This window comes from Pseudomonas sp. YY-1, assembly GCF_002843095.1.
Taxonomy (GTDB): Bacteria; Pseudomonadota; Gammaproteobacteria; order Pseudomonadales; family Pseudomonadaceae; genus Aquipseudomonas; species Aquipseudomonas sediminis_A.
This window is the reverse complement of the sequence record NZ_PJLX01000003.1, coordinates 167,494-277,081: the sequence shown is the minus strand read 5'-3', so window position 1 is coordinate 277,081 and position 109,588 is coordinate 167,494. Positions and strand designations below refer to the sequence as shown.

Here is a 109,588-nt window from a genome sequence, read left to right as displayed (position 1 = left end):
GCGCTGTTCGATCAGTGGGGTGAGCAGGGCGAAGCACTCACCGGGCGCCAGGCGAATCTGCGCGGGCTCGATCAGATCACTCTGCAGGCGCTCGATCAGTGCGAGCAGATGCGAGTCCTGCTCCTGATCGAGCATGCGCTTGCAGAGAAAGCGTAGTTGCATCTGCAGGCCGGGCGGGCAGCGTTCGTAATTGGCCGCGCGTACCGCCAGGCCGCGCAGCCTGGCAAGGTCCTCCAGCGCGCGGCAGGCCTCACCGAGCCCGCGAATTCTGGGGTGATGCTGACGGTAGAGGCGGTCTTCGAGTTGTTCGATCACCGTCAGCAGTGCCTCGATCAGTCGGCAGTGGGCAGCGAAGTCGGCGGGTTTGCGGCGCAACTGCGGCCACTGTTGCTGCAGAGGTGGTAGTTGCATATCGGCGCCGGGCCAGTCGAGCCAAAGCTGGTCCAACTGCTGCGCCTGCGCATTGCGCTGCGCAAGGCTCGCGGCATCCAGCTGTGCGCCCAATCCGCGATGTTGCTGCAAGGCCTGAAGCAGGTCGAGGCAGCGCTGCACGATCCTGGTGTCCGCCTGCTTGCTGGCTCTCAACTGGCGATTTTCCGCGCGGTGGGTGAGCCAGTAGCTAAGTGTGAGCAACGCGACCAGCAGGGTCAGAAAAATGAGGGCGGCATTGCTCATTGAGGTTCGCTTGTCATGATCGTTAGAGAGGAGCGAAGCAACTCTCCTGCCATTTTCCCGAGGCTACATAATGCGGTTCAGTGGGGTTGATAGGGTGCACGGTAATGGAGCCAGCGGGTATTCGGAGATGCGATTTGGTGCATGGGTTGCTATAGGTGCAACCATTTCGCTGATGGGTGGTTGCGGCGTTTTCTGTTGGAAAGGAGTAAAGTGCAACCCTTGTTTCGTGCCGCCAGTCTTTTGCGATGTTGCAAGCCCGTGTGATCCGCCTGGATGAACAGGCCCATGAACATGCCCATGATCATCATCAACTGGTGATGTCTCTGGTCGGCCGCGCCGAATTCGAAGTCGGCGGTCGTGGTGGAGAAGTCTGCCGCATGCGTGCCTGCCTGGTACCGGGCGATGCCGCTCACCAGTTCGCTGGCATGGGGGACAACCGCATGCTGATCCTCGATCTGGACGAGCAGGACACCCCCAGCGAAGACCTGGAACTGCTCCACCGTCTGTTCGAAACGCCTCGCTATCCCGCCCTCGATGTCGATTTCCAGCACCTGCTGACCTATGCCGGCGCGGAGCTGGAGCGCTATGGCAGCGACTCGATTCTGGCACGCTCGCTTGGCGGCGTGTTGCTCCGCGCTCTGCATCTGCGCCTGTTCGGCGAGCAGCGCAGGCAGCCGCAAGGGGCAATGGACCTGCAGCGCCTGGATGATTACATCGGTGAGCATCTGGCGCGGCGCATCAGTGTCGCCGAGCTGGCACACGAAATGTGCCTGAGCCCCAGCCACTTCCATGCCCAGTTCAAGGACAGCGTCGGCCTCACGCCGCACCAGTATCTGCTCCAGACCCGCCTGGACCGCGCCGCGCGCATGCTGCGCGAAAGCAATCTGCCATTGGTGCGTATCGCCGAGGAATGCGGTTTCTCCAGCCAGAGTGCGCTGACCACGGCCATGCGCCGCTATATGGGCCTGACCCCGAAACGCCTGCGCGCCGCCTGACTCGCTCCTACAGGGCTGGCAGTTCAGGAGAGTGGCGCCTGTCACCTTGTTGAACACGCCACCACATCAGCAGCGGCGTAACCCAGCATTGGCGCAACGCCGAAGATCGCTCAATCGAGTAGGGTGGGCTTCAGCCCGCCAGTCAGCCCACATGTCATTTAAGCCGACGATGGGCTGAAGCGGATCGCCGCCCGGCCCACCCTACCCATTCTCAGGCGTAGTTCTGCGGGCTCAGCTTGCGCTCGATCAGCTCGATGAGGATGTGCAGGGTCTTGATGTGCAGTTCCTGCACGCGGTCGGCGAAGTCGCCGCCAGGGGCACAGATGCACACGTCGGCCAGGCTTTCCAGCAGCGAGCCGGGCTTGCCGGTCAGGGCGATCACCTTCACGCCTAACGTCTTGGCCGCTTCGGCGGCTTTCACCACGTTGGGGCTCTTGCCGCTGGTGCTGATGGCGATCAGCACGTCACCTGCGCGGCCGTGAGACTCGATGTAGCGCGAGAAGATGAAATCATAGCCAAAGTCATTGGCCACGCAGCTGATATGGCTGGGGTCGCTGATCGACACGGCGGCGATGCCGGGACGGTTCTTGCGGTAGCGCCCGGTCAGTTCCTCGGCGAAGTGCATGGCGTCGCACATCGAGCCGCCATTACCACAGGAAAAGGCCTTGCCCTTGTTCTCGAAGCTCTCGACCAGCAGTTCGGCTGCCTTCTGGATGTTGCCCAGGGTCTGCTCGTTGGCAAGGAAGGCCTCCAGCGCGCGCTGGGCTTCCTGCAGGCTGTTGCGGATATGTTCGATCATCGCGTCTCAGAACCTCAAGGGAGTTCAGGGCTGGAATAGAAGGCGGTCAGCACTTTCACCAGGTGATCCAGATCATGGCTGCCGGCCAGTTCGCGGATCGAGTGCATGGCGAAGGTGGGCAGGCCGATGTCGACCGTGCGCACGCCGAGCTGGCTGGCGGTGATCGGGCCGATGGTCGAGCCGCAGCCCATGTCGCTGCGTACCACGAAACTCTGCACCGGCACTTCGTTTTCCAGGCACAGGTGGCGGAAGAAACCGGCGGTCTCGCTGTTGGTGGCGTAGCGCTGGTTGCTGTTGATCTTGATCACCGGGCCGGCGTTGAGTTTGGGTCCGTGGTTGCCGTCGTGCTTGTCGGCGTAGTTCGGATGTACGCCATGGGCGTTGTCGGCCGACACCAACAACGAGCGCTGGATGGCGCGGACGAAGGCGTCGCCTTCCGGCAGCACGCGGCGCAGCACCTGTTCGAGGAAGGGGCCGTCGGCGCCACAGGCGGAGCAGGAGCCGACTTCTTCGTGGTCGGTGCAGACCAGTACGCAGGTTTCCTCGTCATCGGATTCGATCAGCGCCTGCAGGCCGGCGTAGCAGGACAGCAGGTTGTCCAGGCGTGCGCTGGCGATGAAATCCTGGTTGAGGCCGACGATGGCAGCGCTCTGGGTGTCGTAGAAGCTCAGTTCATAGTCCAGCACCGCGTCCGGGTTGAAGTCGTGCTCCATGGCCAACTGCTCGGCGAGCAGCGCGCGGAAGTCGGCGGTTTCGCTGCTGGCCAGTTGGGCCAGGATCGGTGGTAGCTCGTTCTGCGGGTTGATCGCCCAGCCCTGGTTAGCCTCGCGGTTGAGGTGGATGGCCAGGCTGGGGATCACGGCGATGGGCTGGTAGAAGTCGATCAGTTGGCTTTCGACCTTGCCGTCGCGGCGGTAGGTCACGCGGCCAGCCAGCGACAGGTCACGGTCGAACCAGGGGGCGAGCAGGGCGCCGCCGTAGACTTCCACGCCGAGCTGGAAGAAGCCCTGGCGCTGTAGTTCCGGGTTTGGCTTGACGCGCAGGCAGGGGCTGTCGGTATGTGCACCGACCAGGCGAATGCCGCCGTCGACGGCCGGGCGCTTGCCCAGCTTGAAAGCGATGATCGAGGAGTCGTTGCGGGTCACGTAGTAGCGGCCGCCGGCTTCGGTCTGCCAGGGCGCGCGTTCGTCTAGATGGCGGTAACCCGCGGCTTCCAGGCGCATGGCCAGGCTGGTGGTGGCATGGAAAGGCGTCGGCGAGGCGTTGAGAAAATCGAGCAAGCCTTGGATCAGTTCTTCGCGCATAGGGACTCCGGGCAACGATGGCGCGAGTGTAACCAATTTGCATCGCGCTGTGCCGGCTGCGCACTTGTTTGGGGCGATAGTTTCAGACTATATGCGGGTAGGGTGAGCTGCGCGTTTGCTGACTGAGATTGCCCCGTCGCCTTTGCTGGTGCGCATTACGCACCCTACGGGGCGTGAGGGGCGGGAGTTATCAGAACGGCGCCGAGCATTCGAAGCGCAGACGTTCGCCCGTTTGCGGATGGGTGAGGGCGAGCATGCTGGCGTGCAGGCACAGCCGTTCATGGGCTGCCAGGGCCTGCTGATGGGCGTAGAGACGATCGCCCAGCAGCGGATGACCGATGGACAGCATATGCACGCGCAATTGGTGCGAGCGGCCGGTGATCGGAGTGAGCTCGACACGGCACCAGTCGCCGCAGCGCTCGACGATGCGCCAGTGGGTCAGGGCATGCTTGCCCAGTTCGTGATCGACGACGTGGCGTGGTTTGGTCGGCGGGTCATAGCGCAGCGGCAGATCGATGCTGCCGCTATCGGCCTGCGGCTGGCCCCAGCACAGGGCGGTGTAGGCCTTCTCGGTTTCGCGGTCGTGGAACTGGCGCGACAGCTCGCGGTGGCTGTCGGCATCGCGGGCCAGGACGATGATGCCGGAGGTCTCCCAGTCCAGCCGATGGACGATGCGCGCCTCGGGGTAGCCGTTTTCCTGCAGGCGGGTGACCAGGCAATCCTTGTTGTCATCGGCGCGGCCAGGCACCGACAGCAGCAGGGTGGGCTTGTTGATCACCAGCAGGGCGGCGTCCTGGTGGAGAATTTCGATCTGACTTAGCGGCATGGGGCGTTCTGGTTGGATTGGGCGATAAAAGCGAATGGCGGCCGTAAGGCCGCCATTCGCATGATCCGGTTAAAAATCTATCTTGGGCGCTGCGAGCTAGAGCCATGCAAGGCAAAAACAGGCGAGGAAGCGGATTTACATGAGCATTACTCGCTTCGCTCGCCCTTCGGGCCGCGCTGAAGCGCGTTAGCCGCAAGCGGCTTGCCGAGTCTGTTTTTAACGCAGCAGGGCCGACGCGCAGCAAGTCCAAATAGATTTTTCAGCGATCCGGCAGGGTAATGTTCAGCTCCAGAATCGAGCAGCTGCCCTGGTTTTCCAGTGCAACCTGTACCTGGTCAGAGTCGATGTTGACGTACTTGCGGATCACTTCCACCAACTCCTGCTGCAGGGCAGGCAGGTAGTCCGGCTGAGTACGCTGGCCACGTTCGTGGGCAACGATGATCTGCAGGCGCTCTTTGGCGATGGATGCGGTGGTTTCCTTCTTGCGCGAACGCAAGAAGTCAAAAATATTCATTCTCGACCTCCAAACAGGCGCTGCAGGAAGCCCTGCTTCTTCACATCCAGGAAGCGGTGCGCGACTTCCTTGCCAAGCAGGCGATCAACAGCGTCGCTGTAGGCCTGGCCGGCATCGCTCTGGTCATCAAGGATGACCGGGATGCCCTGGTTGGATGCCTTGAGCACGGCCTGGGATTCGGGGATCACGCCGAGCAGGCGGATGGCGAGGATTTCCTCGACGTCTTCGACGCCGAGCATTTCGCCCTTGGTGACACGCTCGGGGTTGTAGCGGGTCAGCAGCAGATGTTCCTTGATCGGCTCTTCGCCTTTCTCGGCGCGGCGCGACTTGCTCGCCAGCAGGCCGAGCATGCGGTCGGAGTCACGTACCGAGGACACTTCCGGGTTGGTCACGACGATGGCTTCGTCGGCGAAATACATCGCCAGGTGTGCACCCTTCTCGATACCAGCAGGCGAGTCGCAGACCACGTATTCGAAATTCTGCGACAGCTCGGAGATGACCTTCTCGACGCCTTCCAGAGTCAGGGCGTCCTTGTCACGGGTCTGGCTGGCGGCCAGCACGTAGAGGTTCTCGAGGCGCTTGTCCTTGATCAGGGCCTGGGTCAGGGTGGCTTCGCCATTGACGACGTTGACGAAGTCGTACACCACTCGGCGTTCGCAGCCCATGATCAGGTCGAGGTTACGCAGGCCGACGTCGAAGTCGACGATGACGGTCTTGTGGCCGCGCAGGGCGAGACCGGTACCGATGGCAGCGCTGGTGGTGGTTTTACCGACGCCACCTTTGCCGGAAGTGACTACGAGGATCTTGGCCAAGGTGATTCACCCCAAAAAATTAAAAAACGCGGGAATCTGAGGCCATTCGAGGCTTCCAGATGCCCTTTTTGTGTCCGTAAAAAGTGGCGGAAGTATCCGTTAAAGGCGGGTGATGTTCAACACGTCACCCGACAGACTGACCTGTATCGCATCGCCCCACAGCGGGTCGCGGCGCAGGTCTTCGGCGACCTTGTAATGGCCGGCGATCGACAGCATTTCGGCGCCCATTTGCTGACAGAAAATCCGTGCCTTGGTGTTGCCCTTGATGCCCGCGAGGGCGCGGCCGCGCATGGGCGCGTAAACATGGATGTTGCCATCGGCGAGAAGTTCCGCTCCGGCGCTGACCGGCGCCAGCACGATCAGATCGCCACCCTGGGCATAGACCTGCTGCCCGCCGCGCACCGGGCTGGTGATGATGCGGCTGGGTTTGTGCTCGGGTTCGGCGGGCTTTTCTTCGATTTTTTTCGGCGCTGGATCGAGAGGGCGTTCGCGTGCGCCGGATGGCGGCAGTACTGGCAGATCCATGGCTTCGGCCGCGGCAACGTCGCTTTCACGTGAGGCGCGGATGGCCAGGGTACGCAGGCCGTGGCGGCGGCAGACGGCCATCAGCTCGGCCAGGTCCAGCTCGCCTTCGCCCTCCGGCAATTTGTCCAGCGCCAGCACCAGCGGCGTGTTGCTGAAGAAGGCTGGGGCTTGGGCGACTTTTTCCGTCAGTTGCGCGTCGAGGCGTTCGAGGTCGTTGTGCGCCAGTTCCATCACAGTGATGGCGAGCATGCTGCCCTTGAGCTGGAATACGGGGTCTTGGGCGAGGAGGTCGGCTTGGCTCATGGTGGTGCGATGGGCCTTCTGGCGAGTCGAAAGATGCCCGGACTTATAACGAGATAGCCCGCATGCCGCAAGCCACGTGCGTCAGCCAGGTAGGGGCAAGGTGAAAGCTTGGCTGTCGATTCGCTGTCGTGACCTGCTCTGACGGCTGTGATGCCAGCGAGCCGGTCGGGCAAACTGCGTTAGAATGCGCGGCTTTGTAAGTGATCGGAAACCTTTCATGGATCGCCCCCGCTTTCGCGCCTATTTTCTTCATCCGCGCTTCTGGCCGCTCTGGCTTGGCTTTGGGCTGCTGTGGCTGGTGGTGCAGTTGCCTTATGGCTTGCAGTTGAGACTGGGGCGGGCACTGGGTTGGCTGATGTACCGCACGGCCAGCTCGCGTCGGCAGATCGCTGCGCGCAATCTGGAGCTGTGCTTTCCTGGCAAGAGCACCGCTGAGCGCGAGCGTTTGCTCAAGGAAAACTTCGCTTCCACCGGCATCGCCTTCTTCGAGATGGCCATGAGCTGGTGGTGGCCCAAGGCGCGCCTGGCTCGCCTGGCGCACGTCGAAGGCCTTGAGCATCTGCAGCAGGCGCGAGCCGAAGGGCAGGGGGTGATCCTCATGGCGGTGCACTTCACCACCCTGGAGATCGGTGCCGCGCTGCTCGGCCAATTGCACACCATCGACGGCATGTACCGCGAGCACGACAACCCGTTGTTCGACTTCATCCAGCGTCGTGGCCGCGAGCGCCACAACCTCGATGCAACCGCCATCGAGCGTGAGGATATTCGAGCGATGCTCAAGGTGCTGCGTGCCGGTCGCGCCATCTGGTATGCGCCGGATCAGGATTACGGTCGCAAGCAGAGCATTTTCGTGCCGTTGTTCGGCATCCAGGCGGCGACGGTTACCGCCACTACCAAGTTCGCTCGCCTGGGCAAGGCGCGTGTGGTGCCGTTCACTCAGCAGCGTTTGGCCGATGGCAGCGGTTATCGCCTGGTGATCCATCCGCCGCTCGAAGGCTTCCCGGGTGAAAGCGAAGAAGCCGATTGCCTGCGTATCAATCAGTGGGTCGAGCAGGCGGTCAGTGCTTGTCCGGAGCAGTACCTGTGGGCGCACCGCCGCTTCAAGACGCGTCCCGAGGGAGAGCAGAAGCTCTACGGTAAGCGCAAGTAGCAGGCTGTTGAAAAACTACCTGCGTTGGCAATGCTGCGTAAAAAACGGCCTCAAAATGCTCATTTACAACGCGTAAACTGCGCTTTTTCGGCCGTTTTTGCCTAGCCTTGCCTGCCTCGCCTATGTTTTTCAACGGCCTGCTAGCCCATCTATACTGCAACGAAAAACAGGATCGCCTGATGACCGTGATTGCCCGTCCCGATGCGCCCGTTACCGGGTTGATCCTTTCTGGTGGTGGGGCACGGGCGGCCTATCAGGTGGGCGTGCTGTCGGCCATTGCCGACCTGTTGCCGGACGCCTCGCACAACCCCTTTCCGGTGATAGTTGGCACCTCGGCCGGGGCGATCAATGCTGTCAGTTTGGCCTGTGGCGCACTGCAGTTCGGCGAGGCGGTACGGCGCCTGACCACGGTCTGGCAAGGCTTTCATACCCACATGGTGTACCGCAGCGACTGGCCGGGCGTGCTGCGCCAGGCGGCACGCTTCGTTGGCCACAGCTTGCTCGGTCTGGGGCGCGATGTGCCGGTGGCCTTGCTCGACAGTTCGCCATTGCGCGAGTTGCTGGAGCGCGAGCTGGATTTCTCCGGTATCGCGGCGGCGGTGCGCCATCGCCAACTGCGTGCCGTGGCGGTGACGGCCTTCGGTTACGAAAGCGGCCAAGCAATGACCTTCTACCAAGGCCGCGCCACCATCGACCCCTGGTTCCGCCACCGCCGCGTGGGTGTGCCGACGCGGTTGCAACTCGACCACCTGCTGGCTAGCGCGTCGATCCCGCTGATCTTTCCGCCGGTAAAGATCAATCGCGAATATTTCGGTGACGGTGCGGTGCGCCAGGCAGCCCCAATCAGCCCCGCGCTGCACCTTGGCGCCAGCCGCGTGCTGGTGATTGGCGTCAGCGGCAACGCGCACGGTGATCCGCAAGTGCCTGCTCCGGTCAACCCTGCCAATCGCCCGCCGAGCTTGGCACAGATCGGTGGGCATATGCTCAACAGCACCTTCATCGACAACCTGGAAGCCGATATCGAGCTGCTCGAACGGCTCAACCAGATGAGCGCCCTGGTGCCGCCTGAGCGGCGCCCGCGCAACTTGGGTTTGAATCCGGTGGATGTGCTGGTGATCGCGCCGAGCCAGCCGCTGGACCAGATAGCCGCGCGCCATCAGCGTGAGCTGCCCAAGGCGCTGCGACTGTTTCTGCGCGGGCCGGGTGCGACCAAGGCGGGTGGGGCGGGCGTGCTCAGTTACCTGCTGTTCGAGCCTGGCTATTCAGTGAACTGATCGAACTAGGCTATCAGGACGCGATGACGCGCAAGGCCGACCTCTGCCGTTTCCTTGGCTTGACCGAGGTCGTCCAGTCCGCCTGATTCAGCTCAGGCCAGCACGCCATCACGAAAATCGCGCAGTGCCTGCTCGATTTCCTCGCGGCTGTTCATCACGAACGGCCCGTACTGGACGATGGGCTCGTTCAGCGGTGTGCCGGCGATTAGCAGCACTCGTGCGCCCTGGGCGCTGGCCAGGTGCAGCTCACCCTCGTCGGACAGGCGCACCAGGTGCCCGGCTCTGACCGGTTGAGCGCTCGCCCCAGGCAGCTCCAGCAAACCCTGGTAGACGTAGAGCATCACCCGCTGACCATCGGCCAGGCGCGGTGAAATCTGGCTGCCGGCTGGCAGATTCAGGTCGAACAGCTGAGGCTGGGTATGCGGACGTTGCACGGCGCCAGCCTGGCGGATATCGCCGTCATCGAACTCACCGGCGATCACCACCACCTCGGCACCGGACGCTGTGTTGATGCGCGGGATCTCGCTGGCTGGAATGTCGCGATAGCCCGCTTCGCCCAGCTTGTCCTTGGCTGGCAGGTTGAGCCACAGCTGGAAGCCGCGCATGGCACCGGACTCCTGCTCGGGCATCTCGCTGTGGATGATGCCGCGCGCAGCGGTCATCCACTGCACGCCGCCGCTGCCGAGCAGACCGGCGTTGCCCAGGTGATCCTCATGGCGCATGCGCCCCTCGAGCATGTAGGTGATGGTCTCGAAGCCACGATGCGGGTGCGGCGGGAAGCCGGCGATGTAGTCGTCGGGATTGTCGGTGGAAAACTCGTCGAGCATCAGAAACGGATCGAAGCGCTCCAGGCCGGGGCCGCCGATCACGCGGTTGAGGCGCACACCGGCGCCGTCGGAGGCAGGTTGGCCGGGCTGGATGCTGATGACGCGGCGTTGCGAGGTCATGGCGAGCTCCTTGAAAGGTAGGAATGACGCCATGCTAGTCGCATTGAATCGATATTTTGGTGGAAAATTTACGGGTTATGCATCGATAAAATCGATGCATAACCCTGGCTCAGTCGGCAATCTTCAACTTGCGCGACTCGTGGTAGAAGAAGCGCAGCTTCTCGTACTCGAATGGCGAGTTCAGCTGGCCGTAGCGGAAGCCGGTATTGGCGCGGGTATCGACCACGCGCAGCACGGTAATGCCGGGGTTGCTGCGGCTGGCGTCGGCCACATCGAGGTAGTTGACCGCATTCTCCAGGCTGTAATCCGCCACCAGGCCACTGGTGTCGCGCAGGTTCGACGGGCCGAGCAGCGGCAGCATCAGGTACGGGCCGGCGGGCACGCCGTAGTAACCCAGCGTCTGGCCGAAGTCTTCGCTCAGGCGCGGCAGGCCCATCTTCGTCGCTGGGTCCCAGACGCCGCCCACCCCGAGGATGGTGTTGAACAGCAAGCGAGCGGTGCTGTTCATCGCCCGCTTGCCCTTGAGCTGCAGCACGCTGTTGGCCAGCGTGGGAATCTCGCCGAGGTTGTTGAAGAAGTTGTGCACGCCGGTCTGCACCAGATTGGGCGTGACGTAGCGGTAGCCGTCGACCACGGGCAGGAACACCCACTGATCGAAACGGTAGTTGAAGTGGTAGACGCGGCGGTTCCACGACTCCAGTGGGTCATAGACCTGCAGGGCATCGCTGGAGGCGCGTTCGAACTCTTGTTGATCCAACCCAGGGTTGAATTGCAGGTTCTGCAACGGATTGGTGAAACCGTCTGCGTCGACCTGGCCTTCGGCCAGTGTCTGCCCGCTGGCCAGTAGCAGGGCGAGAATAAGAGTGCTGTGCTTAACCACGGAAGAACTCCAGCATGGCGTCGCTGTTGACGCGATAGTTGAGGTTGCCGCAGTGCCCGCCACGCGGGTAAAGGGTCAGGCGGTCGCCGAAGGTGCGGCGCAGGAAGCCGATATCGCCTGGGCCGAGGATCAGGTCGTCGGCATTGTGCATCACCGAGACCTTGTCGCTGCCTTTGAGGTAGTCCTCCAGGGCGTAGAGGCTGCTCTTGTCGATCAACTGGTTGAGGCTGCCGCCGTCATAGCGCGCACGCCACATGGGCATCAGTTGTTCGGCGATGTAGCAGTCGAAGTCGCAGCGCAGAGCCATCTGGAAGAACGGCGTGAGGCTGGTGCTCTCGGTGATGCGGTAGTCGCGTGGAGTGATCAGGCCACGGCGGTTGAGCAGGTCCGAAGTGAAGACGATATCGGCAGACGAGAAGCGGAACGAGGTGCCGATCAGCATTGCCATCTGCTCGTCGGAGAGCTTTTCCTTGGATTGCTGGAAGTCGTAGAGCATGGCCTCGTTGATATCGAGGTAGCCCTTGTCGTTGAAGTAGCGAGTCAGCTTGCCCAGCACCAGATCATAGAAATTGGTGCTGTTGTCGATGCCTTGCACCTTGGTCTGCACCAGCTTGTCCAGGTTGCTGACAGAGGTGTAGAGGTTGACCGGCGGGTTGAGCAGCAGCACGCGTTTGAAATCGAAGGCACGCCGGGTTTCGTCCAGCTGGCTGACGAAGGCGGCATGCAGCGCCCCCAGGCTGTAGCCGGTCAGCAAGAACTCGCTGACCTCCAGCTTTGGATGCTGAGCACGCACGGCCTGCATGGCGCGGTACAGATCGTCGGCATCATCCGGGCTGTAGCCTGGCGTGGCCGAGCGCGAGGCAGCTGCCATGAAGTCGTAGCTGGTCGGTGACGACAGCTGCACGACATGGAAGCCAGCGCCGTAGAACAGCTTCTTCAGGTATTCGGTGGTGCCGCTGGCATAGTGCGCGCCGGTGCCGGAGATGATGAAAATCAGCGGCGCACGACCGTTCTGCTGGGCCAGGCGGTAACGCAGCTTGGTCACCGGCCAGAAGTTGTCCAGCAATTCGAACTCACGATCCGGGCGCAGGCGTACCGAGTAGTCGCGTTGCCGGATGTCGCCATCGGCCGGCAGCGTCGGGCGCAGCTCCGGCGGCGTGGTGGCGATGGTCGCCTCGAACGGGTTGGACAGTGGGTAGCCGTAGCTTTCGGCATCCACGTCGGCGGCCATCGCGGAGGCACAGAAGACCAGGCAGCCGAGCAAGGCGGCGAGTCGGGCAAGGCTGGGCATGTATTAAGTCCCTTTGAATAAGAGAACGTCTGGGTTGAGCAGCTGGCTTATGACAGCAGCAAGCGGGGCAAAGTGCCAGACTATCCTGCCTTATCTCAAGGAAACATGCGTAGCCGCAACAAGAGGCGCGCGACGACTGACTTCAGGCTTTTTCAATCAGGCGTGGTGGTGCAGCCAGGCATGCTTTGGGCGCTCTGCCGCAGGCTGACGACGGCGTTCGAAACGCTGCCAGACCTTCTCGTGAAAGTAGAAGCCCACCGAGTTGCACAGGGGCTCGATGGCCGCCACCATGCCGCTGGCTGCGACACTGCCAGTCAGGGCATAGGTAACGGCGAAGGCGATGCAGAAGTGCATGATGGTGAAGGTCAGGGTCTTGAGCATGATGCACCTCGTTGAGAATCATTTCGTCATGTAAGAGAGGCTAGTCCTGTTCGTCAGTGTCGGGAAATGTGGCCTTTGCATGGTATTGATAGTGTTGATCAATTGATTTTTGTTCTTAGAGAGTCTCTTTCTATTTATTTTGCCTCGGGGTGTCTGCGTTAAGGTGGCGCTCTCTTTCGGTGGAGTTGGGCGATGCAGATCAGTGATATTCCCTTTGGCGTAACGGACTGGGCTGCGATACCAGCGACCGAGCATCCGGGTGAGCGTGGCGTTGCACGTTGGCGTACTTGCCAGTTCGGTGCGCTGCGTGTGCGCATGGTCGAGTATTCGCCGGGCTACCTGGCCGATCATTGGTGCCGAAAAGGGCATGTGCTGTTGTGCCTGGAGGGAGAGCTGACCACCGAGCTTGAGGATGGCCGGGTATTCGTGCTCAAGCCTGGTATGAGTTATCAGGTGGCGGATGGGGCCGAGGCTCATCGTTCATCGACGATGTCTGGCGCACGCCTGTTCGTGGTGGACTAAGCCGCAATGCTTTGGCGCATGGCTGCCGATGCCCTGGTGCTGGTGCACCTGGGTTTCATCCTGTTCGTGCTACTAGGTGGCTTGTTGCTGCTGCGCTGGCCGCGTCTGATCTGGCTGCATATACCTGCAGTGGCCTGGGGCATCGTGGTGGAGTGTTTGCATCTGGGGTGTCCGCTGACGCCCTGGGAAAACCAGTTACGCCGTGCGGCCGGGCAGGCCGGCTATGACGGCGGCTTTATCGAGCATTACCTGATACCGCTGATCTATCCGGCCGGGCTCACGCCACAGATCCAGCTCTACCTGGGCGCGATCGTCGTATTGGTCAACCTGACCGTATACGCCTGGCTGATCTGGCGCTGGCGCAACAAGGCTTGATCGCGATTTGCCCTGCCTATTCATAAGTCTGATGAAGGCGCGGGTGCTTTATTGCCTTCGCTACACTGCCAATCATTTCAACCAAACATTGAAGGCAGGGCCGCTATGCAAAACCGCATGATGATCACTGGCGCGGGCTCCGGCCTGGGACGCGAAATTGCCCTGCGTTGGGCACGCGAGGGCTGGCGACTGGCGCTGGCCGACGTCAACGAGGCCGGCCTGGCGGAAACATTGAAACTGGTCCGTGAGGCTGGCGGTGATGGCTTCACCCGACGCTGCGACGTGCGTGACTACAGCCAGCTGACCGCTCTGGCGCAGGCCTGCGAGGAGCAGTTCGGTGGTATCGACATCATCGTCAATAACGCCGGTGTCGCCTCTGGCGGCTTTTTCAGCGAACTGTCGCTGGAGGACTGGGACTGGCAGATCTCGATCAACCTGATGGGCGTGGTCAAGGGCTGCAAGGCATTCCTGCCGCTGCTGGAAAAGAGCAAGGGCAAGATCGTCAACATCGCCTCGATGGCGGCGCTGATGCAGGGGCCGGGCATGAGCAACTACAACGTCGCCAAGGCCGGTGTAGTGGCGCTGTCGGAAAGTCTGCTGGTAGAGCTGCGTCAAATGGAGATCGGCGTGCACGTGGTCTGCCCATCCTTCTTCCAGACCAACCTGCTGGACTCCTTCCGTGGCCCGACTCCGGCGATGAAGGCCCAGGTCGGCAAGCTGCTGGAAAGCTCGCCGATCAGCGCGGCAGATATCGCCACTTACATTCATGACGAAGTGGCCAAGGGCAGCTTCCTGATTCTGCCGCATGAGATGGGCCGCATGGCCTGGGCACTGAAGCAGAAGAATCCGCAGGCGCTGTACGACGAGATGGCCAGCATGGCCGAAAAAATGCGCGGCAAGGTCAAATCGATCAGCTGACCACAGGGTCAGCTATTTTCACCGGCAGGCTTGCCTGGTGTGGCCTCCGGGGGTAGGGTGGCCGCCCCGGCCTGCCTGCCGTAATGACTTCGGATACCTCGTGAAACCAGTCCCTCGGGCCCTACTGCTAGTGGCCCTGGTGCTGGCGGCGATCAATTTGCGCCCCGGCATCACTTCCCTTGCACCGCTGATCGAACGCATCGCTGCAGAGCTGTCGCTGAGTCGCAGCTTCATCAGTCTGACCACGGCCTTGCCGGTGTTGTGCATGGGCCTGCTCGCGCCGCTGGCGCCGCGCCTGGCGATGCGCTGGGGGCTCGAGCGCACCATCGTGCTCTGCCTCGGGCTGATCGGCCTGGCGCTGCTGGCACGTCTGGCCGCGCACCAGAGTGCGGTGTTGATCGGCAGCGCCATTGCCCTCGGCGCTGCCATCGCGGTCGCCGGGCCGTTGTTGTCGGGATTCATCAAGCGTCACTTCGCCAGCCAGATGGGGCGCGTGGTGGGCTGGTATTCACTGGGCATGGCCATTGGCGGGGCCGGTGGCGCAGTGCTCACCGCGCCGGCCACCGCGTTGTTCGGTGACGCCTGGCACCTGGGCCTGGCGGTATGGGCGGCGCCTGCGCTGTTCGGGGTCATGCTCTGGCTGTGGCTGCCCAACCAGGCGGGTGCTGCCAATGAGCAGGAAAGCGGTGGCCTGCCCTGGCGGCAGCCGCGCGCGTGGCTGATCAGTTGCTTCTTCGCCATTCAAGCGGGCTTGTTCTATGCCATCGCGACCTGGGCTGTGGCGCGTTATCACGAAGCGGGGCTGAGCATGCTGCGCAGCAACTCGCTGCTCAGTCTGGCCATGCTCATGGGGCTGCCCAGCTCGTTCCTGCTGCCCTGGCTGGCGCAGCGCTACAACGCGCGTTATCCGCTACTGTTGGCTTGCGGTGCGGTCACCTGCGGTTGTCTGGCGATGGTCACCTTCATGCCGCGTTTCGTTCCGGAACTGTGGGCGGTGATCTTGGGTTTTTCGCTGGGTGGCTCCTTCGCCCTGTCGCTGGTGCTGCCGCTGTACGAGGCCGGTTCGCCAATGGCCGTCAGCCGCTGGACGGCGATGATGCTGTTCACCGGTTACAGCCTGGGTTGCCTGACGCCCATTCTCACCGGCTTGGCGCGCGACCTGTCCGGCAGCTACCGTCTGCCGTTTGCAGTGCTCACTGCGCTGGCGCTGGTGATGACGCTGGTGGCGTGGTTGCTGGGGCGTAGCAGGCGTCAGCCTCGCTGAAGAATTGGCAGCAGTTCCTTTCTTGCCCAGGCGTGCTGTGTTAGAAGGCGTTCTGCTTTTTCAGGAGTGCCGGTGTGGAGTCCGAATCCATCGTCTATGGCTGCATCCGCGACTGGCCCTCGGATGACCCCGAGCAACGTCGCCTGCGCCGTGAAACCAATCATGGCGTGCTGGCCGAATTGCCGGCCGGCGAGCTCTGGCCGTTTCTTGGTCGTGAAATGTTCTCCTTCTGCGACCAACCCGGTGCCGGCCTTTACCAGACCCAGGTGATCCACTTCGGCGCCAGCTATGGCGCGATCGAATACGAATGGAACCTGTGGATCGAAGCCTTCGAGGCGCTGCTCAAGCGTCTGTACTGGGCCAGCGCAGTGGTGCATCTGGAAACCGAACTCAACGGTATGCATACCTTTCGCTGGGAGTCCGATAGCGGCTTTCATAGTCCGCAGGAAGGTGGGCTACGCGTGCGTTGCGCTTGGGAGCGCGAAGGCGCCTTGCGCGGTTAGGGGGCGAGAATGATCAACTATCTATGGTTTCTGTTGGCGGCCCTGTTCGAGATCGCCGGTTGCTATGCCTTCTGGATGTGGCTGCGGCTCGATCGCAGCGCCTGGTGGATCGCTCCCGGGCTGCTAAGCCTGGCGCTGTTCGCGCTGATTCTGACCCGCGTCGAAGCCTCCTTCGCCGGTCGCGCTTATGCCGCCTATGGCGGTGTGTATATCGTCGCTTCGCTGTTGTGGCTGGCGCTGATCGAAAAGACCCGGCCAATGCTCAGCGACTGGTTGGGCGCTGCGCTCTGTCTGGCGGGTGCTTTGATCATCCTGCTGGGACCGCGGCTGCACTCATCCTGATCTGCTTATAAGCATCGGAAGTAAAAAGTTCCTTTGTCATCAAATCTTTATATATCGGCAACTGCGCTGAAATAACCCCTCGCCAAGATTCCCCCAGCACGAACGAGCCTACAGCTCGGGTGTTTTCAACACTAAAAGTCCAACAGGGGAATTTCTCGATGATCCGTAAGCACTTCGCCGGTTTCGTAGCCAGCGCCCTGGCTCTGGCCGTCTCCGCCCAGGCTTTCGCCGGTACCGTCACCACTGACGGCGCTGACCTCGTGATCAAGACCAAAGGCGGCTTGGAAGTCGCCACTACCGACAAGGCGTTCAGCTTCAAGCTGAGCGGCAAACTGCAGTGGGATGCTACTCAGTTCGATGGCCTGATGGCCGCTGACCAGAACAAGCCGTTCGACGATACCTTCAATACCTTCATCCGTCGCGGTGAGTTCGGCCTTGAGGGTACCGCCTACAGCGACTGGGATTGGGGTCTGCGCCTGAGCTACGACGAAGCCGATGACACCAGCGTCGACCGTGCCTTCATCGCCTACACCGGCTTGGATATCGGTACCTTCACTGTCGGTCGTTTTGGTGTCGACTATGGTCTGGAGAACTCCACCAGCTCCTCCTGGATCACCGCCATCGAGCGTCCGTTCATGTACGACTTCCTCAATGGGGACGAAGACACCCAGTTCGGCGTGAACTTCAAACACTCTGGCGACAACTATGGCCTGATGGCTCAGGTTGCCACCTACGAAGGTGACAACAACTACAAGAGTGAGGACAACGACGAGCTGTACGGCTATACCCTGCGCGCTCACTGGGCTCCCTACCTCAATGGCACTGACGTCATTCACCTCGCTGCCAACTACCACAACAGCGAGTCCGACGATAACCGTGCCCGCGCTCGTACCCGCATGGGGATTCGCAGCGACAACGACTTCCGCCTGACCTTTGGCGACGTGCGCGTGGCTGACAAGGACGTTGAATGGGTGCTGGAGTCCGGTGCTCAGTTCGGTGCTTTCCGTGCGCAGGCTGAGTACTTCCAGCGTCAGATCAGTGGCGAGACTCTGGCCGGTGCGAAATCCGATGTTGACCTCAGCGGTTACTACGCTCAGGTTTCCTACATGTTCAACGGCGTGCGCCAGTACAAGGCCGCTGACGGCAAGTGGGACAAGCCAGACAACATGAAGGGTTCCTGGGAAATCTTCGCCCGTTACGAAAGCACCACAATCGATTCCGATGCGGCTGCCATTCCGGGCAACCTGGGTCTTGCCGGTATCGTGGCTGACGACGTCAACGACGAGTTCGAGACCAAGGCCATGGTGGTGGGTGTGAACTACTTCGTTACCCCGTCCGTCCGTACCAGCCTGAACTACATCGATTATCAGGTGGACAACATCAACACCTCTAACCAGGTGGGTGGCAAGAGCGTGCAGGATGACGGCAAGGCAATCGTAGGTCGCCTGCAGTACGTGTTCTAAGCAATACCTTCATCCGTTGCTCCTGATTGAGCCCCGCCAATGGCGGGGCTTTTTTATCGCCAAGTCCTTTGGAGATGTTTCGATGCGTCAAATCACTTTGATACTGGTTGCGCTCGGCCTGAGTTCGACCGTCCTGGCCCAGGATTACAGTGCAGCCAAGCCCGGTGAGTTGCTTCAGGTGCCGCTGCAAGCGTTGCACCCGACCCAGGCTGCGGTTGGGTATGACCAGATCTACTACAAGCTCGGCCGCTTCGCGCAAGAGCGCAATAAACTGTTCGACGAATATTGCGAGGCCAACGGGCAGGGCGAGAGTGCCAATGTGCCAGGTGACGCCGATCTGCGGAAACCGGAAAGTTTCACCTGCCAGGATAAGGTCGGTGCTCGTAGCAGCGAGATGAAAACCGTGGTCATTGGTCCCGAAGGCAAGTTGTTCCTTACCGATGGTCATCACACTTTCACCGTGCTTGTGGAGCATCCCAAGGGCGGCGAAAACCTGAACATGTGGGTGCGGGTGACTGACAACTTCGGCGACAGCGCTGACATGGCCAGCTTCTGGCAACGCATGGCGCAGGCGCGCAAGGTCTGGCTCAAGGACGGCAACGGCCAGGCCATCGATCCTCAACAGATACCGAGCCAGCTCGGTTTGCAGCATCTGGCCAACGACCCCTATCGAGCGCTGGTGTACTTCACTCGCGAGGTGGGTTACGACAAGCCGCGTTCTGGCGAAGTGGCCCCTGAGTTTCTGGAGTTCTATTGGGGCAACTGGCTGCGTTCGGTGATGTCGCTTGATACATATGACCTAAGTGACCGTGGCGATTACCGCGATGCGGTCGAAACTGCTGCGAAGAAGATGGTGGCGCTCGCGCCGGAAGACGAAGTCGGCAGCAGTGGATTCAAGGCCCGTGAGTTGGGTGTTTACTCGTCGATGGACCGCAAGGAGTTGAACAAGGTGGCCGGCCGCAAACTGAACTACGCCACCAGCTACAAGAAGGCTCTGGCCGGGAAAAGTTGAAGGCTGTGATTGAAAAGGCCCAGCACTTGGCTGGGCCTTTTCGCGGTTTGTCAGTTGTTTTTTTTGTAGTTGTCCAGGGCCATCTGGATCATCTGGCGAGCTTCGGCGGCGCTGCCATAGCCGTTGAGTTCGACTTTCTTGCGGCCTTCTGGCAGTTGCTTGTAAACGCGGAAAAAAGCCTCGATGCGCTGGCGCTCGATCAAGGATAGGTCATCGATGTCCTTGATGTTGTCGTAAGTCGGATCGATATCGCTGCTGGGTACGCCAATGATCTTTTCATCCGCTTCACCGCCGTCGATCATCTTCAGATAGCCGATCGGACGGAACTTGATAAGGACGCCTGGATGAAGAGGCTCGCGAGTTAGCACCAGGCCGTCCAATGGGTCGTTGTCGCCACCCAGCGTGCGAGACAGCGAACCATAGTTGGCAGGGTAGACAACAGGCATGGACTGGAAGCGGTCGACGAAAACCAGACCTTCTTCGTTGATCTCGTACTTGGTGAAGCTGCCTGCTGGAATTTCCACCGCCATGTGTACGTTGTTCGGTGCATCTTCTGCCTGGGTCGCGTGAAAAGGATGAGTAATCGACTGCTGGGCGATTGCCGTACCGCTGCCGAGCAATAACGCGATTCCGAGGGCGAGAAGGGACTTTTGCATGGTTAACTCCTTTACAGAGCTCAAAGTTATAAGGGTTGGCCTTCTCATATTGCAGGTGCATTGTTAGAGATATATTGCAGTCTGGCCTCTGGAACTCAGCTCATGTCCGTCACCATCATCGACTCCCTTCACGCTCTGTCAGCAGAGACCTGGGATGCTCTGTTACCGCAACAACAGCCGTTCCTGCGTCACGCCTTCCTCAGTGCGCTGGAGGACAGCGGCAGCGTTGGCGGTCGCAGTGGTTGGCAGCCCTCGCACCGGCTCTGGTGCGATGAGCACGGCAAGGTGCAGGCAGCGTTGCCGGCTTATCTGAAGCAGCACTCTTACGGCGAATACGTATTCGATCACGGCTGGGCTGACGCCTGCCGACGCGCCGGCATCGCCTACTACCCCAAACTGCTGGGCGCCGTACCGTTCTCTCCGGTGACCGGAGCGCGTTTGCTCGGCGACGTCGGTGCGGCTGCCGAGCTGCTCGATGCGTTGGCAGCCGAATTGAGCGATGAAGGCTTGTCGAGCCTGCATATCAACTTCACCAGCCCGGCTTGCGACACTGTGCTGATGCAGCGGCAAGGCTGGTTGGAGCGCATCGGTTGTCAGTTTCACTGGCACAACCGTGGTTATCGTGATTTTCAGGACTTTCTCGATACGCTCAGCTCGCGCAAACGCAAGCAGATACGCAAGGAACGGGAGCAGGTGGCGGGGCAGGGCATTAAATTCGACAGGCGTCATGGCGCCGAGTTGAGCGAGGCGGACTGGGATTTCGTCTACCACTGCTATGCCAACACTTACCACGTGCGTGGTCAGGCGCCCTATCTGACACGGGACTTTTTCAGCCTGCTGGCCGAGCGCATGCCCGAGATGATTCGGGTGGTGTTCGCCACGCAGCATGGTCGTGCGCTGGCGATGGCCTTCAGCCTGGTCGATGGCGATACCTTTTATGGCCGCTATTGGGGCTGCCTGGCCGAATTCGACCGGCTGCATTTCGAAACCTGCTTCTATCAGGGCATGGAGTTGGCCATCGCCGAAGGTCTGCAACGCTTCGATGCTGGCGCGCAGGGTGAGCACAAGCTGATTCGCGGTTTCGAGCCGGTCATCACTCGCTCCTGGCATTATCTCTGCCATCCTGGGCTGCATGCTGCGGTTGCCGAGTTTCTCGAGCAGGAGCGCTCTGGCGTGCGGGTTTACGCTGAGGAGGCGCGCAGTTATCTGCCTTTTCGCCAGGCCAGCGGGGGCTGATCGAGCGATCAGGTTCTCGGCGCGAGGCCGAAACAGCTGTTTGCCGGAAGTTCCCCGTGTCGGAGATTTCTGTAAAAACTCCAGAGCTTTCAGCAAGAAGCCCGCTCACGTCTGCCACTAAATTCCGCCCTTCACTTTCGTTACGACCGTTTTTGTCTGCGCCGATTGGTCAGACCAGCTTTGCTGGGCTAGACCGATAATAGAAGTGTATGCAGCCGAAGTAGGGTGGTAACGCGATTCGGTGGCCGCAGGCGCAAGCCAGGGAGGTCAGGGAAAGTGCTCAGGCACGTGCCGATGCTGTGACGAAGTGGTGGAGAATTCACTGCGCCGGTATCTGTCCCTGAACGTGCTCATCAGACATCGGTGTGACGAGGAAGAGAGACCGGAGCCCGCATCCGCAAAAACGGGTGCGCTTTGCCAAGCTGGGCACGGTGCCCAAGAACAACAAACGAGAGGGGAGCCCCCCAAATGACAGCTAGTACTCCAATGCTCGTCACCTTCGTGGTGTACATCGCAGCCATGGTGCTGATCGGCTTGATCGCCTATCTGCGTACCAAGAACCTTTCCGACTACATCCTCGGTGGCCGCAGTCTCGGTAGCTTCGTTACCGCACTGTCCGCCGGCGCTTCCGACATGAGTGGCTGGTTGCTGATGGGCCTGCCTGGCGCGATCTTCGTCGCCGGCATCTCCGAAAGCTGGATCGCCATCGGTCTGGTCATCGGCGCCTACCTCAACTGGTTGTTCGTTGCCGGCCGTCTGCGCGTGCAGACCGAGCACAACGGTAACGCCCTGACCCTGCCGGACTACTTCACCAACCGTTTCGAAGACAACAGCCGCATCCTGCGCATCTTCTCGGCGCTGGTGATCCTGGTTTTCTTCACCATTTACTGCGCCTCCGGCGTGGTGGCCGGTGCTCGCCTGTTCGAGAGCACCTTCGGCATGTCCTACGAGACCGCGCTGTGGGCCGGCGCTGCTGCGACCATCGCCTATACCTTCATCGGCGGCTTCCTGGCAGTGAGCTGGACCGACACTGTGCAGGCCACCCTGATGATCTTCGCGCTGATCCTGACCCCGGTCGTGGTGATGATCGCTACCGGCGGCTTCGATCCGGCCATGGTCGCCATCGAGGCGGTCGACGCGACCAACTTCGACATGCTCAAGGGCGCGACCTTCGTCGGCGTGATCTCCCTGATGGCCTGGGGCCTGGGCTATTTCGGCCAACCGCACATCCTGGCGCGCTTCATGGCCGCTGATTCGGTGAAGTCGATCCCGGCTGCCCGCCGCATTTCCATGACCTGGATGATCCTGACCCTGGCTGGCGCTGTTGCTGTCGGTTTCTTCGGTATCGCCTACTTCGCGGCGCACCCTGAAGTCGCCGGCCCGGTCGCTGAGAACCCGGAGCGCGTGTTCATCGAGCTGGCCAAGCTGCTGTTCAACCCGTGGATCGCCGGTATCCTGCTGTCCGCCATCCTGGCGGCGGTGATGAGCACCCTGAGCTGCCAGTTGCTGGTGTGCTCCAGTGCGCTGACCGAAGACTTCTACAAGGCTTTCCTGCGTAAAGACGCTTCGCAGACCGAACTGGTCTGGGTCGGCCGCGCCATGGTGCTGCTGGTCGCACTGATCGCCATCGCTCTGGCGGCTAACCCGGAAAACCGCGTACTGGGCTTGGTGTCCTACGCCTGGGCCGGCTTTGGCGCTGCGTTCGGTCCGGTGGTGATCCTCTCCCTGCTGTGGAAGGGCATGACCCGCAACGGCGCTCTGGCCGGTATGCTGGTCGGTGCCGCCACCGTGATCGTATGGAAGAACTGGATCGGTCTGGGTCTGTACGAGATCATCCCGGGCTTCATCCTCGCCACCCTGGCCATCGTCATCTTCAGCCGTATCGGTCAGGCGCCGAGCCAGTCGATGCTGAGCCGCTTCGACAAGGCCGAGAGCGAATACAAGTCGGTGTAACTCTGCTGGCTTGAAGCGAAGGCGATGATTGCTACGCAGTCATCGCCTTTTTCGTTTCTGGCTCTAAGATAGGCGCACTTTTTTAACGGATGCTCTCATGACCAGCAATGACCCGCTCCATGGCCTGACCTTGCAGGCGATTCTCACCGCCCTGGTGGACCGCATCGGTTGGGACGGCCTTGCCCATCAGGTTGACGTGCGCTGTTTCAAGCATGAGCCGAGCATCAAGTCGAGTCTGACCTTCCTGCGCAAGACGCCTTGGGCACGGGCCAAGGTGGAGCAGCTCTACCTGCAGCACTTCAGTTAAGTTCGAGCCCTAGGGCCTGCAAGGCCTGGCGGTAGCTGTTACCGGCCATGCGCAGGCTGTTGTTGTGGTTGGCGCCGTCGATCAGCAGCAACTGCTTCGGCTCGCTGGCCGCGTCGAACAGCGCCTGGCTGAAGCGTGACGGTACGTAGCGGTCATCGCGACCATGAGCGATCAGCACCGGGATGCCGACATCGCCGATCTTGCTCAGTGAATCGAACTCCTGCGATAGCAGCCAGCGCACCGGCAGCGAGGTGTTGGTAACCGCGGCCGCCACATCGCCCAGATTAGTGAAACTGGATTCGACGATCAGCCCGGCGGCCTGCGCGGCTTCCTCTTCACTTGCCAGTTCGTGCGCCAGGTTGACGGCTACGGCGCCACCCAGTGAATGACCATAGATGAAGCGTTTGTTCGCCTCGGGCTGCAGGCGCACCAAGTGCTGCCAGGCGATCAGGGCGTCCTGGTAGACGCTACGCTCGGAGGGCAAGGCGCCACGGCTTTCGCCGAAGCCGCGGTAGTCCACCGCCAAGACCGAGAAGCCCATGGCATGTAACTGTTCGATGCGAAACAGCTGGCCGGTCAGGTTCCAGCGTGAGCCATGCAGATAGAGCAGCGTCGGGGCGTCCTTGCGGGGGGCCGGCCACCACCAGGCATGCAGGCTCTCATCGGCAGTGAGGTCGGGGGATTGCAGTTGCACGTCCTCGACGCCTGCAGGCAGGCCGCTGAACCAGCGGGCGGTGCCGGGCTCGATGCGAAACACCAGCTCGCGTTCGGTCTGCTCCAGTTTGGCGCAGCCTATCGGCAGCAATACCAGCAGGCAGCCCAGAAACATCAGGCTCAGGCGACGGCGGCGCAGCAGGGCTAACCAGGGTGAGGGCATCGGCGTGCTCATGAACGGCAACGGATAATGCAGCCATGGACTGCACATCCGATGCCGGGTTTCGCCAGGGACTGAGCGCTGTGGTTACCAGGTATTACCGCCGGCTGATCTGCGCTGTGCTCATCGGCGTATCACACAGGGTGGAACTGCCGGGTTCGAGGTAGGGCGCAAGGATCGGCGCCATGCCTTTGAGCACCTGCACCGGCAACGCCGAGGTGAAGGTGAAACGCTCGGCATCCCGCCCCGGTACGAAAGCGGTGAGGGTGCCGTAGTGCCGTGGGCCGAGGAAGAACACGAAGGTGGCCGTGCGGTTCATCGCCCTGGAGCTGATCACCCGGCCGCCCGCACCCACGCTCTCGATACGGTTGTCGCCGGTGCCGGTCTTGCCGCCCAGCGTCAGGCTATGGCCGTCCTGTAACTGGAAAGTACCTTGCAGACGCCGTGCTGTACCGCCCTCAACGACTTGGGAAAGGGCATTGCGCAAGGCTGCGGCGACCTCGGACTGCATCACCCGTTTGCCACCATGGGGCTCGCGTTCGACCCGCGTTTCATAAGGGGTGCCGGCAGCGAAATGCAGTTCGTCGATGCGCAGCACCGGCTGCCGGATACCGTCGTTCTGAATGATGCCCATCAGTTCGGCCAGTGCCGCCGGCCGGTCCCCGGAGCTGCCTAGTGCGGTGGCCAGTGAGGGAACCAGATGCTGGAAGGGATAACCCAGGTTCTTCCAGCGCCGGTGGATATCGGAGAAGGCTTCGACCTCCAGCATGATACGGATGCGGCTATCACGAGCGCTCTTGTGCCGGCTGCGGAACAACCAGCCGTAGACTTCCTGGCGCTCGTCGATGCTGGCTGCCACGGCGTCGCTGAAACTCGCCTGCGGGTTGTCGATCAGGTAACCCAGCAACCACAGCTCCAGCGGATGTACGCGGGCGATATAGCCCTGATCCGGCAGACTGTAGGCGCCGGGGCCGTAATCCTTGTACAGGCGTGCGATACGTTGGTCGGTGAGCTTTTCCTGCGGTAAATGCGCCCGCAGGAACGCGGCGAAGGTTTCCTCGTCGGCCTGCGGCAACAGGTAGCGGTGCACGGCGCCGAGGCGCACCGAAGTCTGGCGCAGGCCGCTGATGAAGGTCTCCAGGCGCTGCTGCTCTGCCTGGCCCTGATACTTGCGCCAGAACCGCAGCAGAAACGTGCGCCCTTCCTGGTCGGCAAAACGCTGCAGGTATTCCTGGCGGCGCGGGTCCTTGTCGTCCTTGAGCAGTTCGGCGCTGCTCTGGTAGGTGCTGTAGCGCACCAGGTCGCGCATCAGGCGCACGAACGGCAGGTTGATCGATTCGCGCAGCGACTCGCGCAGGGTCGGGTTGCGGCCATTGTCCTCGCGGCGAAAGTTGCCGAAGGTGTGCAATCCGCCGCCGGTGAAGAAGCGCTCATTCGGGCTGGCGGAGTAGCGCCGCTCCAGCGCGGCGTCGAGCATGCTGGCCAGACCCGCCCCCGGGTTGGCTTGCAGGTAGCCCACGGCCCAGCGGTTCAGGTAGTCCTGCTCGGCGATGTCCACTTGGCGCAACTCGGCCGGGCTCTTGTTCGCGTGGCGCTGATGCAGCTCGGCGATGATCTCCAGATAGGTGGCCAATACGCGCAGTTTGGCAGTGGAGCCAAGCTCCAGCTTGCTGCCCTCGTTGATGTCGAAGGGTTGGTCGGTGCTGTCGGTCTGCACCCGTACCCGGCTGCCGGTTGGGGTGCGTTCGAACAGGGTGAAGCTGTAGCGCACTTCCGCGGTTTTCTCCGGTGACAGCAGGCGCTCGCCGAACAGGCCGATCTTGCCGGCGAACTCTGGATCGGCCAGGTTCTGCAGGTAGGTGCTGGTCTGCTGCTGCAGGTCACGCTGCAGGGTGCTACGTGCGGACAGGTCGAGGCGATCGAGATCGTAGAGTGGCATGCCCAGCAGATTGGACAGACGCGAGCGCGCTACGCTGATGCCTTTGTCACTCTCCACGGCGCGAAGGTTGGGCTCCTGCTGCCAGTCGCGGTACTGCAGCTTCTGTATGAGGGCGGCGTCGCGCAGGTCGGCATCGACCAGGCCGCCGCTGGCGATCAGGCGTATGTGGCTTTCGGTCAGCGCCTCCATGTCACGGCGCCCTTGTGCGAGGTAGTAGGAGGGCCGGCGTTGGGCGATCATCAATGACAGCATCTGCCGCAGGGCCAAGCCGCGCTCGGCAAGGCTGGCGTCGGGCGAGCGACGCGGATCGAGCAGGGCGTTACTGCGCTCGAAGTCGGCGCCGTACCAGATGCGCAGGCCGTCAGCCAGGCCGTTCACCTCACCATGACCAGGTGCTGCAGACAGCGGCACACTATTGAGGTAGTCGCGGACGATGCGTTGACGCGCTTCGAGCGTCTCCGGGCCATGCTGATAGGCGCGCACGCTGGCGGAAATCATCTGCCGCAACTTTTCCCCGGCAGACAGCGTCAGCCCATCCGGGGAGTGGCGGTACTTCTCCAGTTGCGTGGCCAGGGTGCTGCCCCCGGCGGACTGATCCTGCACGTCGAGCATTTTTCCAAGCTGCGACAGCGCCGCCATGGCGAAGCGCGGCCAGTCCACCGCCGGGTTGGCCAGCGGTTGCGCGGGGTCGAGCAGCTCACGGTTCTCGATGAACAGCAGGCTGCTGACCACCAGCGGCGGGATGCTGGCGAAGTCGGCATAACCCTGTTGCGGGTAGCGAAATTCGTAGAACGGCGTGCCACGACAATCGCTGATGCTCAGGCCACTCTGGCTCTTCTCGGTAAAGGGCGGGAATAGGCCGCGGCGGCTGTAGGCCATCAGTTGTTCGGAGAAGCGCGACTGCTCGGTGACCTGATAATCGCGCTGTTGCAGGCGCTCCAGCATCAGTGGCAGGTAGGCATAGCCCTGGCGTTTGTCGAAGGGACCATCGGTCGGGTAGATGATCCGCTCGCTGGGACCTGGTTCGACCTTGTACGTGAGGTCAGCAGCATAGCGACTGAGCTCGCGTGACTGAAAGTGGGCGCTGCGTGACTCGAACACCAGCAGGGCGGTAACCGCGAGCACCAGCAGGGCCAGTAACAGATAGAGTGTCAGGCGCCAGTGATGCCTTGCAGCAGTGGCCGACTTCGTCCTGCCCTGCGTGCTCGCCGAGGAGGTGAGGTCAGGTTGCTGTGGATTACGTTGCCATGATGCGCCCATAAATCACCGGCCTGGCCTGTCAGCATCATTCAAAGCCGCGAGGTTGCCTCTTGCCGGATGCTGACCTTGGGCCGGCTGGGCTGCGGTTGTCTCGTCTGTCTTGTTATCAGCTTAGACCCTTGCGCGCCGTCTGGCTGGCCGTTTCCACTCATGGCCAGGGTTGTACCTGGATGATGGGCTGGCCTGCTAGACTCGCTGCAACCCACAAATGCAGGGTATCGGTATGCAGCGCGACCATCGAGAACAGCTCCAGCAAAGCTGGCAGGCCAATGCCGATGCCTGGGCTGCCGCGGTGCGTGAACAGCGCATCGAAAGTCGCCGCCTGGTCACCGATGCTGCGATCATCCAGGCTGTGCTGGCATTGCAACCCAAACGTGTGCTGGATATCGGTTGCGGCGAAGGTTGGCTGTGTCGTGGGCTGGCCGAACATGGTATTGAGCCGGTCGGTGTGGATGCTTCGGCGCCGTTGATCGAGGCGGCTCGCGCTGCGTGCGACGGGCGCAGTCAGTATCGCGTCTGCGGCTATGCCGAACTCGAAGAACACGCCGAGCAACTTGGACGTTTCGAGGTGTTGGTCTGCAACTTCGCCCTGCTCGAAGAGCCGCTGCAGCCGATTCTGCGCAGTCTGCACAAGTTGCTTGTACCTGGCGGCAGCTTGCTGATCCAGACCCTTCACCCCTGGCGTGCCAGTCATGGCGAGCCTTACCAGGACGGTTGGCGGGTGGAGGACTTCGTTGGCTTCGGAGAGGGCTTTCAGGCGCCCATGCCTTGGTTCTTCCGCACTCTGCAATCCTGGCTGACGCTGATCGCTGAAACCGGCTGGCGTCTCGAATGGCTGCAGGAGCCGCTGCACCCCGAGAGTGTTCAGCCGGTGTCCTTGCTGCTGTTGCTCAAGCCGCTCTGATCATGCAACTGCTGCTCAACCTCGATGTTCCCGATCTGCCAGCGGCAGTTGCCTTCTACCAGCAGGCGCTTGGCTTGAGCGTCGGGCGCAGGTTGTTCGACGGAACGGTGGTGGAGATGCTAGGCGCTGCCGTGCCGCTCTATCTGCTGCACAAGACGGCTGCCAGCCAGGCGTGCACAGAGGCGCACGTGCGGCGCAATTACGATCGTCACTGGATGCCGCTGCATTTGGACCTGGTGGTCGATGAACTTGACTCTGCATTGGCGCGGGCAATCGCTGCTGGCGCTCGGCAGGAGGGTGACATTCATGAGTATGACTGGGGACGGCTGGTCACGCTGAGCGATCCCTTTGGCCACGGCTTGTGTTTCATTCAGTGGCGCGATGAGGGGTACGACCTGGTAACGACCTGTACGGGAGAAATCGATGCGCAAAATTGACTTGGCCGGCGTGCAGGTACCATTGATAGGCCAGGGAACCTGGCGCATGGGCGAAGATCGGCACCAGCACGCGCGTGAGGTGACGGCGCTGCGTGAAGGACTGGACCTGGGCTTGAGTCTGATCGACACCGCCGAAATGTATGGCGAGGGTGGCGCCGAGCAGGTGGTGGGAGAGGCCATCGCCGGTCGTCGTGACGAGGTGTTCCTGGTCAGCAAGGTTTACCCGCACAACGCCAGTCTGCAGGGTGTTCAGGCCGCCTGTGAGCGCAGCCTGAAGCGTCTGGGATGCGAGCGTATCGACCTCTACCTGCTGCACTGGCGTGGGCGCTATCCGCTTGCCGAGACGGTCGAAGGTTTCGAGCGGCTGCGAGCGCAGGGCAAGATTGGCGCCTGGGGCGTTTCCAACTTCGACCTGGATGACCTGCTGGAGCTGGATCAGCCGGCATGCAGCGCCAACCAGGTGCTGTACAACCTGGAGGCACGTGGTATCGAGTATGACCTGATGCCCTGGCAACAGCGTGCCGTTATGCCGCTGATGGCCTATTGTCCGCTCAGCCAAGCTGGCGCACTGCTGCACGAGCCTACATTGCTCGAGGTGGCCCAACGGTATGAGGTAACGCCGGCTCAGCTGGCATTGGCCTGGACGATCAGGCAGGACGGCGTGATTGCAATCCCCAAGGCTGTCGGCAGCGCGCACCTGCGCGATAACGCAGCGGCAGCTTCGATAACCTTGAGTGTGGATGACCTGGCCCTGCTCGACGCGGCCTTCCCGCCGCCGCGTAGCAAGCATGCATTACAGATGGTATAGCGAGCAGCGCTGCCCGGTTGTATGCGCCGTGCGCACCGAGTCTAGGTGAGGACCTGGATTGGCCTGATGCGATCAGTTGGCTGGGTCGGCAGCCAGACGCCCTGCATCCTTGAGCAGAGCCTTGAGGAAGGCATCCTGCAGCTCAGGGTCGTTGCGGGTAAGTTCGATCAGGCTCTGCTCCAGCTCGCTAGCCTCCTCTTCCAGGCCCAGATCGGAAAGGCGCTTGACCCGATGCACCCACTGGGCGACATCGCCTCCCTCGAGGTCGTCGAAGATCAGGTCATGCGCTTCACGCAGCTTGCCGCGCAAGGTATGACTGACCATGAGGGTCGTATCAGCGCGTGCGACATCGTCACCAAGGCGGTCTTCGACGCTTAGCTGCAGCGTGTTCAGGCGCGTGATGTCTTGTTCGGTGAAGGGGCTGTCCAACAGATTGAGGCGCAGCACGCCGCTGCTGTCGGTGAGCAGCTCGAACTGCTGGTCACCTGCCTTGACCTGTACAGGACGCTCGGACCAGGGCAGGTTGGTGTATTCCATGCGACGGTCGCGCTGCAGCTCATCGATACTTGCCAGGTTCTGTTCCGCGCGGCCGTTGGACTCGACGTTCATGAATGGGTTGAGGCCGGCCATGCCGTAGCTGATCCAGTCACGGGTCGCGGTTTCCGGCAAGCTGCCGAGCAACACCACGTTGAGTATATTGGCGCCCACGCCGGCCACCACCGCGACTGCCCCCATCGGCACTTCATAGATCTCGCGCCAGGGCTGGTAAGGCGTGTAGCGGTCGTAGCGACGGGTCACTTCGAAAGCTGTGACCTCGTAGCTCTTCTGGTCATGCACACGCACGCGGCGCTGCGGTAGCTCCAGTACCTTGGGTTCGCCGGCATCGATCTGCAGTTGGTGATCCAGCAGCTTGCGCTCGACGCGCTCCTCATGCTCGCTACGCTGCGGCAGCTGGTTGGCGCAGCCGCTGAGAAAGAGGGCGCCGCACAGGGCGGCGCCGATGAGGCGAAGGTTGTTGCTCGTGTGCATGATGTCTCGGTAAGGCGTTATCAGCGGCTGATACGGGCTTGCAGGAAGGACAGAATGTCGGCCAGCGGCACCGCTTGCGCGTCGGTTTCGGCGCGGCTCTTGTACTCGAGGTTACCCTCGGTCAGGCCACGGTCGCTGACGACCACGCGGTGCGGAATGCCGATCAGCTCCATGTCGGCGAACTTGATGCCGGGGCTGGTTTTCTTGTCGCGATCATCCAGCAGCACTTCGTAACCGGCGGCAGTCAGCTCGGCATACAGCTTGTCGGTGGCTTCGCGAACCTGCTCGGTTTCATAGCGCAGCGGCACCAGGGCGATCTGGAAGGGCGCCAGTGCGTCGTTCCAGCGAATGCCGCGCTCGTCGAAGTTCTGTTCGATGGCGGCAGCCACGACGCGGGATACACCGATGCCGTAGCAGCCCATGGTCAGGGTTACAGGCTTGCCGTTCTCGCCGAGCACCTGGCAGTTCATGGCCTCGCTGTACTTGGTGCCGAGCTGGAAGATGTGACCGACTTCGATGCCGCGCTTGATTTCCAGGGTGCCCTGGCCATCCGGGCTAGGGTCACCAGCGACGACATTGCGCAGGTCGGCAACTTCAGGCAGCGGCAGGTCGCGCTCCCAGTTGACGCCGAAATAGTGCTTGTCTTCGATGTTGGCACCGGCCGCGAAATCGCTCATCAGCGCTACGCTGCGATCGATGATGCAGGGGATCGGCAGGTTGACCGGGCCCAGCGAGCCAGGGCCTGCACCGATGGCCGCACGAATCTCTGCTTCATTGGCCATCTGCAGCGGGCTGGCAACCAGCTCCAGGTTGGCAGCCTTGATCTCGTTCAGCTCGTGGTCACCACGGACGATCAGGGCGATCAGCTTGCCTTCTTCGGCAGCGTGCACCACCAGGGTCTTGATGGTCTTCTCTATGGCCAGGCTAAAACCCTGAACCAGTGCGTCGATGGTCTTGGTGTCGGGCGTGTCGACCAGGCGCATGTCTTCGGTCGCAGCGCCGCGCGCTGTCTCACGCGGGATGGCTTCGGCCTTCTCGATGTTGGCGGCGTAGTCGGAGACATTGCTGAAGGCGATGTCGTCTTCGCCGGAGTCGGCCAGTACGTGGAATTCGTGCGAGCCGGTGCCGCCGATGGAACCGGTATCGGCCTGTACCGGGCGGAAGTTCAGGCCCAGGCGGCTGAATACGTTGCAGTAGGCCTGGTGCATGCGGTCATAGGTTTCCTGCAGGGAAGCCTGGTCGGCATGGAAGGAGTAGGCGTCCTTCATGATGAACTCGCGGCCACGCATCAGGCCGAAGCGCGGACGGATCTCGTCACGGAACTTGGTCTGGATCTGGTACATGTTGATCGGCAGCTGTTTGTAGCTGTTCAGCTCGTTGCGGGCCAGATCGGTGATCACTTCTTCGTGGGTCGGGCCGACGCAGAACTCGCGATCATGACGATCCTTTACCCGCAGCAGCTCGGGACCGTACTGCACCCAACGACCGGACTCCTGCCACAGTTCGGCAGGCTGAATGGCTGGCATCAGCACTTCCAGTGCGCCGGCTGCGTTCATTTCTTCGCGCACCACGGTCTCGACCTTGCGCAGTACGCGCAGGCCCATCGGCAGCCAGGTGTACAGGCCGGAGGCCAGCTTGCGGATCATGCCGGCACGCAGCATCAGCTGGTGGCTGATCACCACGGCATCGGAAGGGGTTTCTTTCAGGGTCGAGAGCAGGAACTGACTGGTACGCATGTTTGGCCGTTCTGTCGGTTGCGAGGGCTTGGAATAGGCCGGCATTGTACGGTGCCTATACAGTGGCGTACAGGACGGGTGCAGGCGCGAAAGTGCTGCTGCGCGTGCCGGGAGGAGTAAAGAGTGGGATTGACTGCACTTGAGGTTCAGAACCTGATTCGTATGGGGCTGCCGATGGCCGAGGATATCGATCTGCGGATCGACCGGCTGGACGAGGAGGGTGTGCTGGCACGCGTGCCTTTTCATGCCAAATTGGTGCGTCCGGGCGGCACGCTTTCCGGACCGACCATCATGGCGCTGGGGGATGCGGCGATGTATGCGGTGGTGCTGGGGCGTCTCGGCCGCGTGGAGATGGCAGTGACGTCCAATCTCAATATCAACTTTCTGGTCAAACCCAAACCGGTGGATTTGTTGGCAGAGGCGCGAATACTGCGCTTGAGCCGGCGCCAGGCAGTTTGCGAAGTCTCGTTATATTCGCTTGATAATGAGAATGAATTGGTAGCACATGTGACGGGGACTTATGCTTTGCCTCTTTAAAGTGCCGAGGCATAAATAAAGAAACCCGGCCTAGGCCGGGTTTCTTTTATACCGCTATCGAGTAGCGCTGAAGTTACAGAACGCTCAGCGGGTATTCGACGATCAGGCGGAAGTCGTTCACGTCGCCTTGAGCGTTGTCGCGGTAGAAGGCGTTACGAATACGGAAGGACAGATCCTTGGCCGCACCTTCCTGGATCACGTACTTGGCTTCGATATCCAGCTCGCGCTCGGTGTAGCTATCAGCAGCAGTACCGCGGATGTAACGGGTCATGAAGCTCAGGCCCGGTACGCCGTAGGATGCCATGTTGATGTCGTAGCGAGCTTGCCAGGACTTCTCGTCTTTCTGGTTGAAGTCGGAGTACTGAACCGAGTTGGCCAGCCAAATGGTGCCGCCACCGTCTACGCCGTAGTCGTAACCACGGTCGCCGGACGCACGTTGGTGAGCCAGGGTGAAGGTGTGAGCGCCCAGCGAGTAGGCACCAGCAAGGCTCCAGATGGTGTTGTCTTCGTCGCTGGCAGTGTTGGTGTACTGCTTGTCGTAGTCGGTCTTGTAGATATTGAAGTCGAAGTTCAGAGCTTGTTCTTCAGCCAGCGCCAAGTTGTAGTTGACGTTGCCGTAGTACTTTTTCCAGTAATCTTCCACATCGGATGCGTGGAAAGCTGCGCTCAGGTCGTCGGTGAAGGAGTAGGAAGCGCCCACGATATTGGCATACTTCAGGCCAGCTTCGCCCTTACCATTGATATCGTCGCGGCTGGTTCCGGTCTGGCTGCTCATGGCGGTGAAGCGACCGGCACTCAGTTCCAGGCCTTCGATCTCGTTGCTGACCAGGTAAGTACCGGTAGCGACTTCCGGCAGGATGCGGCTGTCGTCGGTGGAGAATACGGGGCTGGCAACGAACTGGTTACCGTATTTGAGTACGGTGTCCGAGATACGGAACTTGATGGCGCCGCCAACTTCGCTCTGGGTGTCATCGCCACGACCGTCGTCAGTCTGAGCGAACTGGCCAGTGCCGTAGCGACCACGACCACTGTCGATCTTGATGCTGCTCAGGGAGTGAGCGTCGAAGCCAACACCTACGGTGCCTTGGGTAAAGCCAGATTCGTACAGCAGGCGGATGCCCAGGCCGGTTTCTTCACGGTAGCCTTTGTCGCCGGTACCGGCAGTGTTCGGACTGTTACGGAAGTCGCGGTTCATGTACAGAACGCGGTTGAAGATGTTGAAGCTGCTGTCTTCGATAAAGCCATTCGACTCGGACTGGCTCGACGCCACGGCCATTTGGCTGGTGCCCGCGGCTACTGCCAGGGCGATTACGCTCCACTTCATCACTTGCATCGTGATTGCTCCTTGGGTTTAGAAGAGTTGCGCTGCCCACTGTTTTGTTATATGGACAGCTCTTTCTTTTTGTGTCGGCGATAACTTATAGCACGCAGCCAATATTGGCGATAGTTGCAGTCTATTCGTTACGACTTCGTTCATGCTTGTGTCGCATCGCGTGAAGAAAAATGTCGCAAATCTATAGTTCTGCACTTGCGTCTCGTCGCGCCGACGCTTCCGCGGTTCTGAGGTGCCTGGGACCGCTGTTATTGATCGACTGCACGGCTTGCCGGGCATTGCTTTCACAGTTAGCAAAAGTCGTGCTCAAAACCTGCCTGTCTTGCTAAAACCCTGATTTTTAGGCGCAGGGCAGCGCTCGCGGTAGCGCCGGTGCTGCTTCTGGTGCTGATTCGTCAGGGGGTGTCGAGGCCTGCGGTTGGCTTTCAGCAGGTGCCGTTAGCTCATTGCCTGCGCATTAACCGGTAACGCTTGGCACTGTCCATTACGGGAAGAAACAAAATGGTGCACGCCTGCGGTGCGTATGTGTTCAAGCTGCCTTGGGTTGGTGCGTGGTCGTCGGGTGAACTCTCGGCTGGGCCAGCGTATGCTGCGCGCCATTGCTCCCCTCCCTCTGGGGTTACGCTCTATTAATAAGGAGGATCGTCATGTTCGCTCTGGATTCACGCCTTCAGCAGGATTGTCTGGTGATCGGGGACTTTCCCCTGTGTCGTTTGCTGCTGATGAATGACTCCAATTACCCTTGGTTCATCCTTGTTCCTCGGCGTGAGGAGGTCAGTGAGTTGTTTCAGCTAGACGCTGATGATCAGCGACAACTGTGGCAGGAAACCACGCTTCTGGCCGAAACGCTGAAGGACATCTTCGCGGCCGACAAGATGAATGTCGCCACGCTTGGCAATGTCGTCAGTCAGTTACATATGCATGTGATCGTGCGTCGACTTGAGGATGCTTCCTGGCCTGCTCCGGTATGGGGGCGGCATCCGGCGCAGCCTTACAGTGAGCAGCAGGCGGGTCAGGTCGTCGATAAGCTGCGCTCGGTGTTGGCTGAGGACTTTCACTTCGCCGGAGCCTTTGCATGAGCCTCGAATCACGAATCATGGAGCTGGAGAGCCGCCTGGCTTTTCAGGATGACACCATTCAGGCGCTGAACGATGAGTTGGTCGAGCAGAGCAAACGCATCGAGCGGATGCAGTTGCAGTTGACGGTTCTGGCGCGACGCCAGGAAGAGCTGAGTGGCCAGGCGGGTATTGACCAGGATGAGGCCCCGCCACCGCACTATTGATATGAAAAAGCCCGGTTTCCCGGGCTTTTCTTTGCGTACCGCTCAGCGCCGCGAAGGGGTTGCTGCGATCACGTCTTCCGCCTGCAGACCTTTGTCGCGCTGCATGACCGAGAACTCCACGCGTTGGCCTTCGACCAGGACGCGGTGGCCCTCGCCACGAATGGCGCGAAAGTGAACGAAGATATCGTCACCCGAGTCGCGGGAAATGAAGCCGAAGCCCTTGGAGGTATTGAACCACTTGACCGTGCCGGTCTCGCGATCATCCTGGGGAGCGCTGGTGCTGGCGCTAGCTTGTGGTGCGGCCGGGCGTTGCTCTGCGCTACGCGGCTGCCTGCTCTGTTGTGCTGCAAGGCTCAGCGCCACGGCGATAACCAGGGTCAGCAGCGGTAGCCAGATGGCGGGTTGGCTGCCGATGCTGGGCAGCGGTGCAAGCAGGATCAAGCTCTGTACCACGGCAGCCAATATCAACAGAGCCGAGGACAGCCCCAGTAGTTGTTGGCGAGTGGCGGGGAGAGTCTGTTGCTGCGATGCGGCCAGCAGGTTGAGCAAGCCGGTCAGGGCCAGATAGATGGCATCCGGCGTGGTAAGAAAGGAAGTGGATAAACCGGGTACGGCAGACAGCATTAGGGCGGCGAACCCTGTCACGAGATGGGCAATCTTCAACATCTTTGATGAACTCACTGATCGAATGATGACTCACGGTGCTACGGAGAGAGCGCACGTTGCTAACGGCCAGCTGAACGGCCGTGGCGCGCCTGTAAACAAAGTTGGTGGCGCCGCAGGATGGTAACGCGGCGCGCGGGGCTATTTAACAGCAAAGCCGAGGGCTTCTCAAATCAAGCGCTTAGCATCGTTTCGCTGGTAATCGGGTGAACCTGATTGCGCCCGGCGCGTTTGGCCTGATAGAGGGCGTCATCGGCGCGGGTGAGCAGCGATTCGAATGTGTCGCCTTCGGCGGCCATGGCGCAGCCGAAGGACGCAGTTATGCTGTCCAGAACCTGGTCTGTGCGCCTGACCTTGATTCTCAGCGACTGAATCTTGTGGCGCAGTTGCTCAGCGAAATTGAGAACCTCATTGAGGTTGGCGCAGTTGCGCAGCACCACGCAGAACTCTTCGCCACCGTAGCGTGCGGCAAAGGCCTGCGGTGGCAGCAGATCGCGCAATAATTGTCCGACGTGTTGCAGTACGCGATCACCCAGTGGGTGGCCGTACTGGTCGTTGAACTGTTTGAAGTGGTCGATATCCAGAATCACCAGGGCCAGGCCCTGTTGTGATTCGTCCAGTGCGCGTTCCAGTAAGCGGGTAAAGGCATGGCGGTTGAATACGCGGGTCAGGCTGTCGAGCGTTGCCGCAAGATGGGCGCGCTCCAGCTGGCTGCGCAGGTGAGTGATTTCTTGCTGTGCGGCGCGCAGGCGATAGAGGAATTTTTCCTGCTGGTCTTGCATCAGCTGGGTGCTTTCCTGCAGTTCGCTGAGCACGCTGGGTAGGTCATCGATGATGGGCTCCTGCAGTGCGCTCAGGCCATGGCTCAGGCTCTGCTGGTAATGCTGGCCACCGATCACGCTGCGTGAGACGTCGCCTTCGATGTCATCGACCAGTTCGATTACCTGCTGCTGGCCTGCGCGAGCTTCTTCCAGCTCGCCGCGGATAATGTAGTCGCGGAACAGCCGGCTGGCGGTTTCCGGCGGGAATACGTCGAAGTCTTCGACCACCTTGTCCAGGCGGCGGTTGAGCTCGGGTTCGCTGCCTCTGCTGTAGGTGTACCACAGTGCATAGTGCACCGGGTTTGGTGGGATGTCGTGACGCATCATCAGTGGCACGGCTTGCTTCAGGAGTTCGGCCGCCTCGCGGGTTTCCTCCGGATACAAATCGATGATGCTGGGCGGTTTGGCTGGCTGACTCATGAATGTCGGAAACTCAATGACGATTTGCCAGAGCATAGATCAGGGCAGGGCTGCATGCCTAATGAAAAGGCCCGGATTACCGGGCCTCTGAGCATCTCAAGCAGCGAGCAGGCTGCGCAGCATCCACGCGGTTTTCTCGTGCACCTGCATGCGTTGGGTCAGCAGGTCGGCAGTCGGCTCGTCGCTGACCTTATCCAGCAGCGGGAAAATGCCGCGGGCAGTGCGTACGACAGCCTCCTGGCCTTGTACCAACTGCTTGATCATATCGTCGGCGCTGGGTACGCCTTCCTCTTCCTTGATCGAGGATAGGCGGGCGTAGGCGGCGTAGGTGCCCGGCGCCGGGAAGCCCAGTGCCCGGATCCGTTCGGCGATAGCGTCAACCGCGAGGGCCAGCTCGGTGTACTGACCTTCGAACATCAGGTGCAGGGTGTTGAACATCGGACCGGTGACGTTCCAATGGAAGTTATGGGTCTTCAGATACAGGGTGTAGGTGTCAGCCAGCAGGCGCGAGAGACCTTCGGCGATGGCGGCGCGATCCTGTTCGGCGATTCCGATATTGATTTCCATGGCTTTTCTCCTTTCAGGTGAGCCCGGGGTGTCTATCCCGCAATGTTGATGAGAGCTTAACACGCAGGGCGTCGGGGGTGATCTTGGCTTATATCAATGAAAGCGATGATTAGAGGCTATTGATAGCGGACGGTTCAGCTGGGGCCAATAAAGCTTGCCGCTGGCTGGGCGTCAATCTTGTGCGTTGCCAAATGTTTGCAGGTCTTTCGTGCTGGCTCGGGCTCAATCAGTAGCTGCTCGCAGCGGTGAACCTGCTCGGCAGTTTCAAGGCGGAAATTTTCCAGCAGAGCGCAGGGGCAGATCGTTGCGGCCTTGGTCCATGGTCGGTGTCTGGGTAGGCGGCGCTGTTCATTTATGGAAGGTGTCTGCGGGGCGGCTGCGTCATGACGATTTACGCTATATAATCCCGCTCTTTATCGAAGCGCGGCGTGCGGTTGGGCGTTCGCTGCGGTGTAGCTCCTGCCCAGGGCGTTGGGGGCTGCCTGACCTATCCAAGACCTCAGAGAAGCGAAACACGATCATGATGCGCAGCCACTATTGCGGCCAGTTGAACGAGAGCCTGGATGGCCAGGAAATCACCCTTTGCGGCTGGGTACACCGTCGCCGTGACCATGGCGGGGTGATTTTCCTCGATATCCGTGATCGTGAAGGCCTGGCTCAGGTGGTATTCGATCCTGATCGTGCCGAGACCTTCGCCAAGGCCGACCGTGTACGTAGCGAATATGTAGTCAAGATCACCGGCAAGGTACGCCTGCGTCCGGAAGGCGCGCGCAACGCCAACATGGCCAGCGGTGCCATCGAAGTGCTGGGCTACGAGCTGGAAGTGCTCAACGAGGCGGAAACCCCGCCGTTCCCGCTCAACGAATACACCGACGTCGGTGAAGAAACCCGCCTGCGCTATCGCTTCATCGATCTGCGTCGTCCGGAAATGGCCGAGAAGCTCAAGCTGCGCTCGCGCATCACTTCGAGCATCCGTCGTTACCTCGACGACAACGGCTTCCTTGACGTCGAAACGCCGATCCTGACCCGCGCTACTCCTGAAGGTGCGCGCGACTATCTGGTACCGAGTCGCACCCACGCCGGCAGTTTCTTCGCCCTGCCGCAGTCGCCGCAGCTGTTCAAGCAGTTGTTGATGGTCGCGGGCTTCGATCGCTACTACCAGATCGCCAAGTGCTTCCGCGACGAAGACCTGCGTGCCGACCGCCAGCCGGAATTCACCCAGATCGACATCGAGACCAGCTTCCTCGATGAAAAAGACATCATGGACATCACCGAGACCATGGTGCGCAACCTGTTCAAGGAAGTGCTGGGCGTCGAATTCGGCGAACTGCCACATATGACCCTGGCCGAAGCCATGCGCCGCTTTGGTTCGGACAAACCGGACCTGCGCATTCCGCTGGAGCTGGTGGATGTGGAAGATCAGCTCAAGGACGTCGAATTCAAGGTCTTCGCCGGCCCGGCCAACGACCCGAAATGCCGCGTCACTGCGCTGCGCGTTCCGGGCGGGGCGAGCATGCCGCGCAAGCAGATCGACGACTACACCAAATTCGTCGGCATCTACGGTGCCAAGGGCCTGGCCTACATCAAGGTCAACGAGCGTGCTGCTGGCGTTGACGGTTTGCAGTCGCCGATCGTCAAGAACATCCCGCTGGACAACATCAATGTCATCCTCGATCGCGTTGGCGCTGTCGATGGCGATATCGTGTTCTTCGGTGCCGACAAGGCCAAGATCGTCAGCGAGGCCCTGGGCGCGCTGCGTATCAAGCTGGGTCATGATCTGAACCTGCTGACCTGTGAGTGGGCGCCGCTGTGGGTCGTCGACTTCCCGATGTTCGAGGAAAACGACGACGGCAGCCTGACCGCTATGCACCACCCGTTCACCTCGCCGAGCTGCAGCCCCGAGGAACTGGAAGCCAACCCGGCCGCCGCGTTGTCGCGTGCCTATGACATGGTGCTCAACGGCACCGAGTTGGGTGGCGGTTCGATCCGTATCCACGACAAGGCCATGCAGCAGACCGTGTTCCGCGTGCTCGGCATCAGCGAAGAGGAGCAGCAGGAGAAGTTCGGCTTCCTCCTCGATGCCCTCAAGTACGGCGCGCCGCCCCATGGTGGTCTGGCCTTCGGCCTGGATCGCCTGGTGATGCTGATGACTGGCGCACAGTCGATCCGCGAAGTGATTGCCTTCCCGAAAACCCAGAGCGCGGCCTGTGTCATGACTCAGGCGCCGGGTATCGTCGACAACAAGTCGCTGCGCGAGCTGCACATTCGCCTGCGCGAGCAACCCAAGGCCGAATAAGCCTGCAAAAGAAGCCTGGAGATCCCAGGCTTCTTCGTTATGGGGCGCAGAGACTCAAGCACTTACGCCCCGGTAATCGTGAAACCTTATAGATGGAGTGAGTTATGGCTGGTCATTCCAAATGGGCCAACATCAAGCACCGCAAAGGGCGTCAAGACGCCAAGCGCGGCAAGATCTTCACCAAGTTGATTCGTGAACTGACGGTCGCCGCCAAGCACGGTGGCCCGATTCCTGCGGACAACCCGCGCCTGCGTCTGGCCGTGGACAAGGCGCTGACCAATAACATGTCGCGTGACGTGATCGACCGCGCCATCGCTCGTGGTGCCGGCAACAACGAGGCCGACAACGTCGTCGAGTTCAGCTACGAAGGTTACGCGCCAAGCGGCGTGGCGATCATCGTCGAGGTGATGACCGATAACCGCAATCGTACTGCCGCCGAAGTGCGCCATGCCTTTACCAAGTGCGGTGGCAACCTGGGCACTGATGGTTCGGTCGCCTACATGTTCGACCGCAAGGGTCAGATCAGCTTCGCGCCGGGCGTCGATGAGGATGCCCTGATGGAGGCTGCGTTGGAGGCTGGTGCTGACGACGTGGAAATGGGCGAAGACGGTTCAGGCCTGGTGTCGACCAGCTTCACCGAGTTTCATGCCGTCAACGAAGCGCTGAGCGCAGCTGGTTTCAAGGCCGAGGAAGCGGAAATCGCCATGATCCCTTCGATCAGTGCGCCGATCGCCGATCTGGAAACCGCGCAGAAGGTATTCAAGCTGATCGACATGCTCGAAGATCTGGATGATGTGCAGAACGTCTACCACAACGCCGAAGTGGCCGACGAGATCATGGAGCAACTGAGCTAAGCAGCTTATCGCCCGGATGCGTAGGGTGGGCCTCAGCACGCCAGGGGCGCGCTACATGTTGGGCTGAAGCGGATCACCGCCCAGCCCAGCCTGCGGTTTTCTCTGGTTTCACCAGTGCGTCACGAGTGACGGCGCATTAGGACCTCCGTATACTCACCAACTGGATAAATAGACAGTTGCTGATATGACCCTGATTCTAGGCATCGACCCGGGTTCGCGTATTACCGGCTATGGCGTGGTGCGTGATACCGGGCGCGGTTGCGAGTACGTGGCGTCGGGTTGCATTCGTACCGGCAACGGGCCGCTGGCCGAGCGCCTGCAGATCGTCTTTCGCGGCGTCAGCGAAGTTATTCGCACCCATGGCCCGGTGACCATGGGCATTGAGCAGGTGTTCATGGCGCGCAATGCCGACTCGGCGCTCAAGTTGGGACAGGCGCGAGGTGCCGCTATCGTCGCCGCAGTGGAGGCTGGGCTGGAAATCAGCGAATACACCGCCACTCAGGTCAAGCAGGCTGTGGTCGGCACCGGGACAGCGGACAAGCAGCAGGTGCAGATGATGGTCATGCACCTGCTCAAACTGGTGCAGAAGCCGCAGATCGACGCCTCCGATGCCCTGGGTATCGCCTTGTGCCATGCACACCATCGACAGAGTCTCATTCCTCATGGGCTGGCCGGCGCCAAGCGGCGCGGTGGTCGCCTTCGTTTGTAATCGAATCAAAGGAAACAGCGGTGATCGGACGTTTGCGCGGCACCCTGGCGGAGAAGCAGCCGCCGCATTTGCTTCTGGATGTGAATGGCGTCGGTTATGAGCTGGAAGTACCGATGACGACCCTTTATCGTCTGCCTGCGGTGGGCGAGCCGGTAACCCTGCATGCCCACCTTGTGGTGCGTGAAGATGCGCATTTGTTGTATGGCTTCTTCGAAAAGCGCGAGCGTGAGCTGTTTCGCGAACTGATTCGTCTCAATGGTGTCGGCCCCAAGCTGGCGCTTGCATTGATGTCTGGGCTGGAGGTCGATGAGCTGGTGCGTTGCGTACAGGCTCAGGACACCGCGGCGCTGGTCAAGGTGCCTGGAGTCGGCAAGAAAACTGCAGAGCGTCTGCTGGTCGAGCTCAAGGATCGCTTCAAGGCCTGGGAGTCGATCCCGTCCATTGCGCCCTTGGTGGTTGAACCTCAACTGGCTCAGGCAGTCTCAAGCGCGGAGAATGACGCCGTCAGCGCCCTGATCTCCCTCGGTTACAAACCGCAGGAAGCCAGTCGAGCCGTTGCTGCCGTCAAGGAAGATGGCATGACCAGTGAAGATTTGATCCGACGCGCCCTGCGCGGCATGGTTTAGTGGAACCCTATTGATGATCGAAGCCGATCGCCTGATTACCGCCAGTCCACGTGAGCGCGAAGAGCAGCAGGACCGGGCCATTCGCCCGCTGCGCCTGGCCGATTACATCGGTCAGCCCGTCGTGCGTGAACAGATGGCGCTGTTCATTCAGGCTGCGCGGGGTAGGGCTGAGGCGCTCGACCACACGCTTATCTTCGGCCCGCCAGGACTGGGCAAGACCACCCTGGCCAATATCATCGCCGAAGAAATGGGCAGCTCGATCAAAAGCACCTCCGGCCCAGTGCTCGAACGCCCGGGCGATCTGGCTGCGCTGCTGACCAACCTGGAAAGCGGCGATGTACTGTTCATCGACGAGATTCACCGTCTGTCGCCGGTGGTCGAGGAAGTGCTGTATCCGGCGATGGAGGATTTTCAGCTCGACATCATGATCGGTGAAGGCCCAGCGGCCCGCTCGATCAAGCTGGATCTGCCGCCGTTCACCCTGGTTGGCGCCACCACTCGTGCCGGCATGCTGACCAATCCGCTGCGTGACCGCTTCGGTATCGTCCAGCGCCTGGAGTTCTACGGTATCGACGACCTGGCCACCATCGTCTCGCGCTCTGCGGGGATTCTCGGCTTGCCTATCGAAGCCAAGGGCGCCTATGAGATAGCCCGTCGCGCGCGTGGCACCCCGCGTATCGCCAACCGTCTGTTGCGCCGTGTGCGCGACTTCGCCGAAGTGCGTGGTAACGGCCATATCACGCAGTTGATCGCCGATCAGGCGCTGAATTTGCTGGATATCGACGAACGCGGTTTCGATCATTCCGATCGCCGCTTGCTGCTGGCCATGATCGAGAAGTTCGACGGCGGTCCGGTGGGGCTCGATAGCCTGGCGGCAGCGATAGGTGAAGAGCGCCATACCATCGAGGACGTGCTCGAGCCCTATCTGATTCAGCAGGGTTACATGATGCGCACGCCGCGCGGGCGCGTGGTCACTCGTCATGCCTATCTGCACTTCGGGCTGAACATCCCCAAGCGCGCTGGCGAGCAGGTCGCTGGCGATCTTTTCGCGGCAGGTGACGAATGACGAAAAAATTGTTACCAGCCCGGATTGGCAAGCAGCAGGCCGGGGACTAGAGTATGCGCGCGCAAAACGGAGTCCAGCCGTTCAGCCACCATTGCCGGGTCTATTACGAAGACACCGATGCAGGCGGCATCGTCTACTACGTCAACTATCTCAAATTCATGGAGCGGGCTCGCACCGAGCGCCTGCGTGAGCTGGGTTATGCCCAGTCGACGCTTGCCGGTGAGGGCCTGTTGTTCGTCGTGCATTCGGCCGAGGCGCGCTATCACGCGCCGGCGCGACTGGATGATGAGCTGGTGATCAGCGCCGATGTGATCGAATTGAACCGTGCCAGCCTGCGCTTTCGTCAACAGGTCAGGCGGGCTACGGATGATGTGCTGCTCTGCGAAGGGCAGTTTCTGGTGGCCTGTGTGCGCGCCGACAACTTGAAACCCCGGGCTATCCCCGAAACCCTGCGACATGCGTTCGCCGGGACGCAGGCGCCGGGTTTAATTGCAGCAGGAGAGTAAGCGTGGAAGCTAACGCCGTTGACCATATGTCGATGTGGAGTCTGATCAGTAACGCCAGCTTTGTGGTTCAGCTGGTCATGCTGACTCTGGTGGCCGCCTCGGTCATTTCCTGGGTGATGATCTTCCAGCGCAGTAATGCCATCCGCGCCGCCAAGCGCGCGCTGGACAATTTCGAAGATCGCTTCTGGTCCGGCATCGACCTGTCCAAACTGTATCGCCAGGCCGGCAGCAACCCCGATCCGGATTCCGGTCTGGAGCAGATCTTCCGTGCCGGCTTCAAGGAGTTCTCCCGTCTGCGTCAGCAGCAGGGCGTCGACCCGGATGCGGTGATGGACGGCGTGGCCCGTGCCATGCGCGTGGCTATCTCCCGTGAAGAAGAAAAATTGGAGACCGCTCTGCCGTTCCTGGCAACCGTCGGTTCCACCAGCCCCTATATCGGCCTGTTCGGCACCGTATGGGGCATCATGAACTCCTTCCGCGGTCTGGCTCAGGTGCAGCAAGCCACTCTGGCTACCGTGGCACCGGGCATTGCAGAAGCGCTGATCGCTACCGCCATCGGCCTGTTCGCAGCAATCCCGGCGGTCATCGCCTACAACCGTTTCTCGGCCCGTGGCGAGATGCTGATCGGTCGTTACTACACCTTCGCCGACGAGTTCCAGGCCATCCTGCACCGTAAAGTGCACACCTCGGAAGACTAAGGCGAGCGAAGAGGACAGGTTTTAACCATGGCGAGAATTCGCAACAGACGCAAACCGGTCGCCGAGATGAACGTGGTGCCCTACATCGACGTGATGTTGGTACTGCTGGTCATCTTCATGGTCACCGCGCCGATGCTTAATCAGGGCGTCAAGGTCGATCTGCCCAAGGTCAGCAGTGAAGCGCTGCCGCAGGACAACGACGCTCAGGTGCTGACCATTTCCATCAAGGCCGACAAGACCTACTACTGGAACATGGGCAGCGAGGTCGACGTCGATACCGAGCAGGAGCGTGCTTCGACCCTCGAGCAGATGACTCAGGCCGTGTCGGCGATCATTGCCGAGAACCGTCGTCAGGGTAAGCAGGTGCAGGTATTCGTGCGTGGTGATCGCACGGTCGATTACGGCACTGTGATGTCGGCCATGGGCGGTCTGCAGCAGGCCGACGTGGGCAACGTCGGACTGATTACCGAGGCTCCCTGATGCAGCAAACCGAGCGTTCGCAATCGGAAAGCTACTTCTGGCCCGTGGTTTGGGCGGTGGGTCTGCACGTCCTGATGTTCGCCATGCTGTTCGTCAGTTTCGCCTTCACCCCGGAACTGCCTCCGGCACGCCCAGTGGTGCAGGCTACGCTGTATCAGTTGCAGTCGCAGAGCCAGGCCACCACGCAGACCACGCAGAAGGTTGCAGGCGAAGCGCAGAAGACTTCGGCGCCGCAGTTCGAGACCGAAAGGCTGGAACAGAAGAAAGCCGAAGAGCAGAAGCAGGCCCAGGCCGAAGCGCAGAAGGTAGCCGCGGCCAAGAAAGCAGAGGAACAAAAGCAGGCCGAAGAAGCTCGAAAGGCCGAAGCGGCGAAGAAAGCTGAGGCAGAGAAGGCCGCCGAGCAGAAACGCCAGGCTGATATCGCCAAGAAGCGCGCCGAGGAAGAGGCAAAGAAGAAAGCCGCTGAAGAGGCCAAGAAAAAGGCCGCTGCAGACGAGGCTAAAAAGAAGGCGGCAGCCGCCGAGGCGGCGAAGAAGAAAGCGGCCGAAGATGCCAAGCGCAAGGCTGAAGATGCCCGGCGCAAAGCGGCCGAAGACCAGAAAGCGGCAGCGTTGGCCGAGTTGCTGTCGGACAACGTACAGAACCAGCAGGCGCTGGCCGAAACCCATGGGGATCAGGTGGCCGGTAACCTCGATGATCTGATCATCAAGCTGATTACCGAGAACTGGCAGCGACCGATGTCGGCGCGCCGTGGCATGAGTGTCGAGTTGTTGATCCAGATGCTGCCCGACGGCACCGTGACCAACGCCAGCGTATCGCGCTCCAGTGGCGATGCGCCGTTCGACAACTCGGCCGTTGCAGCTGTACGTAACGTCGGGCGTATTCCCGAGATGCAACAATTGGATCGCGCTACCTTCGACAGTCGGTACAGGCAGCGTCGCGTCATTTTCAAACCGGAGGATTGAGCTCTGTGAATACCCTGATTCGTATCGCCCTGCTGGGGCTGGTCATGCTGGTCGGTAGTGTCCAGGCGGCCGATCCGCTGGTGATTTCCCAAGGCGCTGACCGTGCCACCCCGATTGCCGTCGTGCCGTTCGGTTGGCAGGGTGGTTCGGTGCTGCCCGAGGACATGTCGCAGATCATCGGCAACGACCTGCGCAACTCCGGCTACTTCGAGCCCATCCCGCGGCAGAACATGATCAGCTTGCCTACCCAGGCCAGCGAAGTCATTTATCGTGACTGGAAAGCACTGGGCGCCCAGTACGTGCTGGTCGGTAACATCGTGCCCAACGGCGGCCGGTTGCAGATTCAGTACGCGCTGTTCAACGTCAACACCGAGCAGCAGGTCATGACCGGCAATGTCGGTGGTGGTACCGATCAGCTGCGCGACATGGCGCACCATATCGCCGATCAGTCGTTCGAGAAGCTCACCGGTGTGAAAGGGGCGTTCTCCACGCGCCTGCTGTACGTCACTGCCGAGCGCATGGGCACCAACAACACCCGTTATACCCTGCAGCGCTCCGACTACGACGGTGCCCGTGCGGTAACCCTGCTGCAATCGCGTGAGCCGATCCTGTCGCCGTCGTTCGCACCGGATGGTCGCCGTATCGCTTATGTTTCGTTCGAGCAACGTCGTCCGCGCATCTTCGTGCAGCACATCGACACCGGTCGTCGTGAGCAGATCACCAACTTCGAAGGCCTCAATGGCGCGCCGGCCTGGTCGCCGGATGGCAACCGCCTGGCCTTCGTGCTGTCTCGCGATGGCAACCCGGAAATCTACGTGATGGATATGGGCAGCCGGCAGATGCGCCGCATTACCAACCATTACGCCATCGATACCGAACCCTTCTGGGGTAAGGACGGTCAGACCCTTTACTTCACTTCGGATCGTGCGGGACGTCCGCAGATCTACAAGACCAATATCAATAGCGGGGCAGTGGAGCGTGTGACCTTCGTCGGTAACTACAACGCCAACCCGAAATTGTCGGCTGATGAGAAGACCCTGGTGATGATCCATCGCCAGGACGGCTTCACCGTGTTCAAAGTGGCTGCACAGGACCTGGAAACCAACCGTTTGCGCATACTTTCAGACACAAGTTTGGATGAGTCGCCCACTGTTGCGCCCAATGGCACCATGCTAATCTACGCCACCCGCCAGCAGGGCCGGGGAGTCTTGATGTTGGCGTCCACCAATGGACGCGTGAGGCTCCCTCTTCCTACCGCTCAAGGCGAAGTTCGAGAGCCTTCTTGGTCCCCTTACCTGAACTGATGCGGCGCTACACCTTTTTTGCTTAACACAACTGGGGTTCATTAGGAGTTATATGATGGAAATGCTGAAATTCGGTAAGTTCGCTGCACTGTCCCTGGCTCTCGCCGTTGCTGTAGGTTGCTCCTCCAAAGGCGGCGACGCTGCTGGCGAAGGCGCTGTTGACCCGAACGCTGGCTACGGTGCCAACACTGGCGCTGTTGATGGCAGCCTGAGCGAAGAAGCTGCTCTGCGCGCTATCACCACCTTCTACTTCGAGTACGACAGCTCCGACCTGAAAGCCGAAGCCATGCGCGCTCTGGACGTACACGCCAAGGACCTGAAAGGCAACGGCGCTCGCGTCGTTCTGGAAGGCCACGCTGACGAGCGCGGTACCCGTGAGTACAACATGGCTCTGGGCGAGCGTCGTGCCAAGGCCGTTCAACGCTACCTGGTTCTGCAGGGCGTTTCCCCGGCTCAGCTGGAACTGGTTTCCTACGGCGAAGAGCGTCCGGTTGCCACTGGCAACGACGAACAGTCCTGGGCTCAGAACCGTCGCGTAGAGCTGCGTAAGTAAGCTGCCATGCGAGATTGCCGCCGTATCCTGACCCTTCTGACACTCGCCTTGCCGCTCGTCGCGATGGCGGAGGTTCCCGTACTGGAAAGCAGCTCCATGCAACAGGGCAGCAGCTATCCACCGGCGGGTTATGGTACGGCCGGCTCCTCCGCCGGAGCGGGTGCGCAAGCACCCGCTTCTGCGCAGGGTATGCTGTTCAACCAACTCGAGCAGATGCAGCAGGAAATTGCGCAACTGCGGGGCATGGTCGAAGAGCAGCAGAATGAAATCCAGCGCCTCAAGCAGGAAGGCCTGGAGCGTTACCAGGATCTGGATCAACGCATTTCTTCCGGTGCTGCTGCCGGTGGAGCTCCCGCACAGAATTCAGCCGATGGCGCGGTAAACGCCAATGGCACCCCGACGCCACCTGCCGCACAGCAGCAGGCCAGCGCCGAGCCGGGTGATCCGGCCAAGGAAAAACTCTATTACGACGCCGCCTTCGACCTGATCAAGGCCAAGGATTTCGACAAGGCGTCGCAGGCGTTCGGCGCCTTTCTCAACCGTTATCCCAGCAGCCAATATGCGGGTAACGCCCAGTACTGGCTGGGTGAGGTGAATCTGGCCAAGGGCGACTTGCAGGCAGCCGGTCAAGCCTTTGCCAAGGTCAGCCAGGCTTATCCGAGTCACGCCAAGGTGCCGGATTCACTGTTCAAGCTGGCCGATGTCGAGCGTCGCCTGGGTCACAATGACAAGGCTCGTGGCATTCTTCAGCAAGTCATTGCCCAGTACCCGGGCAGCTCGGCCGCCCAGCTGGCTCAGCGCGATCTGCAACGGCTGTAGATCGACACTCGATGAATAAACCCGCGCCCGTCGCGGGTTTTTCTTATCTGGCTTCGCGTGATCCATTAGAATGCGCGCTCGCATGCGAGGCGGGGTTTCAGCTCGGCTGATGTCCTTGCCGCCATGCCTTGTCGAATGTCGGCCGACGCCGGCGTTCCTGTCTTTCACGCAACGGAGGCGGATGGCCTGTTTCGTCATCACGCCCGTGGCTACCATGCAAGAAACCCTGCGCATCACCGAGATTTTCTACTCGTTGCAGGGGGAAACGCGTACCGCCGGCTTGCCGACAGTATTCGTGCGCCTTACCGGCTGCCCCCTGCGCTGTCAGTACTGTGACACCGCCTACGCCTTCAGTGGCGGCGAGATCGTCACCCTGGACAGTATCCTCGATCAAGTGGCTGCCTATCGGCCGCGCTACGTCTGCGTGACCGGCGGCGAGCCGCTGGCCCAGCCGAACTGCATCCCCTTGCTCACGCATCTGTGCAATGCCGGTTACGAGGTGTCGCTGGAAACCAGTGGCGCGCTCGATGTATCGGCAGTCGATCCGCGCGTCAGCAAGGTGCTCGACCTGAAGACCCCGGGCTCTGCCGAAGTCGAGCGCAATCGCTACGAGAATGTCCAGTGGCTGACTCGTAATGACCAGGTCAAGTTCGTCATCTGCTCGCGTGAAGACTACGACTGGGCAGTATCCAAACTGATCGAGTATGACCTGGCCGCGCGTGCCGGCGAGGTGCTGTTCTCGCCCAGCCACAAACAGGTCGATGCACGTGCACTGGCCGACTGGATCGTGACCGATAACCTGCCAGTACGCCTGCAACTGCAGTTGCACAAGATTCTCTGGAACGACGAGCCGGGACACTGAACATGAATGACAAGAAAGCGGTCATCCTCCTTTCCGGTGGCCTGGATTCGGCCACGGTCATCGCCATGGCCAAGGCCGAGGGTTACGCCTGTTACAGCGTGAGTTTCGACTATGGCCAGCGCCATCGTGCCGAGTTGCAGGCCGCCGAGCGCGTGGCGCGGCAGCTGGGTGTGGTAGAGCACAAGGTGATCGGCCTGAACCTCAACGGCATCGGCGGTTCGGCGTTGACCGATAGCAGCATCGCCGTGCCCGAATCGCCCACTGAAGGTATACCCGCCACCTACGTGCCAGCACGCAACACGGTGTTCCTGGCGCTGGCGTTGGGCTGGGCCGAGGTGCTTGAGGCGCGCGATATCTTCATTGGCGTCAACGCGGTGGATTACTCGGGCTACCCGGATTGCCGCCCCGAGTTCGTCGACGCCTTCGAGCGGATGGCCAACCTGGCGACCAAGGCGGGTGTGGAGGGGCAGGGCTTTGTCATTCGCGCACCGCTGCAGCAGATGAGCAAGGGCGAGATCATCCACGCCGGTATGCGCCTGGGCGTGGATTACGCACTCACGGTCTCTTGCTACCAGGCCGATGATGACGGCCGCGCCTGTGGCAAGTGCGACAGCTGTCGCCTGCGTGCAGCCGGTTTCACCGCAGCCGGCGTGCCTGACGCTACGCGCTATGTGTGAAAATTTTTTCGCGAAGTGTTGATTTCCTGAATTAAATCAGTATCATGCGCCTCGCGTTGGGTCGTTAGCTCAGTTGGTAGAGCAGTTGGCTTTTAACCAATTGGTCGTAGGTTCGAATCCTACACGACCCACCAGATCGCAAAAGCCAGTCGCAAGACTGGCTTTTTTTTGCTCTCGGAAAAGCCCTCTGGCCGATGTTGCCCTGCCTGTGGCGATAGGCAGCCAGGGGGTATACTCGCAGCTCGCTCAAGAGCGCCGCAGGTTCGATGATATGACGCAGATTTCCGAACGCCTTCTGGTTCAAGCCCACCTCGATGCAAAGCAGCCCAAACCGCTGACTGCCGAGGAGGAAGCTTTCTATCGCCGTGAAATCGCCGCCGAGCTGAAGAAGCAGAATGCGGTGCTGGTAGCGCATTATTACTGCGATCCGGTCATCCAGGCGCTGGCCGAAGAAACCGGCGGCTGCGTTTCCGATTCCCTGGAAATGGCCCGCTTCGGCAATCAGCATCCGGCGCAGACCGTGGTGGTGGCCGGGGTCAAATTCATGGGCGAAACGGCGAAGATCCTCAACCCGGAAAAGCGCGTGTTGATGCCTACCCTGGAGGCAACCTGCTCGCTCGACCTGGGTTGCCCGGTGGACGAATTCTCGGCCTTCTGCGACCAGCACCCGGAGCGCACCGTGGTGGTTTACGCCAACACCTCGGCCGCAGTGAAGGCGCGCGCCGACTGGGTGGTGACCTCCAGCTGCGCGTTGGAGATCGTCGAGAGCCTGATGGACAACGGCGAGACCATCATCTGGGCACCGGACAAACACTTGGGCAACTACATCCAGCGCGAGACCGGTGCCGACATGCTGCTGTGGGACGGCGCCTGCATCGTGCACGAGGAGTTCAAGTCCAAGCAGCTGTTGGACATGAAAGCCCTGTATCCGGACGCCGCCATCCTGGTGCACCCGGAGTCGCCGCAGAGCGTGGTGGAGCTGGCCGATGCGGTGGGCTCCACCAGCCAGTTGATCAAGGCGGCGCAGACCCTGCCGAACTCGACCTTCATCGTCGCCACCGACCGTGGCATCTTCTACAAGATGCAGCAGCTGTGCCCGGACAAGACCTTTATCGAGGCGCCAACCGCCGGTAACGGTGCCGCCTGCCGCAGTTGCGCGCACTGCCCGTGGATGGCGATGAACACCCTGGAGCGCGTGCTGACCGGCTTGCGTCAGGGCTCTGGCGAGATTCATGTTGATCCGGCGCTGATCCCCAAGGCGATCAAACCGCTCAAGCGCATGCTCGATTTCACTCAGGCAGCGCGGATGAAAGTCGCGGGCAACGCCTGATCAGCATGTAATACAAAAGAAGCCCGGCACACGCCGGGCTTTTTGCTTTTCACGGTTCGAGTCAGTTCGCCCAGTTATCCGGTTCATTGACTACATTGAGCAGCGCGCGCAGGCGGCCATAGTCACGTCCATTGAAGGCAAAGGCTAGGCGGGTCAGGTCGCACAGTTCCGGCTCGTCGCGTTCCTGCTCGCAGTACGCTTGCTGGGTGAAGCCGCCTTCCTTGCACAGGCTGGCGAAGTCGCCGTCCAGCTTGGCAAGAGCCGCCTCGTTGAGCGGATGATTGAGGCGAATCACGAAGCGATCCTTGAGCCAGCGGCTCGAGTGGAAGTTGCGGTAGAAGCGGGCGATTTCGTCCACCGCTTCTTCGGCGCTGTAGACCAGGTGCATCAGGTTGAGATCGGTGGGCAGGATGTAGCCGTTATCGCCAAGCTGACGACGGATGAAGCCCAGTGCATCTTCCCAGTAGCTGCCGCCCGGTTGGTCGAGCAGTACCACGGGAACCAGCGGGCTCTTGCCGGTCTGGATCAGGGTCAGCACTTCCAGCGCTTCGTCGAGGGTGCCGAAACCGCCAGGGCACAGCACCAGACCGTCGGCCTCCTTGACGAAGAACAGCTTGCGCAGAAAGAAGAAGTGGAACGACAGCAGGTGATGGCTACCACGCATGGTCGCGTTGGCGGTTTGTTCGAAGGGCAGGGTGATATTGAATCCCAGGCTGCTTTCCGCGCCAGCGCCTTCATGAGCGGCAGCCATAATGCCGCCACCGGCACCCGTGACCACCATCAGATCGCGGTGTGCCAGTAATGCGCCGAGCTCGCGAGCCTGCCTGTACAGTGGATGGTCGGGTGGCGTTCGTGCCGAGCCGAACACCGTGACCTTGCGCCGCCGTTTCAGTTGTTCCAGCACGCCGAAGGCATGCTCCATCTCACGCAGGGTCTGCATCATGATCTTGGCGTCCCAGCGGTTACGATCCGCCTGGGCCATATGGATCACCGTGGTTAGCATCTCGCGGTACAGCGATAGGTTGGGGCTGTTGCTCGGGGTTGCCAGAGCGACCAGCTCTTCCACCTTGCTGCTCAGGTCGACCTCGCTGGTTTGCACGTGGCGCGACAGATAGTCGTCCGGTTCAAAGGGCATGGAAACTCTCCTCTTCTTGGCCTGTGAGAGGCGAGTAGCCTCTCGCTTTGGCCGGTTCCTTGATTATGGAGTGTTGAGCAGCTTGCCACAGGCCGTCTGCCGTTTCGTTGCCACCTTTTCGTAAGAGCTTGTTCACGATCTGCTGCGCGTCGGCCCTGCGGCGTTAAAAACTGGCTCGGAATGCTCATTTACAACTCGTAAAGTCGCACGCGACTCCGACCGTTCCTCGTCTATTTTTGCGGGGCCGCCATCGGTGTTGCAGTGCTCTAGCTCGCGAGATCGTGAACGGGTTCTAAGCACCGGTTACAGGGCGATCTGTTCACCAAGTTCGGGAATGTTGGCGATCCAGTTGCGGCGTTCACGCAGAGCGGCTTGTAGGGCCTGCATCTTCTCCAGCTCGCCGTGCACGAGATACAGCTCGGGGTGATGCTCGAACCGGCTGGCCCATTCGAGCAACTGCGATTGCCCGGCATGGGCGGAGAAGCCGCCCAGGGTATGTACCTTGGCCTTCACCGCGATGCGCTGGTGCAGCACTTTGACCGTTTCGGCACCATCGACGATCAAACGACCCAGCGTGCCCTTGGCCTGGAAGCCGGGGAACACCAGATGGCAGTTCTCGCGCCAGAGGTTGTGCTTGAAGTGATGAACGATACGCCCGCCATTGCACATGCCGGCACCGGCGATGATGATCGCGCCGCTCTTGATCCGGTTGATCGCCATCGACTCTTCGGCCGTCGGCGTGCAGCGCAACACTGGCAGCCAGTCCTCGACTCGCTTGACACCCTTGGCTGCCAGCGCCGCGCGATCGGTAGCCGCGAACTGGTCGTGAAAGCGGCTGTAGATGGCGTTGGCGCGGATCGCCATGGGGCTGTCGAGGAACACGGCCTGCTGTGGCAGACGGCCTTCCTGATAGAAGCGGCCAAGGTAATAGATCAGGTCCTGGGTGCGGCCAACGGCGAAGGAGGGGATCAGCACATTGCCACCCTCGCTATGGGCTTGCTGCAGGATGTCGGCCAGCTCTTCCAGGGTTTCGTCGCTGGGTCGGTGATTGCGGTCGCCGTAGGTCGACTCCATCAGCAACACGTCCGCTTGATTCAGCTGGGTCGGCGCCTGCATCAGCGGAGAACAGGTATTGCCCAGGTCGCCGGAGAACACCAGATGACGGTGCAGGTGGTGATCCTCTACCTGCATCTCGACGATGGCCGAGCCGAGGATGTGGCCGGCATTGTGGAAGGTAACCTGCACGCCCTTGGCAACCTCGACCGCTGTGCCGTAGGCATGCGCGCGGCGTTGGCTGAGCGCCTGTTCGGTATGGGCGATGGTGTAGAGCGGTTTGATTGCCGGCTTGCCCTGGCGGGCGCGCCAGCGGTTTTCCCATTCGGCGTCCTTCTCCTGGAGGAATGCCGAATCCAGCAGCATCAGCTCGAGCAGTTCGCAGCTGGCCTCGGTGGCGTGGATCGGGCCTCGATAACCTTCGGCGACCAGGAGCGGCAGCAGCCCGCTGTGATCGAGGTGGGCGTGGGAGATCACCACCGCATCCAGGCTGCGCGGGTCGAAAGGAAATGCACTGCGGTTCAGATCCTCCTCCTGGCGGCGTCCCTGGTGCATGCCGCATTCGAGCAGCACCTTGGCGCCATCGCGGCTCTCTACCAAGTAGCAGGAGCCCGTGACTTGCTGGATCGCGCCGATAAAGGTGAGCAGGGCCATGGTTCTATCCTCGTCGTGATGATGAGGCGAGTCTGTCGATTTTGTCCGTTGCTGGCCTTGATGCAGGTCAGCCAGCCTGCGGGGCGGTTTTCTCAGCATAGTTGGCCTATGCCCTGCCGTTTGTCTGAGCGCACAAGCTCGGGTCAGGCTTCTGATTTACTTGTACAGAGCAGGCCGTATTAGTGCTGTGATCGCTGCAGCGCAGCCATGTCGCTGGGCTCAGTGTTATGCATCAATCGGTCATCAACTGCTGCTGAGGTGCTTCGCTCAAGACTGGTGGGCGAAAAACAAGTGACCCCGACTGGCTGGTGGAACCTCACCTGCCAGGTCGAGTCTGCTGTGTGGTCAATAGGAAGGGAGGGGCAGGTATGCCCAAGCTGATTCTGGAGATCGAAACAGACCTCTATCGCATGCTGCAACAAGCTGCACGAACCAACCAGTTGAGTCTGGCGGATGAGTGCATGCGTCGTCTCGAAGGTGGCGTACGGCGCTCGCGTTATATGGAGGCTTTGCTCGCCGAGCTGCGCGCCGATGACGCGCAGCGCCGAGCGGAAAGGGACTTATGTCAGTCCCGGGTCAGAGGCCGCAGTCGCTCTTGTCGAACACTTCGACGGTCACCGGGCGGTTGTTGCGGTATTCGCTGAACTGGTAGCGTAGCTGTGCCCCCTGGGCCAACAGGCTGCGGTAGCCCGGGTTGCGGCAGACGCTGGCGGCCAACTGAGCGCGCACGGTGTCGGGGTTGCCGCGCATCTGCGCCGCATGCGCTTCACGCACGCTGAGATGGTTGATCAGCGTGTGCCCTTCCACGGTATAGCCCTGATCGAGAATGTCCTCATTGATCGCCCGCGGCGTGCCCTCGCTACTCTGCCGGGCGACTTGCTCCAGGGTGCGAGTCAGTTCCATCTCCTTCAACGAGGCTGCCTGGGCAGTGGGAAGCAGCAGGCTGAACGCGAGAGCGGGGAGGATGTAACGCAGCATGTCTTGTGACTCCTGAAAGCGTGAACGTGGGTTGGACAGGGGCTCGCGGCGAATGTTCGCGCCGCTGGCTATTTGCCCGCGTGAAACAAAGTGTTACCGATAGGGACATGCTGGCCTTTGGCCGCTGCCCGTCACCACGACCAAAGGCCGGGGATCATCGGCCAAACCTGCACGTCACAGACTGTGAGCCGCCGTTGTAGTCGGATGTCGCCAGTACGGACCTGCCTGAAGTCTGCCTCTGGTTATCGCCGAGCTGCACGGTGTTCAAGCAGCGTGCAGGAGAATAACAATGACAATGCTCTTTCGGCGCTGGCCATCGCATGTGGTGGTCGGCAGTTTACTGGTTTTGCCCGTTACGCAGGTGCAGGCATCCGGTTATCACTTTGGTTCGCAGTCGGTGGCGGCGCAGGGTTCGGCGCATGCCAACGGTGCCGAGGCCGCCGACCCCTCGACCATTTTCTACAACCCGGCGGGCCTGGCACGGCTCAAGGGCACCCAGGTCACCTCCGGATTGAGCATTCTGCTCCCGGATGGCAAGTACGAAGACAAGGGCAGCAGCGATGTATTCGGCAATCCTGTATCGGGGGATGCGGGCGAGTTTCTGCCCGATGCCGCCGCCGCCCCGAACTTCTATTTTTCCCACGAGATCAACGACCGGGTGACGATCGGCCTGGGGATCTTCACCCCGTTCGGCGCCAAGCTCAATTACAAGGAGGACTGGGCCGGACGCTACGGCATCCAGTCGGCCAGCCTGGAGACGGTGACCTTCAACCCAAGCATTTCCTACCGTTTCAACGAGCACCACAGTGTCGGCTTTGGCGTGTCGGCGCAGTACATCAAGTCCATTCAGCGCGGTGCGGCGGATGTCAAAGGTGCTTCGCGGCAGTTGGCGGGGCAGTTCGTCACGGCCAATCAGGATCTGACCGAACTGGCTGCATCACCGCTTGGTCAGTTCGCCATTCCGTTGTTCTACGGCATCGATGTGCCCAGTGAGATCAGCAGTTGCGACGGTCAGGCCGGTGATGCTTTCGTCGACTGCGTGGCGAAGAATTTCTCTGACAACGTTCAGGGCGATGGCTACTTCCGGGTCAAGGGGGATGATTGGGGATTCGGCTGGAATATCGGCTACATGTGGGAGCCGACCGAGTCGACGCGCTTTGGCGTGTCCTATCGCTCCAACATTCGCCACACCTTGGAAGGTGAGACCAAGTGGAGCTTCTCTGGCGTATCGGGCAGCGTGCCTTCACCCGATACCGATCTGAGTGGCGGTATCGACCTCGGCATCATCACCTTGCCGCCTGCCGACGCGTTGGGGCAGGTGCTGGACCCGGACAACTGGATCAACCCCGGCGATTTCGCCGGCTCCAGGCTGCATCCCAACTCCAAGGGCAAGACCGCTATCGATACGCCGGAAATGCTTTCCTTCAATGCCTTCCACCAGCTCAACGACAAGGTGGCGCTGATGGCGGATGTGACCTTCACTCGCCATTCACGGCTGGACGAAGTACGCATTGGCATCGATCAGGTCGCCGGTTATCCCTACTTCAATGGCGTTACCGAGGGCGACCTGAACGTCAAGCAGGACTGGAAGGACAGCTACAAGATCTCCCTGGGCATGAACTACCAGTACAGCGATGACCTGCTGTTGCGTACCGGTGTTGCCTACGACCGCTCGCCGGTCAATTCGCCGCAGTTGCGTCATCCGGCCTTTCCCGATGCGGACCGCTACTGGCTGTCGTTCGGTGCCAACTACAAGGTGACGCGCGATACCTCGCTGGACTTCGCCTACAGCTACGTGCAGTTTTCCAGCGGCAAGATGGACTACCAGGACGGCTGCTCCCCGGCCGGCTGGGTGCCAGGTTCCGGCGGGCTGTACCAAGACAGTGGCGTACGCTGCACCGGCAACGGTGGCAACTTCAAGGGCGAGTACGAGACGCGTATCCACTTCATCGGGCTGGCGTTGAACCACAGCTTCTGAGTCGCCTTGACAGCGAACGGGGATGCTAGACTCGCGCCCCCGTTCGTTGTCGCTCCCGCCATGACCCATCCAGCCCCACATGCCGTTGCCCGACTGCGCACAGAGCGCCTGGCGCGCAGCCTCAAACCCTTCGTTGCCCGTGGCTCGCGTGCCGAGCGTTGCCCGCACTGTCGGGTGCAGCCGACCCATTGCCTGTGTGCCTGGCGCCCGCAGGTCGAGGCCAATGCCGCCATGTGCCTGGTGATGCATGACATCGAGGCGCTGAAACCGAGCAATACCGGATGGCTGATTGCCGACGTGGTGCCTGAAACCCACGCCTTCGGCTGGACGCGCACAGCTGTCGATCCGGCGCTGCTGGAGCTTTTGGCCGATCCGCAGTGGCAGCCGTATCTGGTTTTCCCCGGCGAGTACGTGGCGCCGCAGCGCGTGGTAGAGGAGGTGACGCTGGTGCCCGGCAAGCGTCCGCTGTTCGTGCTGCTCGATGCCACCTGGACCGAGGCGCGCAAGATGTTTCGCAAGAGCCCCTATCTGGATGCGCTGCCGGTGCTGAGCCTGACGCCGGCGCAACTATCGCGCTATCGCCTGCGTCGTTCTACCCGTGGCGAGCACCTGTGCACCGCCGAGGTGGCCGCCATGTGCCTGGAACTGGCTGGCGACCTGCGTGCCGGCGAGGCGCTGGACGATTATCTCGATGTGTTCAGTCAGCACTACCTAGCCGCCAAACGGCGTTTGCCGCTGGATCTCAACGACGCTCTGCACCAGCGTTTGCAGACGTACCGCTGAGTTCACTCGGCAGTGGCTTGGGCCACAGCTGCGCCAGCAGCATGCCGCCGAACATCAGCGCACAACCCAGATAGCCGCGCAGCGCCAGGACTTCGCCGAGCAGCAGGGCGCCGGCGATGGCAGCGAACACCGCCTCCAGTGAGAGAATGATCGCCGCATGCGAGGCGATGGCATGTTGCTGCGCGACCACCTGCAGGGTGAAGCCCACCGCCACGCCGAACAGGCCGCCGTAGAGAATGGCCGGGCCGGCGGCAATGATGCCGTCCAGTGTCGCGGTCTCGAACAGCAGCGCCAGCAACAGGCTGATCAGCGCGCAGGTGGCGAACTGGATGAAGGCCAGACGCAGCGGGTCGTGACGGCTGGCGAAGAAGCCCACCAGCAACACATGCACGCCCCAGACGAAGGCGCCGGCCAGTTGCAGCCAGTCGCCGGAGGCCACGGTAAAGCCTTCGCCGACGCTGAGCAGGAACATGCCGACCACCGCCAGGCTGGCGCCCAACCAGATGCCGGCGCTGCTGCGCTGGCCGATCAGCAGGCCGAGAATCGGTACCACGATCACGTACAAACCGGTGATGAAGCCGGAGTTGGTCACCGTAGTGAACAGCAGGCCGACCTGCTGCAGGTTGATCCCTAGCGACAGCGCCAGCCCCATGATCACACCACCCACCAGCAGGTTGCGATTCAGTGGTGCGGGGCGATGCTGCTGGCGACGTTGCAGCAGGGCCAGCACGGGCAGCAGCACCACGCAGGCCAGGGCAAAGCGCAGGCCGGTATAAAGGAAGGGGCCGATGTTATCCATACCCAGACGCTGGGCGACGAAGGCGCTGCCCCAGATCATCGCGGTAATCAGCATCAACAGGTCGGCGCGCAGGGCTTGGCTTCGCATTGGGGCGTCTCGGCGGGAAAGTTGCGCATCCTGCCGCAAAGCATTGAGCTTGACCACCCCGTCACAGCTCGGCATGCTGAGCGCCGCCGTCGGTCCGAGTGGGGAGTCTGTGATGCTCATTGAGCAGGCTTGAGCGGGTCGTCAGGCGAAAAGCACTGCCATACTCACCTCAGTGCCACTTATAACAAGAACAGGATCTGCCAATGGCCGCCTACGAAATCCTGATTGCTGACGACCACCCGCTGTTTCGCAGCGCGCTGCAACAAGCTCTGACCCTGGGCCTGGGGCCTGAAGTGCATCTGGTAGAAGCTGCCAGCATCGCAGAGCTTGAAAACCACCTGGCCGCCAAGAGTGATTGGGACCTGGTCCTGCTTGACCTCAATATGCCCGGTGCCTACGGTTTTTCCGGTCTGGTATTGCTGCGCGGGCAGTACCCGCAGATCCCTGTGGTGATGATCTCCGCTCAGGAAGAAGCCTCCGTGGTCAACCGCTCCCGCGAATTCGGGGCCAGTGGCTTTATCCCCAAATCCAGCCCACTGGAAACCCTGCAGCAAGCGGTGCGCCATGTCCTCGATGGTGACACCTGGTGGCCGCCGCTGGCCGAGGAGGGGGCGCCGGTTTCCGCCGAGGCCAAGGCAGCCAGTGCCGGCCTGGCCAGCCTGACACCGCAGCAGTTCCGCGTCTTGACCATGGTCTGCGAAGGGCTGTTGAACAAGCAGATCGCCTACGAATTGAGCGTCTCCGAAGCGACGGTCAAGGCGCATGTGACGGCGATCTTTCGCAAACTGGGCGTGCGCACCCGCACTCAGGCGGCGTTGCTGTTGCAGCAGATGGAATCGATCCCCGCGCAGTGAGCTGCGCATCGGGGCTGCGTTGAAAGCAGGCTCGGCCTGCTCATTTACAGCCCGTAAACTGCGCCGGCTCATTTGCTATCGTTTAGCTCGCGATCTCGCATATAGGTGCTCGTGCTGCGGATGCAGTAAGCTGCGCGCCTCTTCCAGAAGGGGTGAGGCGCATGTCGCCATTCAAGGGCCAGACCGGCCTGAAACGTATCCTCAACGCCGCCAGCTATTCGCTCGATGGCCTGCGCGCCGCGTTCTTCGGCGAAGCAGCCTTTCGCCAGCTGGTGTTGCTCAATCTGGTGCTGATTCCATCGGCTTTCGTCCTTGACGTCAGCCGCGGTGAGCGTGCGCTGATGGTAGCCGTGTGTCTGCTGGCGCTGATCGTCGAGTTGCTCAATTCGGCCATCGAGGCGGCTATCGACCGCATTTCTCTGGAGCGCCACCCGCTGTCGAAGAATGCCAAGGACATGGGCAGCGCCGCGCAGTTCTTGGCGCTGGGCATGATCGCCTCGGTCTGGGCAGTCATCCTGCTTGGCTGACGCTCAGACGATCGGCGGCAGAACGATCTGATCGCTGCGGCTGACGCCAGCGGTCAGTGCACGACACTGTTCAAGAAATTCGCGCATCGCCGCTGTCTGGTACTTCTGCTTGTGCCAGATGAAGTAGAACTGCCGGCGCAGATCCAGCTCCGGAGTTTCCACCGGCATCAGGCTGCCGCGACGAAAGGCGTCGCGCAGCGCCAGGCGTGAGATGCAGCCGATGCCCAGGCCGGATTCCACGGCGCGCTTGATTGCCTCGGTGTGCTCCAGCTCCAGGCGGATATTCAAGTTGCGCGGGTGATGACGCATGGCCTGATCGAAAGTCAGTCGTGTGCCCGACCCTTGCTCACGCAGAATCCAGGCTTCGTGCGTCAGCTCTTCCAGGCTGGCACTGCCGCGTTGGGCCAGCGGATGTTGCGGCGCGCAGAACACCACCAGTTCGTCTTCGACCCAGGGTTGCACCTCGATATCCGGGTGCTGGCAGTCGCCTTCGATCAAGCCCAGGTCCAGCTCGTAGTGGGCGATTTGCTGCACCACATGGGCGGTGTTGTGGACCTGCAGCTTCACCCGGCATTCGGGGTGGCGCTGCATGAAACTGCCAATCAGCAGGGTGGCCAGATAGTTGCCCACGGTCAGGGTGGCGCCGACGTTCAGCGAGCCATAACCGCTCTTGCCCCCCAGCAGGCGTTCGATTTCGCGCGCCTGGTCGATCAGGGCTACGGCCTCGGGCAGTAGCTGTCGGCCTAGGGCATTGAGCGCGAGGCGTTTGCCGGCGCGATCGAACAACTGGCAGTCGGATTGGCGCTCCAGTTCGGTCAGCGAAGTGCTGGTTGCAGACTGCGACAATGCGAGCGATTGCGCGGCGCGCGAGACGCTTTCATGCTGCGCCACGGCAACGAACACCTGAAGTTGTCTGAGAGTAAATCGCATATCGATATAACCGATAACCTATATCTTGATAATCCACTTAACAGATATTGTTGCCGCGAATAGAATGCCGCGCAATCGCGCCTTCGGCGTCGTAGTTTTTCGAGGAAATCATCATGAGCAATATGAACGTCGAGCGTGTGCTCAGCGTCCACCACTGGAACGATACGCTGTTCAGCTTCAAGTGCACCCGCGACCCGGGTCTGCGCTTCGAGAATGGTCAGTTCGTGATGATCGGCCTACAGCAGGACAGCGGCCGCCCGCTGATGCGCGCCTACTCCATCGCCAGCCCGAACTGGGAAGAGCACCTGGAATTCTTCAGCATCAAGGTGCCGGACGGCCCGCTGACTTCGCAACTGCAGCACTTGAAGGAAGGCGACGAGATCATCATCAGCAAGAAGCCCACCGGCACGCTGGTGCTCGATGACCTCAACCCCGGCAAGCACCTCTATCTGCTCAGCACCGGCACCGGCCTGGCGCCGTTCATGAGCGTGATCCAGGACCCGGAAACCTACGAGCGCTTCGAGAAGGTGATCCTGGTCCACGGCGTGCGCTACGTGAACGAAGTCGCCTACCGCGAGTTCATCACCGAGCACCTGCCGCAGAACGAATTCTTCGGCGATGCGCTGAAGGACAAGCTGATTTACTACCCGACCGTGACGCGCGAGCCGTTCGAGAATCAGGGCCGTCTGACCGACCTGATGCGCAGCGGCAAACTGTTCGCCGATATCGGCCTGCCGCCGATCAACCCGCAGGACGACCGCGCCATGATCTGCGGCAGCCCGAGCATGCTCGACGAGACCAGCGAAGTGCTCGACAGCTTCGGCCTGAAGATTTCCCCGCGCATGCGTGAGCCGGGGGATTACCTGATCGAGCGCGCCTTCGTCGAGAAGTAAGCGCCTCCGTTAAAAGACAAAGCCGCCCAATGGGCGGCTTTGTCGTTTCAGTTGTAGGGTGCGCCGTGCGCACCGGGGTATTGCTTGCTGGAGCTCGGTGCGCACGGCGCACCCTACGGGGCTTTACAGACGCTTGGCGTCGATGATCAGCACTGGCTCGCGCGGTACGTTCTGGTGCATGCCGCGGTTGCCGGTGGGGACCTGGGCGATCTTGTCCACCACGTCCATGCCACGGGTGACCTTGCCGAATACGGCGTAACCGAAGTCACGCGAGCTGTGGTCGAGGAAGGCGTTGTCCTTGTGGTTGATGAAGAACTGGCTGGTGGCCGAGTCGCGGACCTGAGTACGGGCCATGGCCAGGGTGCCGCGCACGTTGTGCAGGCCATTGTCGGCCTCGTTCTTGATCGGCGCGTTGGTGTCCTTCTGGCGCATGTCGGCATCGAAACCGCCGCCCTGAACCATGAAGCCCGGAATCACCCGGTGGAACTGGGTGCCGTTATAGAAGCCACTGTCGACGTACTTGAGAAAGTTCTGCGTGCTGATTGGCGCCTTGTCGGCGGCCAACTCCACTTCCACTTCACCCAGGCTGGTGGTCAGCAGGACCTTGGGATTTTCTGCGGCCAGCAGGCTGGAGGACAGCAGCAGGGCGCCGGTGGCGAGAACGAGTTGCTTGAGCATGATGGTCAGTTTTCCTTGTTGGCGGTCTCGCCGAGAAAGGCGAGCAGGGCGTTATTAAAGCGTTCTGGTTGATCCAGTGGTGTGGCGTGGCGCGAGTTTTCGATGATCAGCAGGCGCGCGTTGGGCATTTCTGCCACGTATTCGCGCTTGCGTTCAACGGGCGTGTAGTCGCGGTCGGCGGTGATCACCAGGGTAGGACAGGTGATGCGATCGAGGCGTTCACGCACGCCCCAGCCGATGATCGCGTCAAGACTGGCGAGGTAGGCGCGTTTGTCGTTCTGCGGCCAGCGTTCTTCGACCTTGCGACGCAGTTCGGCCTGCTCCGGTTTGGGGAACAGCAGCTTGCCCAGCGCCTTGGCGATGGTGTCCAGGCTGAGCAGGCGCGAGAGCGTCCAGCGTTTACCGATTTCCAGCCAGTCGCGTGCGCTCTTGGCCTTCACCTCTGGGCCGCTGTTGACGATAGTCAGGCTGCGCAAAAGCTCGGGGCGGTCTACGCCAAGCTGGAAGCCGATCATCCCACCCATGGAGATGCCTACCAGGTGCACGGGTGCAAGCTGCAGGTGGTCGATGAGGGCGGCGACATCCTCGGCGAAATCGGCGATGCGATAAGCCTCGCGCGGCTTGTCCGAGCGGCCGTGGCCGCGCACGTCGAGGGCGATGACCCGATAGTGCTGGGCGAGCACCGGGATCTGGTATTCCCAGTCGCGCGTGCTCGAACCCAGGCCATGTACCAGTAACAGAGGCGTGCCGTGGCCGTAGTCTTCGTAATGCAGTTGGCAACCGTCGTTGTCGAAGTAGGACATGGGCAGGCTCTCAGTTGGGCGACTGCGGCGCGGCGAAGGCGGCGTCCAGCGGCGCCGCGTCGAAGTTCTTGATCAGCTCGATGAGAATCTGTGTAGCCGGACCGAGTACGCGCTCCTTGTTGCTGTAGAGGAAGAAGCGCGGTTTGCGCAGACCGCCCTGGGTCAGGGGCAAGGGTTTCAGCAGGCCTTCCTGCAGTTCACGGACGATCAGGTGGCGTGGCAGCCAGGCGAATCCCAGGCCGCTGCTGACGAAGGTGCGTGCGGTCGGCAGGCTGCCCACTGTCCAGCGCTGTTCCGCGCCCAGCCAGCCGGCGTCGCGCGGCTGCAAGCGGCCACTGTCACGGGTGACCACCTGCATCTGGCCTTCCAGGTCCTGAAAGCTCAGTTCGCGTTGCAGGCAGTGCAGGGGGTGTTCCGGGTTGGCGACTGCGACGAATTCCACTTCACCCAGCTCGATGCCCAGGTGACCGGTGATGTTCAGCGCACTGATGGCCAGGTCGGCGGTGCCTTCGAGCAGCACTTCCTCGACGCCGGACAGCACCTCCTCACGCAGGCGTACGCGGCAACCGCGGCTTTGCGGCATGAAGGCGGTCAGGGCACGGACGAGGTTGGCGGTGGGGTAGGCGGCGTCCACCACCAGGCGCACTTCGGCTTCCCAGCCCTGTTCCATGTGGTGGGCCAGGTCTTCCAGCTGGCTGGCCTGCTTGACCAGTTGCCGTGAGCGGCGCAGCAATACATCGCCGGCTTCGGTGAGCACGGCCTTGCGACCGTCGATGCGCAGCAGCGGTACGCCGAGCTGTTCCTGCATACGCGCCACGGTATAGCTGACCGAGGACTGCGAGCGATGCAGCACTTCGGCTGCCTGGGCGAAGCCGCCCTGATCCACCACGGCCTGCAGCGTGCGCCATTGATCCAGGGTTACGCGAGGAGCTTTCATCACATCATCCTGCCTGAGTCGGCTGTTATCGCCGACGATCTCCACCTACACTGGCGATCCCATGTTGGAGAGCACCGATGAAAAAAATAATCTGCTTGCTGCTGGCCTGTATGCCGTTGGCTGCCTATGCCTACCCCATCGAGGTGGAAAAACAGTTCAACGGCGCCGAGGTCTCCGCCACCACCCAGGAAATCGACCACAACATGGCGGCGCTGATGCTCTACAACTACGGTCAGAGCGAAGCCGAGTGCAGTGCCGTGTTCCAAAATGGCCCCGAGGCACCGCGCATCCGGCGTACCGTGTTGGCGCCAGGCGCCAGCAACAACATGGCGGTCAAGTTCACCCGTAGCGTGATTCGTCTGCGGATCAAGCTGACCTGCAACCTGAAGTGATGAAAGCCTAGATGCGACCAGTCGATAAATCAAATTAGTCGATATATGTAAGCGGATATTTACGCTTTTTAATCGAAAGTCGCATCTCTATTCTCTGCTCCATCGACTCTTGTTCACCTCGATGGAGCCTCAGACATGTCCCGTATTCTCGTAATCGAAAGCAGCGCCCGCCAGCAAGGTTCGGTCTCCCGCGAGCTGACCCAGCAATTCATCGCCAATTGGCAGGCTGCGCACCCGGCTGATCAGATCCAGGTGCGTGATCTGGCGGCCGAGCCGGTGCCGCATCTCGACGCCACGCTGCTGGGTGGCTGGATGACCCCGAGCGAGCAGCAGAGCGATGCCGAGAAAGCTGCCCTGGCCCGCTCCAATCAACTGACCGATGAGCTGCTGGCCGCCGATGTGCTGGTGCTGGCTGCGCCGATGTACAACTTCGCCATCCCCAGCACCCTCAAGGCCTGGCTGGACCATGTGCTGCGCGCTGGCGTCACCTTCAAGTACACCGAAACCGGTCCGCAGGGCCTGCTGACCGGCAAACGTGCCTTCGTGCTCACGGCTCGTGGCGGTATCTACGCCGGTAGTGGCCTGGATCATCAGGAGCCCTACCTGCGTCAGGCGCTGGCCTTCATCGGTATCCACGATGTGCAGTTCATTCATGCCGAAGGCCTGAATATGGGCGCCGAGTTCAGCGAGAAAGGCCTGGCCCAGGCCAAAGCCAAGCTGGCTGAAGTGGCCTGATCCGAGACTCTCCTGGCGCCTGGGCTCCTGGGCGCTTCTGCCGGGCATTGCGCAAGCAATGACCGGCTTTTTTACGTGGGCCTGGCGACGCGCTCTTACCCGGTGGCGACGGCTTGCACGTGAGGCCGGTGGGGTTCGCCTGCTGTCGATTGTACGTCTGCGATGAACGCGCTAAGGTCGCCGCCTGTTCCTGAGGTGACCATGCGCTATCTGTTGATCGTGACCCTACTGTGGGCGTTTTCCTTCAGCCTGATCGGTGAGTACCTGGCCGGTCGGGTCGACAGCTACTTCGCGGTGCTGACGCGCATCGTCATCGCCGGTCTGCTGTTCGTGCCGCTGACCCGTTGGCGCGGCCATGCCCCGGCCTTCGTGCGCGGCATGCTGCTGATCGGCGCGCTGCAGTTCGGCATCACTTACGTCTGCCTGTATCTGAGTTTCTCGGTGCTGACGGTGCCGGAGGTGTTGCTGTTCACCATCCTCACGCCGCTACACGTGACGCTGATCGAGGATGCCCTCAATCGTCGATTCAACCCCTGGGCGCTGGTCGCCGCTCTGGTGGCAGTGCTGGGCGCCGGGATCATCCGCTACGACGGTATCAGCAGCGGCTTTTTGCTCGGTTTCCTGTTGCTGCAGGTCGCCAACTTCACCTTCGCTGCCGGGCAGGTGCTGTACAAGCATCTGCTGCTCAAACACCCCTCGAGCGAGCCGCAGTACCGGCGCTTTGGCTTCTTCTATCTGGGCGCCTTGCTGATTGCGCTGCCCGCGTTCCTGCTGCTGGGTAACAGCGAGCGTCTGCCTAGCAACGCACTGCAGTGGAGCGTGCTGGTCTGGCTTGGTGTGGTGGCGTCCGGATTGGGACTGTATTGGTGGAACAAAGGCGCCAGCCTGGTCGATGGTGGCACCCTGGCGGTGATGAACAATGCGCTGGTGCCGGCCGGTTTGCTGGTCAATCTGCTGATCTGGAATCACGACGCCGATCTGCTGCGCCTGGCTCTGGGCGGTGCGGTGATTGCGGCGTCGCTACCGCTGGTCAATCTGGGGCGTACGCGTCGCACGCCTGCCGAGGTGCGCTGATGCAATTGTCCGGGCGGGGAGTGGCGCTATCGGTTGGCGCCTCGATGCTGTTTGCCGTGCTGCCTGGCTACGTGCAGTGGCTGACGCCGCTCGATGGCGTGCAGATATTCGCTCAGCGCGTGCTTTGGTCGATTCCGTTGGTTCTGCTGCTGGTGCTGCTGGCAGGGCAGACCACCTTGCTGCGCGAGACCTTCGTGCGTCTGCGCCACGAGCCGCTGTTGTTGGCTGCCTGCCCGTTGGCGGCGGCCTTGATCGGCGTGCAGTGGGGGCTGTTTCTCTGGGCACCCTTGGCCGGGCATATGCTGGAAGTGTCCATGGGGTACTTCCTGCTGCCGTTGGCAATGGTGCTGACCGGTCGGCTGTTCTACGGCGAGCGCCTGCGTCCGCTGCAGCGCTTGGCAGTGACCTGCGCCATGCTCGGCGTGCTGCACGAGCTGTGGCGCACCCAGGCGTTCTCCTGGCTGACGCTGATCACTGCGTTGGGGTATCCGCCTTACTTCATGCTGCGCCGCTGGATGCGCCTCGATGCGCTATCCGGTTTCGTGCTGGAGATGCTGATGCTGGCGCCGTTGGCGATTTGGCTGATCGTTGCCTACGGGCCGGTTGGCGCATTCGCTGAGCGTCCGCTGCTATGGTTGCTGGTGCCGGTGATGGCGCTGATCGGTACGCTGGCCTTCGCGGCCTACATGGCGTCCAGCCGGCTGCTGCCTCTGGGACTGTTCGGCATTCTCAGCTATGTCGAGCCAGTGCTGTTGTTCGCCGTGGCGCTACTGGTGCTGGGCGAGACCTTCGATGCGGGGCAGTGGTTGACCTACCTGCCGATCTGGGCGGCTGTGCTGCTGGTCGGCTGGGACAGTGCCCGGCTGCTGCGCAAGCAGCAGCGCGAGAACATCAGGCCGCATTGATACGCGGCGCGGGGATCTGCGTTGGCATGCTGGCCTGCTTCTGCACCTGGTAGTGCACTTGCAACGTGCCGTTGTTGAAGCGGCGTTGCTCGCTCAGCGTCAGGCTGCGTTCCATGCCGGTGGCCAGCAGTGGAATACCGGCGCCGAGCAGGTGTGGTACCAGGTTGATCACCACCTCGTCGATCAGTCCGGCGGTGTAGCAGTTACCCGCCAGCAGGCTGCCGCCGACCAGCCAGATGCGCTGGAAACCGGCCTCGTTCAGTGCTGCCACGGCTTGAGCCGGTGTGCAGTGCGTCAGCTGGATTTCGTCCGCGGCGCGCGGTAAAGCGAGGCGAGTCAGCACCACGCATGGCTTGCCGGGGTAAGGCCAGGGGCCGCCACGCTTGAGCAACGCCTCGTAGGTGCCGCGGCCCATCAGTAGGGCATCAATGCCGGAGTAGAAGTACTGAAAGGCGTACTCTTCATCGGCCTCCCGTGGCGAATCGAACCAGTCGATGCGGCCATCGGGGCGCGCGATATAGCCGTCGAGGCTCGACGTGACGTGGTAGATCAGCGAAGCGTTCATGGTGCCTCCGCACGCGGGTTATCTGACAGATAGATCGATGGCCGCAGAACAAGTTCGACAGAGGGCGTGCCACTCGTCGGCGCGTTCGCTGATCAGTCCAGCACGTTACGCAGGATTTCGTAGACGATCCCGGTCGCGATGGCGACCAATACAACGTCGCGGCCGATCTGTTTCCATTCGTAGCCTTCGTAGTAAGGCAGGCGCGAGGTCAGGCGGCTGTCGAAGTTCTTGGCGATGCCCGGTGGCAGCGGCTTGCCGCGAGCCAGGTTCTTGGCGATGCCTGGTGGCAGGGAGGAGGTCGGGCCGATCAACTGGCGATTGTCGCCGAGGATGATGCGTACCCTTCCGATATCCACGGTCGGGCCGCGTAGATCGATCTGGACACCATCATCTCGGCCCGGTTTGCCTTTGCCGGGGGGTGGGTTGGCAAGCACTGGCGATGCGGCCAAAAGGACGCACAGGCCGATACTGAGGGCGGTCAAGGGCTTGGTGGGCATGGGCTGGGCTCTTCGGATGGTGATGCGGTTTGGATAAGCGCCGAGCGGTTTCGGTTCCGATCTGCTCCTGCCGGATAGCGACTCCAGGCAGCCGCCCGTCGTCGCCTGAACGCGAGTTTCATGCAAAGAAATTCGGCCCCGGCGGCGGAAACCGTTAGGCTATGCACCGTTTTGTCGATTTCTCTGAGGTAGTGCCCCCGTGTTTGCCCAATTCGCCCTGCATGAACGCCTGCTGAAAGCCGTGGCCGAGCTTAATTTCGTCGAGCCGACTCCGGTGCAGGCGGCAGCGATTCCGCCTGCGCTGGAGGGCAAGGACCTACGGGTGATTGCCCAGACCGGCAGCGGCAAGACCGCCGCTTTCGTTCTGCCGCTGCTCAATCGCCTGCTCGGTGACGGCAACTCCAAGCAGCGTCTGAGCATTCGTGCGCTGATCCTGCTGCCGACCCGCGAGCTGGCCCAGCAGACGCTCAAGGAAGTCGAGCGCTTCGGCCAGTTCACCTTCCTCAAGGCCGGTCTGGTGACCGGTGGCGAGGACTTCAAGGTGCAGGCCGCGATGATGCGCAAGATCGATATTCTGATCGGCACGCCGGGCCGCCTGATCGAGCACGCCAACGCCGGCAATCTGCCGCTGGACGAGGTCGAAGTGCTGGTGTTCGACGAGGCTGACCGCATGCTCGACATGGGCTTTGCCGAAGACGCCCAGCGTCTGGCCGAAGCCTGCGGGCCACACCAGACCCTGCTGTTCTCCGCCACCACCGGCGGCAATGGCCTGCGCGAGATGGTCGCCAAGGTGCTCAAGGAGCCGCAGCACCTGATGCTCAACAGCGTCAGCCAGCTCAATGAGGGTACCCGCCAGCAGATCATCACGGCCGACCACAACTACCACAAGGAACAGCTGGTCGACTGGTTGCTGACCAACGAGGCCTACGACAAGGCCATCGTCTTCACCAACACCCGTGTGCAGGCCGACCGCCTGTACGGCAAGCTAGTGACCGCCGGGGTCAAGGCGTTCGTGCTGCATGGCGAGAAAGACCAGAAGGATCGTAAACTGGCCATCGAGCGCCTGCGCCAGGGCGCGGTCAAGGTGCTGGTGGCCACCGACGTGGCGGCGCGTGGCCTGGACGTCGAGGGTCTCGATCTGGTGATCAACTTCGACATGCCGCGTTCCGGCGACGAGTACGTGCACCGCATCGGTCGTACCGGCCGCGCCGGTGGCGAAGGCCTGGCAGTGTCGCTGATCTGCCACACCGACTGGAACCTGATGTCAAGCATCGAGCGCTACCTCAAACAGCGTTTCGAGCGTCGCACCATCAAGGAGCTGAAAGGCGTCTACCAGGGGCCGAAGAACCTCAAGGCGTCCGGCAAGGCCGCCGGCAGCAAGAAGAAAAAGACCGAGAAGAAAGACCCGAAAAAGGCTACCGCATCCAAGCGCAAGACCGGCCCACGCCCGGCTGGCAAGCCATCGTCGTTGGTCAGTGAAGATGGCAGCGCGCCGCTCAAGCGCAAGAAGCCGGCTGCGGAGTAATCTGGCTGTTGTGGGAGGCGCTTTCGGCTCTGGCATCCTGCTTCGCTCTACCTCCTGCATCCATGCAGTCGTAGCGGCGAGTCGCGGCTGAAGCCCCTCCCACAGTTTTACTCCACCCCGACGAATCCTCCGGTCTGGTGCTGCCACAGGCGTGCATACAGGCCGCCCTGGGCAATCAGCTCGGCGTGGGTGCCGGTTTCGATGACCTGGCCTTGGTCGATCACGACAAGGCGATCCATCCGTGCGATGGTCGACAGGCGGTGAGCGATGGCGATCACCGTTTTGCCTTCCATCAGGCTGTCCAGGCTTTCCTGAATGGCCGCTTCCACTTCCGAATCCAGTGCCGAGGTGGCTTCGTCCAGCACCAGGATCGGCGCGTCCTTGAGCAGCACACGGGCGATGGCGATGCGCTGGCGCTGACCGCCGGACAGCTTCACGCCGCGTTCACCGACCTGCGCATCCATGCCACGGCCGCCCTGGCTGTCGTCGAGGGTGGGGATGAAGGCGTCGGCGCGGGCCTTGCGTACCGCCTCCCACAGCTCCTCGTCGCTGGCAGCCGGCTTGCCGTAACGCAGGTTGTCGCGGATCGAGCGGTGCAGCAGCGAGGTGTCCTGGGTCACCACGCCGATGTTGGCGCGCAGGCTCTCCTGCGTCACCGTGGCGATATCCTGATCGTCGATCAGGATGCGGCCGCTTTCCAGGTCATAGAGGCGTAGCAGCAGGTTGACCAGGGTCGACTTGCCGGCGCCGGACGGGCCGACCAGGCCGATCTTCTCGCCGGGGCGAATATCGATGCTGAGGCCGGCGATCACGCCGCCGCGCTTACCGTAGTGGAAGTGGATGTCGTCGAAGCGCACGCTGCCCTGCTGCACCTGGATCGGCTTGGCGTCGGTGCGGTCGAGTACCTGGCGTGGCTGCACGATGCTCTGCATGCCGTCCTGCACGGTGCCGACGTTCTCGAAGATGCCGTTGACCACCCACATGATCCACTCGGCCATGTTGTTGATGCGGATCACCAGGCCCAGCGCCAGGGCGATGGCGCCGGTGGTGATCAGCGACTGGCTCCACAGCCACAGGGCCAGCGCACCGGTGCCGACGATAAGCACGCCATTGAGGCAGGTGATGAGAAAGTCCAGCGCAGTGATGGTGCGTGACTGCAGGCGGAACTTGTCGAGCAGGTCCTGCATGGCTTCACGGGCGTAGCTTTCCTCTTCCTGTGAGTGGGCGAACAGCTTGAGCGTGGCGATGTTGCTGTAGCCATCGACGACCCGACCCATGACTTTCGAGCGCGCCGAGGAGGCGGCGGCCGAGCGCGCCTTGATGCGCGGCACGAAGTACCAGAGCGCCGCGCTGTAGCCGACTATCCACAACGCCAGCGGCAACACCAGGCGCAGATCGGCGGCGGCGAACAGGTACAGCGCGCTGCCGGCATAGACCACTACATGCCACAGCGCGTCGATCACCTGCATGGCCGAGTCGCGTAGCGAGGGGCCGGTCTGCATCACGCGCTGGGCGATGCGCCCGGCGAAGTCGTTCTGGAAGAAGCTCAGGCTCTGCTTGAGCACGTAGCGGTGGTTCTGCCAGCGAATCAGGTTGGTCAGGCCCGGATTGACCGCCTGGTGCGTGAGCAGGTTGTGCAGGCCGAACACCAGGGGGCGGATGACCAGCGCCACCAGCAGCATCCACAGCAGCTCGTTCTGGTGCGCGCTGAAGAAGCTGCTGGCATCCGTGCTGGCCTGGGCCATGTCGATCAACTGGCCGAGGAAGGCGAACAGCGCGACCTCGATCAGGGCAGCGAAGAAGCCGATCACCAGCACGGCCAGCATCAGCGGCCACACCTGTTTCAGGTAGTGACCGTAGAAGCGCAGCATGCCAGCGGGCGGGGCGACGTCAGGGCTGGGTTTGAAGACGTCGATCAGGGATTCGAAGCGGCGAAACAACATTGCAGGCGTCCTGCCTCGGCAGATGAAACGCCGATAGTAACGCCGTTACTGCAAGCGAGTCTCAGTTAAAAGCGGTTTCTGCAGCTCTCCGGCCCAGGCTAGCAATGGAATCTCCAGCTGCGGTTGCCAGATGCGTTTGAACAGCAGTGCCAGGTGTTCGACCTCGCCGCGTTCGAAGGGCAGTCGGTCGATGCGTTCATGCACCTGCCATTGGCCGTTCTGCAGGTGGGCGAAGTCGAAGCGGAAGGGATGAAAACCGGTCATGCCCAGGCGTAGGTCGGTGACGATCAGTCGGTCGTCGACCTGGTCGTAGCGCAGCACGCCGCCGGTGAACCACTCCAGCCGCTGGTGCATGGGCGAGGCCGTCAACTGCTCGCGCAGGTGCGTGCCGCGCGGCAGGCGTTGCAGTTGCGGTGGCTGGTCGTCGAACCAGCCGACCAGGGCCTCGTGATAGTCCTCGCCATCGAGCACGATGACGCGCCACAGCAGCGTATTGAGTGGCGTCGGCGTGGTAAACAGCTGTTCGGCCTGGATGCCCTGGCGCGCCAGCTCGCGTTCCACGCGCTGCTCGGCCATGAATTTGCCGGTCAGGCTGAAACCGATGTACAGCGTCGAGACCACCAGCGCCACGGCCGGTACGCGCCAACTCTGCGCGCGCAGCCCGGTGAACAGGCTGATCAGCACCGCTGCAATCAGCGGCAGGGTATACAGCGGGTCGATAATGAACAGGCTCGACCAGGCCGTAGGTGTCGGCATCAGCGGCCAGAACAGCTGGGTGCCGTAGCTGGTGAAGGCGTCCAGCAGCGGGTGGGTGATCAGCACCAGCCACAGCGTCAGCAATAAACGATTGGCCGAGTAACCCGGGTGAGGGCGAAAGCGCCTGGCCAGCCAGGTCAGCAGCAGGGCAAAGCCGCTGAGAACGAACAGCGAGTGGCTGAAACCGCGGTGGTAGGTCATGTTGGCCACGGCATCGCCGTATTCCATGACCACATCCAGGTCGGGAACGGTGGCGAGCATCGCGCCGTAGAGCAGCGCCTTGCGCCCCTGCCAGCGGCCAAGTAGCGCTCCCTGGATGCTGGCGCCGAGTACCGCCTGGGTTATGGAGTCCATCGAGTGCTTCCGAAAAAAGACAGGCCGCTACGTTAGCCGAGCCACCGCGCGAATGCCGTGGGGAAATTTCAAGCAAAGATTACAGCTATGGCGGGTATCCTGATGGTCATGCTTTCCAAGAACTCGTGGCCATGCTGATCGTCTCCAACAGTGTTCACCTTCCCGATGAAGAAATCGAACTGACCGCCATCCGCGCCCAGGGCGCCGGTGGGCAGAACGTCAACAAGGTGTCCAGTGCCGTGCACCTGCGCTTCGACAGTCAGGCCTCGTCGTTGCCGCCGTTCTATAAGGAACGTCTGATGACGCTCGCCGACAGCCGTATCACCGCTGACGGAGTGGTGATCATCAAGGCGCAGCAGTATCGCACCCAGGAGCAGAATCGAGCCGACGCCCTCGAGCGTCTTGCCGAGTTGATTCGTAGTGCCGGCAAGGTGGAAAAGAAACGCCGCCCAACCAAACCGACCCTCGGCTCGAAAAAGCGCCGTCTGGACGGCAAGAGCAAGCGCGGTGCGATCAAGGCCGGGCGGGGCAAGGTGGATTTCTAGAGGATGACGGTGGCCTCACGTAGGGTGCGCCATGCGCACCCGAATGGTGATGGCATGGGCGGCCCCGCGGCACCCTAGCCGCGAGCCGCCAGATAAGCCTGATAGTCGGGAATGAGGTATTCATGCTGTTGTTCCAGCAGGCTGCTGCTGAGCATGTAGTCGGCGCTGCTCTCGTTGCAGGCTACCGGGATGTTCCATACCGCCGCTACACGCAGCAGTGCCTTGATATCCGGGTCGTGTGGCTGTGGCTCGAACGGGTCCCAGAAGAACACCAGCATGTCCACGCGTTGTTCGGCGATGCGCGCGCCGATCTGCTGATCGCCGCCCAGTGGGCCGCTGATCATGCTTTCCACCGGCAAATCCAGACGTTTGCTCAGCAGCAGGCCGGTGGTACCAGTGGCCAGTAGGTGATGCCCGGCCAGCCGACCGCGCTGACGTGCGCACCAATCGAGCAGAAAGCCTTTGCAATGGTCGTGCGCCACCAGGGCGATGCGTTTGCGCGCCGGCAATTGGGCATGAGTGAAGCTGATACGGCTCATCGAGCCTCCTTGTTCAGTGCAGGCGGGCCAGCACCAGGCAGTTGTCCAGCATGCGGTTGGAGAAGCCCCATTCGTTGTCGTACCAGGCCATCACCTTGAGCAGCCTGCCGCTGACCTTGGTGTGGTTGGCGTCGAAAATCGATGACAGCGGGTTGTGGTTGAAATCGCAGGACACCAGCGGCAGCGCGTTGTAACCCAGTACCGGGGACTGCTCGCTGGCCGCCTTGAGCAGGGCGTTGACGTCCTCGGCAGTGGTCTCGCGCTTGACCTGCACGGTCAGATCGACTAGCGACACATTGATCACCGGCACCCGCACGGCCATGCCGGTAAGTTTGCCGGCCAGCTCCGGCAGCACCAGGCCGACCGCTTCGGCGGCGCCGGTCTTGGTCGGGATCATCGATTGCGTTGCCGAGCGTGCACGGTACAAATCGCTGTGATAAACGTCGGACAGGTTCTGGTCGTTGGTATAGGCGTGAATGGTGGTCATCAGCCCCTGTTCGATGCCCAGCTCGCGCTGCAGCACCTGCGCCACCGGCGCCAGGCAGTTGGTGGTGCAGGACGCGTTGGAAATGATCTGCATGTCAGGCGTCAGCACCTGCTCGTTGACGCCATACACCACGGTGGCATCGGCGCCCTTGGCAGGCGCGGAGATCAGCACCTTGCGCGCGCCGGCGGCGAGGTGCGCGGCGGCCTTGTCCCGCTCGGTGAACAGCCCGGTGCATTCCAGCACCACATCGACCTGATGAGTTTTCCAGGGCAGCTCTGCCGGGTTGCGAATGGCGCTAACGGCGATGCGATCACCTTTGATCCACAGGCTTTCGCCGTCGACTTTAACTTCTTCAGGGAAATGGCCGTGGACGCTGTCATATTGCAGCAGGTGGGCATTGATCGCGCTGTCGCCCAGGTCGTTGATGGCCACGACCTGCAGGTGCTGGCGATAATTCTGGGTATAGAGTGCGCGTAGCACGTTGCGGCCGATGCGGCCGAAGCCATTGATGGCGATTCGTAGTGTCATGGTGAGGGTCTCGTCAATTTGTTGTTGTAATTACAAGATTATTCCCATTGCTATAGAAATCAAGCCCGCTGAGTGGCAGTATTTTGTTGTAAATACGAACAGACGCTAGAAGCTAGCCTGGAGATTCCCCATGCACCCCCGCGTTGTTGAAGTTACCGAACGTCTTGTCGAGCGCAGCCGCGCCACGCGCCAGCGCTACCTGGAGATGATCCGTGCCGCCGCCAGCGAAGGGCCGCAGCGTGGCAAGCTGCAGTGCGCCAACTTCGCTCACGGCGTCGCCGGTTGCAGCGGTGACGACAAGCAGACCCTGCGCCTGATGGATGCCGCCAACGTGGCCATCGTTTCTGCTTACAACGACATGTTGTCGGCGCACCAGCCCTACGAGACCTTTCCCGAACAGATCAAGCAGGCTCTGCGCGACCTGGGTTCGGTAGGCCAGTTCGCCGGTGGCGTACCGGCCATGTGCGATGGTGTGACGCAGGGCGAGCCGGGCATGGAACTGGGCATTGCCAGTCGTGAGGTGATTGCCATGTCCACCGCGGTGGCGCTGTCGCACAACATGTTCGACGCCGCGTTGTATCTGGGCGTGTGCGACAAGATCGTGCCGGGCCTGGTGATGGGCGCGCTGCGTTTTGGTCATCTGCCGTCGATGTTCGTGCCGGCCGGGCCGATGACCTCGGGCCTGTCCAACAAGGAGAAGGCCGACGTGCGTCAGCGTTACGCCGAAGGCAAGGCGACCCGCGACGAGCTGCTGGCGGCGGAAATGGCTGCCTATCACGGGCCGGGCACCTGTACCTTCTACGGTACGGCCAATACCAATCAACTGCTGATGGAGGTGATGGGCCTGCATCTGCCGGGCGCATCCTTCATCAATCCGGGCACACCTTTGCGTGATGCACTGACCCGCGAGGCTGCTCAGCAGGTCACGCGCCTGACCAGGCAGAGCGGCCAGTTCATGCCCATCGGCGAGATCGTCGACGAGCGCTGCCTGGTCAACTCTATCGTTGCTCTGCATGCCACCGGCGGCTCCACCAACCATACCCTGCACATGCCGGCCATCGCCCGCGCTGCCGGCATTCTGCTGACCTGGCAGGACATGGCCGATCTGTCCGAAGTGGTGCCGACCCTGGCCCACGTCTATCCCAATGGCAAGGCCGACATCAATCACTTCCAGGCTGCCGGCGGCATGGCCTTCCTGATTCGCGAGCTGCTCGACGCCGGGTTGCTGCATGAAGAGGTCAATACCGTGGCCGGGCGCGGTCTGTCGCGCTACACCCGTGAACCCTTCCTCGAGGACGGCAAGCTGGTCTGGCGCGACGGGCCGACCGAGAGCCTGGAGGAAAGTGTGCTGCGCCCCGTGGCGCGACCGTTCTCGGCAGAAGGCGGCCTGCGCCTGATGCAGGGCAATCTCGGTCGTGGGGTGATGAAGGTGTCCGCGGTGGCGCCCGAGCATCAGGTGGTGGAGGCGCCGGCGCTGGTGTTCGAGGATCAGCTGGATCTGGTCGAAGCGTTCAAGGCCGGTAAGCTGGAGCGCGATTTCGTCGCTGTGGTGCGTTTTCAGGGGCCGCGCAGCAACGGTATGCCGGAGCTACACAAGATGACGCCATACCTGGGCGTGCTGCAGGATCGCGGTTTCAAGGTGGCGCTGGTCACTGATGGGCGCATGTCCGGCGCCTCAGGCAAGATCCCTGCGGCCATACATGTCTGTCCGGAATCCTTCGATGGCGGGCCGCTGGCGCGGGTGCGCGATGGCGATCTGATTCGCGTCGATGGTCAGAACGGTGAACTGCTGCTGCGGGTCGACGAAGCGGAGTTCGCCTCGCGCCAGCCGGCGGCGCGGCCTGCTCCGGCCAGTGGTTGCGGGCGCGAGCTGTTCGCCTTCATGCGCCACAACTTCAGCACGGCGGAGCAGGGCGCCAGTGCCTTTACCGAGAGCCTCGAGTCGCTGGTCTGAGCGGGTAGGGTGGACAGCGCGAAGCTTGTCCACCGTCGATCCGAGCGGTGGATGAAAAGGTCGTCAGCTGCGCGCCCCGATCCACCCTACGGGTCATCAGATCCCCTGCGGAATCTCTTCGCCGCCCAGTGCGGTGAACAGCTCCGGCAGGAACTCCACCAGGGTCATCATCATCAGGATGAAGCTGGCGTCCTGCTGAGCCAGTGCGTCGTCACCGCCATCCTGTTCGGCCTGCTCCTGCAGTACGTCCTCGAAGCGCAGGCGCTTGATGGTCAGCTTGTCGTCGAGCACGAAGGACAGCTTGTCCTGCCAGGCCAGTGACAATTGGGTGACCTGCTTGCCAGTGGACAGGTGCAGCTGGATTTCCTCGCTGGTCAGGTCCTGGCGCTTGCAGCGCACCACGCCGCCATCTTCGTGGGTGTCACGCAGCTCGCACTCGTCGAGGACGAAGAAGCCTTCGGCGGCGCTCTGGTTCTTCAGCCAGTCGGTGAGGGTGGCGGTCGGCGCGATCTTCACCGACAACGGGCGCACCGGTAGCGAGCCGATGGCCTCACGCAAGGTGGAAAGCAGGTCTTCAGCTTTCTTGGCGCTGGCGCTGTCGACCAGGATTAGGCCCTGTTTCGGCGCGATGGCGGCGAAGGTACCGGATTTGCGGATGAAGGCGCGCGGCAGGAAGGTCTGGACGATCTCGTCTTTGATCTGGTCGCGCTCTTTCTTGTACACCTTGCGCATCTGGGTGTTTTCGATCTCGTCGACCTTCTCCTTCAGCGCATCACGCACTACCGAACCCGGCAGGATGCGTTCTTCCTTGCGTGCGCCGATCAGCAGGAAATCGCCGCTGACATGCACCAGCGGTGCATCGGCGCTTTTGCCAAAGGGAGCGGTGAAGCCGTAGGTGGTCAGCTCCTGGCTGGCGCAGGGACGTGCCGGCTTGCTGGAAAGTGCGGTCTCCAGCGCTTCGGCGTCGAAAGGAATGTCCTGGGTGAGGCGGTAAACCAGCAGGTTACGAAACCACATGAGCGGGTGATTCTCCATTGATGATGAAGTCGCAGGCGGGCGCCATCCTTGGGCTCTCTCGAGCCGGCGCGCAGCGACGGATGAAGGTGGCGGGCCATCAACAGGATCATGATCGGTCCGCCGGCACAGAGCGCGCATTATTCTCCGCTGGCGTGCTCAGGCCAACCCTGACAACGAGCCACTGAGGAAATTCGCTGGTCTCGCCTAAGTTCTTGCTGCGCCGGTAAATTTTTTTGCGAAGAGGGCTTGCCAAGGCCCGGATCGCTCTCTAGAATGCGCTCCACTTCGAGAGTGAAGGGTGATTAGCTCAGCCGGGAGAGCATCTGCCTTACAAGCAGAGGGTCGGCGGTTCGATCCCGTCATCACCCACCAATCTCGCAGTTACGCGCAGCGGTAGTTCAGTCGGTTAGAATACCGGCCTGTCACGCCGGGGGTCGCGGGTTCGAGTCCCGTCCGCTGCGCCATTCTTCTCCTCGCTTCATCCCCTCCTGTGACAACTCTTCGGCGTCCGCCGAAATCTTCGAAAAATCCTTTGTTTGCTTGAACTTATGCGCATTGCTTGGCTCCTATGCCGTAGCCAGTGATCGCGGCGTACTGCTAAGCTCGCGCTTTCACACGACGGCCTTCGGGCGCATCTACAAGGAACAAGCATGAAACAGCATCGTTTGGCGGCAGCGGTTGCCCTGGTGGGCCTGGTGCTTGCCGGTTGCGATTCGCAAACCAGCGAAGTCGAACTCAAGAGCCCAGCGCAGAAAGCCTCTTACGGCATCGGCCTGAACATGGGTCGCAGCCTGTCCGAAGAGGGCATGGATGATCTGGATTCCAAGGCCGTCGCTCAGGGTATCGAGGACGCGCTGGCGAAGAAGGAGCCGCGCATCAAGGACGAAGAGATGGTCGAGGCCTTCTCCTTCCTGCAGAACCGTGCTGAAGAGCGCATGACTGCGCTGAACAAGGAAGCCGCTGAAGCCGGCAAGAAATTCCTTGAAGAAAATGGCAAGCGCGAAGGTGTTGTCACCACCGCTTCTGGCCTGCAGTACGAAGTAATCAAGAAAACCGACGGTGCCCAGCCGAAGGAAAGCGACGTAGTGACCGTTCACTACGAAGGCAAACTGACCGACGGCAGCGTGTTCGACAGCTCCGTTGCTCGTGGTAGCCCCATCGACCTGCCGGTCGGCGGCGTGATCCCGGGTTGGGTCGAGGGTCTGCAACTGATGCATGTTGGCGAGAAGTACAAACTGTACATCCCCAGTGAGCTGGCCTACGGCGAGCAGAGCCCGTCTCCAGCCATCCCGGCCAACTCGGTACTGGTGTTCGATCTGGAACTGATCGGCATCAAGGATCAGGCCGCCGCCGAGCCGACCGAGCAGTAACACTCGGTACTGGTGTACAACGCCCCGTCTTGACGGGGCGTTGTCGTTTCTGGGGCGGTGTAAACCAGGATGTGGTGGTCAGGGTGTTACGCTTATGCACATCATGGGAAACATTCCTAACAAGTCTGAGCTACAACTGAGTCGTGCTCGTGTCAATCAGCAACTTGTTGATTTTCATGGATTTTATATGCTGTATAAAAAATATCCGATCTAACTCGAGGCCCCGTGGCACGGGGCTTTGATAAGCTTGTCGAAAGACTTTGCACAGATTTATCCACAGCTTCGGTGGATAAGCGAGGTGAGCCCTGATACTGCCTGGCTTGCCGAGGAGGCCGAATGAAAACTCCCTGGAAATTGACGCGTTACCTGCCGCTGGCTGCCCGCTTTCTGCGTGAGGGCCGGTTACCGGAGTTGCTCCGCGATCTGGCAGACAAGCGCACACCGCAAGGACAGCGCTTCGCCGCCCTCAAAGAGGACCTGCAACTGCTGCGTGCACTCAGCCTGGCCTGGTTCAAGGGCGAATACCGGCAGATCAGCAGTCAGGCTCTGTTGATGGTGGTGGCTGCTCTGCTGTACTTCATCACCCCGTTCGATGCCATTCCCGACTGGCTGGTCGGGGTCGGTTTCGTCGATGACCTGGCCGTGCTGGCCTGGGTGATGCGCACCTGGCATGGCGAGCTCGAAGCGTTCAAGGTATGGCGTGACAGACAAAGCCCGGAGCGCCTGGTGCTGATCGAGCAGTTACCGGCTGCGGAGCGGGTCGATCCGCTGCATTCCTGATGATTCGTTCGGCCATTGCGGGGCCTGCCGGCTGAGTCACTGAGTCTTTCGGGTCATGAGTGCGGCGGGCTGCCGACTCACTCGGTCATGGCGAGTACCGCATCTTGCTACCTTGGCAGCATGGATCACGCCCCGGCGGCAGACGCCTGTTAAGATGGCCGCTTGCAAGGAAGGGGTCGAGGCTGTCGGCCCTGCTTTCCAACGGAGAGACTCATGAGTGTGCAAATCATTGCCCGTGATGGCGAGCCGGAATACGCCGTGCTGCCCTGGGCCGATTATCAGGCCTTGTTGCAAGCCGCAGGTTGCCAGGAGGTTGCCGCGACCGTTGCGCCATCGCCAACGCCTTCAGCCAATCGCGCACCTCTGGCGCAATTGCAAACGTTACGCGAAGCCAAGGGCCTGAGCGCGGAAGCGCTGGCTCGCAGCGTCGGCATCAGCCCTCACTATCTAGCCATGATCGAAAGTGGCGAACGTCAACCTGACGCTGCGATTCTGCGTTCGCTGGCCTGGGAACTGGGGCTGGAGGGCTGGTCTTGAGCGTGCGTATCAGTCGCCAACACTGGCAGGCATTGCTGACCGAGCTGGACGACGCCCGTCGTCAGCGCCACCTGCTAACCTACCGGGCACTGATCGAGCGTCTCGATCTGCCGACGCCAGCCATGCAGACCCTGACCGCTGCACTGGAGCACTTGGCTGCACTGGATGCACGCGCCGAACGACCGCTGCGCAGCTCACTGGTGATCAGCCAGGGCGCCAGCCGCCTGCCGCGTACCGGATTCTTCGACTGCGTGACACGTCTGGGACGTTTCAGCGGCGCCTCCGATGGCGTGGCAGCCGCCTCCTGGCACGCTGCCGAGGTGGTCAGGGTGTTCGAGTTCGACTACCCCGCCGATGTCTAGGTGGCTCTGGCAACTGCGCGCGCAGCTGGGCTACTGGCTGGCACGGCGTCTGTTTCACTGGCCGGCGGCGTTGCGTCAGCCGCGTCTGTGGCAATGGATGCAGGGCCAATACGGGCGCATGGCCAATCTCGGTGACACCGCTGCGCAGAGTTTCTACGGGCATATCCTGCTGTTTCGCGGCCAGGGTCTTGGCGCGCGCGAGGAGGGGCTGAGGTTGCTGCGTTTGGCCGCTAATGGCGGTGACGGCAAGGCCGCCTATCAGTTAGGCGTGCAGGCGTTGCAGGGCGACACACGGCAGGCTCCGGATGCCTCGCAAGCAGTGCGTTGGTGGGAGATGGCCTTGGCTGCCGGTCATCCTCTGGCTGCCAACCGCCTGAGCCTGCTCTACCGCGACGGTGCGCCGGGACTTGAGCCGGACCCGCAAGCCGCAGAGCGCTATGCCGCCATGGCCAACCAGGGGCTTCCCTCAGGCCGCTGAGCCTTCGAGGATATGCAGGCTGTAGCCAGGCACGGCCTTGGCCTGGCGCTTGGCTTCGGAGGCCAGCTCGGCCAGGCGCGAGGCATCGAGCAGCGCGCAGTCTTCCGCTCTCACGTGTACTACGCCGATCGACAGTGACAACAGTGCGTATTCTTGGCGTTGTCCATGGCGGTTGTGGGCGATGAAGCAGCCGGCCTGCAGATGCTCGTCACGGTAGAAGCGTCGGCACTGATTCTGGAAGTCCTCGATCAGTTTGCCGAGTTTTTCGCGCCAGTCGGATGAGCCAAGCACCAGCATGAAGTCGTCACCACCGATATGCCCGACGAAGTCGCGCGCCGGATCGACCCGATCGTTCAGGCATTGCGCCAGGCACAGCAATACCTCGTCGCCCTTGGCATAGCCGTAGAGATCGTTGAAGGGTTTGAAGCTGTCGAGATCCACGTAGCACACCGCAGCTTCGCGCTGCTGTTGCAGCAGGCGACTCAGGCATTGCTGGATCGGCACGTTGCCTGGCAGCAGGGTCAGCGGATTGGCGTGACGTGCCTGCTGCAGCTTTTGCTCGGTGATCAGTTTGAGCACGTCGATGACCCTGCCCAGGCCCAGGTAGCGGCCGTTCTGGATGATGATGAAGTCTTCCTCGATACGCTGGCGTGCACGGCTGGTGAGCAGGCGACTGACCTTCTGCAGTGACTGCGTCAGCTCCACGGCCAGGAAATCCTGGCTCATCAGGCGGCTGATGGGTTTGCGTGCGAACAGGTCGGTGGCGAAGGGCTTTAGCAGCGCCTCGGACAGCGAGTGGCGGTGGACGATACCCACCGGCTGACGCTGCGCATCCAGTACCGCCAGGGAGTTGAGGTTGGCCTGGGCACGGAAGACATCCAATACCTCGGCGATGGCCGTGTGCTGGTCGACTGCGGGTTGGTCGTTGAGCAGGGCACTGAGGTCATGGCTGTCTTCACAGAGGCTGGCTTGATTGCTCTGCACCAGGGGCAGCAGTTGGCGGGCATCGCGTGGTGGTTTTTCCTGCGGCCTGCTGAGCAGGTAGCCCTGCACCAGATCGACCCCCATTTCCGCCAGTACGGCCAGTTCTTCGGGCAGCTCGATCCCTTCGGCAATCACCTGGGCCCGAGATGCTTCAGCCATTTTCAGGATCGAGCCGACGAACTCGCGCTTCACTGCGTCCTGATGAATGCCATCGATGAAGTGGCGGTCGATCTTCACGTACTCCGGGCGCAGTTCCGACCACAGGCGCAGGCTGGAGTATCCAGCGCCCAGATCGTCCAGCGCGATGGAAAAGCCCATGGCGCGATAGTGGTGCAGAGCGTTGTCGAGCAGCGCGAAGTCTTCCGTGGGCGACTGTTCGGTGAGTTCGATCACCACCTGGCTGGGCGGGATGCCGAAAGCCTGCAGCAATTTCAGGGTGCGCCCTGGTTGGTGGCTGGGGTCGAGCAGCGACTCCGGCGAGACGTTGAGAAACAGCTTGCCGTCCAGGCCCTGTGCGCTGAAGCCTCTGCAGGCACTCTTGCGGCAAGCCATTTCCAGCTCGCTCAGGCGCCCTGCGTGACGGGCGACAGCGAACAGCGTCAATGGCGAGTGCAGTGGACTGTTGGAAGGGCCACGGGTCAGTGCCTCATAGCCGAGGATGCGCTGTTCGGACAGCGAGACGATAGGCTGGAACAGGCTACTGAGGTCGCCGTGAGCGAGGATGTTGCCCAGCGCGCTCAACTGCTCGGTGACGGTCATGGTGTTCTCGATCTGTAGAAAAACGAAGGGCCGGCTTATGGCCGGCCCTTCATTTCACGACAGTTCGATGACGATATGATGACGCTCGATGAGTCGTCTCAGTGCAGCGCCAACGAGGGGTTCAGGCCCAGGTAGTCGAGCAGGATGCGCCCACTTTCCGAGAGGTAGGCATCGTCTTCCGGCGTGCTCTTCTCATCGGCGACTGGCAGTGCATCTTCGTCTTCCTTGGCCAGTTCCTTGAGTGGCTCTTCACCCTTGGCCTGGCGGCGGTTGTTCTCCAGTGCCAGTTGCTTGGCTTCGACTTCAGCCTGGCGCGCACGGCGTGCTTGCTCGTTGAGGCTGACGGTGGTTTCTGCCATCAGTTTCTTGGCCAGGGTAAGGCGATCGCGGGTGAAGACGAAGTCCGGGTCCTTGATGGTGCGCTGATCGTGACGGGCTTTCAGCTCGGTCAGGAAGGGCTTGATCGGGTCCAGTTCGGGGGTGATCGCCGGGCGGATGCTGTCCCAGGGCAGCGCAGCGGGCAGGGCACTTTCGCCGATGTCCTTGGTGTCCATGACGTCCGGATAGAGGATGTCGGGGATCACGCCCTGATGCTGGGTGCTCTGGCCGGACACGCGATAGAACTTGGCCAGGGTCAGTTTCAGTTCGCCATGGTTGAGCGGCTGGATGGTCTGCACCGTGCCCTTGCCGAAGGTCTGGCCCCCGAGAATCAGCGCGCGGTGGTAGTCCTGCATGGCGCCGGCGAAGATTTCCGAGGCCGACGCGGACAGGCGGTTGACCAGCACGGCCAGCGGGCCGGTGTAGTAGATGCCCTTGTTCTCGTCGGCGAGCACGTCGACGCGGCCGTCGGCATTGCGCACCAGTACGGTGGGGCCTTGCTCGATGAACAGGCTGGTCAGCTCGGTGGCTTCCTGCAGCGAGCCACCGCCGTTGTTGCGCAGGTCGATGACCACGCCGTCGACTTTTTCGGCCTGCAGCTCATCGAGCAGGCGTTTGACGTCACGGGTGGTGCTCTTGTAGTTCGGGTCGCCAGCGCGGAAAGCCTTGAAGTCGAGGTAGAAGGCTGGCAGTTCGATCACGCCAAGCTTGTAGTCACGACCATCATGCTTGAGTTCCAGGACCTTTTTCTTGGCTGCTTGCTCTTCCAGCTTGACCGCTTCACGGGTGATGGTGACCACCTTGCTGGTCTGGTCGCTGGGTGGATTGCTGGCCGGGATCACTTCCAGGCGTACGGTGGAACCTTTCGGGCCACGAATCAGCTTGACCACTTCGTCCAGGCGCCAGCCGATCACGTCGACCATATCGTCGTTGCCTTGGGCAACGCCTACGATCTTGTCGGCTGGAGCGATCTGCTTGCTCTTTTCGGCCGGGCCGGCAGGCACCAGGCGTACTACCTTGACGTGCTCGTTGTCGCTTTGCAGGACGGCGCCGATGCCTTCGAGCGACAGGCTCATGTTGATGTCGAAGTTTTCTGCGTTATCCGGCGACAGATAAGTGGTGTGCGGGTCGTAGGTGGTGGCGAAGGCATTGATGTAAGCCTGGAACACGTCCTCGCCACGGGTCTGCTTGAGGCGCGCCAACTGATTCTTGTAGCGCTTGGTCAGCAGTTCCTGGATGTCCTTGGTTTCCTTGCCAGCGATCTTCAGGCGCAGCACTTCGTCCTTGACGCGTTTGCGCCAGAGTTCATCGAGCTCGGCGCGATCCTTGGCCCATGGGGCTTTCTCGCGATCGACCTGCAACTCTTCATCGATGGTGAAATCGATCTTGTCGACGCCTTTGCCCAGCTCGCCCAGGGCAAAGTTCAGGCGCTCTTCCAGGCGGGTCAGGTGACGACGATAGATGGTGAAGCCTGGCTCGAGGTCACCGCTTTTCAGCAGGTCATCGAACTTGGTGCGCCACTGGTTGAATTCGGCGATGTCGGCCGCAGTGAAGTAGCTGCGAGACGGATCGAGCAACTTCAGGTAGTTGTCATAGATCTGAATCGAACGCTCGTCATTGAGCGGCGGCTTGTTGTAGTGGTGGCGCTTGAGCAGTTCCACTACGTTGAGGCTGGCAATCACCTGGTCGCGGTCCGGCTGCAGGTAGTCCCAACTGGTCGCTGTAGTGGTCTTGGCCGCCAGCGGCAGGGCACTGAAGCCGAGTACGAGGGCGAGGGCGGTGCTTGCTAGAGATCGCTTCATGCTGATTCGACGTAGTGGCAGGTGATAACGCATATTAGGCCGTATCTGAGGGCGCCAGGTTCCGTTGGCGCTAGACAAAAGCCCAGCGGTCAGCGCTGGGCTCGGTTCACTTGCACTATGGAGGCAGCATGAAGGCATTGCAAGGCGTCGAAGGGCGTGCACAGTGGCTGGAACAACCGGCGCAGACCTGTGATGCAGGACAGATTCGCGTGAAGGTGGCCGCCGCTGGGCTCAATCGGGCTGATCTGTTGCAACGCGCCGGGCTCTATCCGCCGCCTCCAGGCGCGAGCCAGGCGCTCGGGTTGGAATGTTCGGGTGTAGTTGTCGAAGTCGGCGCCGGCAGCGCCTGGCAGGTGGGTGATCGGGTCTGCTGTCTGCTCGCTGGCGGTGGTATGGCCGAGGAGGTGGTGCTCGATGCGCGCCACGCCATGCCGGTGCCCGAGGGGCTGAGCCTGGTCGAGGCTGCTGTGGTGCCGGAGGTTTACGCCACGGCCTGGCTCAACCTGTTCCAGCTCGGCGCCCTGCGCCCGGGTGAAAAAGTCCTGCTGCATGCCGGCGCCAGCGGTGTCGGCTCGGCAGCGATCCAGCTGTGCAAGGCATTCGGCAGCCCGTGCTGGGTCAGCGTTGGCTCGCCAGAACGACTGGCCTATTGCGAGGCGCTCGGTGCTCAGGGCGGTGCTCTGCGTGGTGAGGATCTGCACGCGCTGCGCGACTTCGGGCCGTTCGATGTGATTCTCGATCCGGTCGGCGGGCAGTATGCGGCGCTCAATCTGGCTTTGTTGGCGCTGGACGGACGCTGGATCAACATTGGCCTGATGGGCGGGCGCGAGGCCTCGCTGGACCTGGCCCAGGTGCTGGGCAAGCGCATTCAGCTGACTGGTTCGACCTTGCGCAATCGCGACGATCAGTTCAAGGCTGACCTCTTGCGCGATCTGCAGCAACAGGTCTGGCCGTTGTTCGCGGAAGGGCGTCTGAAGCCGCAACTTGAGCGCAGTTTTGCCATCGAAGACAGTGAAACAGCATTCCAGACACTCGCCGGTAACCAGGTCGCGGGTAAACTGGCGTTGCTGATTGACCCCAGCCTGGCCTGAGCTAGTACTGCAGCCCGCGCCTGGCGTGGGCTGTGCTATCGATTGGTGCATTCAATCGATATCATGCCCGTAATCAATAAGCTTTTTTCCGTTAGGTGGCTAATATAGCGACCGTAGATTTCAACCCTCACAGAAACCTTAGAAGGAGTCAGAGATGTCCCTCATCAATACTCAAGTTCAGCCGTTCAAGGTCAATGCTTTCCACAACGGTGAGTTCATCGAAGTCACCGAGCAGAGCCTGCAGGGCAAGTGGTCCGTGCTGATTTTCATGCCGGCTGCCTTCACCTTCAACTGCCCGACCGAAATCGAAGACGCTGCCAACAACTACGCCGAGTTCCAGAAGGCTGGTGCCGAGGTCTACATCGTGACCACCGACACTCACTTCTCGCACAAGGTCTGGCACGAAACTTCGCCGGCCGTTGGCAAGGCTCAGTTCCCGCTGATCGGTGACCCGACCCACCAGCTGACCAACGCTTTCGGCGTGCACATCCCGGAAGAAGGCCTGGCTCTGCGTGGCACCTTCATCATCAACCCGGAAGGTCAGATCAAGACTCTGGAAATCCACTCCAACGAGATCGCTCGTGACGTTTCCGAGACCCTGCGCAAGCTGAAGGCTGCTCAGTACACCGCCGCCAACCCGGGTCAGGTTTGCCCGGCCAAGTGGAAGGAAGGCGAGAAGACTCTGGCTCCTTCGCTGGACCTGGTTGGCAAGATCTAAATTTGCCGACTTCCTTTCCGGCCTGTCTCAGGTTGGAAAGGACCAACTCTGCGCTGTTTGGGCCATTTACCGGCCCTTGTGGTGCCCGATGCCCGGGCGCGATCCGTCCGGGCATTTTATTGCCCGAATTTTCATATTTGAGGAATTTCCGCCATGTTGGACGCCAATCTTAAAGCCCAGTTGAAGGCCTACCTGGAAAAGGTCACCCAGCCGTTCGAGATCGTCGCGTCCCTCGATGACGGCGAAAAATCCCAGGAACTGCTCGGGCTGCTGCAAGACATCGTCGGCCTGACCGACAAGATCACTCTCAAGACCGACGGCAACGATGCCCGCCGTCCGTCCTTCGCCCTGAATCGTCCGTGCGAAGACACCGGCGTTGCCTTCGCCGGTATCCCCATGGGCCACGAGTTCACCTCGTTGGTGCTGGCACTGCTGCAGGTGGGCGGCCATCCTTCCAAGCTGGATGCCGACACCATCGCGCAGATCAAGAGCATCGAAGGCAAGTTCGAGTTCGAGACCTATTTCTCGCTCTCCTGCCAGAACTGCCCGGACGTGGTTCAGGCGCTGAACCTGATGGCCGTGCTCAACCCCAATATCCGCAACGTCTCCATCGACGGTGCGCTGTTCCAGGAAGAAGTCGAGCGTCGCCAGGTCATGGCCGTGCCGAGCATCTACCTGAACGGTGAGGTCTTCGCTTCCGGTCGCATGGACGTGAAGGAAATCCTCGCCAAGATCGACACCGGCGCCGCCAATCGCGATGCCGAGAAAATGAGTGCCAAGGAAGCCTTCGACGTGCTGGTGGTCGGCGGTGGCCCGGCTGGCGCCGCAGCGGCCATCTACGCTGCGCGCAAGGGCATCCGCACCGCTATCGCTGCCGAGCGCTTCGGCGGTCAGGTGCTGGACACCATGGCTATCGAGAACTTCATCTCGGTCAAGGAAACCGAAGGTCCGAAACTGGTGCGTGCGCTGGAAGAACACGTCAAGGAGTACGACGTCGACGTGATGAATCTGCAACGTGCGTCGGCTCTGGTGCCGGCCAGCAGCGAAGGCGGCCTGCACGAAGTGAAGTTCGAGAACGGCGCTTCGCTCAAGGCCAAGACCGTAATTCTCTCCACCGGCGCGCGCTGGCGCGAGATGGGTGTACCCGGCGAGCAGGAGTACAAGGCCAAGGGCGTGTGTTTCTGCCCGCACTGCGACGGCCCGCTGTTCAAGGGCAAGCGCGTGGCGGTGATCGGCGGCGGTAACTCTGGCGTCGAAGCAGCCATCGACCTGGCCGGCATCGTCGCTCACGTGACCCTGCTGGAATTCGCCGATACCCTGCGTGCCGACGCCGTACTGCAGAAAAAACTCAACAGCCTGCCGAACGTGACCGTGATCAAGAGCGCGCAGACTACTGAGGTCAAGGGTGACGGCCAGAAGGTCACCGGCCTGGTGTACAAGGATCGCACCACCGAGGAGCTGCACACCGTCGAGCTGGAAGGCATCTTCGTGCAGATCGGTCTGCTGCCCAACAGCGACTGGCTCAAGGGCACCGTCGAGCTGAGCCGCTTCGGTGAGATCGTCATCGATGCCAAGGGCGCTACCAACATCCCCGGTGTCTTCGCCGCCGGTGACGTGACCACCGTGCCGTACAAGCAGATCGTCATCGCCATGGGCGAGGGCTCGAAGGCTTCGCTATCCGCCTTCGATCACCTGATCCGCCATAGCTGATCGCAACGCTGGAACGACAAAGGCCACCTTCGGGTGGCCTTTGCGTTTAAAGACATCCGTAGGAGCGAGCTCTGCTCGCGAATATCGCAATCCAAGCGATTCGCGAGCAGAGCTCGCTCCCACAGTTACGCCCCGTCCCTGGGGCGGCGCGCTCAGCGCTTCAGACCGCCCAGAGTCAGCGGCATCTGGCGGTTCACATCCTTGTACAGCAGGTAGCGGAAGCGGCTCGGGCCGCCGGCGTAGCAGGCCTGCGGGCAGAAGGCGCGCAGCCACATGAAGTCGCCAGCCTCGACCTCGACCCAGTCCTGGTTCAGGCGATACACCGCCTTGCCTTCCAGCACGTACAGGCCGTGTTCCATGACGTGGGTTTCGGCGAAGGGAATCACGCCGCCCGGCTCGAAGTTGACAATGTTGACGTGCATGTCATGACGCATATCGCTGATCTCGACGAAGCGCGTGGTGCTCCAGCGGCCTTCGGTGCCGGGCATGACGATTGGCTCGATGTCCTGCTCGTGGGTGACGAAGGCTTCCGGATACGGCACGCCTTCGACCGGTTGGTAGGCCTTGCGCAGCCAGTGGAAGCGCACGGCTTCGCTGCCGTTGTTGCGCAGCGACCAATCGCTTTCTGGCGGGATGAAGGCGTAGCTGCCAGGACGCAGGGCATGCTGGGTGCCGTTGAGGCTCAGGTCGCAGGTGCCTTCGACGACGAAGATCACGCCTTCGGCGGTCGGGTCCAGCTCTGGCTTGTCGCTGCCGCCGTTCGGGCCGACTTCGACGATGTATTGCGAGAAGGTCTCTGCGAAGCCGGTCAGCGGGCGAGCGATGACCCACATGCGCATGTTGTCCCAGAACGGCAGGTGGCTGGTGACGATGTCACGCATCACGCCTTTGGGGATCACGGCGTAGGCTTCGGTGAACATGGCGCGGTCGGTCAGCAGTTGATCCTGACCTGGGTGACCGCCATGCGGTGCGTAGTAGTAGGGCGATTTGCTCATCGAGAGGTTGCCTCGGCGGGTGAAGGGCTCGGGGTTCGATCCCCGAGCGGAAAATTGGCTCCCATGCACTATAGGAATTCGCGGCTGGATTCGGAAATTAAATAGTAGAATGCCTGTCAGTGGGTTTCATGATGGGTGGCGCTATGCTCGATCCGGTGTTGTTACGCAGTTTTCTGACCGTTGTGCAGACCGGTGGCTTTACCCGCGCCGCTGCCAGCCTGCACCTGACCCAGTCCACGGTCAGCCAGCAGGTGCGGCGCCTGGAGGAGCAGCTCGGCGCCGAGTTGCTCGATCGCAGTGGCCGCTACGTAGTGACCACCACCGAGGGTGAACGCCTGCTGGGTTACGCCAACCGCATCGTCGCACTGATGGACGAAGCCATGCTGGCGCTCGGGCAAAGTGCGGTGGAAGGCGAGGTGCGCCTCGGCGTGCCGGACGATTTCGCCGCCAATAGCCTGACCCCTTATCTGGCCGATTTCGCCGACGCGCATCCGGGCATTCGCCTGGAGATCACCAGTGGCCTCAGTCATGACGTCTGGCGCGCGTTCAATGCCGGCGAACTGGACCTGGCGTTGATCAAGCAGCGCGCCGGCAGTGCCAAAGGCCTGGCCAGCTGGGCTGAGCCGGTGGCCTGGCTCGACAGCCGCGCGCGCCCGGTACTGGCGCGCAACCCGGTGCCGCTGGCGGTATTCCCACCCAACGGCCTGTATCGCCTGGAGATGACCCACGCGCTGGATGCCATGGGCAAGCCCTGGCGTATCGCCTATGTCAGCAGCAGTTTGCCTGGCGTCAGCGCCGCGGCCGAAGGTGGCCTGGGCCTGACCCTGCTGCCGCGCCGGTTGATCACCGCTGCACACCGCGAACTGGGTGAGGCCGAAGGCTTCGCCCCGGTTGCGCCGGTGGAAGTGGCCTTGCATGCGCGCAACCAGTTGCCCGGCTATGCAAGGGAATTGGCGGCGGCGTTGATCGAGGCCTGCGAAGGGATCATGAGCCAATAGGGCGTCACGGGGCCGGGTAGGGTGCGCTATGCGCACCTTGAAACTGGGCGGCCCCGCCACACCTTACGACAGGATCAGCGCCAATTGAGAATCGGCCAGCCAGCCTGCTCGGCATGGGCGCGCAGAGTCGGGTCGGGATTGACGGTGAAGGGCTTGTCGACCAACTGCAGCAGCGGCAGGTCGTTGCGCGAGTCGGAGTAGAAGCTGGCGCCAACGAGGCTTTCGTTCTGCTCGGCGAGCCAGGCATGCAGACGTGTCACCTTGCCTTCGCGATAGGTCAGTACGCCTTCGGTGCGACCACTGTAGAAGCCGTGCTGCAGCTCCAAATCGATGGCCAGCACCTCGTCGATGCCGAAGCGTTCGGCGATGGCGCTGACCAGAAAATGCGCCGAGGCGGAGATCACCAGCAAGCGGTCGCCGGCGGCGCGGTGCGCGGCCAGGGTGCGGCTGGCGTCACTGTAGAAGATCGGCTCGATCACGTCCTCGACGAAGGGCTCGACCACATGGGCGACCTCCTCGGGCGTGCGGCCAACCAGCGGCGACAGGGTGAAGGCCATGTAGTCCTCCATGGCCAGGGTGCCGGCGGCGTATTGGCGCATCAGCTCCTGCTCGTGGGCCAGGAAGGAGTCGCCATCGGCCCAGCCGATCTTGACCATTTCCTGTGTCCACAGGCTGGCGCAATCCCCGTGAATCAGGGTTTCGTCGAGGTCGAAAATCGCCAGGGCCATCACGCCACCTCCCGGATTGCATCGGCACCAATGGCCAGGCTGACACTCTGGCCATTGTGGTGCAGGTCGGCGGCGGAGCGATTGAGCACGTCCACCAGCAGTTGCACGCCGCGGGCCTCGACCCGGTAGCGCACGACGTTACCCAGCAGGCTGTGGCTGACAATGGTGCCTTCGATTCCCGCCCCGCCGATCTGGATCGCCTCCGGGCGAATTGCTACACGACTGTTGACCGGGCGCAGCAGCAGGCGGCTGGCGGCATCGGCCTCGAGCAGGTTGTAGTTGCCGATGAACCCGGCGGCGAAGGCATCCACCGGCGCGGTGTAGAGAGTTTCGGCGTCGCCGCTCTGGACGATCTGGCCGGCATTCATCAGGAAGATGCGGTCGCTCATGGTCAGCGCTTCCTCCTGATCGTGAGTGACGAAGATGGTGGTCAGGTTCAGTTCCTGCTGGATGGCGCGGATCTGTTCGCGCAGGTGTTTGCGGATACGTGCATCGAGAGCCGACAACGGCTCGTCGAGCAGCAGCAGGCGCGGGCGGGTGACCAGCGAGCGGGCCAGGGCCACGCGCTGGCATTGGCCGCCGGAGAGCTGGTGCGGATAGCGCGCGGAAAAGTCGCCCAGCTCGACCATCTCTAGAGCCTCACGCACGCGCTGCTCGCTTTCGTCTCTGGCCACTTTCTGCATGCGCAGGCCGAAGGCGACGTTCTGCGCCACGCTCATGTTGGGGAACAGCGCATAGCTCTGGAACACCATGCCGATACCGCGTTTTTGCGGCGGCAGCGGCACCAGGTCTTCGCCACCGAGATTGATCTGCCCGCCGTCGACGTCGGTCAGCCCGGCGATGCAACGCAGCAGGGTGGACTTGCCGCAGCCGGAGGGGCCGAGCAGGGTGACGAACTCGCCCTGGCCGATCTCGCAGTTGATGTCGCTGAAGATACGGGTGTCGCCGTAGCTTTTATGCAGGTTATGGATGCTCAGCAAGCTCATGCCTTGTCCCTGTTCAAACGGTTGGCCGCCCAGGTGAATACCAGGACGAAGAAGAAGTAGGAAATCACCAGTGCACTGTTGAAGTGGCCGCTGCTGTTGCGCATGTTGTTCAGGTACACCTGCAGGGTTTCATAGCGGGTGCCGACCAGCATGTTGGCGAAGACGAACTCGCCGAACAGGAAGCTGAAGGAGAGGAACAACGACACCATCAGGCCCTTGCGCAGGTTCGGCAGCACCACCAGGAAGGCCGCCTTCCAGGTACTGGCGCCAAGCAGGTGAGCAGCGTCCATCAGGTCGCGCAGATTGATCGCCTGCAGGTTGTTGGCGATGGCGCGGTACATGAACGGCAGGGCAATGGTGAAGTAGCAGCCAAGCAGAATCCACGGCGTGCCGGTCATCGCCAGTGGTCCAGAGCCGTAGAGCTGCAACAGGCCCACCGAGGACACCACCGGCGGCACGGCGAACGGCAGCAGGATCAGCACGTTCATCAGCGTGTCGAGCTTGGGGAAGTGGTAATGCACCACGAACATCAGCGGCAGGATCAACACCACCGATAACGCCAGGGCGCCGAAGCACACCAGCAGCGATTGGCCGAAGGCGCGCAGGAAGCGCTCATCACTCCACAGCGCGGCGTACCACTTCAGTGTCAGGCCGTCCGGCAGGATGGTCGCCGACCAACTGGTGGATAGCGAGTAGAGCAGGGTACCGGCCAGCGGCAGCAGCAGGATGAGGAACAGCAGCCAGACCACGATGCGGTGGTAAAGGCTGGCGGTGGGGGCTTTCACAGGCGGTTTAAACACTACCTGCGTTGCCGCTGCTTCGTTAAAACCAGGCTCAAAATGCTCATTTACAGCTTGTAAACTCCGCTTTTTCGCCTGTTTTTGCCTCGCATCGGCGGCCTCGCCTACGTTTTTAAACGGCCTGTTAGCGCGTGACATGCTGGCTCCTTTTCAGCAGCAACTGGTGGACGGCGGTGATCAGTACCATCAGCCCGACCAGGATCATCGACAGGGCGCTGGCCAGGTTCGGGTCCAGCGAGATGTCGCCGGAGACCATCGCCGCGATGCGGATCGGCAGCACGTTGAAGTTGCCGGTAGTGAGGTAATACACCGTGGCGTAGGCACCCAGGGCATTGGCCAGGAGGATGACGAAGGTGCCGAGCAGCGCCGGGGTCAGCACCGGCAGGCCGATGTGGCGCCAGAAGTCCCAGGTGCCGGCACCGAGCAATGCTGCGGACTCACGCCAGTCCTGACGCAGGGCGTCGAAGGCGGGGTAGAGCAGCAGCACGCCGAGCGGAATCTGGAAGTAGGTGTAGAGCACGATCAGGCCGTTCTTCGAGTAGAGGTTGAAGCCCTCGATCAGGCCGAGCTGGATCAGCAGCAGGGTCAGCGCGCCATTGAAGCCGAGCAGGATGATGAAGGCGAAGGCCAGTGGCACCCCGGCGAAGTTGCTGGTCATGTTGGAGAAGGCGATGACGAAGTCGCGCAGCTTCGAGTCCACCTGGCGCAGCGAGTAGCTGCCGAGGATGGCGATGGCCATGCCGAACAGGCTCGACCAGAAGGCGATTTCCAGGCTGTGCTTGATCGCCTGCATATAGAACCTGGAGGCGAAGATCTTCTCGAAATTGCCCAGGCCCCAGCCAGCGGGACTGTTCAGACTATTGACCGCCACCCACACCAGTGGCGCCACCTGGAACACCAGGAAGAACAGGGTGAAGGGCAGCAGGCACAACAGCGGCAGCCAGCGTCGCAGGGAGGATGGCGCGCTCATTTCAGCAACTCCGAGCAGTAGGGTTTGTCGTGCGGGACACCGAGCAACTGGCAGATGCTGCCGCACAGTTCGAGCTGGCGTGGGCGCGCATTGGCATCGAGGCTGAAGGCATCACCGATGACGAACAGTGGCACCTGGCGCTCTTCTGGCAGCAGGCCATTGTGCGAACGGTCGACGTTCATGCCGTGGTCGGCGGTGACCAGCACCTGATAGCCGGCATCGACCCAGTTCTGCAGATGGTCGGCCAGCAGCACGTCGGCCATCCGTGCGGCGTTGCGGTACTGGGAACTGTCCAGGCCGTGCTTGTGGCCGGCGTCGTCGATGTTCATCGGGTGCACCAGCAGCAGGTCTGGCGTGTGCTGCAAACGCAGGCTCTCGGCGTCGACGAACAGGTGCGAGTCCGGGTAGTGGTCGGCGTAATAGAAGTGACCATGCTGGATCGGCAGCGATTCATCGCAGGTATGCCGGTCGCGCACGGCGACGAAGGGCGAGCGATTGTACAACTCGCTGACCCAGTGATAGGCCGCGGCGGCGGTGCTCAGACCGGCATCGTGGGCGTAGTGAAAGAGGCTGCGTTCGCGCGACAGGCGCGAAACATCGTTGTGCACGATGCCGCTGTCGATGGGGCGCACGCCAGTGAGGATGGCCTCGTAGAGCGGGCGCGACAGTGCCGGCAGCTCGCAGTCGAGGCGGTAGAACGCCGCGCGCCCGGCGTCGCACCAGGCGTGCAGGTGGCCCATGGCATGTTGCGCCACCGAGTGGCTAAGGCCGTCGAGCACGACGAGGATGACCTTGGAAGGCATGGGGAATCCTGAAAAACGATGGAAGCGTTTCGCGGCTGAAGCGGAATGCCGCCCAGCCGCTCCTACAGGTATTGGCTGCGGGAGCAGCTTGTGGGAGGGGCTTCAGCCGCGACTGTCGCCGCTGAAGCGCCTCCCACCGAGCGCGGGTTATTCCATATTGATGATCACGTTCTCTTGCCACATCTGTGGCAGTGCCTTGGAAGTGGTTTCCCAGGCAGCCGCGTCGGCGATTGGCTTGACCTTGGTGTACTGCTCGTTGGGCAGCAACTTGGCCTGCACCTCGGCCGGCAGGGTCAGGTGCTCGGCGCGGATCGGTCGGGCATTGCCTTTGGCCAGGTTGATCTGGCCGGCGTCGGAGAGGATGTACTCACGCGCCAGCTTGGCCGCGTTTGGGTTCTTGGCGTACTTGTTGATGATGGTGGTGTAGCCGGAGATCACCGAACCATCGGACGGGATCAGCACCTCGAAGCGGTTGGGGTCGATCTGGTCGCGGTACGACAGGCCGTTGAAGTCCCAGACGATACCGACTTCCACTTCACCCTTTTCCAGGGTCTGGATGGTCGGGTTGGACAGCGACAGGCGGCCCTGCTCGGCGATGGCGGCGAAGAAGTCCAGGCCCGGTTGGATGTTTTTCTCGTCACCGCCATTGGCGATGGCGGCAGCCAGCACGCCGTTCACGGCCTGGGCTGCAGCGCTGACGTCACCGATGGCGACGCGGTACTTGCCGTTCTTCAGGTCGGCCCAGGATTTCGGTACATCCTTGACCAGTTGCTTGTTGACGATGAAGGCGATGGAGCCGGTGTACGCCAGCATCCAGTGACCATCGGCGTCCTTGGCCCAGCTCGGGATCTGTTCCCAGGTGCTCGGCTTGTACGGCTGGGTCACGCCCTGCTGCACGGCGATGGGACCAAAGGCGGCGCCGACGTCACCGATATCGGCGGTGGCATTGTCCTTTTCGGCGGCGAACTTGGCGATCTCCTGTGCCGAGCTCATGTCGGTGTCGGAGTGCTTGAGGCCGTACTTGCTATTCAGGTCGCTCCAGGTGTCCTTCCAGTTAGCCCAGCTATCGGGCATCCCCACGCTATTCACCACGCCTTCGGCGCGTGCAGCCTGTTCCAGTGCCTGCAAGTCGGTGCCTTCGGCCATGGCGGAGGTCGCCAGGGCGATGGCCGAACCCATCAGTGAAGCCAGCAGCAGTTGTTTCATTGGAAACTCCTTCGCAGTGAGAGTGTTGGTCTAGATCAGCAATACCCGAGCCAATCTAAGCGCCTTCAATGACAGTTTTATGTCCAGCCATGGTGGGGCAGATGTCTAGGTGTAAGCGGCTGGCGCGCTTCAGAAGCGTAGACCATGGATAAGTAGCTGATTTCGCGGGCTGCGAAGGGGGCTGGCAGTGGCATGCGGCGTGCTTGCAGCAAGGTTGTCATCTATCAGTCATCTAGACTGCCTAGGCTTGTAACCCATCTGAGCGAGCGATTTTTGCCCCGTGATGGGGCTGGACTAGTCCAAAAGGGGAAGTTTTGATGCGCGAAGAAGCGCCACGGGCCGTCACCATCATCTGCCGCGCGTTACAGGAGCAGATCGACCAAGGCCTGTTGCCCTCCGGCAGCAAGTTGCCGGCCGAGCGCAAGCTCAGTGAGTTGTTCGATACCACGCGCATTACCCTGCGCGAGGCGCTCGGCCAGTTGGAGGCGCAGGGGCTGGTCTATCGCGAGGAGCGCCGTGGCTGGTTCGTTTCACCTACGCGGGTGGCCTACAACCCCCTGGTGCGTACCCACTTTCATGCCATGGTCGCCGAGCAGGGGCGAGTGCCGGCTACCGACGTCCTGAGTGCGCGCTTGATGCCGGCCCCCGCGCAGATCTGCCAGGTGCTGGAGTTGCCGGCGTTGTCGAGCGTCTATCAGGTGTGCCGCGCGCGGCGTATCGATGGGCGTCTGGTGCTGTATGTCGAGCACTATCTGAATCCGGCCTACTTCCCCGGCATTCTCGAGTTCGACCTGACGCGTTCGCTGACCGACCTCTACGCCAGCGAGTACGGCATTCACTATGGCCGCGTGCGTTTTGACATGGTGCCCACCGCGCTACATGCCGAGGCCGCTGCCAGCCTCAAGGTGGCGCCGGGCAGTCCGGCGCTGCGCATCACCCGGGTCAACCGCGACCAGCACGGGCGCATCATCGACTGCGACCTGGAGTTCTGGCGCCACGACGCCATTCACGTCAGCGTCGAAGTCCCCGAGTAGGGTGAGGCTGGCTTCGGCTCCGCCCCTGCGCAGGGTGTAGTTCGGAGTCTGATGCGCGCGGCGCAATCTACCGTTCGTCGGCCTCGACGATGTTTTTCCGGCCAATGTCGAAACGCGCTCGCTGCGTTCGACTATCCAGTATCCACCGTCGAGGAACTGGAGCGCGCCATGAAATACCTCTGCCTTGTTTACGCCAACGAACAGGAGCTGCACAGCTCCCCCAACAGCCCGCATGACAGTGAGTGCCACGCCTATGCTCAGCGTGTGCAGGAAAGCGGGCGCATGCTTGCAGCCGAGGCGTTGCAGTCAGTGCAGAGCGCCACCACGGTGCGCATGCGTGGCGGCAAGCTGGCCATCACCGATGGCCCTTTCGCCGAAACCAAGGAGCAGCTCGCCGGCTTCTATCTGATCGAGGCGCGGGACCTCAACGAGGCCATCCAGCTGGCTGGAAATATTCCCGCCGCCCGTGTCGGCTGCGTGGAAGTGCGGCCGGTTCGCCAACTGGATGTCGACCCGGCTGCCCAGCACTGAGTCGCCATCGTTCATCGGGAGAGTTCTTATGGACCGTCGCTATATCCCCGAAGTCGCCACGCGTGAGCAATGGCTGGCCGCTCGCAAGGCGCTGCTCGAGCAGGAAAAGGCCCTGACCCGCCAGCGCGATGCGCTCAATCGTGCCCGCCGTGCCCTGCCCATGGTGCCGGTGGACGAGGATTACCGCTTTCAGGGCCCACGAGGTGAAGTCGACCTGGAGGCTTTGTTCGACGGGCGCAGCCAACTGATCGTCTACCACTTCATGTATCACATGGACCGTGGCGAGGGCTGCGACGGCTGCTCCTGCCTGGTAGATAACATCGGCCACCAGTCCCACCTGCACGCCCGTGACACCAATCTGGTGCTGGTCTCGCGGGCGCCGCTGGCCGATCTCGAAGCCTTCAAGCGGCGCATGGGCTGGACGCTGCCCTGGTACAGCTCGTACGGCAGCCGCTTCAACTACGACTACCACGCCACCACCGACGAGCTGGTTGCACCCGTCGAATACAACTACCGCGACAAGGACGAGTTGCAGCGCCTGGGGTTGAACTACCACGTCCAAGGCGAGCAGCCCGGTGTCAGCGTGTTCCTGCGCGACGCTGGACGCATCTATCACACCTATTCCACCTATGGCCGAGGCGTGGAGATGCTGATGAGCAGCTTCCATTTCCTCGACTTCACGCCTTTTGGACGCAGCGAGGGTTGGGACGGCATGCCCGATCTGGACGACAAGGGGCTCAACTGGACGCGCCTGCACGATGAGTACGAACAGCGTGCGCCCACCCACGACTGCTGCGGCCACAAGGCCTAGCGAAGGAGAAACCACATGAGTCAGCATGAACTGCAAGATGCACTGAACAGTTGGGCCGATGCCTGCCGCAGCAAGGATGTGGCGCGCATCATGGGTCACTATGTGGAAGGCGTGGTCGCCTACGATGCCGTGGGGCCGCTGCGTTTCCAGGGGCGCCCGGTATACCAGGCGCATTGGCAGGCCTGCATGGAAATGTGCAGCGGTGAGGGCCGATTCGAGCCGCATGAGCCGACTTTCACTGTCGACGGCGATCTTGGCGTCACTCATTACCTGCTGCACTGCGGCGGCACCAATGACAAGGGCGAGCTGGAAACCTGCTGGATGCGTGTGACTCAGTGCCTGCGCCGCCAAGGTGGTCGCTGGCTGATCTTTCACGAGCACTTCTCCGCGCCTTGCGATATGGAAAGCGGCAAGGCGCTGTTCGACCTGCAGCCCTGATAACCCGTTCAAAGCCTGCTGCGCGTTGGCCATGCTGCGTTGTAACAGGGCTCGCGCGCGAGTTGGCTCTGCGGCAGCGTTACTGACGACCCAGCGCCGTGCAGGAGAGCTCGTAGTTTTGCTGGCAGGCACTCTGGTACAGGCGCTGGGCCTGGTCGGGGTCACGTGCTACGCCGCCTTCACCGCGTCGATAAAGGTTGCCCAGCACATGCTGCGCCATCGGGTTGCCTGCAGCGGCTGACTGGTTGAGGTACTTGAGCATGTCGCGCTGGTTGGCGAACTCCGGTGCGTCACGCCCGGTATAGAGGTAGGCAAGACTGACCGCGGCCATGGAGTGACCCTTGTCTGCGGCCTGCTTCCACCAGTACTCGGCTTGCTTGATGTTCTTTTCCGGCTGGCCGACGAAGTAGCTGCTGCCGAGCTGGAACTGGCTTTCCAGATCACCGCGTTGGGCCTGCTGGCGCAGTTGGTCTTGTTCGGTCTGGGTGATGGGCTGGTCGACCTGCGGCTGTTCTTGCGGCGCGCTGGAGTCAGGTTCACGCCCGGCGCAGCCCGCCAGTAGCGCAAGGGCGAGCAGGGCGGTGGTGGCGTGACGCAGGTTGATCGGGCTAGGCATGGCAGAAACTCCGTAGGCGAGAAACAGGGCAAGTCGCTATTAGGCTGACCCTGGCCACCATAGTTCGCTGTCGTTGATCAGTCTGTCGCGGTGCGACTTCACACTCGCGCCATGAGCTGCAATCCTGAGCGCTGATTTCGCTTACGAGGCAGTCATGAAAATCAGTGCGGATTTCGACAGTGGCAACATCCAGGTCATCGACGCCAGTGACCCGCAGCGCGTCTTGCTGGCCATGCGCCCGGACCTCAACAGCCACCATTTCCAGTGGTTTCACTTTCAGGTCGAGGGCCTCCTGCTGGGGCAACGCCATGGTTTCAGCCTGACCAATGCCGGGCAGTCGGCCTATAACCGCGCCTGGGACGGTTACCAGGCCGTGGCCAGTTACGACCAGCAGGACTGGTTTCGCGTGCCGACCCGTTACCAGGACGGTCAGTTGCACTTCGAGTTGCAGGCCGAGCATGAGCGCGTCTGGTTCGCTTATTTCGAGCCCTACCCGCGAGCGCGGCATGAACGTTTGATTGCCAACGCGCTGGAGCGCGGTGCTGAATTGGTGGCCAGCGGCAGAAGCCTGGAAGGCCGTGATATCCAGTTGCTACGTATCGGTGGCCAGACGGGCGCGCCGCGTAAACTGTGGATCATCGCCCAACAACATCCGGGCGAGCACATGGCCGAATGGTTCATGGAAGGGCTGATCGAGCGCCTGCAGAATCCGCAGGATGCCGAGGTTGTCGCCTTGCTGCGCGAGGCCGAGTTCTATCTGGTGCCGAACATGAACCCGGACGGCGCCTATCGCGGTCACCTGCGCACCAATTATGCCGGGCAGGACCTCAATCGTGCCTGGCAGTCGGCCAGCTCCGAGCGCAGTCCCGAGGTGCTGTTCGTGCTGCAGCATATGCAGCGTATTGGCGTCGACCTGTTCCTCGATATTCATGGCGACGAGGAAATTCCTCATGTGTTCACCGCCGGTTGCGAGGGCAATCCGGGCTACACCCCACGGCTGGCAGCGTTGGAAGAAGACTTCCGCAGTCGTCTGGTTGCTATCGGCGCCGAGTTCCAGACCCGCTTCGGTTATCCGCGTGATGAACCGGGCCAGGCCAACCTGACCCTGGCCTGCAACGCCGTTGGCCAGGCCTTCGATTGTCTGTCGTTCACCATCGAGATGCCGTTCAAGGACCATGACGATAGTCCGCAGCCACGCACCGGCTGGAACGGCGCGCGCTCGCAGAAGCTGGGACAGGATGTGTTGAGCGTGCTGGCGCAGATGGCTGCGACCCTGAGGTAGGGTGCGCTGTGAGCACCGCTTCTTCAAGCAACAAGCCGGTGCGCACGGCGCACCCTACAGCCATTCAGTGGCGTAGGTCCCAGCCCGAGAGGGGCCTGGGAGACAGGCAAAAAAAAGCCCGTCACGAGGACGGGCGTAAAGTGCCGTTAACACACAGGAGTCAATAGGACGCAGTGATGCGTCCGGTATTACAGAATCGACAGCGGATAGTTGATGATCAGACGGTTCTCGTGGAAGTCCTGGCCGGTGCCATCACGACGCAGGTTGGAGTTACGCCAGCGCACGCTCAGGTTCTTCAGCGTGCCTTCTTGGATGGTGTAGGCCAGCTCGGATTCGCGTGCCCACTCTTCTACATCGGTACGACCGTTGGTGTGGATGTTGGAGCCGCTGGTGTAGCGGTTCATCAGGGTCAGGCCCGGAACGCCGAGGCCAGCGAAGTTGTAATCATGGCGCAGCTGCCAGGAACGCTCGTTGGGGGCGTCAAAAGCGTTGGTGAAACCGTCGTTGACCAGGGTGCCACCGCTGGCGCCGTCCACGCGCATGAACTTGGTGTCACCGCCCATTTTCTGGTAAGTCACGGTGAAGGTGTTGTTGCCTTTCTTGGCGCTGAGCGCGCCCTGATAGACCTTGTTGTCCAGGTCACCGGCCTTGGCGGCGCCTTCATCTTTACCCGTCACGTAGCCGAGGTTCGCGCCCAGTACCCAGTCACCCACAGGTTGGCTGTGAGTCAATTGCAGGTAGCTTTGCTTGTAGATGTCTTCCAAGCGAGCATGCCAGAGGCCTACCATGGTGTTGTTGGCGTTGAAGCGGAACTCACCGCCGGCGAAGTTGAAGTCGCCGCCTTCGACACCGCTGTAGGACATGTCTTCACGACTGGCATCGTGACGCTGGCTGTTTTTCCAGAACTGGCCGCCGTACAGGGTCAGGCCATCGATCTCGCTGGAGGTGATCTGCGCGCCCTGGAAAGTTTGCGGCAGAGAACGGCCGTCGTCAGCACGCAGGACCGGCAGCACTGCAAACCACTCACCGACCTTCAGTTCAGTCTTGGAGAATTTGGCCTTCGCGGCAACGGCAGTGCGCCCGAATTCGTCCGGCACGTTGCGGTTAGTCGCTGGGCCGTGTTCCGGCAGCAAGCCACTGTTGCTGCTGTTGGCATTGCCATCGAGTTTCATGCTGTACATGCCGAGTACGTCGAGACCGAAGCCGACAGTGCCTTCGGTATAGCCGGAGCGAGCATCTAAGATGAAGCTCTGGGTCCAACCCGAGGCCTGACCTTGGCGCTCACCGTTGATCCGCGGATCCGTGTTATTCAGGTAGTTACGGTTGAAGTAGTAGTTGCGCAGGCCGAGGGTGACTTTGGCGTCGTCGACGAAGCCGGCAGCGTGCGTGGCGGTCGGCATAACCAGGGCCAGAGCCGTGCTGCCGAGCAGGGCCAATGGAATGATGTTGCGTGCGGTCATTGTTGTTGTGCTCCCAGTTTTTGAACGAACCATCCCCTGCCTGTCTGCATCAGGACCTGCATGATGGGAATGTTGTGTTTGCCCCGTAGAGGGCGATAGCCCGGCCGAACGCGGCCGGTCATTGCTGGTGGCTGAAGTCAGCCGCCGGCGAATCCGGTGCTATGGCGTGTGGCAACTATGGGGACGAGCAGGCGAGGGGCTGCTGTACTGAGGGAGAGGCGAGGACAGTCATGTTATGGCCCTGATTCTTGTTGTTATCGTTGTCATATGTCGTCATACAACTTGCTGGATTATCGACAGCCTTTTTGTCGCTTGTCAACGTATGGCTAGACGAAAGTCTGAGTGGGCTTTCCACATGTGGCGGCGCTATCGGCTATGCCGAGGGTGTTCAGCGCAGAGCCGGTAAACCATCTGGTATCGAATTTGTTGTGTGATAACGTATGACAAATTCACTTACATCAAGGGTTTATCCATGCCGCATTGCCTGATCGAAGCCGCCCGCGAGGTGAGTGAGCTGATCGCGCCGCAGGAGCTGGTGCAACTGGTGCATGACCAGGCGGCTGCCACGGGGTTGTTCCGACCCGGCGAGGTCAAGGTGCGCCTGAGTCTGTACGAGCACCACTGCGTCGGCGGCGAGCAGGGAATGTTCGTGCACCTGATCTTCTACGTGCTTGCCGGGCGCAGCGATGACGACAAGCGGGCGCTGTCGCGGCGCGTCGTGCGCGCACTGGTCGAGCGCCTGCCGCAGGTGCCGGCGATCTCCCTGGATGTGCGCGACATCCGCCGCGAGGTGTTCAGCAACAGGCGCAACTGCCTGGACGATTAATTCGTTTCGAGCAAACGCGCGCCAGCACCCTGTGCGCCGAGTTCGTCGCTGGGGTTGCGCAGTGGGCAATCCTGCATCGACAGGCAACCGCAACCGATGCAGCCGGTGAGCTGGTCGCGCAGTCGCGTCATTTGCTCGATACGCGCGTCCAGATCGCGCTGCCATTGCGCCGACAGTTGCTGCCAGTCCGCTGCCGTGGGTATGTGATCGCAAGGCAGTGTGCTCAGCGCCACACCGATATCCGCCAAGGGAATGCCCAGGCGCTGCGCCACCTTGATGAGCGCGACGCGGCGCAGCACATCACGCCGATAACGCCGCTGATTGCCGGCATTGCGCTGGCTGTGGATCAGCCCCTTGGTCTCGTAGAAATGCAGCGTGGAAACCGCCACGCCACTACGCTCGGCAACCTGGCCGACAGTCAGCGGGCGTTCGTGGAAGGAGCGGTGCGTGTCCATGGAAAATTCCTGTTGACCTAAAGTTAAGTTGAGGTTTTACCCTCGCAGGCCTTGATCGACAACACCGAGGGTATTTCCATGCAGGACCGCATCCGACTGGTACTGATTTACGGCAGCGTGCGTGAAGAGCGTTTCTGCGACCAGGTGGTGGCCTGGGCGCGGGAACAGATCGAGCAGCGCAGCGAATTCGAGCTGAGCCTGGTCGACCCCGCCGTGATGTTTCGCCAGCCCGGCGAAGCACAGGAGCTCGCCGAGCAACGCCATCAGTCGCTGCAGCAGTTGCTGCGTGCCGATGCCTTTCTGATCGTCACCCCAGAGTACAACCACGGCTACCCGGCGGCGCTCAAGCAGTTCATCGACGAGGTGCCGGCATCCTGGGACGCACGGCCGGTGGGGTTCGTCAGTTATGGCGGGGTGTCCGGCGGGCTGCGCGCGGTGGAGCAACTGCGTCAGGTGCTGGCGGAGTTGCATGCGATGACGGTGCGCGGCTCGGTGAGCTTCACCAATGCCTGGGAGCAGTTCGATGAGCAGGGCCAGTTGAGCGAACCACGGCACGCCAACTCGGCGTTGGCGCATACGCTGGTGCAGTTGAACTGGTGGGCGCAGACGCTGCGCGCCGGACGCGAGCGGGTGCCCTATGAGCGGATCAGGGGGTAGAAACGACGTAGCCCGGAGGCAATTCGGGAGCTTTCAGGGCATCCGCGGATTGCATCCGGGCTACGGAGCAGAGCGCGTGCAATGAATGTAGGAGCCTCGCCCCGAGGCGAAGCTTTTGCGTCTTTAGGCGCATTCGCCGCGAGGCGCGGCTCCTACAGAGCAGGGCTACGTCGTTAATCAGCCGCGGTAGTAGCGCTGCGGCACGAATGGGGTCTTGGCCACTTTCATCGCCACGCGCTTGCCGCGCACCACCGCCCAGACGTCGCTATCGATGGCGACGTGGCTGGCGTTGACGTAACCCATGGCCACCGGCGCGCCGAGGGTCGGGCCGAAGCCGCCGCTGCACACCTGGCCAATCACGCTACCGTCGGCATCGACGATTTCCGCACCTTCACGCACCGGTACACGCTCCTGCGGCAGCAGGCCGACGCGTTTGCGCGCCACGCCTTTTTGCTGTTGCTCGAATACACGCTCTGCGCCCGGGAAGTTGCCGGCGCGCTCGCCGTCAGCGCGGCGCACTTTGGAGATCGCCCACAGCAGGCTGGCCTCGATCGGCGTGGTGGCGCTGCTCATGTCGTGGCCGTACAGGCACAGGCCGGCTTCCAGGCGCAGCGAGTCACGTGCACCCAGGCCGATAGCCTCGACTTCCACTTCGGCCAGCAGGCTGCGCGCCAGGGCTTCGGCCTGATCGACGGCGACGGAAATCTCGAAGCCGTCTTCGCCGGTGTAGCCGCTGCGGCTGACGATGCATTCGCTACCCAGCAGGCGCACGCGGGCGACCTGCATGAAAGTCATCTTGCTTACTTCCGGCGCCAGGCGGGCCAGCACGTCGACCGCTTTCGGGCCTTGCAGGGCGAGCAGGGCGCGCTCTTCGAACAGGCACTCGATCTGGCACTGCTCGCCGATGTGCTTCTTCAGGTGGGCCAGGTCCTGATCCTTGCAGGCGGCGTTGACCACCACGTACAGCGTGTCGTCACCCAGGTTGGCGACCATCAGGTCGTCGAGGATGCCGCCCTGGGCATCGGTGAACATGGCGTAGCGCTGCATGCCCACAGGCAGGTCGATGATGTCCACCGGCACCAGGGTTTCCAGAGCGCGCGCGGCATGCTCGCCACGCAGCAGGATCTGGCCCATGTGCGAGACGTCGAACAGGCCGGCGGCGTCGCGGGTGTGCAGGTGCTCCTTCATCACGCCCAGCGGGTACTGCACGGGCATGTCATAGCCGGCGAAGGGCACCATGCGCGCGCCGAGTTCGAGGTGCAGGGCGTGCAGCGGAGTCTTGGCGAGAGTTTCAGTGGTCATGTCGATTTCCTGTTGGGTGCGTCGCGCGCACCGGTTGGGGCCGCCGTGCGGCCCGTGGTCAGTCGGGTATCAGTCAGCGTAGACCGGGTAGGTGGCGCACAGGTCGGCGACCTGGCCGCGCACGCGCTCGATCACCGCCGGGTTTTCCAGGTCGTCGAGGATGTCGCAGATCCAGCCGGCGAGGGTGCGGCATTCGCCTTCCTTGAAGCCGCGGGTGGTCACCGCCGGGGTGCCGATACGGATGCCGGAGGTGACGAACGGCGACTGTGGATCGTTCGGCACAGCGTTCTTGTTCACGGTGATGTGGGCATCGCCCAGCGCCGCGTCGGCCGCTTTGCCAGTCAGGCCCTGCTTGACCAGGCTGATCAGCATCAGGTGGTTGTCGGTACCACCGGAGACCACGTCATAGCCGCGCTCGACGAACACCGCCGCCATGGCGCGGGCGTTGTCGATCACTTGCTGCTGGTAGGTCTTGAAGCCTGGCTCCAGTGCTTCCTTGAAGCACACCGCCTTGGCCGCGATCACGTGCATCAGCGGGCCGCCCTGAGCGCCGGGGAAGACGGCGGAGTTGAGCTTCTTCTCGATCTCCTCGTTCTTGCGCGCCAGGATCAGGCCGCCACGCGGGCCGCGCAGGGTCTTGTGCGTGGTGGTGGTGACCACGTCGGCGAACGGTACCGGGTTGGGGTACAGACCGGCGGCGACCAGGCCCGCAACGTGAGCCATATCGACGAACAGCAGTGCGCCGACCTTGTCAGCGATGGCGCGGAAACGCGGGAAGTCCAGCACGCGCGAGTAGGCCGAGAAGCCGGCGACGATCATCTTCGGCTTGTGCTCGACGGCCAGGCGCTCGACTTCGTCGTAATCGATCAGGCCGTTCTCGTCGATGCCGTACTGCACGGCGTTGTACAGCTTGCCCGAGGACGACACCTTGGCGCCGTGAGTCAGGTGGCCGCCGTGGGCCAGGCTCATGCCGAGAATGGTGTCGCCAGCATTGAGCAGCGCGAGGTACACGGCGCTGTTGGCCGAAGAGCCCGAGTGCGGCTGGACGTTGGCGTAGTCGGCGCCGAACAGCTGCTTGGCGCGCTCGATGGCCAGCGCCTCGACCTTGTCCACATGCTCGCAGCCACCGTAGTAGCGCTTGCCCGGATAGCCTTCGGCGTACTTGTTGGTCAGGCCGCTGCCTTGCGCCTGCATGACGCGCTGGCTGCAGTAGTTCTCCGAGGCGATCAGCTCGATATGGTCTTCCTGGCGCTGTTCTTCGGCCTGGATCGCCGCGAGCAGGGCGTCGTCATAGCCTTGCAGTTGGTCGTGCTTGCTGAACATGGTGAGGCCCTCTTTATCGTTTTTCTCGGGATGAAAAAGGCCCGCCCCGGTAAGGGGAGCCAAAAGAAACTGGATGAAGCGAAGAACGGTTCCCTCTCCCCTCGGGGAGAGGGTTAGGGAGAGGGGGCTGCGTAGACAACCGCTTTACCCTCTCCCCCGGCCCCCGCTCCGCGCCCCAGCCCTTCGCAGAGCTCAGGGCGCTCAAGCGGGCGAAGCGGTGCTTCGCTTTTTCCGCTTTCGCCCCACAAGTGGGAGAGGGGAGGTTTATTACGCGTCCTGATACGCCTCGATGGACGGGCAGGCGCAGACCAGGTTGCGGTCACCGTAGACGTTGTCCACGCGGCCAACCGGCGGCCAGTACTTGGCTTCGATCAGGGTCGCCAGCGGGTACACGGCCTGCTCGCGGCTATAGGCGTGGTGCCATTCGCCAACCAGCTCCAGCGCGGTGTGCGGGGCGTTCTTCAGCGGGTTGTCGTCTTTATCCAGACGGCCTTGCTCGACCGCGCGGATTTCCTCGCGGATGGCGATCATGGCGTCGCAGAAGCGATCCAGCTCTTCCTTGGACTCGCTCTCGGTCGGCTCGATCATCAGGGTGCCGGCCACCGGGAAGGACATGGTCGGGGCGTGGAAGCCGAAGTCGATCAGACGCTTGGCCACGTCGTCGACGCTGATGCCGCTGCTGTCCCTGAGCGGACGGATGTCGAGGATGCACTCATGCGCCACCAGGCCGCCTTCGCCGGAGTACAGCACCGGGTAGTGTTCTTCCAGGCGACGGGCGATGTAGTTGGCGTTGAGAATCGCCATCTGCGACGCACGCTTGAGGCCGTTGCCGCCCATCATGGTGATGTACATCCAGGTGATCGGCAGGATGCTGGCGCTGCCGAACGGCGCGGCGCTGACGGCACCTTCCTTGCGGGCCATGTGCGCATGGCCCGGCAGGAACGGCGCCAGGTGCGACTTGACGCCAATCGGGCCGACGCCCGGGCCGCCGCCACCGTGCGGGATGCAGAAGGTCTTGTGCAGGTTCAGGTGGGAGACGTCGCCGCCGAACTGGCCTGGGGCGCAGAGGCCGACCATGGCGTTCATGTTGGCGCCGTCGATGTAAACCTGGCCGCCGTTGTCGTGGATGATCTGGCAGATCTCGCGGATACCTTCCTCGAACACACCGTGGGTGGACGGGTAGGTGATCATGATCGCTGCCAGACGATCCTTGTGCTCTTCGGCCTTGGCCTTGAGATCAGCGATGTCGACGTTGCCGCGTGCATCACAGGCGGTCACCACCACGCGCATACCGGCCATGGAGGCGGTCGCCGGGTTGGTACCGTGGGCCGATTGCGGGATCAGGCAGATGTCGCGCTGATCGTCGCCACGGCTCAGGTGGTAGGCGCGGATGGCCAGCAGACCGGCGTACTCGCCCTGGGAACCGGCGTTGGGCTGCAGCGACACGGCGTCGTAGCCGGTGGCGGCGCAAAGCATGGCTTCCAGCTCAGTGGTCAGCTGGGTGTAGCCCGCAGCCTGCTCGACCGGAGCGAAGGGGTGCAGATTGCCGAATTCCGGCCAGGTGACCGGGATCATCTCGCTGGCGGCGTTGAGCTTCATGGTGCAGGAACCCAGCGGGATCATGCTGCGATCCAGGGCCAGGTCCTTGTCAGCCAGCTTGCGCAGGTAGCGCATTAGCTCGGTTTCGCTGTGGTAGCGGTTGAACACTTCGTGCTGCAGGATTGCCGATTGGCGCAGCAGGCCCTGCGGCAGGCGGCTGGCGATCTCTGCAGCCAGGTCACTGACGGCAGGCGCAGCCTGGTCAGCCGCAAACAGGTTCAGCAGCGCCTCGACGGCGGCCTGGTCGGTGGTTTCGTCCAGCGACAGACCCAGACGCTCGGCGTCGATCTCACGCAGGTTGATGCCGGCAGC

111 protein-coding genes, 3 tRNA genes and 4 pseudogenes (2 of these 118 running past the window's edge) are annotated in these 109,588 nt (G+C 61.8%); 67 read left to right on the top strand and 51 right to left on the bottom strand.

What is annotated here, in order from left to right; genetic code table 11:
- Positions 1-675, bottom strand: partial view of a hypothetical protein gene (locus tag CXP40_RS06480; protein ID WP_106733115.1) — the 5' portion only. 30 nt of this gene lie to the left of the window's left edge; only the first 675 of its 705 coding nucleotides appear in the window; the start codon lies at positions 673-675; its stop codon lies beyond the left edge, outside the window.
- A gap of 245 nt (positions 676-920) precedes the next feature.
- On the opposite strand from CXP40_RS06480, the gene CXP40_RS06475 reads away from it, so the two are divergent.
- On the top strand, positions 921-1,670 hold the full coding sequence (locus CXP40_RS06475; RefSeq protein ID WP_106733114.1) for an AraC family transcriptional regulator: 750 nt from the start codon (positions 921-923) through the stop codon (positions 1,668-1,670).
- A 211-nt stretch (positions 1,671-1,881) separates the two neighbouring features.
- Here CXP40_RS06475 and lpcA read toward each other — a convergent pair whose 3' ends face one another.
- The 6 genes from lpcA to minC all read right to left on the bottom strand — a co-directional run bounded on the left by lpcA (position 1,882) and on the right by minC (position 6,753).
- Complete coding sequence (gene lpcA, locus CXP40_RS06470) at positions 1,882-2,469, bottom strand: D-sedoheptulose 7-phosphate isomerase (protein ID WP_037003644.1); 588 nt, start codon at positions 2,467-2,469, stop codon at positions 1,882-1,884.
- Between the two features lie 14 nt (positions 2,470-2,483).
- Positions 2,484-3,773, bottom strand: coding sequence for a M18 family aminopeptidase (locus CXP40_RS06465; protein ID WP_106733113.1), 1,290 nt, complete (start codon positions 3,771-3,773; stop codon positions 2,484-2,486).
- Between the two features lie 190 nt (positions 3,774-3,963).
- Positions 3,964-4,599: an RluA family pseudouridine synthase gene (locus CXP40_RS06460; RefSeq protein WP_106733112.1), complete on the bottom strand. Its 636-nt coding sequence runs from the start codon at positions 4,597-4,599 to the stop codon at positions 3,964-3,966.
- Between the two features lie 259 nt (positions 4,600-4,858).
- Complete coding sequence (gene minE / locus CXP40_RS06455) at positions 4,859-5,113, bottom strand: cell division topological specificity factor MinE (RefSeq protein ID WP_004423407.1); 255 nt, start codon at positions 5,111-5,113, stop codon at positions 4,859-4,861.
- Positions 5,110-5,925 carry a septum site-determining protein MinD gene (minD, locus tag CXP40_RS06450; RefSeq protein ID WP_037003648.1) on the bottom strand — a complete coding sequence of 272 codons (816 nt, stop codon included), beginning with the start codon at positions 5,923-5,925 and terminating at the stop codon, positions 5,110-5,112. Before minD ends, minE begins: the two co-directional genes overlap by 4 nt.
- Before the next feature lie 99 nt (positions 5,926-6,024).
- Complete coding sequence (gene minC, locus CXP40_RS06445; RefSeq protein WP_106733111.1) at positions 6,025-6,753, bottom strand: septum site-determining protein MinC; 729 nt, start codon at positions 6,751-6,753, stop codon at positions 6,025-6,027.
- A 217-nt stretch (positions 6,754-6,970) separates the two neighbouring features.
- On the opposite strand from minC, the gene CXP40_RS06440 reads away from it, so the two are divergent.
- Both CXP40_RS06440 and CXP40_RS06435 read left to right on the top strand, forming a co-directional pair.
- On the top strand, positions 6,971-7,903 hold the full coding sequence (locus tag CXP40_RS06440; protein ID WP_106733110.1) for a lipid A biosynthesis lauroyl acyltransferase: 933 nt from the start codon (positions 6,971-6,973) through the stop codon (positions 7,901-7,903).
- A 179-nt stretch (positions 7,904-8,082) separates the two neighbouring features.
- Positions 8,083-9,263 (top strand): annotated as a pseudogene (locus CXP40_RS06435) (patatin-like phospholipase family protein).
- 6 nt (positions 9,264-9,269) lie between these two features.
- Here the strand turns inward: CXP40_RS06435 and CXP40_RS06430 are convergent.
- From CXP40_RS06430 to CXP40_RS06415, 4 genes are all read right to left on the bottom strand, one after another.
- Positions 9,270-10,124 carry a pirin family protein gene (locus tag CXP40_RS06430; protein WP_106733109.1) on the bottom strand — a complete coding sequence of 285 codons (855 nt, stop codon included), beginning with the start codon at positions 10,122-10,124 and terminating at the stop codon, positions 9,270-9,272.
- Between the two features lie 109 nt (positions 10,125-10,233).
- Positions 10,234-11,004: a VacJ family lipoprotein gene (locus CXP40_RS06425; protein ID WP_106733108.1), complete on the bottom strand. Its 771-nt coding sequence runs from the start codon at positions 11,002-11,004 to the stop codon at positions 10,234-10,236.
- Entirely contained in the window at positions 10,997-12,295 is a 1,299-nt protein-coding gene (locus CXP40_RS06420; RefSeq protein WP_106733107.1) for a serine/threonine protein kinase, read from the bottom strand. Before CXP40_RS06420 ends, CXP40_RS06425 begins: the two co-directional genes overlap by 8 nt.
- A gap of 156 nt (positions 12,296-12,451) precedes the next feature.
- A complete protein-coding gene (locus CXP40_RS06415; protein ID WP_099522227.1) occupies positions 12,452-12,676 on the bottom strand; it encodes a DUF2061 domain-containing protein in 225 nt (74 codons plus the stop codon).
- A gap of 192 nt (positions 12,677-12,868) precedes the next feature.
- Here CXP40_RS06415 and CXP40_RS06410 point away from each other — a divergent pair, with 192 nt between their 5' ends.
- From CXP40_RS06410 to CXP40_RS06375, 8 genes are all read left to right on the top strand, one after another.
- Positions 12,869-13,198 (top strand): DHCW motif cupin fold protein, encoded by a 330-nt coding sequence (locus CXP40_RS06410; RefSeq protein ID WP_017677986.1) that lies wholly within the window; start codon positions 12,869-12,871, stop codon positions 13,196-13,198.
- 6 nt (positions 13,199-13,204) lie between these two features.
- A complete protein-coding gene (locus CXP40_RS06405; RefSeq protein ID WP_106733106.1) occupies positions 13,205-13,573 on the top strand; it encodes a DUF2784 domain-containing protein in 369 nt (122 codons plus the stop codon).
- A gap of 105 nt (positions 13,574-13,678) precedes the next feature.
- The gene (locus tag CXP40_RS06400) at positions 13,679-14,491 is read left to right on the top strand and encodes an SDR family oxidoreductase (protein ID WP_106733105.1); all 813 of its coding nucleotides are present in this window, start codon (positions 13,679-13,681) and stop codon (positions 14,489-14,491) included.
- Positions 14,492-14,591: 100 nt separating this feature from the next.
- The gene (locus tag CXP40_RS06395) at positions 14,592-15,755 is read left to right on the top strand and encodes a CynX/NimT family MFS transporter (protein ID WP_106733104.1); all 1,164 of its coding nucleotides are present in this window, start codon (positions 14,592-14,594) and stop codon (positions 15,753-15,755) included.
- Between the two features lie 74 nt (positions 15,756-15,829).
- Entirely contained in the window at positions 15,830-16,258 is a 429-nt protein-coding gene (locus tag CXP40_RS06390; RefSeq protein WP_106733103.1) for a hypothetical protein, read from the top strand.
- A gap of 9 nt (positions 16,259-16,267) precedes the next feature.
- The gene (locus tag CXP40_RS06385; protein ID WP_106733102.1) at positions 16,268-16,600 is read left to right on the top strand and encodes a YnfA family protein; all 333 of its coding nucleotides are present in this window, start codon (positions 16,268-16,270) and stop codon (positions 16,598-16,600) included.
- A 158-nt stretch (positions 16,601-16,758) separates the two neighbouring features.
- Positions 16,759-18,063 (top strand): OprO/OprP family phosphate-selective porin, encoded by a 1,305-nt coding sequence (locus tag CXP40_RS06380; RefSeq protein WP_106733101.1) that lies wholly within the window; start codon positions 16,759-16,761, stop codon positions 18,061-18,063.
- An 82-nt stretch (positions 18,064-18,145) separates the two neighbouring features.
- On the top strand, positions 18,146-19,075 hold the full coding sequence (locus tag CXP40_RS06375; protein ID WP_106733100.1) for a ParB/Srx family N-terminal domain-containing protein: 930 nt from the start codon (positions 18,146-18,148) through the stop codon (positions 19,073-19,075).
- Positions 19,076-19,125: 50 nt separating this feature from the next.
- Here CXP40_RS06375 and CXP40_RS06370 read toward each other — a convergent pair whose 3' ends face one another.
- Positions 19,126-19,731 carry an inorganic diphosphatase gene (locus CXP40_RS06370; RefSeq protein WP_106733099.1) on the bottom strand — a complete coding sequence of 202 codons (606 nt, stop codon included), beginning with the start codon at positions 19,729-19,731 and terminating at the stop codon, positions 19,126-19,128.
- A gap of 102 nt (positions 19,732-19,833) precedes the next feature.
- Between CXP40_RS06370 and CXP40_RS06365 the strand changes: the two genes are divergently transcribed.
- The 3 genes from CXP40_RS06365 to CXP40_RS06355 all read left to right on the top strand — a co-directional run bounded on the left by CXP40_RS06365 (position 19,834) and on the right by CXP40_RS06355 (position 23,227).
- Entirely contained in the window at positions 19,834-20,967 is a 1,134-nt protein-coding gene (locus CXP40_RS06365) for a GNAT family N-acetyltransferase (protein WP_106733098.1), read from the top strand.
- A 468-nt stretch (positions 20,968-21,435) separates the two neighbouring features.
- Positions 21,436-22,920, top strand: a complete 1,485-nt coding sequence (putP, locus tag CXP40_RS06360; protein WP_106733097.1) for a sodium/proline symporter PutP — start codon at positions 21,436-21,438, stop codon at positions 22,918-22,920.
- Between the two features lie 97 nt (positions 22,921-23,017).
- Positions 23,018-23,227: a VF530 family DNA-binding protein gene (locus tag CXP40_RS06355; protein ID WP_106733096.1), complete on the top strand. Its 210-nt coding sequence runs from the start codon at positions 23,018-23,020 to the stop codon at positions 23,225-23,227.
- On the opposite strand, the gene CXP40_RS06350 is transcribed toward CXP40_RS06355, so the two are convergent.
- Both CXP40_RS06350 and CXP40_RS06345 read right to left on the bottom strand, forming a co-directional pair.
- Complete coding sequence (locus tag CXP40_RS06350) at positions 23,220-24,104, bottom strand: alpha/beta hydrolase (protein WP_106733095.1); 885 nt, start codon at positions 24,102-24,104, stop codon at positions 23,220-23,222. The two genes, CXP40_RS06355 and CXP40_RS06350, sit on opposite strands and share 8 nt — an antisense overlap.
- 94 nt (positions 24,105-24,198) lie before the next feature.
- A complete protein-coding gene (locus CXP40_RS06345) occupies positions 24,199-27,300 on the bottom strand; it encodes a transglycosylase domain-containing protein (protein ID WP_106733094.1) in 3,102 nt (1,033 codons plus the stop codon).
- Positions 27,301-27,523: 223 nt separating this feature from the next.
- Between CXP40_RS06345 and CXP40_RS06340 the strand changes: the two genes are divergently transcribed.
- Genes CXP40_RS06340 through CXP40_RS06330 form a run of 3 tightly spaced genes read left to right on the top strand, consistent with a single transcriptional unit; the run spans position 27,524 to position 29,449 of the window.
- On the top strand, positions 27,524-28,204 hold the full coding sequence (locus tag CXP40_RS06340) for a bifunctional 2-polyprenyl-6-hydroxyphenol methylase/3-demethylubiquinol 3-O-methyltransferase UbiG (RefSeq protein ID WP_106733164.1): 681 nt from the start codon (positions 27,524-27,526) through the stop codon (positions 28,202-28,204).
- Between the two features lie 2 nt (positions 28,205-28,206).
- Positions 28,207-28,641 (top strand): VOC family protein, encoded by a 435-nt coding sequence (locus tag CXP40_RS06335; RefSeq protein ID WP_106733093.1) that lies wholly within the window; start codon positions 28,207-28,209, stop codon positions 28,639-28,641.
- Positions 28,628-29,449 (top strand): aldo/keto reductase, encoded by an 822-nt coding sequence (locus CXP40_RS06330; RefSeq protein ID WP_106733092.1) that lies wholly within the window; start codon positions 28,628-28,630, stop codon positions 29,447-29,449. Before CXP40_RS06335 ends, CXP40_RS06330 begins: the two co-directional genes overlap by 14 nt.
- Positions 29,450-29,521: 72 nt before the next feature.
- On the opposite strand, the gene CXP40_RS06325 is transcribed toward CXP40_RS06330, so the two are convergent.
- Both CXP40_RS06325 and CXP40_RS06320 read right to left on the bottom strand, forming a co-directional pair.
- The gene (locus tag CXP40_RS06325) at positions 29,522-30,478 is read right to left on the bottom strand and encodes a hypothetical protein (protein WP_099522212.1); all 957 of its coding nucleotides are present in this window, start codon (positions 30,476-30,478) and stop codon (positions 29,522-29,524) included.
- 20 nt (positions 30,479-30,498) lie between these two features.
- Positions 30,499-32,214: a proline--tRNA ligase gene (locus CXP40_RS06320; protein ID WP_106733091.1), complete on the bottom strand. Its 1,716-nt coding sequence runs from the start codon at positions 32,212-32,214 to the stop codon at positions 30,499-30,501.
- A 129-nt stretch (positions 32,215-32,343) separates the two neighbouring features.
- Between CXP40_RS06320 and CXP40_RS06315 the strand changes: the two genes are divergently transcribed.
- Positions 32,344-32,751: a PaaI family thioesterase gene (locus tag CXP40_RS06315; protein WP_106733163.1), complete on the top strand. Its 408-nt coding sequence runs from the start codon at positions 32,344-32,346 to the stop codon at positions 32,749-32,751.
- A gap of 73 nt (positions 32,752-32,824) precedes the next feature.
- Here CXP40_RS06315 and CXP40_RS06310 read toward each other — a convergent pair whose 3' ends face one another.
- The gene (locus CXP40_RS06310) at positions 32,825-34,084 is read right to left on the bottom strand and encodes an OprD family porin (protein WP_106733090.1); all 1,260 of its coding nucleotides are present in this window, start codon (positions 34,082-34,084) and stop codon (positions 32,825-32,827) included.
- A 647-nt stretch (positions 34,085-34,731) separates the two neighbouring features.
- Here CXP40_RS06310 and CXP40_RS06305 point away from each other — a divergent pair.
- Positions 34,732-35,163, top strand: coding sequence for an HIT domain-containing protein (locus CXP40_RS06305; protein ID WP_106733089.1), 432 nt, complete (start codon positions 34,732-34,734; stop codon positions 35,161-35,163).
- Positions 35,160-35,366, top strand: a complete 207-nt coding sequence (locus CXP40_RS06300; protein ID WP_106733088.1) for a SlyX family protein — start codon at positions 35,160-35,162, stop codon at positions 35,364-35,366. The genes CXP40_RS06305 and CXP40_RS06300 overlap by 4 nt, the downstream gene beginning before the upstream one ends.
- A 42-nt stretch (positions 35,367-35,408) precedes the next feature.
- Here the strand turns inward: CXP40_RS06300 and CXP40_RS23810 are convergent.
- From CXP40_RS23810 to CXP40_RS06285, 4 genes and pseudogenes are all read right to left on the bottom strand, one after another.
- Positions 35,409-35,627, bottom strand: a pseudogene (locus CXP40_RS23810) (cold-shock protein); the annotation flags it as partial.
- Between the two features lie 144 nt (positions 35,628-35,771).
- Positions 35,772-35,990: pseudogene (locus CXP40_RS24110) on the bottom strand (cold shock domain-containing protein membrane protein); the annotation flags it as partial.
- A gap of 212 nt (positions 35,991-36,202) precedes the next feature.
- Positions 36,203-37,270 (bottom strand): GGDEF domain-containing protein, encoded by a 1,068-nt coding sequence (locus tag CXP40_RS06290; RefSeq protein ID WP_106733086.1) that lies wholly within the window; start codon positions 37,268-37,270, stop codon positions 36,203-36,205.
- Between the two features lie 96 nt (positions 37,271-37,366).
- A complete protein-coding gene (locus tag CXP40_RS06285; protein WP_013714439.1) occupies positions 37,367-37,837 on the bottom strand; it encodes a Dps family protein in 471 nt (156 codons plus the stop codon).
- A gap of 520 nt (positions 37,838-38,357) precedes the next feature.
- Between CXP40_RS06285 and aspS the strand changes: the two genes are divergently transcribed.
- The 16 genes from aspS (at position 38,358) to nadA (ending at position 51,582) form a co-directional block, all read left to right on the top strand.
- The gene (aspS, locus tag CXP40_RS06280) at positions 38,358-40,133 is read left to right on the top strand and encodes an aspartate--tRNA ligase (protein WP_106733085.1); all 1,776 of its coding nucleotides are present in this window, start codon (positions 38,358-38,360) and stop codon (positions 40,131-40,133) included.
- A gap of 104 nt (positions 40,134-40,237) precedes the next feature.
- Positions 40,238-40,987 carry a YebC/PmpR family DNA-binding transcriptional regulator gene (locus tag CXP40_RS06275; RefSeq protein WP_106733084.1) on the top strand — a complete coding sequence of 250 codons (750 nt, stop codon included), beginning with the start codon at positions 40,238-40,240 and terminating at the stop codon, positions 40,985-40,987.
- A gap of 184 nt (positions 40,988-41,171) precedes the next feature.
- A complete protein-coding gene (gene ruvC / locus CXP40_RS06270) occupies positions 41,172-41,696 on the top strand; it encodes a crossover junction endodeoxyribonuclease RuvC (RefSeq protein WP_106733083.1) in 525 nt (174 codons plus the stop codon).
- Between the two features lie 20 nt (positions 41,697-41,716).
- Positions 41,717-42,322 carry a Holliday junction branch migration protein RuvA gene (gene ruvA / locus CXP40_RS06265; RefSeq protein ID WP_106733082.1) on the top strand — a complete coding sequence of 202 codons (606 nt, stop codon included), beginning with the start codon at positions 41,717-41,719 and terminating at the stop codon, positions 42,320-42,322.
- 13 nt (positions 42,323-42,335) lie between these two features.
- Positions 42,336-43,388, top strand: coding sequence for a Holliday junction branch migration DNA helicase RuvB (ruvB, locus tag CXP40_RS06260; RefSeq protein ID WP_106733081.1), 1,053 nt, complete (start codon positions 42,336-42,338; stop codon positions 43,386-43,388).
- A 53-nt stretch (positions 43,389-43,441) separates the two neighbouring features.
- The gene (gene ybgC, locus CXP40_RS06255; RefSeq protein WP_055983695.1) at positions 43,442-43,894 is read left to right on the top strand and encodes a tol-pal system-associated acyl-CoA thioesterase; all 453 of its coding nucleotides are present in this window, start codon (positions 43,442-43,444) and stop codon (positions 43,892-43,894) included.
- A gap of 2 nt (positions 43,895-43,896) precedes the next feature.
- Positions 43,897-44,592 carry a protein TolQ gene (gene tolQ, locus CXP40_RS06250; RefSeq protein WP_106733080.1) on the top strand — a complete coding sequence of 232 codons (696 nt, stop codon included), beginning with the start codon at positions 43,897-43,899 and terminating at the stop codon, positions 44,590-44,592.
- 27 nt (positions 44,593-44,619) lie between these two features.
- A complete protein-coding gene (tolR, locus tag CXP40_RS06245; protein ID WP_021488348.1) occupies positions 44,620-45,072 on the top strand; it encodes a protein TolR in 453 nt (150 codons plus the stop codon).
- Complete coding sequence (gene tolA / locus CXP40_RS06240; RefSeq protein ID WP_099522200.1) at positions 45,069-46,037, top strand: cell envelope integrity protein TolA; 969 nt, start codon at positions 45,069-45,071, stop codon at positions 46,035-46,037. The genes tolR and tolA overlap by 4 nt, the downstream gene beginning before the upstream one ends.
- 5 nt (positions 46,038-46,042) lie before the next feature.
- Positions 46,043-47,341 carry a Tol-Pal system beta propeller repeat protein TolB gene (gene tolB / locus CXP40_RS06235; RefSeq protein ID WP_099522199.1) on the top strand — a complete coding sequence of 433 codons (1,299 nt, stop codon included), beginning with the start codon at positions 46,043-46,045 and terminating at the stop codon, positions 47,339-47,341.
- 55 nt (positions 47,342-47,396) lie between these two features.
- Complete coding sequence (gene pal / locus CXP40_RS06230; RefSeq protein WP_003241687.1) at positions 47,397-47,894, top strand: peptidoglycan-associated lipoprotein Pal; 498 nt, start codon at positions 47,397-47,399, stop codon at positions 47,892-47,894.
- Between the two features lie 6 nt (positions 47,895-47,900).
- Positions 47,901-48,713, top strand: coding sequence for a tol-pal system protein YbgF (ybgF, locus tag CXP40_RS06225; RefSeq protein ID WP_106733079.1), 813 nt, complete (start codon positions 47,901-47,903; stop codon positions 48,711-48,713).
- A gap of 214 nt (positions 48,714-48,927) precedes the next feature.
- Complete coding sequence (gene queE, locus CXP40_RS06220; RefSeq protein WP_106733162.1) at positions 48,928-49,575, top strand: 7-carboxy-7-deazaguanine synthase QueE; 648 nt, start codon at positions 48,928-48,930, stop codon at positions 49,573-49,575.
- A gap of 2 nt (positions 49,576-49,577) precedes the next feature.
- Positions 49,578-50,252 carry a 7-cyano-7-deazaguanine synthase QueC gene (gene queC, locus CXP40_RS06215; protein ID WP_106733078.1) on the top strand — a complete coding sequence of 225 codons (675 nt, stop codon included), beginning with the start codon at positions 49,578-49,580 and terminating at the stop codon, positions 50,250-50,252.
- 58 nt (positions 50,253-50,310) lie between these two features.
- Positions 50,311-50,386, top strand: a tRNA-Lys gene (locus CXP40_RS06210).
- A 137-nt stretch (positions 50,387-50,523) separates the two neighbouring features.
- Positions 50,524-51,582, top strand: coding sequence for a quinolinate synthase NadA (gene nadA, locus CXP40_RS06205; RefSeq protein ID WP_012017904.1), 1,059 nt, complete (start codon positions 50,524-50,526; stop codon positions 51,580-51,582).
- Positions 51,583-51,643: 61 nt separating this feature from the next.
- Here nadA and CXP40_RS06200 read toward each other — a convergent pair whose 3' ends face one another.
- Positions 51,644-52,717 (bottom strand): LOG family protein, encoded by a 1,074-nt coding sequence (locus tag CXP40_RS06200; protein ID WP_106733077.1) that lies wholly within the window; start codon positions 52,715-52,717, stop codon positions 51,644-51,646.
- Between the two features lie 303 nt (positions 52,718-53,020).
- On the bottom strand, positions 53,021-54,424 hold the full coding sequence (locus CXP40_RS06195; protein ID WP_106733076.1) for an MBL fold metallo-hydrolase RNA specificity domain-containing protein: 1,404 nt from the start codon (positions 54,422-54,424) through the stop codon (positions 53,021-53,023).
- Between the two features lie 368 nt (positions 54,425-54,792).
- Between CXP40_RS06195 and CXP40_RS23925 the strand changes: the two are divergent.
- Positions 54,793-54,981 (top strand): annotated as a pseudogene (locus tag CXP40_RS23925) (hypothetical protein); the annotation flags it as partial.
- A 19-nt stretch (positions 54,982-55,000) separates the two neighbouring features.
- Here the strand turns inward: CXP40_RS23925 and CXP40_RS06185 are convergent.
- Positions 55,001-55,402, bottom strand: a complete 402-nt coding sequence (locus CXP40_RS06185) for a quorum-sensing-regulated virulence factor family protein (protein ID WP_106733075.1) — start codon at positions 55,400-55,402, stop codon at positions 55,001-55,003.
- A 289-nt stretch (positions 55,403-55,691) separates the two neighbouring features.
- Between CXP40_RS06185 and CXP40_RS06180 the strand changes: the two genes are divergently transcribed.
- On the top strand, positions 55,692-57,380 hold the full coding sequence (locus tag CXP40_RS06180) for an OmpP1/FadL family transporter (protein ID WP_106733074.1): 1,689 nt from the start codon (positions 55,692-55,694) through the stop codon (positions 57,378-57,380).
- 60 nt (positions 57,381-57,440) lie between these two features.
- Positions 57,441-58,163, top strand: a complete 723-nt coding sequence (locus tag CXP40_RS06175; RefSeq protein WP_106733073.1) for a tRNA-uridine aminocarboxypropyltransferase — start codon at positions 57,441-57,443, stop codon at positions 58,161-58,163.
- On the opposite strand, the gene CXP40_RS06170 is transcribed toward CXP40_RS06175, so the two are convergent.
- Positions 58,123-59,049, bottom strand: a complete 927-nt coding sequence (locus CXP40_RS06170; RefSeq protein WP_106733072.1) for a DMT family transporter — start codon at positions 59,047-59,049, stop codon at positions 58,123-58,125. The genes CXP40_RS06175 and CXP40_RS06170 overlap by 41 nt on opposite strands.
- A gap of 203 nt (positions 59,050-59,252) precedes the next feature.
- On the opposite strand from CXP40_RS06170, the gene erdR reads away from it, so the two are divergent.
- Together erdR and CXP40_RS06160 are read left to right on the top strand one after the other, a co-directional pair.
- Positions 59,253-59,903, top strand: a complete 651-nt coding sequence (gene erdR / locus CXP40_RS06165) for a response regulator transcription factor ErdR (RefSeq protein WP_099522188.1) — start codon at positions 59,253-59,255, stop codon at positions 59,901-59,903.
- A gap of 161 nt (positions 59,904-60,064) precedes the next feature.
- Positions 60,065-60,430: a diacylglycerol kinase gene (locus CXP40_RS06160; RefSeq protein WP_106733071.1), complete on the top strand. Its 366-nt coding sequence runs from the start codon at positions 60,065-60,067 to the stop codon at positions 60,428-60,430.
- A gap of 3 nt (positions 60,431-60,433) precedes the next feature.
- Here CXP40_RS06160 and CXP40_RS06155 read toward each other — a convergent pair whose 3' ends face one another.
- Complete coding sequence (locus CXP40_RS06155) at positions 60,434-61,360, bottom strand: LysR family transcriptional regulator (protein ID WP_079784346.1); 927 nt, start codon at positions 61,358-61,360, stop codon at positions 60,434-60,436.
- 113 nt (positions 61,361-61,473) lie between these two features.
- Here CXP40_RS06155 and fpr point away from each other — a divergent pair, with 113 nt between their 5' ends.
- On the top strand, positions 61,474-62,253 hold the full coding sequence (gene fpr / locus CXP40_RS06150) for a ferredoxin-NADP reductase (protein WP_037005020.1): 780 nt from the start codon (positions 61,474-61,476) through the stop codon (positions 62,251-62,253).
- 123 nt (positions 62,254-62,376) lie between these two features.
- On the opposite strand, the gene CXP40_RS06145 is transcribed toward fpr, so the two are convergent.
- The 3 genes from CXP40_RS06145 to CXP40_RS06135 are packed head-to-tail and all read right to left on the bottom strand — an operon-like array spanning position 62,377 to position 64,671.
- Complete coding sequence (locus CXP40_RS06145; RefSeq protein WP_099522186.1) at positions 62,377-62,931, bottom strand: peptidylprolyl isomerase; 555 nt, start codon at positions 62,929-62,931, stop codon at positions 62,377-62,379.
- 5 nt (positions 62,932-62,936) lie between these two features.
- Positions 62,937-63,734, bottom strand: a complete 798-nt coding sequence (locus CXP40_RS06140; RefSeq protein WP_106733070.1) for an alpha/beta fold hydrolase — start codon at positions 63,732-63,734, stop codon at positions 62,937-62,939.
- A gap of 10 nt (positions 63,735-63,744) precedes the next feature.
- A complete protein-coding gene (locus tag CXP40_RS06135) occupies positions 63,745-64,671 on the bottom strand; it encodes a LysR family transcriptional regulator (protein WP_106733069.1) in 927 nt (308 codons plus the stop codon).
- Positions 64,672-64,748: 77 nt separating this feature from the next.
- Here CXP40_RS06135 and CXP40_RS06130 point away from each other — a divergent pair, with 77 nt between their 5' ends.
- The 4 genes from CXP40_RS06130 (at position 64,749) to rarD (ending at position 67,777) form a co-directional block, all read left to right on the top strand.
- Positions 64,749-65,063, top strand: coding sequence for a 3-phosphoglycerate kinase (locus CXP40_RS06130; protein ID WP_106733068.1), 315 nt, complete (start codon positions 64,749-64,751; stop codon positions 65,061-65,063).
- Between the two features lie 135 nt (positions 65,064-65,198).
- Positions 65,199-65,798 carry an FMN-dependent NADH-azoreductase gene (locus CXP40_RS06125; RefSeq protein ID WP_106733067.1) on the top strand — a complete coding sequence of 200 codons (600 nt, stop codon included), beginning with the start codon at positions 65,199-65,201 and terminating at the stop codon, positions 65,796-65,798.
- A 201-nt stretch (positions 65,799-65,999) separates the two neighbouring features.
- The gene (locus CXP40_RS06120) at positions 66,000-66,872 is read left to right on the top strand and encodes a carboxylate/amino acid/amine transporter (RefSeq protein WP_106733066.1); all 873 of its coding nucleotides are present in this window, start codon (positions 66,000-66,002) and stop codon (positions 66,870-66,872) included.
- The gene (rarD, locus tag CXP40_RS06115) at positions 66,872-67,777 is read left to right on the top strand and encodes an EamA family transporter RarD (protein ID WP_106733065.1); all 906 of its coding nucleotides are present in this window, start codon (positions 66,872-66,874) and stop codon (positions 67,775-67,777) included. The genes CXP40_RS06120 and rarD overlap by 1 nt, the downstream gene beginning before the upstream one ends.
- Here rarD and CXP40_RS06110 read toward each other — a convergent pair.
- On the bottom strand, positions 67,764-68,342 hold the full coding sequence (locus CXP40_RS06110) for a dihydrofolate reductase family protein (protein WP_106733064.1): 579 nt from the start codon (positions 68,340-68,342) through the stop codon (positions 67,764-67,766). The two genes, rarD and CXP40_RS06110, sit on opposite strands and share 14 nt — an antisense overlap.
- A 92-nt stretch (positions 68,343-68,434) precedes the next feature.
- The gene (locus CXP40_RS06105; protein WP_106733063.1) at positions 68,435-68,839 is read right to left on the bottom strand and encodes an anti-virulence regulator CigR family protein; all 405 of its coding nucleotides are present in this window, start codon (positions 68,837-68,839) and stop codon (positions 68,435-68,437) included.
- A 199-nt stretch (positions 68,840-69,038) separates the two neighbouring features.
- On the opposite strand from CXP40_RS06105, the gene CXP40_RS06100 reads away from it, so the two are divergent.
- Positions 69,039-70,364, top strand: coding sequence for a DEAD/DEAH box helicase (locus CXP40_RS06100; RefSeq protein ID WP_106733062.1), 1,326 nt, complete (start codon positions 69,039-69,041; stop codon positions 70,362-70,364).
- Between the two features lie 107 nt (positions 70,365-70,471).
- Here the strand turns inward: CXP40_RS06100 and CXP40_RS06095 are convergent, their stop codons facing one another.
- Complete coding sequence (locus CXP40_RS06095; RefSeq protein WP_106733061.1) at positions 70,472-72,307, bottom strand: ABC transporter ATP-binding protein; 1,836 nt, start codon at positions 72,305-72,307, stop codon at positions 70,472-70,474.
- A gap of 45 nt (positions 72,308-72,352) precedes the next feature.
- Positions 72,353-73,417, bottom strand: a complete 1,065-nt coding sequence (locus tag CXP40_RS06090; protein WP_106733060.1) for a metal-dependent hydrolase — start codon at positions 73,415-73,417, stop codon at positions 72,353-72,355.
- Positions 73,418-73,548: 131 nt separating this feature from the next.
- Between CXP40_RS06090 and arfB the strand changes: the two genes are divergently transcribed.
- Positions 73,549-73,962 carry an alternative ribosome rescue aminoacyl-tRNA hydrolase ArfB gene (gene arfB / locus CXP40_RS06085; protein ID WP_106733059.1) on the top strand — a complete coding sequence of 138 codons (414 nt, stop codon included), beginning with the start codon at positions 73,549-73,551 and terminating at the stop codon, positions 73,960-73,962.
- A 74-nt stretch (positions 73,963-74,036) separates the two neighbouring features.
- Here arfB and CXP40_RS06080 read toward each other — a convergent pair whose 3' ends face one another.
- Both CXP40_RS06080 and gap read right to left on the bottom strand, forming a co-directional pair.
- A complete protein-coding gene (locus CXP40_RS06080) occupies positions 74,037-74,501 on the bottom strand; it encodes a methylglyoxal synthase (protein ID WP_106733058.1) in 465 nt (154 codons plus the stop codon).
- Positions 74,502-74,514: 13 nt separating this feature from the next.
- Complete coding sequence (gap, locus tag CXP40_RS06075) at positions 74,515-75,516, bottom strand: type I glyceraldehyde-3-phosphate dehydrogenase (protein ID WP_106733057.1); 1,002 nt, start codon at positions 75,514-75,516, stop codon at positions 74,515-74,517.
- A 130-nt stretch (positions 75,517-75,646) separates the two neighbouring features.
- Between gap and edd the strand changes: the two genes are divergently transcribed.
- A complete protein-coding gene (gene edd / locus CXP40_RS06070) occupies positions 75,647-77,470 on the top strand; it encodes a phosphogluconate dehydratase (RefSeq protein WP_106733056.1) in 1,824 nt (607 codons plus the stop codon).
- A gap of 96 nt (positions 77,471-77,566) precedes the next feature.
- On the opposite strand, the gene rdgC is transcribed toward edd, so the two are convergent.
- Positions 77,567-78,487: a recombination-associated protein RdgC gene (gene rdgC / locus CXP40_RS06065; RefSeq protein WP_106733161.1), complete on the bottom strand. Its 921-nt coding sequence runs from the start codon at positions 78,485-78,487 to the stop codon at positions 77,567-77,569.
- A 296-nt stretch (positions 78,488-78,783) separates the two neighbouring features.
- Here rdgC and CXP40_RS06060 point away from each other — a divergent pair.
- From CXP40_RS06060 to CXP40_RS06030, 7 genes are all read left to right on the top strand, one after another.
- Positions 78,784-78,859 (top strand) — tRNA-Val (locus CXP40_RS06060).
- Positions 78,860-78,874: 15 nt separating this feature from the next.
- A tRNA-Asp gene (locus CXP40_RS06055) sits at positions 78,875-78,951 on the top strand.
- 186 nt (positions 78,952-79,137) lie between these two features.
- Positions 79,138-79,857 carry an FKBP-type peptidyl-prolyl cis-trans isomerase gene (locus CXP40_RS06050; protein WP_099522172.1) on the top strand — a complete coding sequence of 240 codons (720 nt, stop codon included), beginning with the start codon at positions 79,138-79,140 and terminating at the stop codon, positions 79,855-79,857.
- Positions 79,858-80,193: 336 nt separating this feature from the next.
- Complete coding sequence (locus tag CXP40_RS06045; RefSeq protein WP_106733055.1) at positions 80,194-80,637, top strand: YkvA family protein; 444 nt, start codon at positions 80,194-80,196, stop codon at positions 80,635-80,637.
- 213 nt (positions 80,638-80,850) lie between these two features.
- A complete protein-coding gene (locus tag CXP40_RS06040) occupies positions 80,851-81,174 on the top strand; it encodes a helix-turn-helix transcriptional regulator (protein WP_106733054.1) in 324 nt (107 codons plus the stop codon).
- Complete coding sequence (locus CXP40_RS06035; protein WP_099522169.1) at positions 81,171-81,536, top strand: hypothetical protein; 366 nt, start codon at positions 81,171-81,173, stop codon at positions 81,534-81,536. Before CXP40_RS06040 ends, CXP40_RS06035 begins: the two co-directional genes overlap by 4 nt.
- Positions 81,529-82,014, top strand: coding sequence for an SEL1-like repeat protein (locus tag CXP40_RS06030; RefSeq protein ID WP_099522168.1), 486 nt, complete (start codon positions 81,529-81,531; stop codon positions 82,012-82,014). The genes CXP40_RS06035 and CXP40_RS06030 overlap by 8 nt, the downstream gene beginning before the upstream one ends.
- Here the strand turns inward: CXP40_RS06030 and CXP40_RS06025 are convergent.
- Both CXP40_RS06025 and CXP40_RS06020 read right to left on the bottom strand, forming a co-directional pair.
- The gene (locus CXP40_RS06025) at positions 82,003-83,757 is read right to left on the bottom strand and encodes a bifunctional diguanylate cyclase/phosphodiesterase (RefSeq protein ID WP_106733053.1); all 1,755 of its coding nucleotides are present in this window, start codon (positions 83,755-83,757) and stop codon (positions 82,003-82,005) included. The genes CXP40_RS06030 and CXP40_RS06025 overlap by 12 nt on opposite strands.
- A 98-nt stretch (positions 83,758-83,855) precedes the next feature.
- Entirely contained in the window at positions 83,856-85,937 is a 2,082-nt protein-coding gene (locus CXP40_RS06020; protein ID WP_177429632.1) for a carboxy terminal-processing peptidase, read from the bottom strand.
- Positions 85,938-86,065: 128 nt separating this feature from the next.
- On the opposite strand from CXP40_RS06020, the gene CXP40_RS06015 reads away from it, so the two are divergent.
- From CXP40_RS06015 to ahpF, 3 genes are all read left to right on the top strand, one after another.
- Positions 86,066-87,028: a zinc-binding dehydrogenase gene (locus CXP40_RS06015; protein WP_106733051.1), complete on the top strand. Its 963-nt coding sequence runs from the start codon at positions 86,066-86,068 to the stop codon at positions 87,026-87,028.
- 154 nt (positions 87,029-87,182) lie between these two features.
- Entirely contained in the window at positions 87,183-87,746 is a 564-nt protein-coding gene (gene ahpC / locus CXP40_RS06010) for an alkyl hydroperoxide reductase subunit C (RefSeq protein WP_013714489.1), read from the top strand.
- Positions 87,747-87,899: 153 nt separating this feature from the next.
- Entirely contained in the window at positions 87,900-89,456 is a 1,557-nt protein-coding gene (gene ahpF / locus CXP40_RS06005) for an alkyl hydroperoxide reductase subunit F (RefSeq protein WP_106733050.1), read from the top strand.
- A gap of 152 nt (positions 89,457-89,608) precedes the next feature.
- On the opposite strand, the gene CXP40_RS06000 is transcribed toward ahpF, so the two are convergent.
- Positions 89,609-90,451, bottom strand: a complete 843-nt coding sequence (locus tag CXP40_RS06000; RefSeq protein ID WP_099522162.1) for a bifunctional allantoicase/(S)-ureidoglycine aminohydrolase — start codon at positions 90,449-90,451, stop codon at positions 89,609-89,611.
- A gap of 143 nt (positions 90,452-90,594) precedes the next feature.
- On the opposite strand from CXP40_RS06000, the gene CXP40_RS05995 reads away from it, so the two are divergent.
- Positions 90,595-91,449, top strand: coding sequence for a LysR substrate-binding domain-containing protein (locus CXP40_RS05995; protein ID WP_099522951.1), 855 nt, complete (start codon positions 90,595-90,597; stop codon positions 91,447-91,449).
- 74 nt (positions 91,450-91,523) lie between these two features.
- On the opposite strand, the gene CXP40_RS05990 is transcribed toward CXP40_RS05995, so the two are convergent.
- The 6 genes from CXP40_RS05990 to CXP40_RS05965 form a co-directional block, all read right to left on the bottom strand.
- Positions 91,524-92,177, bottom strand: a complete 654-nt coding sequence (locus CXP40_RS05990; protein WP_106733049.1) for an HAD family phosphatase — start codon at positions 92,175-92,177, stop codon at positions 91,524-91,526.
- Positions 92,177-93,163 carry an ABC transporter ATP-binding protein gene (locus tag CXP40_RS05985; protein WP_106733048.1) on the bottom strand — a complete coding sequence of 329 codons (987 nt, stop codon included), beginning with the start codon at positions 93,161-93,163 and terminating at the stop codon, positions 92,177-92,179. The genes CXP40_RS05990 and CXP40_RS05985 overlap by 1 nt, the downstream gene beginning before the upstream one ends.
- Positions 93,160-93,948: an ABC transporter permease gene (locus tag CXP40_RS05980; protein WP_106733047.1), complete on the bottom strand. Its 789-nt coding sequence runs from the start codon at positions 93,946-93,948 to the stop codon at positions 93,160-93,162. The genes CXP40_RS05985 and CXP40_RS05980 overlap by 4 nt, the downstream gene beginning before the upstream one ends.
- Positions 93,949-94,087: 139 nt before the next feature.
- Positions 94,088-94,933 carry an ABC transporter permease subunit gene (locus CXP40_RS05975; protein WP_106733046.1) on the bottom strand — a complete coding sequence of 282 codons (846 nt, stop codon included), beginning with the start codon at positions 94,931-94,933 and terminating at the stop codon, positions 94,088-94,090.
- Positions 94,930-95,736 carry an alkaline phosphatase family protein gene (locus CXP40_RS05970; protein ID WP_106733045.1) on the bottom strand — a complete coding sequence of 269 codons (807 nt, stop codon included), beginning with the start codon at positions 95,734-95,736 and terminating at the stop codon, positions 94,930-94,932. The genes CXP40_RS05975 and CXP40_RS05970 overlap by 4 nt, the downstream gene beginning before the upstream one ends.
- Positions 95,737-95,883: 147 nt before the next feature.
- The gene (locus CXP40_RS05965; protein ID WP_106733044.1) at positions 95,884-96,942 is read right to left on the bottom strand and encodes an ABC transporter substrate-binding protein; all 1,059 of its coding nucleotides are present in this window, start codon (positions 96,940-96,942) and stop codon (positions 95,884-95,886) included.
- Positions 96,943-97,259: 317 nt separating this feature from the next.
- Here CXP40_RS05965 and CXP40_RS05960 point away from each other — a divergent pair, with 317 nt between their 5' ends.
- The 4 genes from CXP40_RS05960 (at position 97,260) to CXP40_RS05945 (ending at position 99,756) form a co-directional block, all read left to right on the top strand.
- On the top strand, positions 97,260-97,976 hold the full coding sequence (locus CXP40_RS05960; RefSeq protein ID WP_099522155.1) for a UTRA domain-containing protein: 717 nt from the start codon (positions 97,260-97,262) through the stop codon (positions 97,974-97,976).
- Between the two features lie 168 nt (positions 97,977-98,144).
- Positions 98,145-98,507, top strand: coding sequence for a YciI family protein (locus CXP40_RS05955; RefSeq protein ID WP_106733043.1), 363 nt, complete (start codon positions 98,145-98,147; stop codon positions 98,505-98,507).
- A 28-nt stretch (positions 98,508-98,535) separates the two neighbouring features.
- Entirely contained in the window at positions 98,536-99,318 is a 783-nt protein-coding gene (locus CXP40_RS05950; RefSeq protein ID WP_106733042.1) for a DUF899 domain-containing protein, read from the top strand.
- A 15-nt stretch (positions 99,319-99,333) separates the two neighbouring features.
- Positions 99,334-99,756, top strand: a complete 423-nt coding sequence (locus tag CXP40_RS05945; RefSeq protein WP_106733041.1) for a nuclear transport factor 2 family protein — start codon at positions 99,334-99,336, stop codon at positions 99,754-99,756.
- Between the two features lie 79 nt (positions 99,757-99,835).
- On the opposite strand, the gene CXP40_RS05940 is transcribed toward CXP40_RS05945, so the two are convergent.
- A complete protein-coding gene (locus CXP40_RS05940) occupies positions 99,836-100,372 on the bottom strand; it encodes a tetratricopeptide repeat protein (RefSeq protein ID WP_106733040.1) in 537 nt (178 codons plus the stop codon).
- Positions 100,373-100,526: 154 nt separating this feature from the next.
- Here CXP40_RS05940 and CXP40_RS05935 point away from each other — a divergent pair, with 154 nt between their 5' ends.
- A complete protein-coding gene (locus tag CXP40_RS05935) occupies positions 100,527-101,654 on the top strand; it encodes a M14-type cytosolic carboxypeptidase (protein WP_106733039.1) in 1,128 nt (375 codons plus the stop codon).
- Positions 101,655-101,842: 188 nt separating this feature from the next.
- On the opposite strand, the gene CXP40_RS05930 is transcribed toward CXP40_RS05935, so the two are convergent.
- Positions 101,843-103,114 carry an OprD family porin gene (locus CXP40_RS05930; RefSeq protein WP_106733038.1) on the bottom strand — a complete coding sequence of 424 codons (1,272 nt, stop codon included), beginning with the start codon at positions 103,112-103,114 and terminating at the stop codon, positions 101,843-101,845.
- A 472-nt stretch (positions 103,115-103,586) separates the two neighbouring features.
- Here CXP40_RS05930 and CXP40_RS05925 point away from each other — a divergent pair, with 472 nt between their 5' ends.
- Positions 103,587-103,940, top strand: coding sequence for a 5-carboxymethyl-2-hydroxymuconate Delta-isomerase (locus CXP40_RS05925; RefSeq protein WP_106733037.1), 354 nt, complete (start codon positions 103,587-103,589; stop codon positions 103,938-103,940).
- On the opposite strand, the gene soxR is transcribed toward CXP40_RS05925, so the two are convergent.
- The gene (soxR, locus tag CXP40_RS05920; RefSeq protein WP_106733036.1) at positions 103,937-104,395 is read right to left on the bottom strand and encodes a redox-sensitive transcriptional activator SoxR; all 459 of its coding nucleotides are present in this window, start codon (positions 104,393-104,395) and stop codon (positions 103,937-103,939) included. The two genes, CXP40_RS05925 and soxR, sit on opposite strands and share 4 nt — an antisense overlap.
- A 78-nt stretch (positions 104,396-104,473) precedes the next feature.
- Between soxR and CXP40_RS05915 the strand changes: the two genes are divergently transcribed.
- Positions 104,474-105,052, top strand: coding sequence for an NADPH-dependent FMN reductase (locus tag CXP40_RS05915; RefSeq protein ID WP_106733035.1), 579 nt, complete (start codon positions 104,474-104,476; stop codon positions 105,050-105,052).
- A gap of 177 nt (positions 105,053-105,229) precedes the next feature.
- Here CXP40_RS05915 and gcvT read toward each other — a convergent pair whose 3' ends face one another.
- The 3 genes from gcvT to gcvP form a co-directional block, all read right to left on the bottom strand.
- Complete coding sequence (gene gcvT / locus CXP40_RS05910) at positions 105,230-106,354, bottom strand: glycine cleavage system aminomethyltransferase GcvT (protein ID WP_106733034.1); 1,125 nt, start codon at positions 106,352-106,354, stop codon at positions 105,230-105,232.
- Between the two features lie 69 nt (positions 106,355-106,423).
- A complete protein-coding gene (gene glyA / locus CXP40_RS05905; protein WP_106733033.1) occupies positions 106,424-107,677 on the bottom strand; it encodes a serine hydroxymethyltransferase in 1,254 nt (417 codons plus the stop codon).
- Between the two features lie 267 nt (positions 107,678-107,944).
- Positions 107,945-109,588: the 3' portion of an aminomethyl-transferring glycine dehydrogenase gene (gcvP, locus tag CXP40_RS05900; RefSeq protein WP_106733032.1), read on the bottom strand. Its footprint extends 1,209 nt past the window's final position; 1,644 of the gene's 2,853 nt are visible here — the last part of the coding sequence; the start codon falls outside the window, past its right edge; the stop codon is at positions 107,945-107,947.

What these genes read in the sequence shown, in the direction of transcription:
- CXP40_RS06475 (WP_106733114.1), top strand. Translation starts at nt 921, where the DNA reads ATGTTGCAAGCCCGTGTGATCCGCCTGGATGAACAGGCCCATGAACAT.
- lpcA (WP_037003644.1), bottom strand. Translation starts at nt 2,469, where the DNA reads ATGATCGAACATATCCGCAACAGCCTGCAGGAAGCCCAGCGCGCGCTG.
- CXP40_RS06465 (WP_106733113.1), bottom strand. Translation starts at nt 3,773, where the DNA reads ATGCGCGAAGAACTGATCCAAGGCTTGCTCGATTTTCTCAACGCCTCG.
- CXP40_RS06460 (WP_106733112.1), bottom strand. Translation starts at nt 4,599, where the DNA reads ATGCCGCTAAGTCAGATCGAAATTCTCCACCAGGACGCCGCCCTGCTG.
- minE (WP_004423407.1), bottom strand. Translation starts at nt 5,113, where the DNA reads ATGAATATTTTTGACTTCTTGCGTTCGCGCAAGAAGGAAACCACCGCA.
- minC (WP_106733111.1), bottom strand. Translation starts at nt 6,753, where the DNA reads ATGAGCCAAGCCGACCTCCTCGCCCAAGACCCCGTATTCCAGCTCAAG.
- CXP40_RS06440 (WP_106733110.1), top strand. Translation starts at nt 6,971, where the DNA reads ATGGATCGCCCCCGCTTTCGCGCCTATTTTCTTCATCCGCGCTTCTGG.
- CXP40_RS06430 (WP_106733109.1), bottom strand. Translation starts at nt 10,124, where the DNA reads ATGACCTCGCAACGCCGCGTCATCAGCATCCAGCCCGGCCAACCTGCC.
- CXP40_RS06420 (WP_106733107.1), bottom strand. Translation starts at nt 12,295, where the DNA reads ATGCCCAGCCTTGCCCGACTCGCCGCCTTGCTCGGCTGCCTGGTCTTC.
- CXP40_RS06415 (WP_099522227.1), bottom strand. Translation starts at nt 12,676, where the DNA reads ATGCTCAAGACCCTGACCTTCACCATCATGCACTTCTGCATCGCCTTC.
- CXP40_RS06410 (WP_017677986.1), top strand. Translation starts at nt 12,869, where the DNA reads ATGCAGATCAGTGATATTCCCTTTGGCGTAACGGACTGGGCTGCGATA.
- CXP40_RS06405 (WP_106733106.1), top strand. Translation starts at nt 13,205, where the DNA reads ATGCTTTGGCGCATGGCTGCCGATGCCCTGGTGCTGGTGCACCTGGGT.
- CXP40_RS06400 (WP_106733105.1), top strand. Translation starts at nt 13,679, where the DNA reads ATGCAAAACCGCATGATGATCACTGGCGCGGGCTCCGGCCTGGGACGC.
- CXP40_RS06385 (WP_106733102.1), top strand. Translation starts at nt 16,268, where the DNA reads ATGATCAACTATCTATGGTTTCTGTTGGCGGCCCTGTTCGAGATCGCC.
- CXP40_RS06380 (WP_106733101.1), top strand. Translation starts at nt 16,759, where the DNA reads ATGATCCGTAAGCACTTCGCCGGTTTCGTAGCCAGCGCCCTGGCTCTG.
- CXP40_RS06375 (WP_106733100.1), top strand. Translation starts at nt 18,146, where the DNA reads ATGCGTCAAATCACTTTGATACTGGTTGCGCTCGGCCTGAGTTCGACC.
- CXP40_RS06370 (WP_106733099.1), bottom strand. Translation starts at nt 19,731, where the DNA reads ATGCAAAAGTCCCTTCTCGCCCTCGGAATCGCGTTATTGCTCGGCAGC.
- CXP40_RS06365 (WP_106733098.1), top strand. Translation starts at nt 19,834, where the DNA reads ATGTCCGTCACCATCATCGACTCCCTTCACGCTCTGTCAGCAGAGACC.
- putP (WP_106733097.1), top strand. Translation starts at nt 21,436, where the DNA reads ATGACAGCTAGTACTCCAATGCTCGTCACCTTCGTGGTGTACATCGCA.
- CXP40_RS06355 (WP_106733096.1), top strand. Translation starts at nt 23,018, where the DNA reads ATGACCAGCAATGACCCGCTCCATGGCCTGACCTTGCAGGCGATTCTC.
- CXP40_RS06350 (WP_106733095.1), bottom strand. Translation starts at nt 24,104, where the DNA reads ATGCCCTCACCCTGGTTAGCCCTGCTGCGCCGCCGTCGCCTGAGCCTG.
- CXP40_RS06345 (WP_106733094.1), bottom strand. Translation starts at nt 27,300, where the DNA reads ATGGGCGCATCATGGCAACGTAATCCACAGCAACCTGACCTCACCTCC.
- CXP40_RS06340 (WP_106733164.1), top strand. Translation starts at nt 27,524, where the DNA reads ATGCAGCGCGACCATCGAGAACAGCTCCAGCAAAGCTGGCAGGCCAAT.
- CXP40_RS06335 (WP_106733093.1), top strand. Translation starts at nt 28,207, where the DNA reads ATGCAACTGCTGCTCAACCTCGATGTTCCCGATCTGCCAGCGGCAGTT.
- CXP40_RS06330 (WP_106733092.1), top strand. Translation starts at nt 28,628, where the DNA reads ATGCGCAAAATTGACTTGGCCGGCGTGCAGGTACCATTGATAGGCCAG.
- CXP40_RS06325 (WP_099522212.1), bottom strand. Translation starts at nt 30,478, where the DNA reads ATGCACACGAGCAACAACCTTCGCCTCATCGGCGCCGCCCTGTGCGGC.
- CXP40_RS06320 (WP_106733091.1), bottom strand. Translation starts at nt 32,214, where the DNA reads ATGCGTACCAGTCAGTTCCTGCTCTCGACCCTGAAAGAAACCCCTTCC.
- CXP40_RS06310 (WP_106733090.1), bottom strand. Translation starts at nt 34,084, where the DNA reads ATGCAAGTGATGAAGTGGAGCGTAATCGCCCTGGCAGTAGCCGCGGGC.
- CXP40_RS06305 (WP_106733089.1), top strand. Translation starts at nt 34,732, where the DNA reads ATGTTCGCTCTGGATTCACGCCTTCAGCAGGATTGTCTGGTGATCGGG.
- CXP40_RS06300 (WP_106733088.1), top strand. Translation starts at nt 35,160, where the DNA reads ATGAGCCTCGAATCACGAATCATGGAGCTGGAGAGCCGCCTGGCTTTT.
- CXP40_RS06290 (WP_106733086.1), bottom strand. Translation starts at nt 37,270, where the DNA reads ATGAGTCAGCCAGCCAAACCGCCCAGCATCATCGATTTGTATCCGGAG.
- CXP40_RS06285 (WP_013714439.1), bottom strand. Translation starts at nt 37,837, where the DNA reads ATGGAAATCAATATCGGAATCGCCGAACAGGATCGCGCCGCCATCGCC.
- aspS (WP_106733085.1), top strand. Translation starts at nt 38,358, where the DNA reads ATGATGCGCAGCCACTATTGCGGCCAGTTGAACGAGAGCCTGGATGGC.
- CXP40_RS06275 (WP_106733084.1), top strand. Translation starts at nt 40,238, where the DNA reads ATGGCTGGTCATTCCAAATGGGCCAACATCAAGCACCGCAAAGGGCGT.
- ruvC (WP_106733083.1), top strand. Translation starts at nt 41,172, where the DNA reads ATGACCCTGATTCTAGGCATCGACCCGGGTTCGCGTATTACCGGCTAT.
- ruvB (WP_106733081.1), top strand. Translation starts at nt 42,336, where the DNA reads ATGATCGAAGCCGATCGCCTGATTACCGCCAGTCCACGTGAGCGCGAA.
- ybgC (WP_055983695.1), top strand. Translation starts at nt 43,442, where the DNA reads ATGCGCGCGCAAAACGGAGTCCAGCCGTTCAGCCACCATTGCCGGGTC.
- tolR (WP_021488348.1), top strand. Translation starts at nt 44,620, where the DNA reads ATGGCGAGAATTCGCAACAGACGCAAACCGGTCGCCGAGATGAACGTG.
- pal (WP_003241687.1), top strand. Translation starts at nt 47,397, where the DNA reads ATGGAAATGCTGAAATTCGGTAAGTTCGCTGCACTGTCCCTGGCTCTC.
- ybgF (WP_106733079.1), top strand. Translation starts at nt 47,901, where the DNA reads ATGCGAGATTGCCGCCGTATCCTGACCCTTCTGACACTCGCCTTGCCG.
- queE (WP_106733162.1), top strand. Translation starts at nt 48,928, where the DNA reads ATGCAAGAAACCCTGCGCATCACCGAGATTTTCTACTCGTTGCAGGGG.
- queC (WP_106733078.1), top strand. Translation starts at nt 49,578, where the DNA reads ATGAATGACAAGAAAGCGGTCATCCTCCTTTCCGGTGGCCTGGATTCG.
- nadA (WP_012017904.1), top strand. Translation starts at nt 50,524, where the DNA reads ATGACGCAGATTTCCGAACGCCTTCTGGTTCAAGCCCACCTCGATGCA.
- CXP40_RS06200 (WP_106733077.1), bottom strand. Translation starts at nt 52,717, where the DNA reads ATGCCCTTTGAACCGGACGACTATCTGTCGCGCCACGTGCAAACCAGC.
- CXP40_RS06195 (WP_106733076.1), bottom strand. Translation starts at nt 54,424, where the DNA reads ATGGCCCTGCTCACCTTTATCGGCGCGATCCAGCAAGTCACGGGCTCC.
- CXP40_RS06185 (WP_106733075.1), bottom strand. Translation starts at nt 55,402, where the DNA reads ATGCTGCGTTACATCCTCCCCGCTCTCGCGTTCAGCCTGCTGCTTCCC.
- CXP40_RS06180 (WP_106733074.1), top strand. Translation starts at nt 55,692, where the DNA reads ATGACAATGCTCTTTCGGCGCTGGCCATCGCATGTGGTGGTCGGCAGT.
- CXP40_RS06175 (WP_106733073.1), top strand. Translation starts at nt 57,441, where the DNA reads ATGACCCATCCAGCCCCACATGCCGTTGCCCGACTGCGCACAGAGCGC.
- CXP40_RS06170 (WP_106733072.1), bottom strand. Translation starts at nt 59,049, where the DNA reads ATGCGAAGCCAAGCCCTGCGCGCCGACCTGTTGATGCTGATTACCGCG.
- erdR (WP_099522188.1), top strand. Translation starts at nt 59,253, where the DNA reads ATGGCCGCCTACGAAATCCTGATTGCTGACGACCACCCGCTGTTTCGC.
- CXP40_RS06160 (WP_106733071.1), top strand. Translation starts at nt 60,065, where the DNA reads ATGTCGCCATTCAAGGGCCAGACCGGCCTGAAACGTATCCTCAACGCC.
- CXP40_RS06155 (WP_079784346.1), bottom strand. Translation starts at nt 61,360, where the DNA reads ATGCGATTTACTCTCAGACAACTTCAGGTGTTCGTTGCCGTGGCGCAG.
- fpr (WP_037005020.1), top strand. Translation starts at nt 61,474, where the DNA reads ATGAGCAATATGAACGTCGAGCGTGTGCTCAGCGTCCACCACTGGAAC.
- CXP40_RS06145 (WP_099522186.1), bottom strand. Translation starts at nt 62,931, where the DNA reads ATGCTCAAGCAACTCGTTCTCGCCACCGGCGCCCTGCTGCTGTCCTCC.
- CXP40_RS06140 (WP_106733070.1), bottom strand. Translation starts at nt 63,734, where the DNA reads ATGTCCTACTTCGACAACGACGGTTGCCAACTGCATTACGAAGACTAC.
- CXP40_RS06135 (WP_106733069.1), bottom strand. Translation starts at nt 64,671, where the DNA reads ATGAAAGCTCCTCGCGTAACCCTGGATCAATGGCGCACGCTGCAGGCC.
- CXP40_RS06130 (WP_106733068.1), top strand. Translation starts at nt 64,749, where the DNA reads ATGAAAAAAATAATCTGCTTGCTGCTGGCCTGTATGCCGTTGGCTGCC.
- CXP40_RS06125 (WP_106733067.1), top strand. Translation starts at nt 65,199, where the DNA reads ATGTCCCGTATTCTCGTAATCGAAAGCAGCGCCCGCCAGCAAGGTTCG.
- CXP40_RS06120 (WP_106733066.1), top strand. Translation starts at nt 66,000, where the DNA reads ATGCGCTATCTGTTGATCGTGACCCTACTGTGGGCGTTTTCCTTCAGC.
- rarD (WP_106733065.1), top strand. Translation starts at nt 66,872, where the DNA reads ATGCAATTGTCCGGGCGGGGAGTGGCGCTATCGGTTGGCGCCTCGATG.
- CXP40_RS06110 (WP_106733064.1), bottom strand. Translation starts at nt 68,342, where the DNA reads ATGAACGCTTCGCTGATCTACCACGTCACGTCGAGCCTCGACGGCTAT.
- CXP40_RS06105 (WP_106733063.1), bottom strand. Translation starts at nt 68,839, where the DNA reads ATGCCCACCAAGCCCTTGACCGCCCTCAGTATCGGCCTGTGCGTCCTT.
- CXP40_RS06095 (WP_106733061.1), bottom strand. Translation starts at nt 72,307, where the DNA reads ATGTTGTTTCGCCGCTTCGAATCCCTGATCGACGTCTTCAAACCCAGC.
- CXP40_RS06090 (WP_106733060.1), bottom strand. Translation starts at nt 73,417, where the DNA reads ATGGACTCCATAACCCAGGCGGTACTCGGCGCCAGCATCCAGGGAGCG.
- arfB (WP_106733059.1), top strand. Translation starts at nt 73,549, where the DNA reads ATGCTGATCGTCTCCAACAGTGTTCACCTTCCCGATGAAGAAATCGAA.
- CXP40_RS06080 (WP_106733058.1), bottom strand. Translation starts at nt 74,501, where the DNA reads ATGAGCCGTATCAGCTTCACTCATGCCCAATTGCCGGCGCGCAAACGC.
- gap (WP_106733057.1), bottom strand. Translation starts at nt 75,516, where the DNA reads ATGACACTACGAATCGCCATCAATGGCTTCGGCCGCATCGGCCGCAAC.
- edd (WP_106733056.1), top strand. Translation starts at nt 75,647, where the DNA reads ATGCACCCCCGCGTTGTTGAAGTTACCGAACGTCTTGTCGAGCGCAGC.
- rdgC (WP_106733161.1), bottom strand. Translation starts at nt 78,487, where the DNA reads ATGTGGTTTCGTAACCTGCTGGTTTACCGCCTCACCCAGGACATTCCT.
- CXP40_RS06050 (WP_099522172.1), top strand. Translation starts at nt 79,138, where the DNA reads ATGAAACAGCATCGTTTGGCGGCAGCGGTTGCCCTGGTGGGCCTGGTG.
- CXP40_RS06045 (WP_106733055.1), top strand. Translation starts at nt 80,194, where the DNA reads ATGAAAACTCCCTGGAAATTGACGCGTTACCTGCCGCTGGCTGCCCGC.
- CXP40_RS06040 (WP_106733054.1), top strand. Translation starts at nt 80,851, where the DNA reads ATGAGTGTGCAAATCATTGCCCGTGATGGCGAGCCGGAATACGCCGTG.
- CXP40_RS06030 (WP_099522168.1), top strand. Translation starts at nt 81,529, where the DNA reads ATGTCTAGGTGGCTCTGGCAACTGCGCGCGCAGCTGGGCTACTGGCTG.
- CXP40_RS06025 (WP_106733053.1), bottom strand. Translation starts at nt 83,757, where the DNA reads ATGACCGTCACCGAGCAGTTGAGCGCGCTGGGCAACATCCTCGCTCAC.
- CXP40_RS06020 (WP_177429632.1), bottom strand. Translation starts at nt 85,937, where the DNA reads ATGAAGCGATCTCTAGCAAGCACCGCCCTCGCCCTCGTACTCGGCTTC.
- CXP40_RS06015 (WP_106733051.1), top strand. Translation starts at nt 86,066, where the DNA reads ATGAAGGCATTGCAAGGCGTCGAAGGGCGTGCACAGTGGCTGGAACAA.
- ahpC (WP_013714489.1), top strand. Translation starts at nt 87,183, where the DNA reads ATGTCCCTCATCAATACTCAAGTTCAGCCGTTCAAGGTCAATGCTTTC.
- ahpF (WP_106733050.1), top strand. Translation starts at nt 87,900, where the DNA reads ATGTTGGACGCCAATCTTAAAGCCCAGTTGAAGGCCTACCTGGAAAAG.
- CXP40_RS06000 (WP_099522162.1), bottom strand. Translation starts at nt 90,451, where the DNA reads ATGAGCAAATCGCCCTACTACTACGCACCGCATGGCGGTCACCCAGGT.
- CXP40_RS05995 (WP_099522951.1), top strand. Translation starts at nt 90,595, where the DNA reads ATGCTCGATCCGGTGTTGTTACGCAGTTTTCTGACCGTTGTGCAGACC.
- CXP40_RS05990 (WP_106733049.1), bottom strand. Translation starts at nt 92,177, where the DNA reads ATGGCCCTGGCGATTTTCGACCTCGACGAAACCCTGATTCACGGGGAT.
- CXP40_RS05985 (WP_106733048.1), bottom strand. Translation starts at nt 93,163, where the DNA reads ATGAGCTTGCTGAGCATCCATAACCTGCATAAAAGCTACGGCGACACC.
- CXP40_RS05975 (WP_106733046.1), bottom strand. Translation starts at nt 94,933, where the DNA reads ATGAGCGCGCCATCCTCCCTGCGACGCTGGCTGCCGCTGTTGTGCCTG.
- CXP40_RS05970 (WP_106733045.1), bottom strand. Translation starts at nt 95,736, where the DNA reads ATGCCTTCCAAGGTCATCCTCGTCGTGCTCGACGGCCTTAGCCACTCG.
- CXP40_RS05965 (WP_106733044.1), bottom strand. Translation starts at nt 96,942, where the DNA reads ATGAAACAACTGCTGCTGGCTTCACTGATGGGTTCGGCCATCGCCCTG.
- CXP40_RS05960 (WP_099522155.1), top strand. Translation starts at nt 97,260, where the DNA reads ATGCGCGAAGAAGCGCCACGGGCCGTCACCATCATCTGCCGCGCGTTA.
- CXP40_RS05955 (WP_106733043.1), top strand. Translation starts at nt 98,145, where the DNA reads ATGAAATACCTCTGCCTTGTTTACGCCAACGAACAGGAGCTGCACAGC.
- CXP40_RS05950 (WP_106733042.1), top strand. Translation starts at nt 98,536, where the DNA reads ATGGACCGTCGCTATATCCCCGAAGTCGCCACGCGTGAGCAATGGCTG.
- CXP40_RS05945 (WP_106733041.1), top strand. Translation starts at nt 99,334, where the DNA reads ATGAGTCAGCATGAACTGCAAGATGCACTGAACAGTTGGGCCGATGCC.
- CXP40_RS05940 (WP_106733040.1), bottom strand. Translation starts at nt 100,372, where the DNA reads ATGCCTAGCCCGATCAACCTGCGTCACGCCACCACCGCCCTGCTCGCC.
- CXP40_RS05935 (WP_106733039.1), top strand. Translation starts at nt 100,527, where the DNA reads ATGAAAATCAGTGCGGATTTCGACAGTGGCAACATCCAGGTCATCGAC.
- CXP40_RS05930 (WP_106733038.1), bottom strand. Translation starts at nt 103,114, where the DNA reads ATGACCGCACGCAACATCATTCCATTGGCCCTGCTCGGCAGCACGGCT.
- CXP40_RS05925 (WP_106733037.1), top strand. Translation starts at nt 103,587, where the DNA reads ATGCCGCATTGCCTGATCGAAGCCGCCCGCGAGGTGAGTGAGCTGATC.
- soxR (WP_106733036.1), bottom strand. Translation starts at nt 104,395, where the DNA reads ATGGACACGCACCGCTCCTTCCACGAACGCCCGCTGACTGTCGGCCAG.
- CXP40_RS05915 (WP_106733035.1), top strand. Translation starts at nt 104,474, where the DNA reads ATGCAGGACCGCATCCGACTGGTACTGATTTACGGCAGCGTGCGTGAA.
- gcvT (WP_106733034.1), bottom strand. Translation starts at nt 106,354, where the DNA reads ATGACCACTGAAACTCTCGCCAAGACTCCGCTGCACGCCCTGCACCTC.
- glyA (WP_106733033.1), bottom strand. Translation starts at nt 107,677, where the DNA reads ATGTTCAGCAAGCACGACCAACTGCAAGGCTATGACGACGCCCTGCTC.